A 95,246-nucleotide genomic window follows, 5' to 3' on the forward strand; every position below is an offset into this window, starting at 1 on the left:
AGCCTTCCACCCACTGGCAAAGCAGGGTTGTGGCGTCATCAACGGCCAGCGCCGGAAAGTGCCAACTGCTGTCTTTACGCCCCAACAGGCGGCTGCTCCCTTGTCCCCCACAGGCACAATAGACAAGGTGCTCCAGCCAAAGTTGCACACCGTGTGCGACATTCAGCACCGACGGTCGCCATCTGAGAAGCCCGTCACGTTGTACCTGCGGTAGCCAGCCCGTAAGCCGCACCCCGGCTACCCGCAGATCCACCTCCATACTGCAGGTGTCCGATTTCTGCTCCTGCACCCGCTCCGCCAGCTGTTGCATTTCGGCCTGTTGGTTTTCCCAGCCCAGCTCTCCCCATACCCCATAAGGCAGGGCGCCTGCCGCCCGGTAGCGGCGAAATAGCGGCCCGGCATCGGCGCCCTCTATCAGGGTGTTAAGCAAAGACTGGTTAATCTGGTAGCGCTCCAGGCTATCGAGGGCGAAGGGTTCGTCCTCCGGGAGCTCGGTCTCTTCCAGCCGAAAACTCACCCCGAGGCGCATCTGGAAAAATGCCCGTACCGGATGGGCCCAGAAACGCTGTAACTGCTCCAGCGCCAGCTCTTCCAGCGCCAGCGGCGGCAGGGGCTGAATAAACCCCGGCTGGGCCTGCCCCTGGTCACTGGCGGCCGCCAGCCACTCCCGGGCATAACTTTGCTGCTCGTCACCGGGCAGGTAGTTGCTGGCGTCAAAGGGGGTGCGGGTATGCAGTTGCACAATATGCTGCAGTACCCGGCTGGCGCTGGTATCGCAGTTCTCCTGCGCATCCCCCGGCAGGTAGTAACTCTGGGCCAGGTAATCCAGCAGTTCCTGTACCAGCACTGACGGAAAGCGCTCGCTGTTGTCCTGTACTGAACGGCCGATGTAGCTAATGTACAGCCGCTGCTGGGCGGAGATGATTGCCTCAAGAAACAGATAGCGGTCATCGTCCCGGCGGCTGCGGTCCCCGCGGACCGGTTTGGTACTCATCAGATCAAACCCCAGCGGGGATAAGGTGCGGGGATAAACGCCGTCATTCATTCCCAGCAGGCACACCACCCGGAACGGGATTGAGCGCATCGGCATCAGGGTGCAGAAATTGACCGGCCCCGCCAGAAAACGCTGGCTGATGCGTTCTTTATCCAGCCGCTGGGTAAGCTCGTCGCGCAGCAGGGTTAACGGCACCGCCTGCTGATAGCAGGCCTCCGTGCCCTGGCGAATCAAATCCTGCCATTGGGCCTCGATCAGCGCCAGGGCGCTTTCTGCCTCAGGGTCCGGCAGGAAGAATGCGTCCAGCATTTCCCGGCACAGGGGTTGCCAGGCGTCGAGGGTCCGGGGAGCGGCCAGCCGCTTACGCCAGATATCCAGCTGCATTAATAAATCCGCCAGGTGCCCTACCAGGCTGGCGATCAACCCGTTTGATTCATCATAAGGCAGTATCCCCTGCCACTCGCCGGCCCGGCTTTCCATGGCGTAGCCCAGCAGCATACGCGTCAGCCCAAAACGCCAGGTGTGCTGGCCCGTGGCGGGAAGGGCAAACTCGCGGACATTATCGTCGTCCATTCCCCAGCGGATGCCTGACTCGCTAACCCACTGGCGCAAATTACGCAGCCCGTCTTCATCAATATCAAACCGGCTGGCAAGGGCCGGAACCTCCAGCAGCGCCAGCACCTGTTCCGAGGTAAAACGGCTCTCCGGTAGGGCGAGCAGTGACAAAAATGCCTGTAACGCCGGGTGTGCCTGGCTTGCCCGGCGGTCAGATAACGCAAAGGGTAGCCAGCGATCGCCGGTAGCGCTGCCAAACACCGCCTGGATAAACGGGCTATAACTGTCGATATCCGCCACCATGACGATAATATCCCGGGGCGTCAGGCCCGGATCGGCATCCAGCATGGCCAGCAGGCGATCGTGGAGGATCTCCACCTCGCGCTGGGGGCTGTGGCAAGCGTGGAAGGTGACCGAACGATCGTCGGGATCCAGCAACTGCTTGCTATCACTGCGCAGGAACTGTGCTTCGGTCAACCCGGGGAAAGTGCTGTCCTGGAGGTCAAGAATATCCGCCTGCAGGCAGTGCAGCAGATTGTCCCGGGGGATATCGACAAAGACGTCAACATCCTGGGTGTGGGACATTTCCGACAACAGCCAGGTGTAATCCCGGCCCAGCTTGCCCCAGGAGGCCAGTAGCGGGTTGCCCACATCCTGGATGCCGTTGTCGTCAAACAGTGCCGACGCCTGCTGTGGATCTTTAAACAGCGGCAGGGAGTGCGGCTGGTTATGTTTCTGGCGCTGGCGGCTCTGTAGCCGCGCCAGGAAGGCCGGATCTTTAATGTCCCCCCAGTAATAGCGGCAGGGGTTGGTAAACAGCAGGTGGACTTCAACGTGTTTCCCCAGGGCCTGGAGCGCCTGCAGGTAAACCGGCGGCAGGGCCGATACTCCGCAAATAAATACCCGCTGCGGTAGCCCGGGGGGCGGTGTGTCGCTGTGGTCCAGCGCGCTGATAAACCGCTGGTACAGGTTGGCACGGTGCCATTCCGGCTGCCCCAGTTGCGCAGTGTGCGCCACCAGATCCCGCCACAGGGGCGCCTGCCAGTGCTGTGCCTCGTCCAGGCCATCGACCAGTTGCTGGTTTTCCCACTGTAATAGCCAGTCGGGACGGTAGACCAGATACTGGTCAAATAAGTCGGCAATACGCGATGCCAGTTGGAATAGTTTTCGGCCATCATCGTCCTGCTCCAGATAATGGCGCAGCAGGGCAAACTCCGGCAGCGCCAGCTTACCTGGCAGCAGCGTCATTAGCTTCCAGCTCATCCCCGCCTTGTTAAAGGCGCTTTCTTGCGGGATGCCGGGCAGCACCCGGACAAACATATCCCAGATAAAGCTGGCCGGCAGGGGAAAGGAGATATTTGCCGCGATACCAAACCGCTGAGCCAGGGTCATTTGCAGCCACTGGGCCATCCCGGTACTTTGCACCAGCACCACCTCCGGGGCGAAAGGGTCCGGCAAGGGCTGGCGCTCAACGATAAACTCCATGATTTCTTCCAGCACATCCAGCCGGTTGGAGTGGTAAACACGCAGCATAACGTCTCCTGACAAATAACATTAGCGACAGTGTAATGCGGACAACCTGGCTTGTCTGCCCTGGGGTGACAACAGGGTTACCTGCTGCCGGGTACAACCGCCCTGGGGGATCTGCTGGTGATCGCGCCGCCAGCCGTCAGGTAACGGGGCCGGGGGGTCTGCCAGTTGCCCCTCCAGCATATATGCCAGCCGGTAGCCCTGCTGCCAGCTATCCAGCCCGTACAACAGCCCCCGCTGGTAGCCTGCCAGGGCGGTTACCACCAGCAGCAGTAGCACCATCGCCACCAGCACTTCCGGCAGGCTGTGGCCGCGCTGGGCCCCGGGCATCAGGGCAACCGGCACAGGGCGGCCGCCAGCGGGCAGAAGTCACTCCAGCCCTGGGGAAGGAACACCACCCGCTCCCCGTCCTGGCGCCCGCGCTGCCAGAACACCATCTGCGCCGCCTCCCCCCGGGCGGCCCCTCTTCCGGCCAGCAACACATCACCGGGGGATACTCTGCGCAGGCACGCCTGCCCCTCCCCGTAAGGCACATCCCGGCACTGCCAGTGTTCCCCGGGTATCCACGGCTGCACCTGCCCCCAGGCCAGCGCATCATGGGCCTGGTACTGCCAGCGCAGTATTTGCCGGTGACTATGCAGGGCGGCAGACTGCTGCCCGAGCACCTGCTGGCCGGTCCGGAGCATGATGCTGCCGGCCATCAGCACCAGTAGCGGTACCATCAGCAATATCGCCCCCTGCTGGCGTGGCGGTTTTATCCGCGGGGTATTCATCGGCATGTTATTCACGTTCTTTATTCAATAGCGGCGCCATCAGCCCGGCGCTGGCCGGGTGATTACGCTGCAACACCGCGTACTGCACCGTCTGGGCCGCCCCGCCCGGCGGGGTAACCGGCACACCGGTCAGCGCCATTGCCACCAGCGGGCCTTCCGCCACCCGCCAGACCCGGAAGCTGACGATACGCAGCGCCGCCGGATCATGCATTTTTTGCCACCCCGTTCCCCGGCAATCCGTGGCCCCGCGGCGGATCTCCAGGTCCGTGCCGGACAAACGATAGGCAATCTGTTCGGCCTGGTCCGGTGGGGAGGTATCCCACCGGCCATTGCTATTAAAATCCCATTGCGCCACCAGACAGTCCCCCGCCGGGAAAAGGCGCAGCCCCACGCCGGCGCACTGGCCATTACAGTACCCGGCCCGGCGCACGCTTTTACCGATACTGAGCGCCAGTTGCCACAGCAGTGTCTGGGTCTGGTGGCGCTGGGTGGTGGCCAGCGCCCCGTGCTGGAGCGCCGGCAGAAAACGCATCGCCCCCAGCATGATCAGGCTCCCCAGGCTCAGGGCCAGTAGCAGCTCCGGTAAGGTAAAGCCCTGCCCCCGGTTCAACAGCGCCCCTCCCGTTCGGGATAACAGAGCCGGATGCGGCCAAAAGCCGACACCACCAGACGGGCCTAGCCGGCGCGGTTGGCCAGCACCACATGGCCGGGCCAGGCGGTATTGCGCAGGCCATAAAATGTCAGCCCCGGGGTCAGAGACACCAGGGTGATATCCGCCGCTAATGGCCGGTAGCCAGCCCCGGCGGCGGCCGGGCAGCCGGTTTGTTCACGGTGGGTACCCGCCACCAGGCACCATCCATCGCTGGTTTGCTGCTGGCGAATAGTGATATCCCGGTTAAAGCCGTTGGCCCGGTCCCGCTGCTGTTGCAGATAGTCGCGCAGCGCCAGCGCGCTGTGCCGGAGTTGCTGGCGGCCTTGCCACTGGTACCAGCGATGGCCGCCGGCGGCGGTAAGCATAATAATCAGCATCACAATCACCAGTTCGACCAGGCTATAGCCCTGCTGTGCTGCTGTCTGTGGTTTTTCGGTCTGTGGTTTTGTGGTCATGGCAGGGAGTTTGTCGGTGGGGAGCCACCGCCGCCAGCCTCAATTGCCGGGTAACCGCTACGGCTTCAGAGAAAAAGTGGCCTATTGCAGGGGAAAAGCATACCGATGCGAGGCGTGGCGCAAAAAAGCGCCCCAGCGCAACCGGCCATAAAAAAACCGGCCACGGGGGCCGGTTATTACTGCGCGGGAAAGCGACGCGATCGTCGGCTCACATCCAGCGTGAATCAGATAGCCACCGGGGCTTTAATACCCGGGTAAGGATCGTAGCCTTCGATGTCAAAATCATCGAACTGGTAGTCAAACAGCGAGGCCGGTTTGCGTTTGATCACCAGCGTCGGCAGGGCGCGGGGCTGGCGGGTCAGCTGCAGGTGGGCCTGTTCCAGATGGTTGCTGTACAGGTGGGTATCCCCCCCGGTCCAGACAAAATCACCCACCTCCAGATCGCACTGCTGGGCCATCATATGGACCAGTAACGCATAGCTGGCAATGTTGAACGGCAGGCCGAGGAACACATCGCAGGAGCGCTGGTAAAGCTGGCAGGAGAGTTTACCGTTCGCCACGTAGAACTGGAAAAACGCATGGCATGGCGCCAGGGCCATTTTGTCCAGCTCACCCACGTTCCAGGCAGAGACAATAATCCGCCGTGAGTCTGGGTCTGTTTTCAGTTGGTTAAGCACCGTGGTTAGCTGATCGACATGGCGGCCATCCGGTGTTGCCCATGCCCGCCACTGTTTGCCATATACCGGCCCGAGATCGCCATTTTCATCCGCCCACTCGTCCCAGATGGTGACGTTATTGTCATGCAGATAGCCCACATTGGTATCCCCTTTCAGGAACCATAGCAGCTCATGAATAATGGAGCGCAGATGGCAACGCTTGGTGGTCACCAGCGGGAACCCGTCCTGTAAATTAAAGCGCATCTGATGGCCAAAAATAGACAAGGTGCCGGTACCGGTACGGTCATCTTTGGGGGTGCCTTCATCAAGCACTTGCTGCATTAAATCCAGATACTGTTTCATATCAACTCGCTACGTTCTGCTGGCGGTTCTGGCGGCGGTATGCCCAGACCATCATGATCACCCCGGCAATAATCATCGGAATAGAGAGGATCTGCCCCATACTGATGTATTGCACCCATTCACCAGTAAACTGTGCATCCGGCTGGCGGAAGAACTCAACAATAATGCGAAACGCCCCATAGCCAATCAGGAACAGACCGGACACGGCCCCCATCGGGCGCGGCTTGCGAATATACAGGTTCAGAATGATAAATAGCACAATACCTTCCAGCGCCAGTTCATAGAGCTGGGAAGGATGGCGCGGCAGCACACCGTAGGTATCAAATAATGATTGCCACTGCGGATGGCTCGGCAGCAGGGCGATATCTTCGCCACGGGAGCCCGGGAACAGCATTGAGAAACGAAAGCCCGGATCGACCCGGCCCCACAGTTCACCGTTAATAAAGTTGCCCAGCCGCCCGGCCCCGAGGCCAAAGGGGATCAGCGGAGCAATAAAATCAGAAACCTGGAAGAAGGTACGCTTAGTGCGATGAGCGAAAATCAGCATCACGACGATCACCCCGATCAGGCCGCCGTGGAAGGACATACCGCCATCCCATACCTTGAACAGGTAGAGCGGATCGCTGAGGAACTGCGGGAAATTATAAAACAGTACGTAACCGATGCGACCACCGAGGAACACCCCGAGGAAGCCCGCATACAGCAGATTCTCTACTTCGTTTTTGGTCCAGCCACTTCCCGGTTTGCCCGCCCGGCGCCCGGCCAGCCACATGGCAAACACGAATCCCACCAGATACATCAGGCCGTACCAGTGCAGGGCAAGGGGGCCGATGGAGAATATCACTGGATCAAACGCGGGAAAATGCAGATAAGAACTCGTCATCCGTCACCACAACTTATTGTTATCCCTTGGGGTTTACCCCACAGGAGTTACTGCGCACTCAATAGCGTACGCGCCCAAAGTGGCGAATAATAGCATAAAGCCCGGCCAGGATGCCGGGCCTAAGATGTAAAGAATCACAAACCAATCGGTTTTTTCGCAGCCTTACAAACCGCCGCGAATCAGCCCGCCCATGCCGCGCCGCTCCATAAATGCCGCCACCTGATGGCGAACTTCTGACGCTTGCTGGGCCTGAAGACTGCGCTTGAGCAGCTCCCGGGATTCGTCCATGGTAATGTGGCGCAGCAGGTATTTAACCCTGGCCACCGCATAGCCATTCATTGACAGCCCGCCGTAGCCCATCCCCACCAGCAGCGCGACACACATCGGGTCACCGGCCATTTCACCACACAGGCTGTAGCCAAGATCATACTGGCGCGCCTGCTGGGCTATTTGGCTCAGGGCCTGTAAGACCGCCGGATGAAGACCATCGTACAGGTTAGCCACCCGGGTGTTATTGCGATCCACTGCCAGTAAATACTGGATCAGGTCATTGGAGCCGACGGAAATAAAATCCACCCGCCCGGCCAGATACGGCAGCATAAAGATCATCGACGGGACTTCAACCATCACCCCAATGCGTGGCCGGGGGATCCCATAGCCGAGCATCTCTTCCACTTCACGCCCGGCACGCTCAATCAGGCGGCGCGCTTCGTCCACCTCATCAATACTGGTGATCATCGGCAGCAGGATGCTTAAATTATCCGTGGCCGCGTTGGCGCGCAGCATGGCCCGCACCTGGACAAGAAAAATTTCCGGCTGATCGAGGGTAATGCGGATCCCGCGCCACCCCAGGCAGGGGTTCTCTTCGCTTATCGGCATATAGGGCAGTTGTTTATCCGCCCCCACATCGAGGGTACGCAGGGTGACGGGTTTATCATGGAACATCTGCAACATGCCCTGATACTGCGCCACCTGCTCTTCTTCCGACGGGAACCCGCTTTGCAGCATAAACGGGATCTCCGTACGGTAGAGGCCAATGCCGTCTATCCGGTTGCCCAGCTTTTGCTCATGTTCCGGGCTGAGCCCGGCATTGAGCATGATCTGCACCCGTTCTCCACTTTTCATCGTCGCCGGTTGATCAACATCGCCCTCTGCCAGACGGCTGAGTTCGTCTTCTTCATTGACCAGCCGCTGGTATTCCACCAGCAGTACCGGTTCCGGGTCGATCAGCACCTCACCCCGGTAGCCATCCACCACCAGGTTACGCTCATGCAGCAACGACGGCTGCATATCAGCCCCCATTACCGTCGGTTTCCCCATGGCGCGGACCATGATCGCCGCGTGGGAGTTAGAGGCGCCATCGCGCACCACAACCCCCACCAGCCGATCCTGAGGCAGCTCCGCAAGGGTGGTGGCGGACAGCTCATCGGCCACCAGAATAAACCGCTCTGGCCAGGTGTTTGGCCCCTGAATGGTGTCATCAAGGTGGAACAGCAGGCGCTGGCCCAGGGTGCGGAGATCACCGGCCCGCTCTTTCAGGTAGCTGTCGGTGAGGGAGGCGAACTGCTGGGCAAAATCCTCAATGACCTTTTTTACCGCCCATTCCGCCACCGCGCCTTTATCAACCCCGGCATAGAGCGCTTTACTCAGCCGGTTGTCGGACAGCAAGTGCAGATACAGGTCAAAAATCGCGGCGGTTTCTTTCTGGGCGCTGGCGGTGAAGCGTTTACTGTAGCGGCGGAACTCGGCGGCGGCCTCTTCCAGGGCGGTAGATAACCGCTCACGCTCTTTGCCGGTATCCAGCGAGGAGGCTTCAGACACCTGCTCCATCAGCGGCAGCGTGGCATCCACCCACCCCGGCGCAATAGCAACCCCCGGAGAGGCAGGCAGCGCGCGGATACGGGTTTGCCGGTATTGGCCAAACAGAGCCGTCAGCTGGGACTGGGAGAGGATGGCCGCCATTTGGGTGGCGAGGGTGACCAGAAAGGACTCTTCGCTTTCGTCGTACTGGCGCAGCTCCCGCTGCTGGACCACCAATACCCCCAATAACTGGCGCCGCTGAATAATCGGCACCCCAAGGAACGCCCGGTAGCGCTCTTCTTTTACGTTGGGGATATATTTAAAGCTGGGGTGCTTTTGCGCATCGGCCAGGTTGATGGGCTCCGCCAGGCGCCCGACCAGCCCAACAATCCCTTCATCAAATGCCAGGGTAATCGTTCGCCCGCGGGGCTTTTTCAGCCCCCGGGTCGCCATCAGGTAATAACAGTGTCTGGCATGATCGGCCAGATACACGGAGCAGACGTCCGTATTCATAGCTGCGCAGATGTCATTAACCAGAATATTGAGCGCCTCGTTAAGACGGGGCGCACTGGCGACTTTCTCGACTATTTCTCGCAACGGCGTGAGCATATTATGCGTGGCTTATCCTCTTTTTCTTCTGTAGGCCGCAGGTGTATTGCGCGGCAATGCCACATCCTGTGCCGCCATAACGACACTGGAGAACTCTTTCATTACCCGGCGGTAGACATCGCGTTTAAACGACACTACCTGACGCACGGGATACCAGTAGCTCACCCAGCGCCAGCCATCAAACTCAGGCGTGCTGCTGGTCAGCATATTGATATCCGCATCATTACTGAGCAGTTGCAGAAGAAACCATTTCTGCTTCTGGCCGATACAAACCGGCTTTGTCTCCCAACGCACCAAACGCTTCGGTAATTTGTAACGCAACCAGTTGCGGGTGGAAGCAAGGATACGCACATCTTTGCGCTGTAACCCTACTTCTTCGAACAATTCGCGGTACATCGCCTGCTCGGGGGATTCCCCAGGATTGATCCCGCCCTGGGGGAACTGCCAGGAATGTTGCCCAAAACGCCTGGCCCACATCACCTGACCCTGCCGATTACAGATTACAATACCTACATTCGGGCGGTAGCCATCATCGTCGATCACTGGACTACCTCAAAATAAACCTGGAATAATCACGATTGTTTCATACTCCCGTAAGACGGTAAACCACTCTCTTGCCTCTGTTATGTCGGAATAACATTTAAATAACTCACAAAAGTCACCATAGTTATGAACAGCCACACCGGGTAATGGCGGTTTTTATTCACTTTTTCTGTGGATATCATTGTGCAGAACCGCAGTATGAACCAGGGAAAACTTTATTGACCGCGGTGAGCACCCGGCAAAGCTATCGCATAAATACATTAAAATTCAATAAACTAATTAGTACATGGTTCGTAATATCCGGTAACGCATGATCCGTATCGCGGTAAAGATCTTTAGGCTGTTCAAAGATCGAGCAGCGCCGTTTTTATCCACAGATTGTGCCAACAAGTTAGTCACAAAAGCGCTAAAAAATAGACTTTCGTCACTCGTCAAGGCTGTAAATCGAACCAGTAGTTGTCAGTTTTCACAGTTATCCCATTTTTCTGTGGATAAACTGGTGTAAGATCCTGTTCATTGTCAGTGACCAGAATTGGAAAACCCGCAGCGTAAAAAATTGGCTGCCGGGAAACGGGATAAAAAAATAATATAAATCATATTATTATCGGATATCCGCTGAAAACGCTGCCGGTCATCCACAGGGCACAACAGCAGCGATGCTTTTTTATACAACCAGAACACCCATTTAAACAGAGTCATAAAGAGCCCCCATGTCATCGTCATTACAAATTCCTCTGGCGCCTCCCGAGAATGAACTGATTTTACGCCAGCGGGCGGAAGCCCTGGCGGGCTACCGGTTAGGAGAGCTGGCCGCGCTGGCCGGGCTGCCCATTCCCCGTGATTTACGGCGTGATAAAGGCTGGGTGGGAGTGCTGCTGGAGATGTGGCTGGGCGCCAGTGCCGGTAGCAAGCCGGAGCAGGACTTTGCCGCCATTGGCGTGGAGCTGAAAACGATCCCCATTGACAGCGCCGGTAAGCCGCTGGAAACCACATTTGTCTGTGTTGCCCCGCTTACCGGTAATACGGGTATCACCTGGGAAAGCAGCCACGTGCGCCACAAGCTAAAGCGGGTGCTCTGGGTGCCGGTGGAAGGTGAACGTCACATTCCCCTGGCAGAACGCCGGGTGGGCGCACCACTGTTGTGGAGCCCCTCCCCTGAGGAGGACGATCAGCTGCGCCGGGACTGGGAAGAGCTGATGGATCTCATCGTGCTTGGTCAGGTGGAACGGATAACCGCCCGTCACGGGGAGGTGATGCAACTGCGCCCCAAAGCGGCGAACAGTAAAGCCCTTACTGAGGCCATCGGCGCCCGGGGGGAGCCGATTCTCACCCTGCCCCGGGGGTTTTACCTGAAAAAAAACTTCACCGCCGCCCTGCTGGCGCGGCATTTCTTCACCGCCAGTGAGCCACCGCGTTAACGGCTTGTCCTCCTGAGTATCCGGCCCCTGTCCTGGCGGGATCATCAACAGAGGTGCAACGCGCAGTATCACAGGTATAATTACGCTTTTCGTTTTTGGCAGGATTTAAAATGTTATTTGCATGGGTAACCGACCCTAACGCCTGGCTGGCGCTGGGGACGTTGACGTTGCTGGAAATTGTTCTCGGCATAGACAATATTATTTTCCTCACCCTGGTGGTGGCAAAACTGCCCCGCGCACAGCAAGACAAAGCGCGCCGTCTGGGGCTGCTGGGAGCGATGATCATGCGCCTGGCGCTGCTGGCCTGTATCGCCTGGCTTTCCCACCTGACAGTAACCCTGTTCACTGCCTTTGATATGGCGTTCTCCGCCCGGGATGTGATCCTGATGCTGGGGGGGCTGTTCTTGATCTGGAAAGCCTCTAAAGAAATCCATGAGAGTATCGAAGGGGAAGAGGAAGGGGTAAAAACCAACGTTCATACCCTGCTCGGCGCCATCGTGCAGATCATGCTGCTGGATATTATTTTCAGCCTCGATTCCGTTATCACGGCAGTCGGGCTGTCCGACCATCTGTTTATTATGATGGCCGCCGTGGTCATTGCGGTGAGTGTGATGATGTTTGCCGCCAAGCCGATTGGTGACTTTGTCGAGCGCCATCCGTCCATTAAAATGCTGGCGCTCTCCTTTCTGATCCTCGTCGGGTTCACCCTGATCCTTGAAAGCTGCGATATTCACGTGCCGAAAGGCTATATGTATTTCGCCATGTTCTTCTCTATTGCCGTCGAAGGGCTGAACCTGGTGCGCAACAAGAAAAACCCGCTTTAACGCCGCCATCGCTTCGCATTCAGTTGATTCCACCCCTTTATGGGGTGGAGTAATCCACAAATCCGTGCTATTTCAGACAATGCTGCTTTTTTCAGCATCATCTTCCTGTTATTAATGGTAAATACTATCGTTAACGATAGCGACATTTCAGCAAGGAGGTCTCCGATTTATGAATAACTGGGCAGTGGCGATTTCCGCCGTGGGGATGGTGTTCGCCGTATCTGGCTGTAGCAGTGACTATGTTATGGCAACCAAGGACGGACGTATGATCCTCACCGAAGGCAAACCCCAACTCGATAACGACACTGGCCTGATTCGTTACCACGATATGCAGGGCAATGAACTACAGATAAACCGTAATGACATTTCGCAAATTATTGAACGTTAACCCCTAAAGCCCGCCATCAGTGCGGGCTTTTTTATTCTGTTTATGCGCTTTTTTCCCCTGCGGACTTCCTCTTTGATTATCCCTCTGCCATGTTATTACTCCTGCTGGATAGCATCTGTTATGGTGAGCCTCCAGTAAGGTTCAGATTGACTACATAAAAGGGAGTTGGCTATGCATTATCATCGCATTCCCCATAGCACGCTTGAGGTCAGTACCCTCGGTCTGGGGACCATGACATTCGGGGAACAAAACAGCGAGGCCGACGCACACGCCCAGCTGGATTACGCCATCGGCCAGGGGATCAACCTGATTGATGTGGCAGAGATGTACCCGGTTCCTCCGCGCCCGGAAACCCAGGGGCTGACAGAGAGTTATGTCGGTAACTGGCTGAAAAAAAGCGGCAAGCGGGATCGGGTGATTTTGGCCTCGAAAGTCAGCGGCCCCGCCCGCAATAACGATACCGGTATCCGCCCGGGCCAGATGCTGGACCGCCGTAACATCCGTGACGCGCTGGATGCCAGCCTGAAACGTCTGCACACCGATTACCTGGATCTCTACCAGGTACACTGGCCCCAGCGGGCCACAAACTGCTTCGGTAAGCTGGGCTACAGCTGGACCGATGACATGCCACCGGTCACGCTGCTGGAGACCCTGGAAGTGCTGGCGGAGTTTCAGCGCGCGGGCAAAATTCGCTACATCGGCGTCTCTAACGAAACGGCCTGGGGGGTGATGCGTTATCTGCACCTGGCGGACAAACACGAGCTGCCGCGCATTGTGACCATCCAGAACCCCTACAGCCTGCTGAACCGGAGTTTTGAAGTAGGGCTGGCCGAGGTGAGCCGCTATGAAGGGGTCGAACTGCTGGCCTATTCCTGCCTCGCGTTTGGCACCCTGACCGGTAAATACCTCAACGGCGCGAAACCCGCCGGGGCGCGCAATACGCTGTTCAGCCGCTTTACCCGCTACAGCGGCGCCCAGGCAGAGCATGCCGTGGCCGCTTATGTGGAGATAGCCAAACGCCACAACCTCGATCCGGCGCAGATGGCGCTGGCCTTTGTGCGCCAGCAAAAATTTGTTGCCAGTACGCTGCTGGGGGCCACCAGCATGGCGCAGCTGCAGACCAACGTGGCCAGCCTGGACCTCACCCTGAGTGAGGCGCTGCTTGCCGAACTGGATGCGGTACACCAGATTTATACCTATCCGGCACCATAAACCGCCCCGCCAGTCACCAACAAGGATGGGCTTCCCCATCCTTGTTGGTCAATCTGGTCTACTCCCCGGCGCGTCGCAGCCACAGCAGCGCAATCGCCGCCGCGAACAGCACCCCAAAGCCAACCCCGATCCCCACCGCCGGAGCACCGGTTTTTACCGCCAGGGAGTACAGCCCCAGCATCAGCAGCATGGCGCTGTTTTCCCCCAGGTTTTGCACCGCGACAGCATTACCGGCCCCGACGCTGCGTTTACCGCGCGCCTGTAATAACGCATTGAGCGGCACCACAAAAAAACCACCGCAGGCGCCTATCAGCACCAGAATCACATAGGACGGCAGCAGCTGGTGTTGCAGGGAAAATATCGCCACCAGAATGCCAATCAGCACCCCGGCGGGCATACAGCGGCTCACCTTTTCAAGGGTGACCAGCCTGGCCGCCGCCCCGGCCCCGGCCACAATACCAATGGCCACCATCGCGTTCAGATAGGTGGGGGTGGCGTTATCGGTAATGCCCAGCGCCAGCGGCACCCACAGTACCAGCAGGAAGCGCAGCGTCACCCCCGCCCCCCAGAACAGACTGGTCCCCAGCAGCGAAAAACGGGTTTCACCATCCTGCCACAGTGTGCGGCAGGCCCCCAGGAAGCGGGTTAACAGCTGGCCCAGTTGCCATCGCTGGCCTGGCCTGGCGGCGGCCAGCTTTGGAATAAAGATATTGGCGATGACTGCCCCGCCATACACCAGCACGCACACCCCAAGGGCCGCGAGGATATGCCAGTCTGCCAGCACGCCGCCGGCCACCGAGCCGGTCAGAATGGCGGCAATGGTGGATGCTTCCATCAGCCCGTTGGCTTTCACCAGCTGCGGGCCAGAGGTCAGCTCGCCGAGGATGCCATACTTCGCCGGGGAATACGCGGCAGCGCCGATCCCGACCAGGGTATAGCCGAAGAACGGGTTAAGCCCGGCGCAGATCGCCGCCGCCCCCAGTAGCTTCAGGCCGTTAGCCACCATCATCACCCGGCCTTTTGGGCACACTGTCGGCAAACTGCCCGACAAATGGCGCGAACAGGATATACGCCGCGACAAATACCATCTGTAATACCGGCTGGCTCCACGCCGGATAGACCTGTTGTTTCAGCACCGCCAGGGTGGCGAACAGCAGCGCGTTATCCCCGAAGGCCGACAAAAACTGGGCGGCCGTTACCGCCATCATCCCCCGGGACCAGATACCGTTTCCCGGGGCCGACTGGTTATGCATTCATATTCTCTCCGCTGTCCAGCAGCGCCTTCAGTGAGACAAAGTCCGGCTTGCCGCTGCCCAGCACCGGTAACTGTTTCAATACGCGGATGTCCCGCGGCACCGCCAGTTCGGGGACCCCGCTGGCCCGGGCCTGGCGCAGCAGGCTCTCCCGGGTCAACGCCGCATCCGTGGTGTACATCACCAGCGCCTCACCTTTGGTGGGATCGCTTTTGACGACCGTGGCATGAAGTTTATCCGGTGATACCGCCAGCGCCAGCATCTCGACCATTTCCAGGGAGATCATCTCCCCGGCCAGCTTGGCAAAACGTTTCGCCCGCCCCTGGATGGCGCAGAACCCCTGCTCATCAAAAGCGACGATATCCCCGGTGTCGTACCAGCCCGGCTCCATCACCCCGTTGGCATTGGCCGCCCCGGGCGCTTCCAGTACTCCGGGATTTTCCACCCGCAGATACCCTTTCATAATATTGGGCCCTTTCAGTTGCAGGCGCCCCGCCTGCTCAATGCCAGGAACCGCAATTAACCGGGCGTCCATGGCCGGGAGTATCCGCCCTACGGTGTGTGGTTTCGCCGCCATCGGGACGTTAATCGACACCACCGGCGCGCACTCGGTAACCCCATAACCTTCCAGGATGCGCAGGCCGAATTTATCCTGCCAAATCTGGCGGGTGCTCTCTTGTAATTTCTCCGCCCCGGCGACCACATAACGCACCCGGAAGAAGTCATAAGGATGGGCAAAGCGCGCGTAATTTGCCAGGAAGGTTGAGGTACCAAAGATAACCGTACAGTTCCGGTCGTAGGTTAGCTCCGGCACCATCCGGTAATGCAGCGGGCTGGGATAGAGAAACGCCTCTGCCCCGGTCAGTAACGGGGTAAACAGCCCCACCGTTAAGCCAAACGAGTGGAACAGCGGCAGCGCCGACATAAAACGGTCCCGGGCGGTAAAATCAGCAATGGTTTTGATCTGTTCAACGTTCGCCAGCAGGCTTTTATGGCTGTGCACCACCCCCTTCGGGTTGCCTTCGGAGCCGGAGGTAAACAACACCATCGCCGCATCTTCCGGGTTCTGGGGCACCTGTGCCCGGCGCGGGCACAGCAGATGCGCGAAGATCCACAGTTTATCCCGGGGGGTCACATCGGCCTTCAGATCCTCAAGAAACACCCAGCGCACCTGGGTGAGCTGCTCGGCCAGATGCCAGAGTTTGCCTTTCTCGAGAAACTGGCGAGAGGTAAACACCGTGGCGATTTGCGCAGCGGTAATGGCACTGGTGAGCCCTTTCACCCCGGCGGTGTAGTTCATCATCGCCGGGATACGGCCGCGGGAGACAGCCCCGAAGATAACCGCCGCGCTAATGGCGGCGTTGGGCAGCATTAACCCGATGGTTTCCCCCTGGCGGCTATACCTCTCCAGAATGCGGCCCACAAACAGTGTTTTGGTCAGCAGGCTGTGGTAGGTATCCGGGGTGAAATTAATATCTTCCAGGCAGGCTTTGCGCGCGCCGTAGCGGTCTTTCGCATCCAGCAATGCCTCATACAGGGTCTGGCGTGGACGGGCGGCCATTCTGGCCTCCATCATCACCTGGTGCAGCCGCTCCCCCGCCAGCCTGCGGCGCTCCCTGGCCCGGGGTGCTTGCGGCATCTCAATCGTCGTCGGGGGCAAGATATGCAGTGAAATCCGGGGAAAGGCCCGCTGTTTGACTATCCCCTTCAGGCGGCTGAAGCGCGTCAGATCCGCGCCTTCAATGCGCACCGGCACCACAGTCGCTTTCGACTTGGCCGCCACAAAACCCGCACCGTCGTAAATTTTCATTAATGAACCGGTAACCGTCAGCCGCCCTTCCGGGAAAATCACCACCGGGCGCCCCTGCTCAACCAGGCGCACCAGGTGCTTAATCGACATGGGCCGGGACGGGTCCAGCGGAACGTAGTCAATAAACGGCTTCAGCACCCGCATAAACCACAGCTGGCTGATGGAGGAATAAATCGCGAAGACCGGTTTTACCGGCAAGAACAACGCCAGCAGTATGCCGTCCAGAAAGGATTGATGGTTGGGGGTAATTAACACGCCAGGTTGGTGCAGGGTATTCACCTCTCCGGATACCCGGACCCGGAATAGCAGGCGAAATAACTGGCGAAAGATGGCAAAACCCATGACAACTCCCTTTGCGGAATCAATAATGTGAGGCAGATTACCGCACTACGGACAGCGGCGCGAGTCAGGCGATTTATTTCGCACTGAAAACCGGCGCGTACTCGCAGCTACCGCAAAAAACGGTTGCCAGAATGGCGATTCCTCCCTGAATGACAGGCAAAAAAAAACCTGCGCATCTGCGCAGGTTGGTGTAACTACTGTGATCGACGCAGAGCGCCGATACCACCTATCAATACCTCTGGGACCACAACTCTACCAGTGCGGCTTTTGTTCCCGCTATGTGATAATCGCAACAGCCCTTCGCAAAATGTAAGCAAAAATTTTCGATTGAAATTAATATGTTTAATTCACGCCGCGCCCCCTTCACCAGGGAAAGCGGTTACACTGCCGGTTCACGACACGTATTTTGACAAAACAGCGCAGCATGGCACTTGAACACCCACCTGGTTTCCATGACACTAGCGGGAGTGTAAGCGCTTACCAGGGAGACAACAGGTAATAGCGACAATTAAAGATGTGGCTCGGCTGGCGGGCGTTTCCGTGGCGACAGTCTCCAGAGTGATCAACAGCTCCCCAAAAGCGAGCGAAGCCTCACGCCTTGCGGTTAACAGCGCAATGGAGCAACTGAACTACCACCCGAATGCCAACGCCCGGGCGCTGGCCCAGCAAAATACCGAAACCATTGGCCTGGTGGTCGGCGATGTTTCAGACCCGTTCTTCGGCGCTATGGCGAAAGCCGTTGAACAGGTGGCCTATCGCACGGGGAATTTTTTACTTATCGGTAATGGCTACCATAATGAAAAAAAAGAGCGCCAGGCCATTGAACAGCTGATCCGTCACCGCTGCTCTGCCCTGGTGGTCCATACCAAAATGATCCCCGACGCGGACCTTATCCCGCTGTTAAAACAGATCCCCGGCATGGTGCTGATTAACCGGATTGTTCCCGGCTATGAACAGCGCTGCGTTGCCCTCGATGACCGCTACGGCGCCTGGCTGGCCACCCGCCACCTGATCCAGCAAGGCCACAGCCAGATTGGGTTTGTCTGTTCAAACCACCCAATTTCCGATGCCGAAGATCGTCTACAAGGCTATTACGATGCCCTTGAAGAGCACGGCCTGCCGCACAATGAGCGGCTGGTCACCTTCGGGGAGCCGGATGAAACCGGCGGGGAGCAGGCCATGACTGAGCTGCTGGGGCGCGGGGCGCCGATTACCGCCGTGGCCTGTTATAACGACTCAATGGCCGCCGGGGCCATGGGGGTATTGAGCGATAACGGTATTGATGTGCCGGGTAAGATATCCCTGATAGGCTTCGATGATATTCTGGTGTCGCGCTATGTGCGCCCGCGGCTGACCACCATCCGCTACCCGGTGGTCACCATGGCGACCCAGGCCGCTGAACTGGCCCTCGCCCTGGCGGATAACTTACCGGAGCCGCAAACCACGCACCTGTTCAGCCCCACTCTGGTGCGCCGCCATTCGGTGATGCCCCCCACAGAAGGGTAACCCCCTGCGGCGGGCACGCCTGCGCCAGTGCAGCCCACTGATGGCGGTTATACCGCTTCGAGGGCGAGCAATTCCTGCACGGTCTGGCGGCGGCGAATCAGGCGCGGCTCACCGCCGTCGAACAACACTTCCGGTAACAGCGGACGGCTGTTGTAATTGGAAGACATTGACGCCCCGTACGCCCCGGTATCATGGATAACCAAATAGTCACCGGGCTGTACCTCCGCCAGGCGCCGGGTCTCTACGGTTCCCCCTTCCTGCTGGGTAAAGACATCCCCGGATTCACACAGCGGCCCGGCGACGACCGTTTCCCGTAGCGGCGCCTGCCGCAAGTCGCGGCCATCACCGGCCAGGGCCGAAATATGATGGTAGCTGCCATACATCGCTGGCCGCATCAGGTCATTAAACCCGGCGTCCACCAGCACAAAGTGGCGGCGGCCCATCTGTTTAACACTGCGCACCTGGGTCACCAGCACCCCGGATTCCGCCACCAGGAAACGCCCCGGTTCGATTTCCAGTTTAACCGGGTGCTTCAGGTGGGCGGCAATCTGCTCCCGGGCGCGGTTCCATAAGCCGTAATAGTGCTCAGTATTAATATGCTCCTCGCCCTCGCGGTAAGGGATAGACAGCCCGCCCCCGGCGGAGATTGCCTCCAGATCCTGATCAAAGGCCACCACCTGGTCCACCATCGCCCCACATACCTGCTCCAGATGGCCGTAGTCCACCCCGGAACCGATATGCATGTGAATGCCCACTAACTTCAGACGATACTGGCGGATAACCGCCAGGGCCTGGGGCAGATCTTGATGCCAGATCCCGTGTTTACTGTTCTCACCGCCGGTGTTGGTTTTCTGGCTGTGGCCGTGGCCAAACCCCGGATTAACCCGCAGCCACACCCGGTGCCCCGGGGAGATAGCCCCTAACTGGGCCAGCATATCCACCGAACCCGCATTCACCGGGATAGCCCACCCGGTTACCCGGGCCAGGGTCTCCTGGTCTATCACATCAGCGGTGAACACAATGTCGTCCTCGCCCCGGTGCGGATCATACCCCGCCGCCAGCGCGCGCTCGATTTCACCACAGGAGACCGCATCCACCTTCACGCCCTGCTCACGCATCAGGCGCAAAATATGAATATTGGAGCAGGCTTTTTGGGCAAAGCGGACCACATCGAACTGCCGCAGTTTGGCAATCTGCTGGCGAATAATCGCCGCATCGTAGACCCATACCGGGCAACCAAAACGTTCCGGCAGGCTAAGCAGGTTGGCCGCGGTTAATGCGCTATCAGTGTTATCAAGGGGACGAGGCATGGTCACTCCGCTAAAACGTTACTGTATTGCCGTATTATTGCCACGGTCCGGTAGCAATAAAAAATATCGCTTTCTACAGAGTCTATGCAAAACTGATATGGATTTCGGAGGGAAACGATGCCAGCAATTACGTTACGCCATATTGAAATATTCCACGCGGTGATGACGGCGGGTAACCTCACAGAGGCCGCCGTCCTGCTGCACACCTCCCAGCCCACGGTAAGCCGCGAGCTGGCCCGCTTTGAAAAGCTGATCGGGCTGACCCTGTTCAGCCGCAGCCGCGGGCGGCTACACCCCACGGTGCAGGGGCTGCGCTTGTTTGAAGAGGTGCAGCGCTCGTGGTACGGGCTGGACAGGATCCTGAGCGCGGCGGAAAGCCTGCGGGAATTTCGCCAGGGGGAGTTATCCATCGCCTGCCTGCCGGTATTCTCCCAGTCGTTTTTACCGCCGCTGCTGACGCCGTTTTTGCAGCGCTACCCGGAACTGAGCCTGAATATTGTGCCCCAGGAATCACCGGTGCTGGAAGAGTGGTTATCCGCCCAGCGCCACGACCTGGGGATCACCGAGACACTAACCACCCCGGCAGGTACCGAGCGCCAGCCACTGCTTACCCTGAATGAGGTCTGTGTCCTGCCCGCCGGGCACCGTTTATGCCATAAGGGGTGCCTGACACCTGAGGATTTTGAGGGGGAGAACTACATCAGCCTGTCCCGCAGCGACAGTTATCGCCAGTTGCTGGACTCGCTGTTTCACGAACGCGGGGTGCGGCGGCGGATGGTGGTGGAAACCCACAGTGCCGCCTCGGTCTGTGCGATGGTCCGGGCTGGGGTCGGCCTATCGGTGGTCAACCCACTGACCGCCCTCGACTATACCCGCAATGCCACCCTCAACACCACCTGCACCCCGGGCGCCGGCGGCGTTGAGGTGCGGCCATTCAGTATTGCGGTTCCCTTTACCGTCAGCCTGATCCGCCCGGTGCACCGCCCGGCCTCAGCACTGGTCGAGGCGTTTGTTAGCCACCTGGTCAGCCAGATGCCGCGCTTTAGCGCGGCACTCAGCCACTGGCAGCCGCCATTAGCCGGGGGGGATTAACGCGCCAGCCAGCCGCCATCAACAGCAACGGTATAACCGTTAATGTAGTCCGATGCAGAAGACGCAAGGAACACCACCGGCCCCATCAGATCCTCCGGCAGCCCCCAGCGCCCCGCCGGGATACGGCTGAGAATTTCACTGCTGCGCTGCTCATCGGCGCGCAGTTGCTGGGTGTTGTTGGTGGCCATGTAACCCGGGGCAATGGCGTTAACATTAATGTTGTGTTTGGCCCATTCGTTGGCCATCAGGCGGGTAATGCCCATGACCCCGCTCTTCGATGCGGTATAAGACGGCACCCGGATGCCGCCCTGGAAGGAGAGCATTGAGGCGATATTAATTATCTTGCCGCCGTTACCCTGGGCAATAAACTGTTTTGCCACCGCCTGGGACAAAAAGAACACCGTCTTGATGTTCAGGTTCATCACGTCGTCCCAGTCTTTTTCACTAAATTCCAGGGCATCCTGGCGACGGATCAGCCCGGCGTTGTTAACCAGAATATCAATATGGCCGAACTCTGCCACCGCGCGCGCCAGCAGGGACGGGACATCATCCAGCGTGCGCAGGTCCGCGGTGAGGCTCAGAAAACGACGGCCGGTGGCGGTCACCCGTTCAATGGTTTCTGTTGGCTCAACGATATTAATCCCGACGATATCGCACCCGGCCTCGGCCAGGCCCAGCGCCATCCCCTGGCCGAGGCCAGTGTCACAGCCAGTCACGATGGCCACTTTACCCTGCAGAGAAAATGTATCCAGAATCATGTTGTGTTCCTTTATATGACGCCCGCCCTGGCGGGCCATATGTCAGTGAATTATCCGCCGCTTAGCGCAGATCGTTAATCGCCACGTGGTCCATATCGTCGAAGACCTGGTTCTCGCCCACCATGCCCCAGATAAAGGTATATGCCTTAGTGCCGACCCCGGAATGGATAGACCAGCTGGGCGAAATAACCGCCTGCTCGTTACGCATCACGATGTGGCGCGTCTCTTGTGGCTGCCCCATCATGTGGAAGACGCAGGTATCGTCGTCCATCCCGAAATAGAAATAGACCTCCATCCGGCGCTCATGGGTATGGCACGGCATGGTATTCCACAAGTTACCCGGCGCCAGCTCGGTCAGTCCCATGCTCAGCTGGCAGGTTTCCAGCACATCGGGAACAAAGTATTTATTGATGGTGCGCCGGTTACTGGTGAGGTCATCCCCCAGGGTGACTGGCGCGACATCTGCCGGGGTCACTTTTTTGGTGGGGTACGTGGTGTGCGCCGGGGCGCAGTTGTAATAGAAGCGCGCCGGCTGGCTGCTGTCGACACTGGCAAATAACACGTCTTGCGCGCCTTTTCCGACATATAACGCGTCACGGTGGCCAATCTCGAAACAGGTACCGTCAACGGTGATGGTGCCCGGGCCGCCAATGTTGATAACCCCTAATTCCCGGCGCTCCAGGAAATAGCTCACCCCCAGTTGTTTGCCCACTTCGCGCCCTACCGTGACCACGCGGTTCACCGGATTAACCCCACCCACAATGATGCGGTCAATGTGGCTGTACACCATGGTGTATTCATCGGGGGTGAAAATCGTATCAATCAGAAACTCGTTACGCAGCCCTTCCGTATCGAGTGTTTTAGCGTGATCGCTATGAATACTTTGACGAACGTCCATCTGAACCTCACAAATGCCGAATGCACGATACGGAAGACCGGTTCCGCTGCCTGATGACGAAATGGTATGCGGAATGAAACGTGATTTCAATATTAAATAAAACAATGTTTCATTTATTTTTTAACTAAAATTTAAAAATGTATATCGGATCACGAAGCGGTGCGGGATAAAAAATTAACCCATTGTAATAGATGATAAATATTTTAAAGTATTGCGGTAATCGCGGCTAAGCGCGAAAAAGCGGGACGGCGGAGAAAAGCGGTATTTTTATTTCAGGGGAATAGCACAGCGCGGCAGGATTATTGTGGCCTGATAGTCAACAGTATCATGGCATAACGCCAGCAGCACAGCAGACGGGCCACGGTACGTGGCCCCGACAGGCGCGGCAAACACCGCGCCGTCAGAAGGGGACGTTTGAGAAGCAAGGGTAACAATCAGCCGGGGTAGCCCGTGTCCCGTTCAATGGCCAGCGCCACCCCCTGGCCGCCGCCAATACACAGGGTCGCCAGCCCTTTATTGGCCTGGCGCTTGATCATTTCATGCACCAGCGAAACCAGAATACGGCAGCCGGACGCCCCGATGGGATGGCCCAGCGCAATGGCACCGCCATTGACGTTCACTTTGCGCTCGTCCCACTCCAGTAATTTATTGACCGACAACACCTGGGCGGCGAAGGCCTCGTTAGCTTCTATCAGATCCAGATCGGCCAACGCCCAGCCCGCCCGCTCCAGGCAACGGCGCGTGGCGTAGACTGGCGCAATCCCCATCAGTGCCGGGTCCACCCCGACACTGGCAAAAGCACGGATCCTGGCCATCACCGGAATGCCCAGCGCTTGCGCTTTGCTGGCGCTCATCATCATCACCGCGGCGGCACCGTCGTTAATCGACGAGGCATTCCCGGCGGTCACACTGCCGAGGGAATCAAAAGAAGGCGGTAAGGTGGCCAGCCCTTCTTCGCTGGCGTCCAGGCGGGGCTGCTCGTCAGTATCAACAATCTTATTGCCGAGGGTGACCGGCACAATTTCATCCCGGAAGCGCCCGCTGTCGATGGCCATTCTGGCTTTACGCTGGGAGGCCAGCGCATAGGCATCCTGGCGTTCACGGCTGATCCCGTATTCCCGGGCGAGGTTCTCCGCCGTAACCCCCATATGATAATCATTAAATGCATCCCACAGGCCGTCATGGACCAGGCTGTCTATCAGGTGCGCGTCCCCCTGCAGGATGCCTTTACGGCTGTTGGTCAGGACATGGGGGGCGCGGCTCATGTTCTCCTGGCCACCGGCGATAACCACGTCGGCTTCACCGCACTGAATGGCCTGGGTCGCCAGATGCAGCGCTTTCAGGCCCGAGCCACAGACGTCATTAATGGTGATGGCAGACACCGACCACGGCAGGCCGCTATTTACCGCGGTCTGGCGGGCGGGATTTTGCCCGGCCCCGGCAGTCAGCACCTGGCCCAGTATCACTTCATCCACCAGGGCGGGATCAAGCGCACAGCGCTCCAGCAGCGCTTTTACTACCACGGTTCCCAGCTCCGCGGCGCTGTAGTGGGCCAGCCCCCCCTGAAAGCAGCCGATTGGCGTCCGGGCGGCCCCAACGATAACGACATCTTTCATTTTTGTTCTCCCCCATACAGGACGGCGAACATAGTAATTTATTGTTATTAAAAATTTATAGAATGTTTAAAAAATGGTGAAGGACATCACAGAGCAAAAAAGCATCGCCCTGAGGCAGGGCCGCGCCGCACGGAAATTTATGAAAGAAAGCACACTAATATGTAACCCATAAAAGTATTACATTTAAAATTGTGATGGTGGTATGATTCCTGCCGGAGATGGCATTCCTCCCGAGTAAGAAACCGCCTTAACGAAGGCTGATGATGCCTGCATCAATTCCTGTCCACGCAGGAAGATGTAGGTACGTCCTTACGCTTCCTTTGCTGGCTCAGGGTTTTCGTTTCATTGATACCCGGACCACTATGAAATATCTTACAAACCGTCGTTCTCCGGACCTGCTGCCGGAACCTGCCTTAATCCCCTGGCTGATTAAATGGCTGATTTTGTCATCGCTGGTGGCAATTCTTGCCGGCTCTGCTTCGGCGATTTTCCTGTTTTGCCTTGACTGGGCAACCGCTACCCGCCTGAGCCACCCCCTGTTACTGTGCTTTTTGCCCGTGGCCGGTTTTATCGTCGGCTGGATTTACCTGCGGGTAGGCCAGAAGGTTGAGGCCGGGAATAACCTGTTAATCGATGAGGTTCACACACCGCAGCGCACCATTCCACTGCGGATGGCGCCACTGGTGATGCTCGCCACGATTGTTTCCCATCTGTTTGGGGCCTCCGTGGGCCGGGAAGGCACCGCCGTTCAAATGGGGGGCGCCCTGGCGGATCAAATCGTGCGCCTGTTCCGGCTCTCCCCGGATGAACGCCGTATGCTGCTGATGGCCGGGGTGAGCGCCGGGTTTGCCTCGGTATTCGGTACCCCCCTGGCGGGGGCTGTGTTTGGCCTGGAAATGATGGCGATTGGCCATATCCGTTACGGCTCCCTGTTGAGTTGTTTTGTGGCCGCCGTGGTGGCCGATCAGGTGGGGCTACTGTGGGGGATTCACCATACCCATTACCCGATTGGCGCACTGCCGCCGGTTACCCTGTGGGGCATTACCGCGATCGTGGTTGTCGGGATAGCCTTTGGGGCCACTGGAAAACTGTTTGCCATGCTGACCCATTACCTGGGGGGCCACTTTAAACGTGCCGTGCCTTATGGCCCACTGCGTCCGTTTATTGGCGGGGCGGCCATTGCGCTGGTCGCCTGGCTGTTCAGTGCCCAGCACTATCTCGGCCTTGGGATCCCCACTATTGTCAGTGCGTTTCAGCAGCCGTTACCGGGCTATGAATTTATCACTAAACTGGGCTTTACCGTGGCCTCCCTGGCCAGTGGCTTTAAAGGCGGGGAAGTGACACCGCTGTTTTATATCGGCGCGACCTTAGGTAATGCCCTGGCGCCGGTATTACATATGCCCTTCCAGTTACTGGCGGCGGTCGGTTTTGTGGCGGTGTTTGCCGGGGCGGCCAATACCCCCCTCGCCTGCACCTTTATGGCCATGGAGCTGTTCGGTTCCGGTGTCGGGGTGTATGCCGGTATTGCCTGTGTGGTGAGCTATTTGTTTTCAGGTTACTCCAGTATTTATCGTTCCCAGCGCGTTGCCATCGCGAAGTATCACGCGGTACCGGAAAATATCAAACTGGCGGATATTCCGAACTGGCAGCAAAAGCAATCCGACGCCGCAGCCCCCCAGCAACCCGCGAGAGACAGTTCCCATGAGTGATATTTGTACATTACGCTGCTATTTCCCGCACGGGGCACGTCTGAATGCTGAAGGGTTCTGGAAAAAACTGCGCAGCCAGCCGCTGGGGCTGTACCTGATTAAAGAAGCAAAGCGCGCCGATATCCAGCAGGCGCTGCTGATATCGGCCCACGCCGGTTATCTGGCCGGGCATCCGCTGCGCTACCGGCACCCGGAATATGTGTCAATTCAGCACCCGGACTGTGTGGAGCTGATTGACAGCAAACCGCGGCTGAAAGCCTTTGCCGAACAGCACCGGGAGCAACTGCACGACGCACAAATCATGATGTTCTCTGGCGAGCCGATTTGATGGTTCCGGCCCCGGTGAGCCCGGGCTTCGTCGGGCTCACCGGGCAACGCGCATAAAAAAAGCGCCCCGCGGGGCGCTGTATCAGGGTAACAATCAGTGATAACTGAGCGTAAACGTCAGTGTCGAATAGATAGCCCCGGGGTTAATTCGCGCCCCATACTGGTAATACCGGGCCGTCATCCGCAGCGGGATCACCTTATATTGGGAGGGGACGGTACCGATGGTTTGTGTCGCATTCAGTTTAATCGGCTGTTTGTGCCAATCCAGCACCTGCACCCCAACCCCCTGAGCCGCATTGCCCCCCCTTAGGCTATTAAATAACACGCCATCCGTTGCGTTGGTTCCCTCAGCACTGCGCCCAAACCAGTTAACCCGTAACTCACTTTCGCCCCGGGGGCTGACGCCGCCGTGACACACCAGATTAATGGCAAACGGTGTCTCCCCGGCCCAGGTTCCCGGGCCTTTAAGGGCGCGCGCCATGATAGACGGTAAGGTAACCCGGCGCTCATTATGGCCCTGAATTTCACAGGATGAGGCAATTATCTTGATGCCATTTGCCGGGACATTCAGCCGAATGGCCGGCCGCGGATGGCCAGCAAAAGCAAAGTTGGCATATTCGCCAGACTTCAGCGCACCGCTGCCGGTGCGATCGCTGGTTTTAATCACTTCCAGCTTCATCCGGGCACCTTTCATATGTGCCGGCGCAACAAAAGCATCATTGGGTACCGTCAGTTTCTGGCCGGTGCTGGTCTCCAGCGTAAAGCGCACCCCAATACCCGGTACCGATGTCTGCCAGATATTATTGCCTATCGACTTCAGTGACGAGGTGGTCCAGCGTGACATCAGTTGCTGGGGCAGAACACACGATACCTGATCCTCATTGATATGCAGCGGCCAGGTACGGGACATCAAGACGGCCCCCGGGCCCTGCTGGCTATTCACCATAATCGGGCTGGTTACCAAATCAATTTTGTTGGTGGGGATCTCACATGACGACGCCGCATAAGCATTCCCCGCGCTCGCCGCAAGCGCACACACTACAAACAGCCCTGTTTTTAACGACATTTTGCCTCCTGCTGCCCGAGAACCACGGTACACTGGCCGCCATCCCAGCTCACCTTAACGCTGGTTGCTTCTTCAGAATCAATAAACAAACGGCTACCCTGGCCGACATTCCCGACAACACTGCCCTTGTTATCGCGGATGATGGCGCCGAAAGGTAACGGCGCGCCATTCGCCTGGCGGGCGGTTAACACCCGCTGGAAGGTAGACTTGGTGCCAAATTTCACTGGCACCACGCTACCGCTATAAGGGGCAACCACGGCACGCGTTTGGGTTATCTGCACCTTGTCTGAGGTGTCTTTCGGATCAATCGTTAATTCATTGATCCGGTACGGGATCAGCCACGGCATCAGCGCATAGCCGCGACCGTCGACCACCACCCCCGGAGAGGCGTTGATCCGCGCGCCTTTAGCGCCTTTTGCCTCAATCACCGCAATGGTGTCACCGCGCTCCGGTGAGAAAGTGAGCCCCCCCGGATGGGCAACCATGGTGCCGGACAGGCTGACACTGCCCTGGCGGTAGTCATCCCCCTGGCTCCAGGTACCATCTAAACGGGTTATCGGGCTACGCCAGCCACCGTTAACGCCATATTCATAATGGCCACCGCGACGCCCGCCGGCATTCACGCCCCAGGTCACATCGTTGTACTGATCCAGTGAGCCCGCCAGGCCCAAACGGCTGGAATCAAATTTGCCGTTTTCAGTAAAGGTATCCGAGCTGGCCTGTAAGAATCCGCCGGATTCACGCTGCGTGGTCCAGTAGAATGACAGGGAAATTTGATCATCCCGGGTGGTCTCGTAGTTACGGCTACGCACCCAGTTACGCTGGGCAGATATCGACATGCTGAGGTTGCCCCAGGAAGCACTATACCCAATGCCATATTGCTCATAGTGCTGGTTGTCATCACGGTAGCGCGAACTGGAGCCCGTCGCCCATAGCGCCCCCCAGTTCCCCGGCAGTGGCTGGTTCAGCGTGGCAGAGACATAATGCTTCTCCTGGAGTACCCAGTCAGCGCGGCGCGAGTCGGTTTTATCCAGACCATCGCGCTGGCTGAAGAACCCGGACGTGTTGTAATAGCCTTCCAGTTGCAGTGAGGTTTCCACCCCCGGCAATGTACGGTTAAAGGATAAACGGAAGCGCTGGCCCTGCTTATTCCCCATGTCTTTGGTCTGCGTATCCGCGTGGGTCACATCCACCGCCAGCGCACCAAGAAGGGTATTGGTCCCTAACCCCACCAGGCCCGCATAGTACCCCTGGAATCCGGTGGCGCCGGTATAGGCGGTAAAGGTGTTACTCAAACCATACTGATAGCTGGCCTGGGCCATGGTCGGTGAATGATCAGAGTCGTCTTCATCCACGGTCCCCACCGCCAGGGAATAACGGCTGAGGCCCGGACGTAAAAGCTGCGGCATGGTGGAATATGGCACAGTAAAATTACGCACCCGGCCGTCTGCTTCCTGGATGCTGACCTGCAAGTCACTGCTGTTGCTGGGCGGGAACAGCGTATCAAATGAGAACGGCCCCGGCGGCACCGTCGCCTGATGAATAATCCGCCCGTTCTGGCTCACCGTTACCCGGGCATTGGTATCCGCGATCCCGCGGATCACCGGCGCCCAGTTGGTTGCGCTATCCGGGCGCATCGCATCCTGGGTGCCTAATCCGGCACCGATAATACGCATCCCGTCAAACATCTGGGCATCGGAGGTAAATTGCCCCCCGGTAAATAACGACTCAATCGACGGCAGATGGCGTTTTAACGCGGTCTGGTTACTCTTATACCTGTTTTCATTATCTTCGTTATCCCAGTTGTAGCTGCCGTTATGTTCCAGCATCCACTTACCCATGGATAACCGGCCATCCAGCCCGGCCCACACGCTATCGGAACTATCGCGAAAGCGCGTATCCCCGCCAGAACTCTTATTGGTATTGTTGTAGTAGTTAGCAACATAGCCAAGGTTAAACGCCGGCTCACTCTCCTGCCATTGTTCCGGCGGGGCATAGTTGGCATCCAGTTGGTACTGGTACGCCTGCGGCAAGCGTAAATCCAGGCGGAAGGTATTACTGTTGAGATTCTCGGCGAACTCGCTGCTGGCGTGCCAGTCATTGAGTGGCCCACAATAGCCCGGTTGTTTTGCCAATTTGGCATTCAGTTTCCGGGTATTAATGCCATACAACTCCAGCATTTCCCGGGTATAACAGCTGTTCAGTTTGCCATTTTTATTGAAGGTAAAGGGTAAGGTGTGGCGGCCACGCCACTGATTATTCACATAAACATCAACGCCATAGGTTCCTGCCGCCAATGGGCTGACACTAAAAGTACTCAGATCCGGGCGCGCGCCTGGGTCACTCATGATGAAACTATTATTAAAGTTGTAGGTTCGTGGGGCTGTATTTTCCGCTGCCAGAGCAGAAAGCGGATATAACGCCAGCGCTATCAGTGTCGCCATGCGCGTAGGGCACAGAATTGGTGATTTCATGTCTGTCCCCTGGATTAGCGCGTAACAATCTGGGTGGAGGTAATACCACCGTAATCGTTAATTTCTTCCAGCTTAAGGGACTCGCCTGCAGATACCGCGGCAGTCAGGGAAACGGTTTGCTGATTTTTCGGGGCAACCATCACCGCCTCGCCCAGCAGCTCCGGCCCTGCTTTACGGCTCAGGCTACCTATCGTGATATAAAAAGGCGTGGGGTTAATAATGGTGGCATTACGGCCCGCGGTACGCAGCTCCAGCTTGTCGAGCGCCAGTTGGCGATCGCCGAGCCCGGCGGGACGCCAGAAGAATTTAAAACGCGAGCGAATCGCCATTTCGAGGATATTCACATCCGCTTTCGCCGCCTCTTCACTACTGGCGGGAATATCTAATACATTTAGCCACAACAAACTTTCCCGATCCCTGGGAAATGCCGATTTAGTTTCAGCTTTAATACGTATAACTTGTGCCTGACTACCATCAATACGTACCATCGGAGGGGAAATAACAAAAGGAGTATTAATATTTTCCGGGGCTACCGAACTGTCGCCATTATCAAGCCAAACCTGCGCCAGTGCCGGGCTATCTCCAGAATTGGTTAAGCTAATGGTAATTTCCTTTTCATTAGCGGGATAAACAAATCTCGTGCCTCCTACAATAATATTTTGCGCCATTACCGGCACAGTAAACAACACACTAAAAACCAGTGACAAGTATTTCATCTTGATATCTCCATCATCCATATTGACAGAATCAGCAAGCGCCACGGCAATCCTGCCGTGGCGCTCTGACATTACCAGATCAGTAATACTTTCACCGTAGGGTAATACGTATTACTGATAAGTGATGCTATATTTCGCGTGAGCTTTAACTGAACCCGGTTTTACTGGACCACGCTCATCACCTTTAATATATCCGACTTTAAAACTATAAGTACGACGTTCACCATCGTGAGAGACATATGATGCTTTATAACGTTTGGTTGAGTCCTTGAGATTAACATTATTATTATGGTTGTCAATTAAGCGTAGTGCTACGTTTTGTGCACCACCACGGCCGTCATTTGTCAGGTCACCGTTCTTATTAACATCAACGCGCGGTACATCCCATGCCAGCTTCGGTGCATAATGACCGTATGCCGGGCAATCTTTTACATTAATTTCGAAGCGAGTATCACCTGTAGTTTGGCCTGAATGTACCTGACGATCCATTACTACCGGCAATGTTACATTAAGGTTTTTACCTTCCCCGGTAATCTTACAAGAGTTAGTCAAAACTTTGCCGTGGAAATGTACCATCCCAGTCGGGTCAATCGGTTCCATTGATGGACGGGCCTGTGCAGTACCAGCAGCCATACCCAGGGTAGAGATCATCACGGCGAGAGCTAACTTATTCATATTAATCGTCCTTTCCTTAGTGGCGATTCGCTATCCGTGACCAGAAAGTTTTATCCGGTGAATCGCACGGTAGCGTCAGCGTTATAAAGTTTTGTGTGAACATCATTTTCACACTTGCTTTGATACGGTGTCTCCGTATTGCGAAATCAGTATCGAATATTGTTTCTTGTTTGTAATTAATCTGTGAATACGATTTCGTTAATTAGGTCCGACCACATATACGCTATTTTAACCACGAATCGAATAAACCCCTGATGGTGACTAGTCTCTGGTAATAAATACCTCTCTCTCTATTTTCCATGTTAAATCCCATTTGTATAGTTTTTTGTAAAAATGATTACGCTGGGTAAACCACAAATTATTCAACCTGGATTTTTGACAGGTTGACATTCATAGATGTAGTCTGCTTAATGTTGCGCATAGGAACATTCCTATGTCGCATTCTCTAATACAAAATACTTTTGTGCCGTTAACTAATCGGAAATAATTGCTCGTCTATTCATTAAGAAATAATGATGAGCAAATATAAACTAAGGAGAGTTTACTATGTCTGATATGTTAAATAACACTTCAGCAGATAAACGGATTATCTTAATTACTCGCCCGGCGATTCAGGCCAGGACGTTCGCACATTACGTTAGCCAGTCTCTGGAGATTGAAGTAGAGATAAAAAACATCAACTCACCTGATGAAAAACTACTTTCATCTGGTGCTATTATCTTGTTTGATATCACACTTTCAAATAAAAGACTCAATAGCTACTGGCGCGAATTGATTCACGCGCAATGCGATAATCCACGTTTATTTTTGATTAATAGCGCCCATAAATATGAGTTAAGTGAAATTGCACAATGGCAGTCTCTGTATGGGGTATTCCGTTATGACGATAATGAAGCACAACTGTTAAACGCCATTCAAGCCGTATTATCCGGGGATCAGGCTGTCAGCCTGAATGCTATGCACCCCTCGCTCTATGCCAAAACATCCTCCCCGCAGCATGACACCCACACCAAAACCACGCTCACCGAGCGCGAATGCGAAATCTTATACGAGCTGCGCCAGGGCGCAACCAATCAGGATATTGCCCGGGTGCTGTTTATCAGTGAAAACACCGTGCGTACCCACTTGTATAACGTGTTCCGCAAGATCAGCGTCAAAAACCGCACCCAGGCGGTCAGTTGGGCGAACAGCAATCTGCACCAACATGCCATGCTGGACCACTACACCAACGTCTGAAATACATCACCCCGAAGGAGCGACCTATTGACCTGATACAACGCCTATTCGATGACGGACAAAAACGGCAATACGCCAGTGTTGCCGTTTTTGTTTTCCGGTCTCCGCCACTCTGCCGCGCTAGTGATTCCCCAGCATGCCCCTATCTTCAATAAAACCAATAATCGCCGCTAACCCATCCCCGGCTTTCAGGTTGGCAAAGGTCCACGGACGTTCACCGCGCATCCGCAGCGTATCCCGTTCCATCACCTCCAGGGATGCCCCCACATAAGGAGCCAGATCGGTTTTGTTAATCACCAGGAAATCAGAACGGGTGATCCCCGGCCCGCCTTTACGGGGAATTTTCTCGCCTTCTGCTACATCAATCACGTAAATCGTCAGATCCGCCAGCTCCGGGCTGAAGGTGGCACTCAGGTTATCCCCGCCGCTCTCCACGAAGATAACATCAAGGTTAGTGAACTTTTCACTCAGGGCTTCCACCGCTGCCAGGTTCATGGAGGCATCTTCCCGGATGGCGGTATGGGGGCAGCCCCCGGTCTCCACACCAACAATACGCTCCGGCTCCAGCGCCCCGGCCTCGGTCAGGATGCGCTGATCTTCTTTGGTGTAAATATCATTGGTCACCACCGCCAGCTGCCAGTTATCACGCATCGCCTTACATAAGGCTTCCAGCAGTGCCGTTTTACCGGAGCCAACCGGCCCCCCCACCCCAACACGCAGTGGCTGTTTAATCTGTTGTGACATAACGCATCCTCAGGAACGGAATAAACGGGAATATTGTGTTTCATGGCAGGCAGAAGCGATGGCGCTGAGCGGGGTTGCCGCCCCCAGGCGGTGATCCGGGCACGCCAGCGCCTCCGCCATCCCTGCCGCAAAGTCATCGCTCAGCGATAAAATCAGCCGCTGCGCCGCCTGTTGACCAAAGGGCACCAGTTTGACACCGGCCATCACCGCCCCTTCAATCCAGCTGTAGCCCAGGCTAAGGGCCATCGGTGATAAGCCGGTCTGCCAGTGCACCGCCAGCCAGGCCATGCCGCACAGCTGGCTGCGGGCGAACAGCGGCTGCCAGCCCGGGGGAAAATCCGGCGCCCACTGGCCGATCAGCCGGGTAAATGCCGCCCCGCGGCTGCGCTCTTCGTCACGCAGCTCCCGGGTTTCCCGGCAGGCCAGTAAATACTGGGTCCAGTGCCGGGCCGCCGCCAGATCCTGCGCCACGCACGCCTGATACAACCGGGCCAGCAGCGGTAAATCGACAGTAAAGAAACTGTGCGCCATTTGCTGGCGCTGCCAGCGTTCAAAGCTGGCAACATCCGTGACCCAGCCCGCCTCAACCGCCCACTCCAGGCCCTGGGACCAGGTAAACGCCCCCACCGGCAGGCTGCCGCTGGCCAGCTGCATCAGCCGCAGCCACTGGCGGCCCGGCAGGCCGGCCCCATCGCCGCACTCAGTGATTATGCTCATGGGGGTGTTCATGATGATGATGCGAAGAATGATGGCCATGCTCCCGGGACTCAGCGCTGTAGGCCCCGGCCTCCGGTTCAAAAGGCAATTGCGCATAGCCAACCGTTAACCCCATCTGGCGCAGCATGTCGTCCAGCACATGATCATGGTGGTAGCGCAGCTCTCCGGGGATAATTTCCAGCGGTACATGGCGGTTGCCGAGGTGATAACAGGCTTTCGCCAGCACAAAAGGATCAGCGCAATGGACAACCGAGAGCGCTTCCGGGGCGGCAACCACCGCCACAAACAGCTGATTATCGGCATCGGTCAGCACATCCCCCCCGCGTAGCAACAGGCCCCGGGGCAGGATCAACCCCGCCGCCCGGCCATCGTCGAGGGTAACCTTCACCCGGCTTTTTACCCGCAGATCAATAGGTAAGATTACCCGGCCAGTAACTGGCCCCGGGTTCGCGGTACGTTGAGTCAAATACAACATCACGGCTCCTTAAAACAGAAAATAGCGCTGGGCCATCGGTAATACCTGCGCCGGTTCGCTGGTGATAAGCCCGCCATCGACCCGAACCTCATAGGTTTGGGGGTCCACCGTTATATCCGGTAGCGCGCTGTTATGGATCATGTCGCACTTTTTGATACGGCGGCAGCCCTTCACCACCGCAATACCGCTCTGCAAGCCGAGCCGCTGTGCCACCCCGCTGGCCAGCGCGGTCTGGGATAAAAATGTCAGACGGCTGGCGTGGCGGGCCTGGCCGAGGCTGCCCCACATGGGCCGGTAATGTACCGGTTGCGGTGTCGGGATCGAGCCATTGATATCCCCCATCGGGGCGGTGGCTATCATGCCGCCTTTCAGCACCAGCGCGGGCTTCACCCCGAAAAATGCCGGGGACCAGAGCACCAGATCCGCCAGTTTGCCGGGCTCAACAGAGCCCACCTCATGGGCAATACCGTGGGTCAGCGCCGGGTTAATGGTGTATTTGGCGATATAGCGCTTCACCCGAAAATTATCGTTATCGCCCTGATCCTCCGGCAGAGGGCCGCGCTGGACCTTCATCCGGTGGGCCACCTGCCAGGTACGCAGGATAACCTCCCCCACCCGGCCCATGGCCTGAGAGTCCGAAGAGGTCAGCGAAAAAGCGCCCAGATCGTGCAATACGTCCTCTGCGGCGATGGTTTCCCGGCGAATGCGCGACTCGGCAAACGCCACATCTTCAGCAATGTCCGGGTCCAGATGGTGGCACACCATCAGCATATCGAGATGCTCATCAATGGTATTGACGGTGTACGGCAGGGTCGGGTTGGTGGAGGACGGTAAAATATTGGGCCGGGCGCAGGCGGTAATAATGTCCGGCGCATGGCCACCACCGGCCCCTTCGGTATGGAAGGTGTGAATGGTGCGATCGCCGATAGCCCCCAGGGTATCCTCAACAAAGCCGGACTCGTTGAGGGTATCGCTGTGCAGCGCCACCTGGATGTCCATCTCTTCGGCAACGTCGAGGGCACAGCTGATGGCCGCCGGGGTAGCTCCCCAATCCTCATGAATTTTCAGCCCCACCGCCCCGGCGGCCACTTGCTCACGCAGGGCATCGGGGCTGGCACAGTTCCCTTTCCCCAACAGGCCGATATTTACCGGCAGGGTATCCGCAGCCTGTAACATGCGGGCGATATACCAGGGGCCCGGGGTGCAGGTGGTGGCATTGGTCCCGGCGGCGGGGCCGGTGCCGCCACCTATCATAGTCGTCACCCCGGAGATCAGCGCCTCTTCCGCTTGCTGGGGGCAAATCAGATGAATATGGGTGTCTACCCCGCCGGCAGTCACAATTTTGCCTTCGGCGGCAATCACCTCGGTGGCCGCCCCGATGGGAATGTCGACCCCGGGCTGAATATCCGGGTTACCGGCCTTGCCCAGGGCGAAAATGCGCCCGTCTTTTACGCCAATATCCGCTTTAATGATCCCCCAGTGGTCGATAATCAGCGCGTTGGTGAGCACCAGATCGACACAGCCATCGCGGCACATTTGGCCTTGCCCCATGCCGTCCCGGATAACTTTGCCGCCGCCAAATTTTACTTCTTCCCCATAAATCGTGCGGTCTGCTTCTACCTCAACCCACAGTTCGGTATCCGCCAGGCGGACTTTATCCCCGGTGGTGGGGCCAAAAATATCCGCGTAGGCCTGCCGTGACATGGTGCTCATTGGTCATCCTCCAGTGCGCCCATCACCGCAGCGCGGAACCCAAAAATCTGCCGCTTGCCCGCCACCGCCACCAGGGTCACCTCCCGGCGCTGGCCCGGTTCAAAGCGCACGGCGGTCCCGGCAGGAATATGCAGGCGAAAGCCCAGCGTCTGGGGGCGATCAAACACCAGTGCCGGGTTTACCTCATAAAAATGATAATGAGAGCCCACCTGCACCGGCCGGTCGCCGTGGTTCTCGACGATAATCGTGCGGGTTTCCCGGCCCTGATTGATAGCAATCTGGCCGGGCTGAATACGGTATTCCCCAGGAATCATACGGGCCTCACACAATCGGGTTATGCACAGTCACCAGTTTGGAACCATCCGCAAAGGTGGCCTCCACCTGAATATCGGGGATCATCTCCGGGACCCCTTCCATCACCTGATCCCGGGTTAGTACATGGCGCCCGGCGTCCATCAGCTCCACCACGCTGCGGCCATCCCGGGCCCCTTCCAGAATAAAGGCGCTGATCAGCGCCACGGATTCCGGGTAGTTTAATTTCAGCCCGCGGGCCAGGCGCCGTTCGGCCACCAGCGCTGCAGTAAACAGCAGCAATTTATCTTTCTCTCTGGGGGTCAGTTCCATCATGTTTCCCTTATGTGTTCCAGATACGGGGGGTATGGGGGGAGCAGCCGGTCAGTTGCGGGCGCGCCAGCTGCCACAACGCGCGCATAACCTGCTGGCAGGCCAGATTATCCCGGGCAAGAATACGCACAGACAGCAAACCGTCATTCAGGGTGGCACCGGCCCTGGCCTCCGCCCGGGTAAGGTATTGTTCAAGGCAATGGCGAATATCCTCCAGCAGCGTATCGCTGCCGGGCCAAAACAGCAGGCTGCCCACCCAGGGGTAGCCTGCCACGGTGGACAGGTCGCCATCGCACAGGCTCAGCCGCTCAATGGACAACGGCTCCCCGGCCAGCCACACCTCCAGCCGGTTTTCATAGTCACCGTGGCTAAAAGGTTCACCCCGTACCGGCTGGCCCAGGCACAGTAAATCCCAGGCCAGCAACACGCTGGAGGGGGCAAGGGAAAAGACCGTGCGGACAGCCACCCGGGCACCGGGGAACAGAATGCTGTCCTGGGGTAACCATTCAAGAATTGCGCCGTCTGCCAGCTGGAACTGCTGGTCAACACAGGCCTGCGGGCCGCCGCTGCGATAAAACTTGGTGGCGCCGGGCATGGTGACCAGGGTGTGGCAGCCCTGGTTAAGCGTCAGATGGATATCCAGCCGATCGCCCCCGACAACGCCGCCGGGAGGATGTAATAAATAGAGGTGGCAGGGGTGCCCCTCCGGGTAAAACGGCCGTTGTACCGTGAGCGGCCCCTGGCGCCGGGTAGATGCCAGCACCGTTTTGCCCTGTACGCACTCAAATTGCAGCGCCAGCCGCGCCAGCCAGCCGCTGCTTTGCGCCGGCGCCTGAATTACCTCGTCCACCTTTCCCCCGGATGCGGATCATCAGCCCTGGCCCCAGTATGCCCGGGCGCCCCGAAAACCGGTCATATAAAAAAGCGATGACAACCCGGCAGAATTGCCGCACCGGCGCGGCTTTTATTCCTTTTCATTCTATGGCGGCGCTATTTTGTTCTTTGAAAAATTCTCAACACCAATTACCATCTGGACGTCTATATCTCCAGACGTAAAAAATGCTAAATACAAAAAAACGCTAATGATATGAAAAAATAGGTAAGCCGCCAGGATGATTGAACTCAGCAATATTTCGAAGATTTTTAGCCAGGGGAAGCGCCCTATCACCGCGGTGCAAGACGTCAATCTGCGTATTGAACAAGGGCAGATTTACGGCATCATCGGCTATAGCGGCGCCGGGAAAAGCACCCTGATTCGGCTGTTAAACGGGCTGGAAAAACCCACCACCGGCAGCGTGACCATTAACGGCCAGGCGATCTCTGCCGCCCGGGGCGAGGCCCTGCGCCAGGCACGCCTGAAAATCAGCATGGTGTTCCAGCACTTTAATCTGCTGTGGTCCCGCACGGTAAGCGAGAATATTGCCTTTTCAATGCAGATTGCCGGCGCCCCGAAAGCCAACATTAAGGCCCGGGTGGCGGAGCTGATCGCCCTGGTTGGCCTGCAAGGCCGCGAAGACGCTTACCCGGCACAACTGAGCGGCGGCCAGAAACAGCGGGTGGGCATCGCCCGGGCGCTGGCCAATAACCCCGATGTCCTGCTGTGTGATGAAGCCACCTCTGCCCTGGATCCCCAGACCACGGATCAGATCCTCGATCTGCTGCTGGATATTAACCGGCGCTTCGCCTTAACCATTGTGCTGATCACCCACGAGATGCACGTGGTGCGTAAGATTTGCCATCGCGTGGCGGTAATGGAAAACGGCCACGTGGTGGAAGAAGGCGACGTATTACAGGTATTTACCCACCCACAACAGCCGATTACCCGCCAGTTTGTTAGCCAGATTAACGCCACCGGGGGGAGCGACAACTTCGATCCCGCCCTCGCGGCCGGGCTCCCCGGGGTGATTATTAAATTGACGTTTACCGGCCAGCGCACCCACCAGCCGGTGGTGGGCGCCCTGACCCTGAAATACGGCCTGCCGTTTAATATCCTGCACGGCAAGATGACCCAAACCGCTCAGGGGGTCTTCGGGCAGTTGTGGCTGCATGTTGATGCCAGCCCGGAACAACTGGTGCAGATAGCGGCCGATTTACAGGCCAGCGCCATTGAAAGTGAGGTTATCTCCCGTGACTGAAACACTTTTTCCCCATTTGCAATGGGACCAGCTTTGGGACGCCACCCAGGAAACGCTGTATATGACCGCCTTATCCGGGGTGGCCACGTTTGTCCTCGGCACCTTACTGGGGCTGGCGCTGTTTTTAACCGCCAAAGGCGGGCTGTTTCAGAACAAGCCGCTGTATAGCGTGATATCGCTGGTGGTGAACGTGTTCCGCTCGATCCCGTTTATCATTTTGATTGTTTTGCTGATCCCATTTACCAAGGTCCTGGTGGGCACCATTCTCGGGGTCAATGCCGCCTTACCGGCTCTGATTGTCGGGGCAGCGCCGTTTTATGCCCGGCTGGTCGAAATTGCCCTGCGTGAGGTCGACAAAGGGGTTATCGAGGCAACCCGTTCGATGGGTGCCCGGCTGAGTACATTAATTTTTCGTGTTCTGTTGCCGGAATCCTCTCCGGCACTGGTCTCCGGTATCACGGTGACCCTGATTGCCCTGGTGAGCTACAGCGCCATGGCCGGGGTGATCGGCGCCGGGGGTCTGGGAAATTTGGCTTATCTGGAAGGATTCCAGCGCAACCACAACGACGTCACGCTGGTGGCCACGGTGACCATTTTGATAATCGTGTTCATCATCCAGTTCTGCGGCGACGTAGTGACCTCTCTGTTAGACAAACGCTAATAACAATATTGGAACCAACATCATGAAAAAAACACTGACACTGATCGCCGCCGCCACCTTAAGCGCCCTGAGCTTTACCGCCCTGGCCGATACCTTAGTGGTGGGGGCCTCTAACGTGCCCCACGCTGAAATTCTCGAACAGGCGAAGCCTATCCTCGCCAAAGAGGGCATCGATCTGGAGATTAAACGCTTCCAGGACTACATTCTGCCGAATACCGCACTGGCCAGCCGGGAGATTGACGCCAACTACTTCCAGCATATCCCGTACCTGAACAGCGTTATTAAAGATCACGCCGGTGACAAGAGCTATGACTTTGTCAGCGCTGGGGCTATCCACATTGAGCCAATCGGTATTTACTCTAAGAAGTACAAATCCCTCCAGGATCTGCCCCAGGGCGGCAAAATCATCATGCGCGATGCAGTCTCTGAAGAGGGCCGCATCCTGTCTATCTTTGAAAAAGCCGGCGTGATCACGCTGAAGCCGGGGGTGGATAAAGTGAATGCCCGCATCAGCGACATTATTGATAACCCGAAAAAGCTCAAGTTCCTGCCGAATGTGGAGGCCGCCCTGCTGCCGCAGATGTATAACAATGACGAAGGTGATGCGGTGGTTATTAATGCCAACTACGCCATTGATGCGGGCCTTGACCCGGTGCATGACCCGATTGCGGTAGAAAGCGGCGAGAACAACCCGTATGCCAATATCATTACGGTGCACCGCGGTGATGAGAAGAAAAAGGACATCGTGGCGCTGGTCAATGTCCTTCATTCCAAACCGATCCAGCAGTGGATCCTGACCAAATATAAAGGTGCCGTGATCCCGGTAAATAACTGATCCCGCCCATAAGGGCGAGCCTCCGGGCTCGCCCTACTGGCTGCTGGCCACCGCCAGATAGTGCTTCACAAAATCATCGCTCAATACCTCCCAGCGGGTAATCGTCCCCTGGGCAATCAGCCAGCTGTCCCCGGCGCGAAAATGAAACTGTTCGCCGCTTTGTTCGTTGACCATCCGCACTTCCCCGGACAACAACGTCGCCTGCTCGGTAAACGGATAATGCAGACGAAAACTGCCGCGGCGGGTACCAAAGTAACCGGCACTGGTGGCATCCCCCGGCGCACCCAGCGTCATGCGGCCAAATGCCTCAACATCCCCGCCGAGATCTTCAGCACCAATGGCGCTGAATTTCCCCCAGTTGTCCAGGGCATCAAGGGTGGTGCTGTCGTCAATTGCATATAATTTCATGATGTTACCTTTTGATTGTCGTAAATGGATAGCGCCATTAACGGCGTCCCTGCCAGTACCCGGCGGTCTGGTGCATCGCCTTACCAAGCGTGCACAGCAGCGCGCGGAAGTTATCTTTCCCGTTCAGTGACTGGCGCGGCACGCTGCTGATTAACCGGTAACGCTCACTGCCGCCGGTGATGCCCTCCGCCAGTACCTTGCAAATAATCTGGCTGGGGGTAACCCCAAAACCGCAGTACCCCTGGACAAAAAACGCATTATCGCGGCCCGGCAAGGTGCCAATCTGCGGGAACAGATTGCGGGTGCTGGCCATCGGGCCGCCCCAGGCGAGGTCGATTTTCACTTTGTCGAGATAGGGGAAAATTTTCAGCATCCGGCGGCGGTTCCAGGCCTTGAGATCCCCGGGGATATAATCCACCAGCGGTGTCGCCGCCCCGAACAGCAGGCGGTTTTCCCGGGTGACCCGGTAGTAGTCGATAATCGGGCGAATATCGCTGTAGGCCCCGCGAATCGGGCTGATACGCGCAATCAGTTCATCGGACAGCGGCTCGGTCATCAACTGAAAGGCGTAGGTATTAATGGTGGAGCGGTGCAATTCCGGCTCAAGGTGGTTAATAAACCCGTCACAGCACCACACCAGCTTGCTGGCGGTAACCGATCCTTTGGCGGTACGCACCCGGATCCTATCGCCATAGCTAACCTCCACCACCGGGCTGTGTTCAAAAATGCGCCCGCCGTAGCGTGTCGTCAGGGCTTGCGCCTCCCCCAGTAACAGGTTCAGCGAATGGACATGGCCGCCCCCCATATGCACCAGCCCGCTCTGATAAGCCCGGGAGCCAATCACCGATTGCAGTGCCTCGCCCTCGAGGTAGTGAATATCGTCGCGGGTATTAAGTGACGTAAACAGCCCTTCCCACTGGCGCAATGTTTTGCTCTGGCGCGGGTTAAACCCCAGATAGACATACCCGGTCTGAAAATCCGCATCGATCTGGTAGCGCGCAATGCGCTCGCGCATAATTTGCGGGCCCAGCTCGCTCAGGGCGAGAATAGTCTTCACCCCCTCCTCGCCGACCGCGCTTTTTATTTTATCCAGATCGTGCCCGATCCCGGCCATTACCTGGCCACCGTTACGCCCGGAGCCGCCGAAGCCAAGGTAACGCGCCTCAAGCACCGCCGTATTGGTGATGCCTTTTTCCGCCAGTTCCAGGGCGGTATGGATCCCCGAGAATCCGCCGCCGATAATCACCACATCGACATCAATATCATTCTCAAGTGACGGAAAATTAAGATTATATTTTTTTGTCGCCGTGTAATACGTGGCGGTTTCGTCAATATGCATAGCAGCCATCCCGTAACACCGTAATGGCCAGTATTAGTAACCGGGTTAATGAGAGCTGTATTGAATATTTACGACAAAAACCTGGCGAGTTTTTAATTTAATGTTAAATCTTTGTTGCATCAAGGTTTGTAAATTACGGTCAATCAATCCCCGATCCCGGGAAGGTCATTATGTTAACGTCACGCACGGCAAGCCCCGCCGCCTGCCCAGAGCAGCCTTACTTTGTGGTGAGTGCCGGTTCGCCCTACTACCAGCGCGAGATCCGCCAGTCCGGCATCAGCCATTTTTACCGCTTCCGGGTTACCGCCCCCCCTGGCCCGGCGCTGGCGATACCGGACGGCTGCGTGGATATTCTGTTTGACTGCGACAGCAGTGATCCCCGGGCCAGGGTCTGCGGCACGCTGATGCACGCCCGGGCCGTGGAACTACGCTGCGGGCATCACTATTTTGGCGTGCGGTTTCTGCCGGGCATGATGCCGGACTTTCTCGACCTCCAGGCCGAACAGTTACCGGGCCATGAATTTAACTTCCTCGATGCGGTACCGGATGGCCGCACCGCCTTTGAGCAGATAGTCAGCGCGGATACCTTTTCCCGCCAGATAGCGCTATTTAACCACCATTTTGCCAGCCGTTCCCTGCGCGCGCCCTGTGAGGTGATCCGCTACGCCATCGAGCGTATTCGCCAGCAGCACGGTAATATTCGTATCGACGCGCTGGAAACCCGCACCGGTTACAGCAGCCGGACCCTGCAGCGCCTGTTCCGGGCCGACACCGGCATGTCCCCGAAAGGTTTTTGCCGGGTGGTACGGTTCCAGTCAGCAATCCACGCCCTCAGCCACAGCCCGGCGCCGCATTTATCGCGTATCGCGCTGGACCTCGGCTTTAGCGATCAGTCCCACTTTTTACGGGAATTCAGGGCGTTAAATAACACCACCCCCGGGGAGTACTGGCACTATATGGCCGCCATGGCCTACGCCAGCCGCATTCAGCATGGCTGAATGTGACGCACCGCAAAACCCCGTATGGTGGCCCGTGGCGCTGTCCGATTTCTTCTATCTTTGCTTATGCGCTTCATGAACTATCAGCCTGTCCACCTGCCCTGGCAGCCGCCTACCTGCGCGCCGCCAGATAACAAGATTCTGATAACAGGACATGTTTATGAACGCAAAGACAGGATTACGGAAAAACAGCATTGGCTTGTTCTCGCTTATTTTTTTTGTGGTTGCCGCCGCCTCCCCGCTCACCGGGGTGGTCGGGGGGTTACCGGTCGCCATTTTTGCCGGTAACGGTGCCGGGATCCCGGTGGTCTATCTACTGGCCTGCCTGATCCTGATGACCTTCTCCGTGGGGTTTATCGCCATGAGCAGGCACGTCACCAATGCCGGGGCTTTTTACGCGTATATCTCTCTCGGCCTCGGCAGGCACAGCGGCGCCGCCGCCTCTATTCTGGCCCTGCTGGGGTATATCTCCATCCAGATTGCTATCGTCTCAATGCTGGGGTTTTTTACTGAGGCGCTGCTCAGCCAGCACTTCCGCGCCGCACCGCCCTGGTGGGTATTAAGCGGGGCATTTGTCGCCATCGTCTGGGTAATGAGCATTAAAAAGGTGGAAATCGGCGGGAAAATCCTCGGCGTACTGATGCTGGCAGAAGTGGCTATCATGCTGCTGACCGACACCGCCATCGTGACGCAAAAAGCCGGTTCGCTGACCTTTGCCCCGTTCACACCGGCGGTGTTTATGGACGGCCATCTGGGCATTGCGTTTATCTTCGCCATTGCGGCGTATATCGGCTTTGAATCGACGGCGATTTACGGGGAAGAGTGCCGGGAGCCACAAAAAACCGTCCCCCGGGCCACCCTCTGTTCGCTGTTGATCATTACCGCCTTTTTCAGTTTCACCAGTTGGGCGCTGGTCCAGGCCTGGGATATCAACCAGATAAGCGCCATCGCCCGGCGCGATCCGGGGAATTTCGTGTTTGATATTACCCGCCAGTACGTGGGCCAGTGGGCGGTAGATACTATGTCTATTTTGCTTATCACCAGCCTGTTCGCCGCCACGCTGGCCTTCCACAACAACATTGCCCGCTATTTTTTCAGTATCGCCCGGGATGGCCTGATCTGGCATACACTCTCCGCCACCCATCCGCACCACGGCACGCCGCATCACGCCTGCCACGTCTATAGTCTGGTGTTAATGGCCCTGCTGGGTGCTATGGGGCTGGCCGGGTTAGATCCGATGGCGCAGATTTTTGCCTTCGGCTCGGCCATTGCGACCTTGTCAGTTCTGGTACTGCAAACCGGGGTGTCCGCGGCGGTACTGGCCTTCTTCCACCGCCGCCCGCAGCTCAACCATAACCGCTGGCAGATTCGCTATGCGCCGCTGTTGTCGCTCTGTTTTATGGCGGGGACCATTGTCCTGGTGGTGGAAAATTTACAGCTATTGAGCGGCAGTGACTCCCGGCTGATCATGGGGATTCCCTGGTTAATCCTGCTGTGTGTTGCGCTGGGTTACCTGCTGGCCTGGCGGCGGCCGGTGGTCGCACTGTAGGCCTCCAGCCACACGATGACCCCGGTTGAGGATGAAAAATATTCATCTGACCGGGTGTCATTATTTCGCGGGCTGATTACACATCTGCACACATATTTCTGCACCAAAGCCGCAATAATTGCGTAGTCCACCGGCGCCATCCCCGCCAGTATATAAAACGTACGTTTCAGGCCGTGCTCAGGATGCGCCGCCTCTGCCGGGTGTCGGTTACCAGGACGGTATCGCCGCGCCGCCGCAACAGGAGAACAATACGATGCAACAACGTACGCTGGGTACGACGGGGTTATCGATTCCACCACTGGTATTCGGGGGTAACGTCTTCGGCTGGACCGCTGACCAGGCGCAAAGTTTTCGTCTGTTAGATGCCCTGCTGGAGCGGGGATTAACGGCAGTGGATACCGCCGATGTCTATTCGGCCTGGGCGCCCGGTAACCGGGGGGGAGAATCGGAAACCATTATCGGTAACTGGCTGGCGGCACACCCCGGTGCCCGGGATAAAATCACCCTGTTCACCAAAGTCGGGGCCGATCTCGGCGGCGATAAAAAAGGGCTTTCTGCCCGCTGGATAAACCAGGCGGTAGAGGATTCGCTGCGCCGTCTGCGCACCGATTATATTGATTTATATTTCTCCCACTGGCCGGATAAAGAAACCCCGCTGGATGAAACCCTCGGCGCCTTTGATACATTACTTAAGGCCGGGAAAGTGCGGGCGATTGGGGCATCCAACCTCAATGCCGACCAGCTTCAGGCGGCGCTGACGGTGGCCGACAGCCAGAGCCTGCCGCGCTACCAGGTGTTGCAGCCGGAATACAATCTGTATGACCGCGCCAGCTTCGAGGGAACCCTGCAAAAACTGTGCGCCCGGCAGCATATCGCCGTGGTGACTTACTACAGCCTGGCGTCCGGTTTTCTCTCCGGTAAGTACCGCCAGCAGAGCGATCTGCAACAGAGCCAGCGCGGTTCACGGGTGGCGGACTACCTTAACCCTCGCGGTATGGCGCTGCTGGAGGCGCTGGATCAGGTTGCCGAAGAGCACAATACTCGCCCGGCCCAGGTAGCACTGGCGTGGTTAATTAATCGCCCGGGGGTTACCGCCCCGATTGCCAGCGCAACGCGTGTTGAGCAACTGGATGACTTTGTCGGCGCCCTGGCGCTGGAACTGACCCCACAACAGATGGAACGGCTCACCCGGGCCGGTGCATAACACCTGCCGCTGCCGTTGTAGCGCAACGGCAGCGTTCTTCTCGCGCTCATTCTTGTTCTCGTCCTCGTTCTCGTCCTCGTCGCCGTTATTCCTGCGCTGCCTGTCGCCCCGGCACCCGCTTTCCCGCTGATACGGCAAATTTTCACATTATGTAAACAAATGTATTTATTTTTTGGTTAATGAATGGTAAACAATGCAACGCAAATGATAAGTAGTATCACTATCATTTACATTTAACAGGCCGGTACGCCGTTTCACCTGCGTCTTTCACTCCCCGGTATACGGGGAACTCGCCGCGCCGGCATTACATTAATTAAAAAAATAAGCTACTCATTGATATGGAAAAACATCGCAATTTACCCTTTGGCAGCCGGCATTCGCTGACATTCTTCACGGGCTTATGTATTGGTTTAACCCCGCTGGCTCAGGCAGCAGAAAAAGAGCATCAGGCAGACGACGACACCCTGGTGGTGGAGTCAGCCCCCCCTTCCCTGTATGCCCCGAAACAGTCAGCGGACCCTAAATTCACCCGCCCGGTGGCCGATACCACCCGTACCATGACCGTGATCCCGGAGCAGGTGATTAAAGATCAAGGGGCCACCACACTAACAGATGCCCTGAAAAATGTCCCCGGCGTGGGGGCGTTCTATGCCGGGGAAAACGGTAATACCTCCACCGGTGATGCGATTTATATGCGCGGGATGGATACCTCAAACAGTATTTATCTCGACGGTATCCGGGATATCGGCACCGTCTCCCGGGATGTGTTTAATACCGAGCAAGTCGAAGTGATTAAAGGGCCCTCCGGCAGTGATTATGGCCGCAGCGCCCCTACCGGCTCGATCAATATGATCAGTAAACAGCCGCGCCTCGACACCGGGCTGGATGCCTCTGTCAGTGCCGGGAGCGCCTGGTTCCGCCGCGGCACCCTGGACGCCAACCAGGTCATCAATGACAACACCGCGTTTCGGCTGAATTTAATGGGCGAAAAAACCCACGACGCCGGCCGGGATAACGTCACCAATGAGCGTTATGGGGTCGCGCCGTCGCTGGCTTTTGGCCTTGATACCTCCACCCGGCTGTACCTTAACTACCTGCATGTGCACCAGCACAACACCCCGGACGGCAATATTCCGACCATCGGCCTGCCCGGGTATTCAGCCCCGTCGGCCCGTACCGCGGCGCTGAACAGTTCCGGCAAGGTCAATACCAGTAACTTTTACGGCACCGACTCGGATTACGATAACTCCACCACTGATACCGCCACGATCCGCTTCGAATATGATCTGACAGACACCACCACCCTGCGTAATACCACCCGCTGGTCGCGTATCAAGCAGGACTATATTCTGACCTCGTTTATGGCCGGTGACAGTAATATCACCATGGGTAACCCTAATGATGTCGGCACCTGGAGCATGGCCCGCTCGATGAATACCCGGGATGCCAATAACCGCATTCTCACCAACCAGACCAATATCACGTCAAGATTCAGTACCGGCAGTATTGGCCATGATGTCAGTGCCGGGGTGGAATTTACCCGGGAGACCCAGACCAACTACGGGGTGAATGCCCTGACCGCGCCGCCGGTCAATATTTACTCGCCGTCGAGCAGCGTTAAATTGCCGGGGCTGGATCGCAATGGCGCTAATGCCAATGGCCGCACTGACACCTTTGGGATCTATGCCTTCGACACGCTGCAAATCACCCGCGATATTGAACTGAACGGCGGGATCCGTCTGGACAATTACCACACCGATTATGACAGTTCCAGCCAGTGCGGCGGCACCGGCCGTGGTGCGGTGGTTTGCCCACCGGGAGTGGCTAAAAACGCGGTGGTCAAAACCGTGGACACGTCTGACTCCGGCAATCTGGTGAACTGGAAAGCCGGGGCCCTCTACCACCTGACCAAAAACGGCAACCTGTATATTAACTACGCGGTTTCCCAGCAGCCGCCGGGGGGGAACAACTTCTCCCTTGCCCAGTCCGGCAGCGGCAACAGCGCCAACCGGACGGACTTCCAGCCCCAGCGGGCAAAAACCACCGAGATAGGCACCAAATGGCAGCTGTTTGATCAGCGCCTGCTGCTGACCGCCACCCTGTTCCGCACCGAGATTGAAAACGAAGTGGAAGCCAACGACGATGGCACCTATTCCCAGTACGGTAAAAAGCGGGTGGAGGGCTATGAGTTATCCGCCCAGGGAAATATCACTGCGGACTGGCAAGTGATGGGGGGTTACACCCTGCAGCACGCCAGCATCAAAACCGGGGCCGATATCACCCAGGACGGCAGCAGTGGCCTGCCCTACACCCCGGAGCACGCCTTCACGATGTGGAGCCAGTACCAGCTCACCAGTGACCTCTCCATTGGCGGCGGCGCCCGCTATGTGGGCGGCATGAAACGCGGCACCGACGGCGCAGTCGGCACCCCGTCCTTTACCGAAGGGTATTGGGTTGGCGATGCGAAACTGGGTTACCGGGTTAACCGCAATCTGGATCTCCAGCTCAACGTCTATAACCTGTTTGATACCAACTATGTGGCCTCAATCAATAAGAGCGGCTACCGTTATAAACCCGGCGAGCCGCGCACCTTCCTGCTGACGGCCAACGTCCATTTCTAATCTGTAAGCGGGATGGTGCAGGACGCACCATCCCCGGAGATAGCGCCATGATGTATCACATTCCCCGGATTTTATCTGCCGATCAACTCTCCTGGTTCAGCGAGCAACTGGCCTGCGCCCAGTGGATTGATGGCCGCGCCACCACCGGTGATCAGGGGGCGAAAGTGAAAAATAACCAGCAGGTGGATACCCGGACCCCGCAGTATCAGATCCTGCAATCCCGGGTGCTGGAAGCCCTGGATGCCAGCCCGCTGTTTTTCTCTGCGGCCCTGCCGCGCACGATTTCTCCGCCGCTGTTTAACCGCTATCGCCAGGAAGAGACCTACGGTTTTCATGTGGATGGCGCGGTGCGCAGCCACCCAACCGCAGGCTGGATGCGTACCGATTTGTCCGCCACGCTGTTCCTTAGCCACCCGGACAGCTACCAGGGGGGCGAGCTGGTAATTAACGACACCTACGGCCAGCACCGGGTAAAACTCCCCGCCGGGGATCTGGTGCTCTACCCTTCCAGCAGCCTGCATTGCGTAACCCCGGTTACCGGTGGTGAACGCGTTGCGTCCTTTATGTGGTTACAGTCGATGATCCGCAGCAATCAGCAGCGGGCGATGTTGTGTGATCTCGATAAAAATATTCAGTCCCTGCGCGCTAAATTTGGCGAGGGGGAGGAAGTGTTGTCACTGCTGAATATGTACCATAACCTGCTGCGCAGTTGGTCTGAGCTTTAGCGCCAGAGATCCCGTGGCGGGCGCTGATCCCGCCGATCGCCTGTGTTTCCGGCCCGCACTCCCCGCCGTTTACCGTTATCTCTCCTGCCTTGTTTCTGTCTTGCTCCCGGGCCATCGCGATGTTGAATCTGGGTTATCACCCGGGTGAGCCACATCGGGCAACCGTACTGATACCGTTGCTGTCCTGCGAAGGCCATTCGATGTTTTGCGGATTGTTGGGCCTGTACGCAACCGTTATATATGGCTGTCGTTATACCCTGCTTGACAAAAAAAACCGAAAACTTACCCCGTTAGCAACACATGGACCCCGTAAATGGACATCACAACAAATGGTTTTGAGAGGCGATGGTTCGCCGTTTTTATGGCGATGTATCTGCTGATAATCTTGCCACTGCCGCTGTTTTTTAATACCCACTACGCCGCCGGGTGGCTGGGGGTGCCGGTCTTTATCTATGGCTGGCTGATCCATGGCACCCTGGTGGTAGGGCTGATTGCGCTGTTCGCCCGGCAATGCCTGGGGCGCCCGGAATACCAGGACAGCCCCGGGGAGGCGGCGCCATGAATGCTAGCCCACTGGTTTTGCAGCCCGATCCGCTGCCGTTCTACACCACTCTGGTGCTGTTCTTGTTGCTGCTGGGGATGATTGGCTGGCGGGCCGCCAGGGCCACCCGCTCACTCAGTGATTTCCTTGTAATGGGGGGCAAAGCCGGGGCTGTGGTGGGGGGCTTCGCCTACTTTGCCAGCCAGTACAGTATGAGCACCTTTATGGGGGTGCCGGCCATGACCTACAGCACCGGTTTTGCCGGGATGAGTATCTCGGTGCCGGGGCTGGCATTTTCAATGATCATTCCGGTGCTGTTTGTCGGCCGTAAACTGATCCTGCTGGGCAGACGCTACCGGATGCTGACCATGAGCGACTACCTGGCAGATCGTTATGAATCCACCGGGATCCGCGGGATTCACGCGGTGATGTGCGTCGCCTTCCTGCTGGCGATGATGGGGGCCCAGACCGTGGGGGCTGGGGTTATCCTGCATACCTTTACCGGGCTACCGGAATGGGTGGGGGTTATCGCCATGGGGGTTATCGTCATCCTGTATTGCATGACCGGCGGAATGACCGGCGCCATGATGACGGATGTGTTGCAGGGGGCGCTGATGGTGACCACCGCCGTGGTCACCTTTCTGGTCTCGGTCCAGGCCGGGGGCGGGATTCAGGCCATCACCACCACCCTCAGCGAGACCCTGCCCGGCCACCTGACCCACCCGGGCACCAACGGCAACTTCCCCTGGCAGACCTATGCCTCGATGATCGTGATGTGGAGCTTTTTCACCATCGGCCAGCCGACGCTGTTCACCAAATTCTTCACCATGAACAGCTACCGCACCATGTTTAAAGCGGTGCTCCTTGGTACCCTCGGCATGTTGCTGTCCGCCACCCTGATTGAGTGGGCCGGGGTTAACGCCGCCACCTTTATTCACGGCCTGAAAGGCAGTGACGCGGACTTTATTGTGCCGATGATCCTCCAGCAGCATGTCTCCCCGTGGATCTCCGCCCTGTTGATCACCGGGATCGTCTCTGCGGGGATGTCGACGATCTCCGCCCTGCTGGTGGTGTGCACAGGGGGGATAACCCGGGACATTTACCAGAACCTGTTCCGCCCCGCCGCCAGCGAGCAACATATTCTGCGCTTATCGCGGCTCTTTACCGTGGTGGTAGGGATTGCCGCGATGATCATTGGCATCATCAAACCGGACAGTATTTTCTCACTGATCCGCTTTGCCTTTGGCGGGCTGGGGATCTGGGTCGCCCCGGTAATCCTCGGGATGTACTGGAAGCGCGCCAGCCGCACCGGCGCCATTTGTGCGGTGATCATCGGTGAAATCGTCTATGTCAGCGTCAGCCTGTGGTTCCCGCATACCACCTTCGGCTTTGATCCGCTGATCGTCTGCTGGGCGTTTACCATGCTGGTGATGGTGGTGGTCAGCCTGGTCACCCGCCCGGCATCGCCGCAAACCCTGGCACGCCATTTTGATCTTGCGCTCCCGGTCATCGGGGAACAGGCCGTCACGGCGAGGGGGAACCATGCCAATCACCATTGATAAACACCTGCCTATCGCTATCCAGTCACAAATTGTCGGCGCCGTTGAGTACAGCATGATGGCCGGAGAGTTACGCCCGGGAACGTTGTTACCCTCGGTACGGGCCCTCAGTAAACAGCTGGGGGTCGCCCAGCTGACCGTGAGCTACGCCTACAATACCCTCAAGGGGATGGGGCTTATCAAAACCATCCCCGGTAAAGGCACTTACCTGATGCGGGAACGCCAGGGGGAACTGTCCGGCAACCAGCACGAGAAGCTGCGCCAGCGTTTTATGCAATTACTGTCAGAGGCGCAGTCCCTGGACATCAACCCGGACTTTTTTCAGCACTTGCTGACCCGCCATACAGAAAACAGCCTGGAACTGAGCTGCCCCATTGCCTACGTGGGCAGCTCGAACCGGATGAATAGGCAGTATCTGGCGGCAATTGGCCAAACCCTGGGAATGACATTGCAGGCAGATAGCTACACCTTCGCCGATTTTCGGCACCTCGATGCCGAAATTCTCTCCCACTACGGGTTATATCTCACCCTCCCGCACCGGGTGCCGACGCTACGCCAGCGTCTGGGGCGCCATGTGCCTATCTACGCCCCCTGGCTGACCCTGTCCCCGGAAACCTGCCAGAAGCTGAACCATCTGCCCCAGGGGATGCCGCTGCTACTGGTGGCCAACTGTGTCCGGTTCCTGCCCACCATGCTGCGTGGGGTCAGGCGCCACGCGCCCCAGGCAGGGATTATCCGCGCCGCCACCCTTGATGATGGCGATATTGCCGATCGGCTGACTAGCGCGCCGGTGGTTATCTACAGCACCGGCTGCCTGCAATGCATTCAGCAATATCCGCTCCACGGCATCATGCTGGAGTACCGCCATATTCCGCACCCGGAGTATCTGCATAACGAACTGTCGCCCGCATTACGCCAGCTGGCGCAGTAACACGGTAAATAAGGGGGTAAAATGCAAATTGCCAATATGAACTGGTTCCAGCTCGATACGTACCTGAAGCACGATAACCGGGTGATCCTGCCGCTGGGCAGTACTGAGCAACATGCCTGGCTGAGCCTGTGTACCGATCATATCCTCGCGTCCCGGCTGGCTAACGAAGTGGGTGATTTGTGCGGGGTGCCGGTTTACCCGGGCCTGCCCTTTGGGATGGCCCCCTATTTCAGCGCCTTCCCCGGGACTATCTCCCTCACCCCGGACACCTACCAGCGGCTGATAAGCGATATTCTTACCAGCCTGTACACCAGTGGCTTTCGCCGCATCCTTATCATTAATGGTCACGGGGGAAACAGCCCGGTCCAGGCCCAGATCCACCACTGGCTGAACCAGCACCCCGGGGCCCGGGTGCTGTTACACAACTGGTGGTCAGCCCCCCACACCCGCCGCCAGGTGCAGCACTGCGCCACCAATGCCAGCCACGCCTCCTGGATGGAGAACTTCCCCTGGACCCGTCTGGCCGGTGTGACACTGCCGGACCATGAAAAACCGGCCCTCGACGTGGCCCAACTGGCCCAGCTCCCTGCCGGGGCGGTGCGGGAATATATTGGCGACGGCAACTATGGCGGCCAGTACCAGCGCAGCGACGAAGAGATGCTGGCCATCTGGCAAACCGCCCGCCAGGAGACCCGGCAACTGCTGGAGCACGGCTGGGTAGAGCCAACAGCCGGACAGCGCTGATCGCAACACTCAGGGGCGCTCACCCCGCGCCAGGCGGCGGTTGATCTGGGCAATCACCCCGGGCAACTCCGCCAGGGTATCCACCACATAATGGGCCCCGGCACGGTAAAGCGTCTCGCTCGCCTGCTGGCGCCGCTGGGCCACCTCCGCGGCGGACATATTCTGATACTCCTGCCAGGTGGCGCCGAACGCGTTACCGGACAGCGCCAGCCCGAGGGTCCACATCCCGGCATTCAGCCCTTCGGCAATCCCCGGTACCGCATCGTCCACTTTGATACAGTGGCTGACGGCATCCACCCCGAGGGCGATGACATTTTCCAGCGCCATCCACGGCCCGGGGCGACCACCGGCGGCCAGATCATCGGTGGCCACCCAGTGGTCCGGGGCATACCCCTGTTGTGCGGCAGCGGGCACCAGCGCCTCCATCACCGCCCGGGGATAACCGGAACAAGAGCCGATGCGGATCCCCTGTTCACGTAACTGGCGGATAGTGTCTGTCACCCCGGCGATGGGGGTGGCAAAATCCACCACTTTGCGGATTTGCAGCGGCATAAAAGCCGCATAAATGGCGTCAACATCCGCGTGGCTCATGGGCCGCCCCAGCGCGTTCTGCCAGCGGGCCGCCACCGACGGTAACTTGCCGAGGGCGTCAATATGTTGCCACTTACCCAGCCCCATCGGCACCCGGGCCTCTTCCAGGGTTATCGGGATACCGAATGCCTGATGAAACGCCTCCACAAAAATAGACGTCGGCGCAAAGGAGCCAAAATCGACCGTGGTACCGGCCCAGTCGAGGATCACTGCATTAATCTGGTTCATAGGAGGTCTCACGCTAGCCAGTACATGGATTGTTTAATCGCGCTCAGCAGCGCCGCGATATCTGCCGGGTACACTTCGCCGATATTGCCAATGCGGAAGCAGTCACTTTGCGAGACTTTCCCCGGATAGATAACAAAACCCCGGGCTTTCAGGCGCTGGTAGAATTCGGCAAAACGCCACTGAGGATGCTGCGGGGCGCGAAACGCGGTAATAATCGGTGAGTGCTGGTCCGCCTCCAGCAGCGGGGTAAACCCTAACTGGCGCATCCCGGCGACCAGTTGCTGCTGGTTGTGGCAATAGCGCTGATGGCGGCTGGCTATCCCGCCTTCATCGGCCAGTTCGCGCAGCGCCTGAGCAAAAGCCAGCACCGTGTGGGTGGGGGAAGTAAACCGCCACTTGCCGTGGTTATCCTCCATACAGCGCCACTGGTCATACAGGTCGAGGGACAGCGAGCGGGAGCGCCCGGCACAGCCCGCCAGCGCCGCCCGGCGGGCAATCACAAACGCAAACCCCGGTACCCCCTGGATGCACTTATTGGCGGAGCTTATCAGGTAGTCAATATGCAGTTCGGCTACGTCCAGCGGGATAGCACCAAAGCTGCTCATCGCGTCGACGATATAGCCTTTGCGGTAGCGCTGCGCCAGTTCAGCTATCTCGCGGATGGGGTTGAGCATACCGGTGGTGGTTTCACAGTGCACTATGGCGATATGGCTAATAGCCGGGTCCGCCAGCAAATACTGTTCTGCGGCCTCCACGGCAGGCCGGGAGACCTCACCGCAGTCATACAGGGTATGGGCAATCCCCATGCGGCCCGCCATTTCTGCCATCCGCGCCCCGTAGGCGCCGTTACTGATAATCAGCAGCTTATCCTGTGGCGCCAGCACCGTCCCCAGTACCGCCTCCACCGCATAGCTGCCGCTCCCCTGGAGGAGCACGGCGGTGTAGTCATCACGGGCGGTGGTTGCCAGACTCACCAGTTGCTGGCGAATGGCCTGCACCACCCCCAGATTGTAATCGTCATCCCAGGTACAGCTGTCCACCAGCATCGCCGCTTTTACCGTAGGCGAGGTGGTCAGCGGGCCGGGGGTCAGCAGCAAATAGCGTTGTTGATTCATATTGTCACCATTGGTCTATACCAGATGCGTATTATCATGGATAAATCTTGCGCACCGGGTCAAAGGAAAAATGGCGCTGAAATAAAAAATTCATCTGGCGATGTATACTGTTGCCCATCGAATCAGCCATCTATCGGGGCAGTAAGTGACCATGAAACCAGCGGCGGCGGAGACCCCCCACTACTTAGTAATCAAAGCCCAGATCCAGGCGCGTATTCAAAACGGCGCCCTGAAAAGCGGGGATAAGCTGCCGTCTGAGCGGGAGCTGTGCGCCATTTTCAATACCACCCGGGTAACCATCCGCGAAAGCCTGGCCCAGCTGGAGTCCAGCGGCGCTATCTACCGGGCGGGCCGGCGCGGCTGGTTTGTGACCCCGGAACGCCTGTGGATGGACCCGACCCAGAACACCAATTTCCATAAGCTGTGCCGCGAGCAGGGCCGCACCCCGGAAACCCGCCTGCTGCACGGCGTAGTTACCACGGTACCCGGCGAGGTGATGGCCCCGCTGCAATTACAACCCTTTGATCAGATTTACCTGCTGACCCGTCTGCGCCTGGCAGATGGCCGGGCAATCTGTTACAGCGAAAATCACTGCCTGCCCGCCCGGGTACCGGAGCTGCTCAACCACGATCTCAACGGCAGCCTGACCGAGGTATACGAGGCGAACTACGGGCTGATATATACCAGTATGCATCTGTCGTTTTACCCCACCGCATTACCGGCCCAGGCCGCCCAGGCGCTGGGGGTGATGGAAGGCCGCCCGGCGCTGTTACTGCAGCGGCTGAATTACGATCAGCACGGTAGGGTGCTTGATTTTGATATTGAATACTGGCGTCACGATAGCCTGAGAATAGAAGTAGACACTCACTAACATTACCGAAGCCCCCCCGCGCGCACCGGATACCGGGAAAATGAGGTTGCGGTCATTTTCCTGTCATAAAAAACCGTTAGCCTGGAATAAATTCTGGTATAGACCAATTATTCTAGCGAGGTATAAACATGAAAGGTTCCGTGCGCATGCTGGTTGCCACCCTGGCGCTGGCCACGTCCCCTGTCTGGGCGGCACCGGTGGTTACCGTTTACTCTGCCGATGGCCTGCACGACGGCGATAACAGCTGGTATCAGCAGCAGTTTGCCGCCTTCACCCGCGCCACCGGCATTAGTGTGCAGTATGTGGAGGGCGGCTCCGGTGCCATTGTCGAGCGGCTGGTCAAAGAGCGCAGCAACCCCCAGGCCGATGTGCTGATCACCGTCCCGCCGTTTATCCAGCGGGCCGATAGCCAGCAGTTACTGGCGCCGTTTACCCCCCAGGGAGCTGACCAGATCCCGGAGGCCACCGGCCATTACACCCCGCTGGTGAATAACTACCTGAGTTTTATTTACAACCGTCAGCACCTGTCCCAGCCCCCCGCCACCTGGCAGGCCCTGCTGGACAGCCAGTTTCGCAACAAGCTGCAATACTCCACCCCGGGCCAGGCCGGGGACGGCACCGCAGTGATGCTGCAAGTCTTTAACAGCCTCGGCAGCAAAGACGCCGGGTTCGCCTACCTGGCACAGTTACAAAAAAATAATGTCGGGCCCTCTGCCTCTACCGGCAAGCTGACCGCCCTGGTCAATAAAGGCGAGCTGTATATCGCTAACGGTGATGTGCAGATGAACCTGTCACAGATGCAGCGTAACCCCAATGTCGGGATCTTCTGGCCCGCCGACAGCCACGGCCAGCGCAGCGCCCTGGCGCTACCCTATGTGATTGGCCTGGTGGCTAACGGCCCGGAGAGTGACAACGGCAAAAAGTTGATTAACTTCCTGCTGGATAAACCCGCCCAGATGCAGGTCAGCGCCCTTTCCTGGGGGCTGCCGGTACGCGGGGATATTACCCCCACCGACGACCACTACCGGCAAGCCCACCAGCTGATGGCCGGTGTCACCCCCTGGAGCCCGGACTGGAACGCCGTCGCGACTACGCTGGCGGCGGATATTGCCCGCTGGCGCAGCGTGACCGGGGAGGAGTAACCCTATGCTGATGAAACGCCGGAAAACACCAGCAACCACCGCCCAGCAGAGCGCCGGCATTGTGCTGGAGGAGGTGCGGGTCTCCTACCACGGTAATACGGTACTGAAACCCCTGTCGCTGAACATCGCCCCCGGAGAAGTGCTGGCGCTGATTGGCCCTTCGGGCTCCGGGAAAACAACAGTGCTGCGGGCCGTGGCCGGTTTTGTCCAGCCGGCCGCCGGGCGCATTTTCATTGGCGGCCAGGATGTAACCCATTTGCCCCCCTGGCAGCGGGGGCTGGGGATGGTAGTACAAAACTACGCCCTGTTCCCCCATATGCGGGTCAGTGACAATGTGGCCTTCGGGCTGCGGGCCCGCAAACAGCCTGCGGCGCTGATCGCCGAACGGGTAGCAGAAGCCCTCACCATTGTGGGGATGGCGGATTATGCCCAGCGCTACCCTCATCAGTTATCCGGCGGCCAGCAGCAGCGGGTCGCGATTGCCAGAGCCATCGCGGTGCGCCCCCGGGTGTTACTGCTTGATGAACCGCTGTCCGCCCTGGATGCGCAGATCCGCCACAGTATGGTGGAAGAGATAGCCCGGCTGCACCAGGAGCTGCCGGAGCTGACCATCCTCTATGTCACCCACGATCAGAGCGAAGCCCTGACCCTGGCAGACAACATCGGCATTATGCAGGGCGGCGATATGGTGGCCCACGGGGAGACCCAAAGCCTGTACCGCCACCCTCCCTGCCGGTTTGCGGCGGAGTTTCTTGGCCGGGCGAATATTCTGCCCGCCACGGCGCTCTCTGCCGGTAACGGGCCGGGCATCATTGATATCAGTTGCGCCGGGGCGGTGATCCGTGGCTATGCCACTGGCCCCCACACTCCGGGGAATAAACTGCTCTGTCTGCGCCCCCAGCATATTAGCCTGGCCCCGCGATCGCCCCACAGTAACCGGCTGACCGCCCGGCTCTCCGCCGTGAGCTGGCAGGGGGAGCTGACCCACCTGACCTGTGACGTACAAGGTAACGCGCTACGGCTGGTAGTCACCCAGACCGACGGGCTTCCCCGCCCCGGAGAGACGCTGACCCTGTGGTTTGAACCGGACGATGCTGTTCTGATTGAGGTGTAACATGGCGCTGTCACAGGTATTTACCCTGCCGGGCCGTCTGCGCTTACCGGGTGGCTGGCTGGCCTTACCGCTGCTGGTGCTGGCGGTACTGTTTTTTTACCCGCTGCTGTTGATTGCCGGCCAGGCGCTGCATGACCCGGCGGGGGCATTAAGTTTCGCCTCCGTTGAACAGGTGCTGGGCTCCCGGCGCTTTGGCCACGGGCTACTTAACACGGTGCAGATAGCCCTGTGCGCCACCGTCGGCTGTCTGGTACTCGGCACGCTACTGTCATTGATTCTGGTCTTTATTCCCTTCCCCGGCAGCGGCCTGATTGCCCGGGTAATTGACACTATTATTGCCCTGCCGACGTTCCTGATAACCCTGGCATTCACCTTTATTTATGGCTCCGCCGGGCTACTCAATGGCGGGCTGATGTCGGCATTTAACCTGCCCCTGCCGCCGGTCAATTTTCTCTATTCGATCTGGGGGGTCATTCTGGCTGAAATTACCGTTTTCACCCCGCTGGTGATGCGCCCGCTGATGGCCGCCCTGCGCCAGTTGGATCGCAGCCAGCTTGAGGCCGCCGCCATTCTTGGCGCCACGCCGCTGCGCACCGTGCGCCAGGTTATCCTCCCCGCCGCCCGGCCCGCACTGCTGGCCGGGGGCAGCCTGTGTCTGCTGCTGACCACCAACGAATTTGGCATTGTGTTGTTTATCGGCGCCAAAGGGGTCACCACCTTACCGATGATGGTGTACAGCAAGGCTATCCTCGAATCTGACTACACCGTGGCCTGCGTGATTGCGCTGATCAATATCGCCCTCTCCCTTGGCCTGTTTACCCTGTACCGTCTGGCGGCCCGCCGCGCCGCCCACAGCACAACAAGGAGCTAACATGACCGGGTCCCGTTATGGCGCGCGCCTTGCCGCCTTGCTCGCCATCCTGCTGTTTTGCCTGTTCTTCTTACTGCCGCTGGTGGTCATTTTGATGTCCAGCCTCAGCCAGCAGTGGAATGGCGTGATCCCCGAGGGGTTTACCCTGCGCCACTATGTGGCGGCCCTCAGCGGCGGCAGCTGGCACAACCTGGTAAACAGCCTGATTATCGGCGTAACCGCCAGCCTGTTTGCCCTGGTTTGCGGCAGCCTGGCGGCCCTGGCCCTGCGCCAGTACAGCGCCTTCTGGCAACGTAAACTGAGTATGCTGTTCTACCTGCCCAGCGCTATCCCGTCGGTATCCGTGGGGCTGGGGCTACTGGTGGCGTTCAGCCAGGGGCCTTTGCAGATGAACGGCACCTTTTATATTGTTCCGGCGGCCCATTTTATTCTGGTCTGCGCCTTTACGTTCAGCCACCTGAGTGCCGGGCTGGCCTGCCTGCCTAAAGACACCGAACAGGTGGCGGCCAGCCTGGGGGCATCACCCGGTTACCGGCTGCGCCATATTACGCTGCCGTTACTGACGCCGTGGATGATCTCAGCCCTTGCCCTAAGCCTGTCACTGTCAATGGGGGAACTGGGGGCCACCATGATGATCTACCCGCCGGGGTGGAGCACGCTACCGGTGGCGATTTTCGGCCTGACGGATCGGGGGAATATTGCCGACAGCGCGGCGCTGACCATCATTCTGGTGGCGGTCACGCTGCTGATTATGGTGAAGCTGGAGCGGCTGGCCCATCTGCCGGGACGGGCCTGAGCCGTGAGGTTAGCGGGGGGCCACCGGTTGCCACTCTGCCAGCGGCTGTCCGGCAGCGGCCCACAGGGTACGCACCACCAGATTATGATCGTCCCGCTGGGGCGCGCCAGACACCGTTACTGTGCCAATCATCCCGCAGCCGGTAAGCTGGAGCGGGTAACTGCCGCCAAACGGGGCATAATCCCGGGGGCTGACCCCGTAGCGGGCCTCCAGGGTGGTCTGGCGCTGCTCCAGCATCAGCCCCGCCTCCCAGGAACTGATCCCCAGCAGATCCACCAGATTGCGTTTGCGCCGCACCCAGTCAATATTTTCGCCGCTGGCCCCGGGTAACAGGGCGCTGAACAGGCAACTGCGGTTCACGGTGATATCAATCGCCATCGGGTAACCGGCCTGTAAGGCGGCCTGATAGAGGCTATTGCCCAGCGCCCAGGCATCGCGGCTATCAAAATGGCTCAACCAGGTGCGCTGGCGCTGGGTGTCACACAGGGCTATCTGTTGTTCAAGGGCAGACGGTTGTAGTGTCATGACAGGCTCCGGTTAACTGTGTTTGGGTTGCGCACGGTTCGGTTCCGCATCCGGGGCCGGTGTCTTAGGTGTATCGCTGGCCGACAAATCACACCCTTTCGGCAGCAGGAAGGTCAGGGTTCCCGCCAGCAGCAGCGACGCCGCCAGGGCACACACCGCCACGTTCTGGCCATACAGATAAATCATCACCCCCACAAGGTATGGCCCGCAGAACCCGCCGAGGTTGCCCAGGCCATTGATCACCCCTCTGGCGCTGCCCGCCACTTCCGGGGCGGCAATACGCCCGGGAATCGACCAAAAAGGACTGGTGGCCGCTTTCAGGAAGAAACCGCACACCACCAGGGCGATATAGGCCGCCACCACATTGTCACGCAGCACCACCGAGGCCAGCAGCGCAGCGGCAAAACTATACAGTGAGATACGCACCCACAGGCGGCGCTTGCCGCTGCGGTCACTGAACAGGGAGATAACATAGATCCCGGCCAGGGTGGCAATAAACGGCAGGATTGCCAGCATCCCGACACCGGCCATATTGGCCCCGGTGAGGTTTTTGAGAATGGTCGGCAACCACAGGGTGTAGCCATAGTCCCCGGTCTGGTAAAAGAAGTTCAGCACCACCAGGCGCATCAGGCCCTTGTTACGGAACACCGCCTTTAATGGCGCATTGGCCACCGGTTCGATCCCCTGGCGGGCCTGGCGCTCTCTGCCCAGCTCAGTTAGCAGGTATTCCCGTTCTTTGGCCGGTAGCCAGCGGGCTTCTTCCGGGCGATCGCTGATAACCAGCCACCAGATGGTCAGCACCACGATGGACAGCAACCCTTCGATAATAAACAGCCAGCGCCAGTCGAGGGCGGCAATAATCGCGCCGGAGACCGGGGCGGTGAGCATACCGCCCAGCGGGGCAAACATCATCACAAAGGCATTGGCCCGGCCCAGCTCTTTTTCCGGGAACCAGTTGCTCACCATGGTCAGTACCACCGGCAGCATGCCCCCTTCAGACACCCCGAGAATAAACCGCAGGGTCAACAGTTGATATTCGTGGGTAACAAACCCGGTGGCAATAGAAACAACAGCCCAGGCCACCAGTGACCAGGCAATAAAACGTTTACCGCTGCCGTAAACCGCAATGCGCCCGCCGGGTATCTGGAGAAATAAATAACCAATAAAAAATATCCCGCTGGCGACACCGGCCATTTGGCTGGTAATACCTAAATCCTGCTCCATACCGCCAGGTAAGGCAAAACTAATATTTACCCGATCCATAAATGACATAATACAGGCAATAAGGATCGGCGCGATAACCCGCACCCAGCGAGTCCCTGGTATTTTATCGTTCATATTAATTTCCCGGTTATATTTCACTACCACCGGAATAGACCGGTGGCAGCCGGTTAACATGGCCAGCAAGAATATGCTGTATTTTATTGGTGAGAAAAATACGGTTACTTAATCAGCCCGGGAATATCCTGGTGATTAAAATAGCCCGCTAAATTCGCCAGTACCGAAGCGCTCATGGCCTGGCGGGTTTCGACAGTGGCGCTGGCAACATGGGGCTGCAACAGCACATTATCCAGGTCATAAAAGGCCGCCGGAACATGGGGCTCATTTTCAAAAACGTCCAGCGCCGCCCCGGCGATAACATGCTGCTGTAACGCGACGATCAGCGCCGCCTCATCCACCAGGCTGCCCCGGGCAATGTTAATCAGCCAGGCGTGGTCCGGCATCACGTTAAACACGCTGGCATCAATAATGCCCTTATTTTCCGCACTGCCGGAGGCGGCCACCACCAGAAAATCGCTCTCGTGGGCCAGGGTGTGCAAGTCGGCGCACCACTGGTAATCCAGGGCGCCGTTGCGCTGACGATCGGTGTACAGAATGGTCATATCAAACCCCCGGGCGCGGCGGGCAATGGCCTGGCCAATATTGCCCATCCCGAAGATCCCGATGCGCTTACCGCTCACTTTGGTGGCCAGCGGCGGCGCGGCATTCTCCCAGCGGCCTTCGCGGACAAAGCGGTCCCCCTGGCACAGGCGGCGGCTGGCGGCCAGTAATAGCCCGAGGGCGAGGTCGGCAACGTCGTCGGTCAGTACCCCGGCGGTGATCCCCACCCGGATATTGCGCTGCCGGGCGTAGGCCATATCAATGGCATCCGTCCCGACCCCGAATACCGCAATCATCCCGACGTCGGGCAACTGGGCGAGGATGTCCCGGCTGATGCCGACATCCCCCCGGGTGACCACTGCGCTTATCCCGGCGCCGGACTGGGCCAGGAAAGCGGCAACGTCGGTTTGTTCGTACAGCCGGAAGACCCGGTAGTTAGCGTCCAGCGCAGTCTGTAGTGCGTCCATTACCGGGGCGACCAGTAATACCGTAGGCAGTGTGTGGTGTTGCGTTTCTGTGTGCATAGATGCGGTCCTGTTTGAAAGGCCAATAGCGTATGTCCTGTATCAAACGTTTTTTTACCGCTTATTTTTGCGATCTACATCACGCCAGATAGTGTTAAAAAACGCTGTTACCGTTGGCGTGATCTGGCAGGCAAAATCCGGACAGTTAACAGGGGTTAGCACCGGTATTAAATGGTCTCACCCATCGACAGCCGGTAGTGAAGATCAACCCGTTCGATGGTGGGCAATCCTTTGATTTTTTTAATCAACAGTTCGGTGGCGATTTTGCCCATTTCGAAGCGCGGGGTCAGTACACTGGCCAGGCGCGGCGTGGTAACCTGGCCGATTTCCAGGCCGTGGAACCCGGCAATGGCCAGCTGTTCCGGCACCGGGATCCCGCTGGCGCGGCATTCGCGCAGCACCCCAACCGCCAGATCGTCATTGGTGCACAATATCCCGTCCATGTCCGGGTACATCTGGCGCGCCAGGGTCATCATCCCGGTACCCATAGTGACTGAGGAGATCTTACCCGGCGTAATACGCCCGGCGCTTAACCCCGCTTCGCTCATGGCCTGGCAGTAACCGGCGTAGCGCTGCTCATCGCGCACGTCAGACATCGAGCCAAAGTAAATAATCTGCCGTTTGCCGCTGGCCAGCAGCATGCGGGTCATATCCAGCCCGGCGCGGAAGTTATCAAACCCCACGTTGATGCGCCCGGGGTTTTCCGCCAGCCCCATCACTTCCGCGATGGGGATTTTGGTGCTGCGCAGGTATTTTTCGGCGCGCACACTGTGCACGCTTTCAGTCAGTAGCAGCGCTTTCACATTGAACGCCAGCACCGTGGCAATTTGTTCTTCTTCTTTCTGGCTGTCGTAGTCGTAATTCACCACCAGGGTCTGGTAGCCCTGGGCGGCGGCGGCGGTTTCTACCCCGGCCAGCAGATCGGCAAAGATCTGGTTATTAAACGACGGCACCAGCACCCCGATGCGCTCAATGGCATTGCTGTTAATCGCGGCGTTATCCGGGTCCGGCTGGTAGCCCACCTCTTCAATGACGCTGGCGATGCGCTGGGCGGTTTCCGGTTTTACTTTATCCGGGGTGCGTAAATAGCGGCTGACCGTCATTTTTGTTACACCCGCCAGGGTGGCAATATCATTCAGTGTTATGCGCTGCACTTTCATTATGTCTGCCAGAGGTCAACGGGGGAGTGTCCCTCATTATGCCTGCCGCCGGGGTAAATGGAAATCACCGTTCCGGTGAGCATTAGTGCGGCCAGCGGCGGATTTTCTGCCGCAGATCACAGGGAAAGTAACGCCGTTCCGTAACATCTTTTTGAGTGATCTATATCACAGTTTTACCCGGGTAAAAAACGTGAGATAGACAGCAGATTAATTCGCCACGCTACCGATATCTAACCGGGCTGGCATTTATTCATCACCGTCACGGGTGATAACTATCCGCAAAATGGGTATTTATTTCCGCTGATAACCGCGACAAAAATGGGGCACCGCCATGAACGATCTTTTTAGCTTGCAGAATAAACGTATTTTAATTACCGGTTCTGGTCAGGGTATTGGATTTACCATGGCTCAGGGTCTGGCAAAATATGGCGCGGAAATTATTATTAATGATATTTCGAGCGAACGGGCCGAGAGTGCCGCCGCCAGTTTAAAAAACGCCGGTTATAAAGCGCATATTGCGGTATTTAATGTTACCGACCCGCAAGACGTTGACCAGGCCATTGAAAATATCGAAACCAATATTGGGCCAATCGACGTCTTATTTAATAACGCCGGTATTCAGCGGCGCCATAAGTTTACCGAATTTCCGGTCAGTGACTGGAACGCCGTGGTGGCGGTAAACCAGACCGCGGTGTTTTTAGTCTCCCAGGCGGTGGCCAAACGGATGATCGAACGCCGGCAGGGCAAAATCGTTAATATCTGCTCAATGCAGAGCGAACTGGGCCGCGACACCATCACCCCTTACGCCGCCGCAAAAGGGGCGGTGAAAATGCTCACCCGCGGCATGTGCGTGGAACTGGCGCGTTATAACATCCAGGTCAACGGCATCGCCCCGGGGTATTTCAAAACCGCCATGACCCAATCCCTGGTAGAAGACAGCGCCTTTACCGACTGGTTATGCAAACGGACCCCGGCGGCCCGCTGGGGCGATCCTGAGGAACTGGTCGGCGCGGCGGTGTTTTTGTCGTCTAACGCCTCTAATTTCGTCAATGGTCATCTGCTGTTTGTGGACGGCGGTATGCTGGTGGCGGTGTAAGGGGGCGACAACATGGCGGGTCAGTGCATTATCGTAATGGGCGTCTCCGGCACCGGGAAATCCACCGTTGGGCTGGCGCTTTCCCGGGCCCTGCAGGCCAAATTTATTGACGGGGATGACCTTCATCCCCGCACCAATATCGACAAAATGGCAGCGGGCCAGGCGCTGGATGACAACGACCGCCAGCCCTGGCTGGGCAGATTGTCTGATGTTATCTACAGCCTGGAGCAGAAAAACGAAACCGGGGTGCTGGTGTGTTCCGCCCTGAAAAAGTGCTACCGGGATCGGTTACGCGCCGGCAATCAGCACGTGCGGTTTTTATGGCTGCACGGGGATTTTGAACGGGTCATGGCGCGGATGCGCCAGCGTCAGGGCCACTTTATGCCGGAAGCGCTGCTCCAGAGCCAGTTTTCCACCCTCGAAGCCCCCGGGCTGGACGAGCCGGATGTGCTGGCGGTGGATATTGCCCCGCCGGTTGAGAACATTGTCAGCCAGTGTGTTCACCAGTTGCGCTAACCCCGCATTCACCCACGATCAGGACCTAAACAATGATTATTGATGCCTTAGCCACTGCGGCGACTAACCCACTCTACCCGGCGGCCATTCGCCAGATGCTGGCCACCATTATTGAACACCGCCCGGCCGAGCTGCCCGCCGGGCACTACCAGGTACAGGGGAAACAGATGTTTTTCAACGTGGTGGAGGGTGAAACCAAACCGCTTGAGAGCCAGAAGCCCGAATTCCACCGCCAGTATCTCGACATCCATATTGTCCTCGAGGGCAATGAAGTGATCGGGGCCGGGGTGCTGGGGCTGCCGCTGACCCTGAGCGAGCCTTTTAACGATGCTCATGACCTCGGCTTCTGCCCGGCTATCCCCGGTGAAACGCTGATCCATCTGCAGCCCGGTGAGCTGGCGGTTATCTTCCCCGGCGAACTGCACCGGCCGATGGCCACCTGCCAGACACCGGCCGCACTGCGCAAAATTGTTGCCAAAATCGACTGCGCGCTGCTGAGCTAAGCCGCCAGACACCCCGTGTGACTCCCCTGACAGACGCACAACTGCGGGCCACTCCCCCCTCTTGCGGGCAGTGGTCTGCCAGGTACCGCCCCTCCCCTTATCCCTGTAAATAGCCGGTGATTTATTGTGGCTTAAATCAATGCTGGCATACCAAAAATTTGATCAACCCGTCATTTGGTTGACCAATTTAGCGAAGTTGGTTGACAGCTTTTGCTAATTGGTCGATGTTAGGCCCCATCAGCGGTAGCCATGTTGCTCACCTGGTATACCGCCCCCCATTATCTGCTCTCTGGCCCGCTCCGGAGGCATCACTGAAGAAGGAAGGTAAGATGAAACAAACCTGGCGCTGGTATGGTCCTAATGATCCGGTCACTCTGTCAGACGTTCGTCAGGCCGGTGCGACCGGTGTGGTTACCGCTCTGCACCATATCCCTAACGGTGAGATCTGGTCGGTTGATGAGATAATGAAGCGTAAAGCCATCGTCGAAGCGGCGGGCCTGGAGTGGTCTGTGGTGGAGAGTGTGCCCATCCATGAAGACATCAAAACCCATTCCGGCCAGTACGATGTGTGGATCCAGAACTACCAGCAGACCCTGCGTAACCTGGCACAGTGCGGTATCTACACCGTGTGCTACAACTTTATGCCGGTGCTGGACTGGACCCGTACCGACCTGGCATACCAATTACCGGATGGCTCCAGAGCGCTGCGTTTTGACCAGATCGAATTTGCCGCCTTCGAGCTGCATATTCTGAAACGCCCGGGTGCCGAAGCAGACTACACCGCCGACGAAATTAGCCAGGCCGCCGCGCGTTTTGCCGCCATGAGCGCCGCCGACATTGAACGCCTGACCGGCAATATTATTGCCGGCCTGCCGGGTGCCGAAGAGGGCTACACCCTTGATCAGTTCCGCGCCCATCTGGATCGCTACCGCGATATTGATAAAGCCAAACTGCGCGAAAACTTTGCCTACTTTCTGAAAGCTATCACCGCCGTTGCGGATGAAGTCGGCGTGCGTATGGCGGTACACCCGGATGATCCGCCGCGCCCGATCCTCGGCCTGCCGCGTATTGTGTCGACCATCGACGATATGCAGTGGATGGTGGATACGGTGAACAGCCCGGCGAACGGTTTTACCATGTGCACCGGCTCTTACGGCGTCCGTGCTGACAACGACCTGGTCGATATGATTAAGCAGTTTGGCCCGCGCATTTACTTTACCCATCTGCGCTCCACCCTGCGGGAAGATAATCCAAAAACCTTCCACGAAGCGGCGCACCTGATGGGCGACGTGGACATGTACGAAGTGGTGAAAGCCATTGTCGAAGAAGAACACCGCCGGGAAGACGCCGGTAACCCGGATCTTATCCCGATGCGCCCGGATCACGGCCACCAGATGCTGGATGATCTGAAAAAGAAAACCAACCCTGGCTACTCTGCCATTGGCCGCCTGAAAGGCCTGGCCGAAGTCCGCGGTGTTGAGCTGGCTATCCAGCGCGCCTTCTTTAGCAAATAAGCCACGCGGGGGCCTGGCCCCCGCTGTTTTCCAGCCCTATTTTCCGCTTTTATTTTCGTGACTGTCCTGGCGGGCAGGGACGAAACACAGGAGTTACTCATGGAACAGAACGTCGCTAACGCCACCCTTTCTGTGGCCCGTCCGCAGTGGGATCGCAACCGTCTTGAGGCCCGTATTGTCCACCTGGGCTGCGGTGCCTTCCACCGCGCTCACCAGGCCCTGTATACCCATCACCTGCTGGAAACCACCGACAGTGACTGGGGCTACTGCGAAGTGAACCTGATGCCGGGCAATGACGCCCGCCTGATTCAGGCCCTGAAGGACCAGAATATGCTGTATACCGTGGCAGAGCGCGGTGCCGGGAGCACAGAGCTGAAAGTGATCGGCTCAATGAAAGAAGCCCTGCACCCGGAATTTGACGGCTGCGACGGGATACTGAACGCCATGGCCCGCCCGGAAACGGCGATTGTCTCCCTGACGGTCACCGAAAAAGGCTACTGCATTGATGCCGCCAGCGGCAAACTGGACCTCAATAACAGCATGGTCCAGCATGACCTGGCTAACCCGCACCAGCCGAAATCCGCCATCGGTTATATCATCGAGGCGCTGGCTATTCGTCGGGAACACGGCCTCAATGGCTTTACCGTGATGTCCTGCGACAACCTGCGTGAGAATGGCCATGCGGCCCGGGCGGCGGTACTTGGCCTGGCCGAGGCCCGCTGCCCGGCGCTGGCGGCCTGGATTGCCGAACAGGTAACCTTCCCGTGCACCATGGTTGACCGCATTGTACCGGCCGCCACCGACGAGGCCCTGCAACAGATTGCCGACCAGCTTGGGGTATACGATCCCTGCGCCATCGCCTGCGAACCGTTCCGCCAGTGGGTCATCGAAGACAACTTCGTTAATGGCCGCCCGGACTGGGATCGCGTGGGCGCCCAGTTTGTGGCCGACGTGGTCCCCTTCGAGATGATGAAACTGCGGATGCTAAACGGCAGCCACTCCTTCCTGGCGTACCTCGGTTACCTTGCCGGGTATGAGACGATCGCCGATACCATGACTAATCCGGCGTACCGCAACGCGGCCCGTGCCCTGATGCTCAATGAACAGGCCCCGACCCTGTCGATGCCGGAAGGCACCGATCTGGTGGGCTACGCTGACCTGCTGATTGACCGTTTTACCAACCCGTCACTGCGCCACCGCACCTGGCAGATTGCCATGGACGGTAGCCAGAAATTACCGCAGCGCATGCTGGACCCGGTGCGAATCCACCTGAAAAACGGTGACGACTTCCGCCACCTGACCCTCGGTGTTGCCGGCTGGATGCGCTACGTTAGCGGTGTTGACGAACAAGGCAATGCCATTGACATTCAGGACCCGCTGGCGGCACGTTACCAGGAAATTCACCGCCAGCACCAGGCCCCGGAAGCCCGGGTCCGGGCATTGCTGGATATTGATGCCATTTTCGGCCAGGACTTACCGGGTAACGCCCAGTTTGTCAGCGCCGTCACGGCGGCTTACCTGGCACTGCTGAGCAACGGCGCCCGCGCCACTGTTGAAGCGCTGGGCTAACCGCAAGCCCCTTACCGGTGCCCTGAACGCGGCACCGGTGTTTTTGATAGCGAACCGCCCACAGCGGTGTTATCGTCCGGCCGTTCTCTTATAACCGCCCCCCGGCAAACATTGCGCGACATAAAGTGATGCCATCATGAAACAGACCACGCTTCAACAACGCCCGTATCAGGAAGTCGGCACATTACTGCGGGCGATGATCGTTGATAACGCCTATCGCACCGGCGACCGTCTGCCCCCGGAACGGGAAATAGCCGAGCGGCTGAACGTCAGCCGTACCGTGGTACGCGAAGCGCTGATTATGCTGGAGCTGGAAGGGATCATTGATGTGCGGCGCGGGGCGGGCATTTATATCACCCGTTTGCCCGGTGATGCCACAGGCAGCGCCCTGCCAGCGGCACACCACCAGTGTAACAATGCCGGCCCGTTTGAATTACTCCAGGCCCGTCAGTTGCTGGAGAGCAATATTGCCGAGTTTGCCGCGCTGCAGGCCACCCGGGGCGACATTATGAAAATGCGCGCCGCCCTGCATATGCAGCAGCAGGATCTGGCCGCCGACAGCCACGAGCAGGGGGATGAAGCGTTCCACCTGGCCATTGCCGAAGCGACCCACAACACCATGCTGGTGGAGCTGTTTAAGCAATCCTGGCAGTGGCGGGAGAATAACCCGATGTGGATCCAGCTACACAGCCATCTGAAAGATACCCAGTACCGTCAGGAATGGCTGGTGGACCACCAGCACATCCTCGCCGCACTGATCAAAAAAAACGCCCAGGCCGCCAAGCTGGCCATGTGGCAGCACCTGGAAAATGTCAAAACCCGGCTGCTGGCGCTGTCTGATGTTGATGATATTAACTTTGACGGCTACTTGTTTGACTCCTGGCCGCTGGCCGCGCGCCGGCCGTAAGCACGCGGCCCGCCCCTCAGTGCCAGGTTAACTCCACACAGAACCCCGCGGTTTCACCATTGCGAAAACGGGTGGTCATCCCGTGCAGCGTCGCAATACGCTGCACAATCGACAGCCCCAGGCCGCTGCCGGTTTTTTCCTGACCCGGTGGCCGGAAGAAGCGCTCACCAATACGTTGCAAATGCTCGGGGCTGACCCCGGGGCCGTTATCTTGCACACTGAACCCTTGTGCATCCAGCGTAATGTTCACCGTACTGCCCCGGGGGCTGTAGCGGATAGCATTGTCCAGCAGATTGCGCACCAGCAGCGCCATTAACAGCGGCTGGCCGCGCCGCGGCGTCGGAACCTGGCGAATATCCAGCACCAGCTCAATGCCGCTGGCCTGGGCCTTGTGGTAGTTATCCATCACCCCGGTTTGCAGCACATCCTGTAACGCGATGTCCTCCATCCCCTCCATCCCGGAGAGCGAGTCCAGCCGGGACAGGGTGAGCAGCTGATCCACTAAGCGCGTGGCGCGGTCGATACCCTCGGTGAGGTTGGTCAGCGCATGCCGGCGCATCTGGGTATCATCGTCGGCAAGCTGTGCCACCTCGGTTTGCACTTTCAGGGCAGACAGCGGGCTGCGTAGCTCGTGGGCCGCGTCGGACGTAAAGCGTCGCTCCCGCACCAGCATATCCCCGGTACGGGCAAACAGGTGGTTTAATGATTCCACCAGCGGCTGTACCTCACTGGGTAACGAGTCCACCGGGATCGGGGTTTCATCCTCGGGCTGGCGCAACCGCAGGCGCAGGGCCAGTTGTTTCAGGGGCTCCAGCTCCCGGGTAATCAGCCAGATAAGCAGCAGAATCATCACCGGCAGCGCCACCAGCCAGGGCAATAACTGGGCCTGGACAATATCCAGCGCCATGTCCTGGCGATATTCCCACTCCTGCCCGACCGCTATCCGGTATTTGCCATCGGCGGTGGTCAGCCACACCAGGCGCCACAAATCCTTATCACCCTCTAATTGGCCATCGATAAACCCGTCACGCTGATAGTCGTACTGGATATCGGGGCCGTTATCCCCGTCGTTCAGAACCATTTTTCCGTCACGGGTAAAAATCGCAAACGCCAGGGCGTCATCATCAAGATCCCCGTGGCTGTGGCGGATGATTTTTTTACTGCGCGGTAGCTGCGGGTCCTTGATGGTCAGCTCACTGATATCCAGTGCGGTCAGCCGTTTGGCAAACTGCATTTGCTGGGTGTCAAACAGCTCATCAATCGTGCCCCGGCTTTGGTTCCAGGCCAGCAGGCTGGCGCTGAACCAACTCAGGGCAATCAGCACGGTAAGCCCGAAGATCAAACGGCAGCGCAGGCTGCGGGTCAGGGATTTCATTCCGCCTCTCCCAGGGTGTAGCCGATGCCGTGTACCGTGCGGATAAACCCGCTGCCAAATTTTTTACGCAGATGATGGATATGCACTTCAATGGCATTACTGGAGACATCATCATCCCAGTTATAGATTTTCTCTTCGATCAGCGCCCGGGGTAACACCCGCCCGGCGTTACGCAACAGCAGTTCTAACAGGGCAAACTCTTTCGGCTTCAGGTGGACCGGCTGATCGCCGCTGCTCACGGTGAGTTTTACCGGGTCCAGCGAGACCGGGCCGTGGGTTAATAACAGTTGCACCTGGCCGTGGCGGCGGCGGATCAGCGCCTGCAGGCGGGCGGCCACTTCAATCAGGGCGAAAGGCTTACACAAATAGTCATCGGCCCCCTGTTGTAGCCCGGCCACCCGCTGCTCCAGAGCATCCCGGGCGGTTAACACCAGTACCGGTTCATCGTGCCCGCTCTGGCGCCAGGACCGTAAAATATCCAGGCCGTCCATCCCGGGCAGGCTGAGATCCAGTACCACCGCATCATAGGGGGCGGCATCTAATGCGCTTAGCCCTTGTTTGCCTTCCGTGAACCAGTCGACGCTGAACCCCATTTTCATTAAACCGGCTTTGATACCGTCGCCGATGAGCTTGTCGTCTTCAATGAGCAGCACGCGCATGGTCGTCTCTCTTATATCCTTGTGTTATATCTGTCTATCTAACTATCTGGCGCCGGCATTGTACAGCGTAATGCCGCATTGTTCCGGCCTGGCCGGCAGTTTTGAAAAACACCCGCGCCGGGGGCTGATGCTTAAGATTTCGTTAAGAACTGTTTGTTGTAATGCATTCCGAAGACCACACACACCGATGACTGACTCTGCAATACGCAGGATAACCCGAGGGAAAAAACGATGAAAAAAACAGCAGCCTTATTAGCCATTCTCGCGGTCTGCAGTGCACCTGTTCTGGCACAGAATGGCGGCTTTGTCGGCCCGAACGCCACCGGGGCGACCACCACCCAGGCCCAGGCCAAAGGCGGTTTTAACGGGCCAAGCGCCGGGGTTTCCACCGTAGAAAAAGCCAAAACCATGAATGACGATAGCTGGGTAACCCTGCGCGGCCATATCGAACAGCGTACCGGCAACGATGACTACCTCTTTCGCGATGCGACCGGCACCATCAGCGTGGATATCGACGATAAACGCTGGAACGGCCTGACCATTACCCCGAAAGATACCGTTGAATTACAGGGTGAAATTGATAAGGACCACAACAGTATTGAGCTGGATGTCAAAACCATCACCAAAGTGAACTGAGTTACCCCCCTGACCGCGGGCCGGAACCGCACACATTAACGGCCCGCGAATCATCACCTGTCTGCCCCGCCTGTTGCGCCCCGGCAGCAGGAAATAAATGCGCATTTCCTCCCATCACCCGTTGCCGGTGATACACTGGCAGTATCTGCTGCAACCAGAGGCGTTTCGCTTATCCTGGCAACCACGGCGGCCATGCCGTCCGGTTATTGCTTACTCTCAGGAGGCATTATGGATACTGGATCATTCACTATTGGTGCAGATAACATCCGCTTCACCGTTCCCGGGGTGACCTTGCCTGTCGGGTATCACGCACTCATCCAGCGCTATTTTCACCACACAATACCGTCACCGGGTGAGGTAGAAATGGCCATCAACGCGATTGAAGACGCCCTCCAGGCCGCGCCACAGTTACACACTACCCCCAGCCGGACAACCTGCGCAGACCATTTCCTGAAAGAGATAGCCACCGTGGCCGGTGTCTCGGCCCGCCTGACCCAACAGGATATTGAGCAGGTGTTCAACCGGGTGGCGGATGTGATTGCCGGTAGCCCCCGCCAGCCGGGAGAATTTCCGGCAGACCCGGCGTTTATCGGCTATTTGTTAATCGTCCGGGAGCTGTCCCATCATCTGCATATTCAGGATATTTTCCTGACCCTGAATCAGCCGGCATTTGACGACTAACCCCTGGCCGCCAGCCCGGTGCGAATGAGACCGGGCTGGCCAAAAACCCATCATCCGGGCGGCAAATGGCGGCCGGGATCCGTGGCGGCGCCGGGTCAATAGGACAGGCCCCTATTACCGGCCGTAAAAACAGGCGAAACGTTGATCCAGTTACGGTTTGCCCGCAGAAAAATTTCAGACAACAACGCCAGGGATAGCCTATGGTTAGGCTGTTTGCATGAGATGCCCGCGTTATCTGGTGCCCCCGTCATCACACCGATTACGGCCCCCGGGGCGCGATACTCCCGGGAGAGCACGCGCGCGGCGGCGTCATTGCGTGTTTATTTTGTTAAATGGTGTGTTTCAGGCCCCAGGCCTGGCACCGAACCGACCCAACAGGATCATTTATGCTGTATGTTTTTGGCCATCTTAACCCCGATACTGACTCTATCTGCTCGGCCATTGTTGCCGCAGAGTGGCTGCATTTTCGCGGGGAAAAATGCCAGGCGTTTCGCCTGGGAGATATCAACCCGGAAACCCGCTTTGTACTCGAACAAGCAGGTGTCGCGGCCCCGGCGCTGCTCAGCGATGATCTGACTGACCGCAACGTGTGGCTGGTTGACTTCAGTGAGTTCGAACAGGGCCCTGATTCTCTGCCGCATGCCCAGATTCGTGGCATTATTGACCACCATCGCCTGGGTACGGTGATGACCAAAGAACCGGCCGATATTTGCGTGAAACCGCTGGGCTGCTGCTGCACCGTGCTGTGGCAACAGATCATGCTGGAGTCTGATATGCCGGTTTCCGGCCCGCAGGCTATCCTGATGCTGGGCGCTATCCTGAGCGATACCGTGGGGCTGACCTCTTCCACCACCACTGAGCAAGACCGCCACGCGGTAGATGCGCTGTTCGCCATTGCCGGTATCGACCGCACCACCTTTACCCGCCAGTTGCTGGATGCCAAAACCGATCTGTCCGGTTACAGCGCCGTTGAACTGCTGGATAAAGACGCCAAAAATTATCAGTTCGATGATAACACCGTCAAAGTGGCCCAGCTGGAAATCACCAGCCACAACGCCAACAGCGACCAGATGAAACAGACCATCAGCGCGCTGAAGCAAAGCACCCAGCCGACGGTGCTGATGCTAACCGAGATAGACACCCGCACTTCCCGCCTGTACTACTCCTGGGAGAGTGCCGATCAGCCGGTAGTGCTGGAAAATGCCATGAGCCGTAAAAAAGACGCCCTGCCGTGGCTGACCGAGAATAAACCCTGGAATAACCCGCGTTAATCTCCCCTGCGGGTGGCGCCCTGCCGCCCGCTTGCGTTATCTGTTAGCCACGTCCCCTTCCCCCGCGAGTGTCTGCTTCACCAGTTGGATCATCTGCTGAATACGGCGCGGCTGCGCAGAGTAACGCCGCTGCACCAGATAAACCGGTTCAAAAACCCGCTCCGCAAGGGGATGGATCCGGATATCCTGTTGCCGGTGAAAGGCTTCTGCCGCATAACGGGCCAGCACGGTAAACCCCAGGCCGTTGGCCACCGGCTCCAGAATCGCACTGATAATATTGCAAAACCCGTTGCGTTTCAGGTTATCCAGATGGTCAAACTGCGGGTAGTTGGCCTGCAATAACCGGGGAGCATTCCAGCCCGCATCCGGGTGGCTGATAAACCCCAGTTGCGTCAGGCTCTCCCAGTCCGGGGTGTGGCAACTGGCCGGTGTCACCAGCAGCAGCTCCTCCCGGGCAATCTCTTCGCATTGCAGTTCCGGCATCAGGGCGGGCCGGGTCAGCAAGGCCAGGTCTATCCGCCGCTCGACAATATCCCGCTCAATACTGTCATTGGGGCCGATGCGGTAATCTATCTCCAGGCCAGGGTATTCCGCCTGCCAGGCCAGCAGGTGCGGATAGAGTTTTAGCCCAAGACTGCCGGGGCTGGACAAGCAGCACACCCCGCGCCAGGGATCATCGTGGCGCACACTCAGGGCCAGGGCATCCAGCTCTGCCAGGATCTGGCGGCCTTTATGGAACACCGCCTCCCCTTCATGGGTCAGCATAAAACCTTTCCCCTGGCGGATCAGGAGATCTTTGCCGAGGCTATCCTCCAGCTTGCGAATATGCTGGCTTACCCCGGGTTGTGTCATATGGCGTTTTTCGGCGGTACGGGTGAAATGGCCGGTTTCTACCAGGGTGCAATAGGTCCTCAGCCAGTCAATATTCATAATAAAACCTTATTGAAATAATATTTTTTGATAATTATATCTTCTCATTCTGCCGGGGTATGCTGCTGCACACAAGTTAAGAATACCCATGAGGACATGATGAATCAGACCTATCCACGCAGTTTTTCCCATATTGGTTTGTCCGTGCCGGACCTTGATGCCGCAGTAAAATTTTATACTGAGGTGATGGGCTGGTATTTGATTATGGAGCCCACCACAATCCATCATGATGACAGCGCCATCGGCATCATGTGTGATGATGTATTCGGTAAAGGCTGGGGATCGTTTCGCATCGCCCACCTGGCCACCGGCGATAAGGTCGGGATCGAAATTTTCGAATTTCCTGCCGCCGAGACACCGGAAAACAATTTTGAATACTGGAAAACCGGGGTGTTTCATTTCTCCGTCCAGGATCCAAACCTTGAAGCGCTGGTTGAGAAAATCGTCGCCGCAGGCGGTAAACAGCGGATGCCGGTACGCTACTACTACCCGGGTGAGAAGCCTTACCGCATGGTGTATATGGAAGATCCGTTTGGCAATATCATTGAGATCTACTCCCACTCCTATGAGCTGACCTACAGCGCCGGAGCCTATTAATCTTATGGCCAGCGGGCGGGGCTAAATCACCCGCCCGCTGGCCAGTGCCCTGGCCCGGAGAATGAAGCCAGCTCACAACTCTGCATTTGTCCGCGCCCAAAGCGGATTTTCACATGGTAGGCTCCGCGGATGTCTTTTTCTGTTCCGTTGCCGCAGGTCATATGAAACGCAGATTGCCTTTTCAGGTGAAGCTTTTTTTATCTCTGGTGGTATTTTCCAGCCTGCTATTGGCCTTGCTGGGCGTGACCCTGTTCCATTTTATTGACAGGCAACTGCATCACGACCTCGGCCAGCGCGCCCGGGTACAGGCCAGTGAAATCGCCTTAATGCCCGGCCTCGCCGAACAGGTGGCCGCCCGCAATGTCGCGGCCATTGCCCGGCTTATCCAGCCACTGCGCAACCACAGTGACGCCAGTTATATTGTGATTGGCGATACCCGGGAACAGCACCTGTACCATTCCGAAGCGCCGGATCGCCTGCACCGCCCGATGATTGGCGGCGATAACGCGGCGGTGTTACAGGGCCAGACGATTATTTCCGTGCGCCAGGGGGGCATTGGCGTGTCGCTGCGCAGTAAAGCGCCTATCTTCAATGGCGCCCATCAGGTTATCGGGATTGTCTCCGTCGGTTATCTCACGTCGTATATTGCCCATATCAATGCCCGGCTGCTCTGGCAGGCGGCGCTCTACGGCGCGGTACTCCTGCTGCTGCTGTTCCTCTTTTCCTGGATTTTTAGCCGCAACCTTAAAAAACAGATGTTCCGCCTCGAACCGCGGGATATTGCCTTGCTGGTCCGGCAACAAAAAGCCCTGCTCGAATCCATGTACGAAGGGGTGTTTGCGGTGGATGACGAACAGCGGCTGATTTTAATTAATCGTGCGGCCAGGGAGTTGCTGGCCATTCCCCACAGCGAACCGGCGTTGCTCGGCAAACCGCTGGATCAGGTATTACAGCTACCGGCGCACTTTTTCAGCCCGCAACAGCACCACGATAAACCGGCCCATCACGATAATATTACGGTGTTCAACCAGCGCCCGGTTATCGTTAACCGTGTGGCTATCGAGCTGGAGCCCGGTAGCGCAAGCGGCTGGGTGGTGAGCTTTCGCGATAAAAACGACATTAACACCCTCAGCAGCCAGCTAAGCCAGGTGACGCGCTATGCCGATAACCTGCGCATTATGCGCCATGAACAGCTTAACTGGACCGCCACCCTGGTGGGCCTGTTACAGATGCGCCACTACGATGCCGCCATGCGCTATATTCAGGCCCAGTCTGAAGGTGCCCAGAAGGTGCTGGATTTTGTCTCCGCCCATTTTGCCTCCCCGACGCTGTGTGGCCTGCTGCTGGGGAAATATGTCAGCGCCCGGGAAAAAGGCATCGCGCTGATTTTCGACCCGGCTTGCCGGTTATCCCGGCTCCCGGCGGGGCTCAGCGAAACCGAGCTAATGTCGGTTATCGGCAATCTGCTGGATAACGCCGTGGAGGCCACCCGCAACGGCCCCACCCCCGGTGCGCCCATTGAGGTGTATATTTCAGACCGCAACCAGGAGCTGGTTATCGAGGTGGCCGACCAGGGGTGCGGCGTTGAGGACGCCATCAAACCACAGATCTTCACCCTGGGTTTTACCAGCAAGCCCGCCGTGGACGGGGCACCCGCTGGCCCGGAACACGGTATCGGCCTGTATCTGGCCGCCGGGTACGTTCGCCAGGCCGGGGGCAGTATTGAGATCAGCGATAACGCCCCCCAGGGGGCGATTTTCTCGGTATTTATTCCGTATAACACGGCCATATACGCAGGACAGGATAATGACTAACGCCCGGGCACTTGAGGTGGTCATTGTGGAAGATGAACCGCATCTCGCCGAGTTACATCGTGAATATATTGAGCAGAACTTTCATCTGCGCGTGGCCGGGATTGCCGGCACCCTGGAACAGGCTAACGCGTTGATTCGCCGCTACCGGCCACGGCTGGTCTTGCTCGACAACACCTTGCCGGACGGTAAAGGGGTGGATCTGATAGACAGCCCGCTGCTGAAGAGTACCGGCTGCGCGGTGATTTTCATCACCGCCGCCAGCGATATGCAAACCTGTAGCCACGCCATGCGCAGCGGCGCATTCGACTACCTGATCAAGCCGGTCTTCTTCCAGCGCCTGCATGCCTCCCTGGCGCGGTTTATGTTGCTGGAACAGACCCTGCGCCAGGCCACCGTGGTGGATCAGCACGCCCTCGATCGCTTGTTCAGCCTGCCCGCCAGTGATGCCCCATCAGGCCCGTCCACCAAAGGGATTGAGCCCACGACTCTGGCGCGCATTACCGGCTTTTTCACCGCTAACCCGGACGCGGCCTGGTCAGTTGAACAGGTTGTCGCGTACGCCGGGATCAGTAAAACCACCGGCCGCCGCTACCTGGAATACTGTGTGGAAACCGGGCTGGTCAGTGTTGAGATGCTGTACGGCAATATTGGCCACCCCCGGCGGCTGTACCGCAAAATCCCCGGCTGAGCGCCCTGCTCATCCGGGTTGCGCGCTGCGGTTTTAATGGTGTTAATTGCCAAAAAAACGCCGCCAGTCACACTTCGGCGCGATAACAATCCGCCCCCGCTTGCCTGGCTGACCCCATGCGCTATGTTGGCTTTTAGTTCATAAAATGTGACTAAAAGGTTAACTAAAATGTCGAACACTTTCCGTATTGCTCTGCTTAGCGCCACGGTTCTGGCTTCTGCTTCTGCCCTGTCTGCGGTTCCCCAGGGTTACCCGGCGGATTACCAAAAGGTTATCGATGCCGCCACCAAAGAAGGCAAGGTGGTAATTTACTCCACCACCGATACCAAAGCCGCAGACCCGCTGATCAAAGGGTTTGAGGCCGCCTACCCGGGTATTAAGGTTGAATATAACGACATGAACAGCACCGAGCTGTACAACCGGTTCATCAGCGAACAGGCGTCCGGTAGCGGCAGCGGGGATGTGGTGTGGAGCTCATCAATGGATACCGCCCTGAAACTGGCCGCTGACTACGCCGGGGAGTACCGGTCACCAGAGCAGCCCCAGTTACCGGCGTGGGCCGTGTGGAACCATAAAGCCTATGGCACAACCTACGAGCCGGTGGTGTTTATCTATAACAAACGCCTGATCCCCGCCGCTGAGGTGCCTGACTCCCACACGGCGCTGGCCAGGCTGATCGCCAGCCAACCGGATAAATTCAAAGGCAAAGTCACCACCTACGATATCGAAAAGTCCGGCGTCGGATTTATGCTCTCGGTGCAGGACGCCGGTGCCGATCCGCATTACTTCACCACCCTGGCGGACATCGCCAAAGGGGGGCTGTCAGTACAGTCCTCAACCGGCACCATGATGGAGCGCGTCTCGTCGGGTGAAAACCTGATTGGCTTTAATATCCTCGGCTCCTATGCGGAGGCCCGCGCCAAAACGGACCCGTCACTGGGGATTGTCTACCCGAAAGACTACGCTCTGGTGCTGTCGCGGGTGTCGTTTATCAGCCAGCAGGCGCAAAACAGCAATGCCGCCCGGCTCTGGCTGGATTATGTGCTCTCAGAAAAGGGGCAAAATATTCTCGCCAACCAGTCTGATATCCCGTCAATCCGTAACGATATTGACGGCAAAAATGATATCGCCGGAATGACCAACATACTCGGTAACGCCCTGAAGCCGATCCCGGTGGACACCTCACTGCTGGATTATTTGCAGCCGAAAAAACGCCTCGATTACATCAAGCAATGGCGCGCTGCCGCCGCCAAATAAAGCCCCTCCGGCGCGTGCGCGCGCCGTTTTCGCTGACCTGATCCCGCGGGTACAGGTCGCTATATCAGGGACACTATATGAATGCATTACGCAGAAAGTGGCAACGCCTGCCGCGCGGTATCGTGGTGTTGATAACCGCACTGGCGATTTATACGCCGCTGTCGTTTATCGTGATCCAGAGTTTCTTGTCCGCGCCGTTTTTCTCCCCGGCCAGGACATGGAGCCTGGAGTCCTTTGGGTTTATTTTTACCGATCCGGATTTTTATCAGGCCCTTAAAAGCGGTTTTATTCTGGCCTTTGGGCTGGTGGTTATCGCCATCCCCCTCGGCGGTATTCTGGCTTTTCTGATGGTACGCACCGATTTACCCGGTCGGCGCCTGATTGAGCCGCTGATCCTGGTGCCGATATTTGTCTCGCCGATGGTACTGGGGTTTGGCTATGTGGTAGCTGCCGGGCCGGTGGGGTTCTTCTCACTGTGGGCCCAGGCGTTGATCGGCTTCGTGCCGTGGAATATCTATAACATGGCGAGCATTGTGGTGATTGCCGGGCTGACCCATGTTCCCCACGCCTATCTGTATATCTCCTCGGCATTGCGCAGTGTCGGCTCAGATGTTGAAGAGGCCGCCCGCATCGCCGGGGCCTCGCCGCTTCAGGTGATGACCGCCGTCAGCCTGCCGATGGTTCGCCCGTCTATTCTGTATGCCGTGGTGCTGTTGTTCTTCCTCGGCCTGGAAGTCTTCGGCCTGATGCTGGTGCTGGGGGACCCGGAAGGCAATATGGTGCTGGCCACCTATCTCTATCAGCTGACCAATAAGCTTGGCACCCCGTCTTACCATCTGATGGCGGCGGTGGCGGTGGTGCTGATTTGCATCACTATTCCGCTGGTGATGTTGCAGCGCCAGCTGATGCGCACCGCCAATCGCTTTGTGACCATGAAAGGTAAAGCAAGCCAGGCCCGGGCATTGCCGCTGGGCAAATGGCGCTGGGTTGCCGGGGCGGTGGTGGCCGCCTGGCTGACGGTCACCATTGGTGTTCCCCTGATTGGGGTGGCGCTGCGGGCCTTTATTTCGAACTGGGGGGTCGGGGTATCCCTCTGGGATGAGATGTCGCTTAACACCTTCCGCACTATCTGGGGGCAGCCTAATCTGCTGCGGGCCATCGTCAATTCGATGAGTATCGGGGTGATTGGCGGCGCGCTGGCGGTTGTCTGCTACCTGTTTATTGGCATTGCTATGCACCGTAAGCCGGATAACACCACCCGCTTCCTCGACTATAGCGTGCTGGTGCCGCGCGCGGTACCCGGGCTGCTGGCGGGGCTGGCGTTCCTGTGGGTCTTTCTGTTTCTGCCGATGTGGCTGGATAACACGCTTAAAGATGGCTGGCTTTCCGGGTTCTCCGGGTCACAGTGGTTGCGCGATAACCTGGTCGTCTGGTTACGTTCACTGCGCAGCACCATTTTCAGTGTCTGGCTGGCCTATACCGTGGTGTGGATGGCCTATGGGTTGCGGTTGATCTCCTCCACCCTGCTCCAGGTGGGGCCGGAGCTGGAAGAAGCCGCCCGCAGCGCCGGGGCCACCCGCGGGCAGATTACCCGCCACGTCACCATGCCGCTGTCGCGCTATGGCCTGATAGGCGCCTGGCTGCTGATGTTCTTGATCTTTGAGCGCGAATACTCAACCGGGGTGTATCTGCTGTCGCCGGGTACGGAAACCATCGGTTCGATGCTGGTTTCGCTGTGGGCCGCTGGGGCCATTGATATTGTCGCCGCCCTGTCGTTTATCAATATTCTGCTGGTGGTGCTTGGTCTGGGAATTGCCCTTCGTTTTGGAGTCAAATTACATGATTGAATTAGCGGTCGAGGATCTGCACTTAACCTACGGTGACAATCCGGTATTAAAGGGCGTGTCGATGAACCTGAAACGCGGGGAAGTGGTCTCTCTGCTGGGGCCATCGGGCAGTGGCAAAACCACGTTATTACGCGCCGTGGCCGGGCTGGAAAAACCCACCAGCGGGGCGATTATCATCGGCAAGAGCCGGGTTTATAACGGCACCCCGCGCAGTGAAATCCCCGCCGAGGAGCGTAACCTGGGGCTGGTGTTTCAGTCATACGCCCTGTGGCCGCATAAAACCGTGTTTGACAACGTGGCCTACCCCCTCAAATTGCGCAAAGTAGCGGCCCGGGAGATAACCGAACGGGTGGAGAACGTGCTGGCGCAGCTTGGTCTTGGCCACCTGGGCAAACGCCATCCGCATCAGCTTTCCGGCGGCCAGCAGCAGCGCGTGGCCATTGGCCGGGCGCTGGTCTATAACCCGCCGGTTATCTTGCTCGATGAGCCGCTTTCCAACCTTGACGCCAGGCTACGGGAGGAGGCGCGGGTGTTTCTGCGTGAGCTTATCATCAGGCTCGGCCTGTCGGCGCTGATGGTCACCCACGACCAGAATGAAGCGATGGCGATTTCCGACCGTATTCTGTTGTTAAATAACGGCAAGATTGAGCAGCAGGGCACGCCCCAGGAAATGTATGACGCGCCGCAAACGCTGTTTAGCGCCGAGTTTATGGGCAGCAATAACCGGTTGCCGGGCAAGGTCACCGGGATACGCGACGGTAAAGCCTATATTCAGGGCAACGGCTGGGGGCTGTGGGGGATGGCGGGGGCCGGGCTACAGGTGGGCCAGCCTGGGGTGGCGGTGATCCGCGTGGAGCGCGTTATCCTGGCAGACGGCCCCGGGGAGAATCAACTGGCGCTGCCGCTGTTGACCAGCATGTACCTGGGTGACCGCCGGGAATACCTGTTTCGTACTCCGGGCGATGATATTGCTATCCGCGCTTATGGTCATGCACTGTGCGATCCTCAGCATTGCTGGCTGTCGTTCCCGGAACAGCAGTTGTGGATCTTCCCGCAGCCCTGAGCCACCCGCCGGTAGCCCGGGATGCACGCGGTTCCCGGGCTACCGGCGAAGGGGTTAGTGGCGGGTATTCAGCGCCAGGAAAACCTCATCATACTGCCCGTTACGTTCGGCAAAACGGAACAGCTTACTGCGCTCAACGTTAATCTCTTTTAACGGCTCCCCGGATTGCAGTAACGCCATCACTTCACTGACAAACTGATCCAGCCCCATGGCGATGCTGCCGTCTTTGCTGCCGTGGAGATCGGTTTGCACCATCGGCGGGGTTATCTCGATAACCCTGAGCGCGGAGGCCGCCAGCTGAAAACGTAAGGATTCGGTCCAGGAATGGAGCCCGGCCTTGGCGGCACAGTATGCCGGTACGGCGGTGTAGGGCATAAACGCCAGATCAGAGGTGACATTAATCACCGCCCCTGCCCTGGCCGCCAGCAGATGCGGCAGTAAAGCACTGGTCAGGATCATCGGGCCGGTCAGGTTAGTGGCGATGGAGGTCAGCATCTTGTGCGGTTCCGGGTGGGTTAGATCTTCCGGGTACTGGACCCCGGCATTATTGATAAGCATATTCAGCGCCGGGAAACGCGCGGTCAGCTGCCGGGCAATATCCGCCAGGCTGTCAATATCGCTGATATCCATCACCTGATATTGCATACCCGGGTTGGCCTCACACACCTGTTGCAGCGCAGATTCACGCCGCCCGGCAATAATCACCGTATTACCCAGCCGGAACAGTTCCTCTGCCAGCCCGCGCCCGATACCGCTGCCGCCACCGGTGATCAAAATGGTGTTGTCGCGTAATGTCATCATGTCAGATCTCACTCTGTTGATTGCCTGAATGGCGTTGCCAGTGGAATAGTACGCGGCAGATTATAGAAACAATCGCTGGATTATTTATCACCAAAAAACCAGAATATCAGTCTATTCGTCCTGGAATGTACCCATGAATACCCTCGACTACCTGCTGGAACAGCTGAAGCTCACCAGTTCGATTTTCTGCCAGTTAACGCTCAATGGCCGCTGGGGATTGGCCAAACCCCGGCACCACCAGGGGGCCCCGTTCCATCTGGTGTTGTCCGGCACGGCCTGGCTGCGTCTGCCGGCGGCCCGGCAGCTTATTGCGCTGAAACCGGATGATATGGTGATGATCCCCGCCGGTTATTATCATGAGTTGCTGAGCGATCCCGATGCGCACCCGGTGGATTTTACCCAGTTGCTGGCCGGGCACGGCCAGCCCGCCGCCGATCCGGACGCCCATTTTCAGTCGGCCCGTATCATCCTCGGCGAGCCCGGGGCTGACCAGACCAACGTGGTGACAGGTATTTTTAACTTTGACCAGGCCCTGCGTAATCCCCTGGTAAACGCCCTGCCGGACTATCTTCACCTGGGGGCAGCGGACAACCCCTGGCTGCCCCCAACCCTCGGGCTGCTGGTCAGCGAGCTGGACGCTCCGCTGCCGGGGATGCGCACCATTGCGGTCCGGCTGGCGGATATTCTGTTTGTTCAGGGGATCCGCGCCTGTCTTTCCCGGGGGGAGATTTTCAAAGCCGGGTGGCTAAATGGCCTGACTGACCCCCAGATTGCCAAATCCCTGGCCCTGATCCATCAGTCCCCGGACCAGCACTGGAGTATCGCGCTACTGGGCCAGGCGGTGGGGATGTCGCGCTCACGCTTTGCGGCGCGGTTTAAAACGCTGCTGGGGCAATCCCCGATGCGCTATTTAACCGAATGGCGGATGTATCAGGCGGCTGAGCAGTTGCGCGCCTCCACCATCCGCCTGAGCCAGCTGGCGGAGCAATCAGGCTATGAGTCCGATGTGGCCTTCAGCAAGGCGTTTAAAAAGTGGAGTGGCTGCACCCCCCGGGCCTTTCGCGCCGGTGAACAGACCAAAGAACATGCCCCGCGCTAGCGCGGTTATGCCGCCATCGCCTATGCTGTGGGTTTATATTATCCCGCGCATACCGCCGGGGCTGACTCAGAGGATGAACCGTTGAGAACACAAAAACGCTGTATGGGGTACGTCGCCATTGTGGTGGATGATTACGATCACGCCATTGACTACTACACCCAAAAACTCGGTTTCACCCTGGTAGAGGACACGCCGCAGCCGGGTAAGCGCTGGGTTGTGGTTACCCCAAACCCAGACAGTGACTGCAATTTATTGCTGGCCAGGGCGTCGAATGATCGCCAGCAAGGCGCTATCGGGGATCAGTGTGGCGGCAGGGTATTTCTGTTCCTGCAATCCGATGACTTCTGGCGCGATTACCATGCCATGAAAGCGGCGGGGGTGCATTTTTGTGAAACGCCCCGCGAGGAGGAGTATGGCACGGTGGTGGTGTTCGAGGACCTGTACGGCAACCGCTGGGATCTCTATCAGAAGCGATAATTGCGGGGAAAAACGCAGATCTTGCCGTGAAAACGACAATAATAAGCGGGGCATTCCCGGTAGATAACTATCTAAGACAAGGCGGAGAACACCATGAACAGAATAATGATAATCACCACGGGGGCCGTGTTGCTTGCCTCCTCGTTCAACGCATCCGCCATATCAGAAGCCTACCGCAAACAGCTGGCGCGCTCCGGTTGCACCCAGCTGACCGACGGTAATGGCTGCGATAGCCACAAAACCCGGGCTGAAAACTTTCCGCCTAAAAACAGTACCGCGCCCGCAACACCAGCCGCTACCGCCATGTCCGGCCCGGCGGCCGGTGTCGCCCATGATCTGGACAAAAAAGTGGTGGGTAAATACCAGGGCCAGGCGGTCGACGCCATGATAACCGACGGCTGGAAACGCCTGAATACCAGGGGGACCAAATGGTCAAAAGCGGGTTTCACTGCCGAGTTTGATATCAATACCAATGGCCAGGTCATGGGGACAGTGGTCCACCCGCAATAAGCCCGCGCCGGAGGCTGGCAGGGTTACAATGTGATAATCGTCTGAATTATCCGCGTGTTATCATCCGCGCTGTGCCCCAGGTCACCGTTTCACCCCCGCGATGGTTTACCATTAGGAATCAACACCCTACTCCTCTTTTATTTCTCCTTAAGTTTCATTATGGGATATATTGAGGGCACTATCGTCAAACAACCACTTTGTGACAGGTAACATTGGTAATGGCTCTGATCCCGAAAAACTACACGCGGCTGGAAAGCGGCTACCGTGAGAAAGCACTGAAAATTTATCCCTGGGTATGTGGGCGCTGCTCCCGGGAGTTTGTCTATTCAAACTTACGTGAACTCACCGTGCACCATATCGATCATGACCATACCAATAACCCGGAAGATGGCAGCAACTGGGAGTTGTTGTGCCTCTATTGCCATGACCACGAGCACTCAAAATACACTGAGGCTGACCAGTACGGCACCACCGTGGTGGCGGGGGAAGATGCGCAAAACGATGTTGAGCCAGCAACCTATAACCCCTTTGCTGATTTAAAGTCGATGCTGAATAACAAGAAATAGTGTTGCCGGGAATGGCGCCGGTAGCGCATTGTCACCGGCGCTGCGGGCATCAGTGGGTGTTATCGCCCTTTTCTGTACCCGCCCCTAAATCGTGATCCCGCCATCTACACTGAGAGTGGTTCCGGTAATAAACCCGGCCCCCCGGTGAGCACAGATAAAGCACGGCACCCGCAATCTCTTCCGGGTGGCCCGTGCGTTTCATCGGTTGCAGATTATTGAGAAACTCGCGGCCATGTTCATCGGCCCGCATCTCTGCGTTCATCGGTGTGTCAATCACCCCCGGGCACACGGCATTAATCCTTACCCCCTGTGAGGCAAACTCCACCGCCGCCGCTTTGCAATATCGCCGGGATTTCATATTTCATACAAAGCGCAGTACCGCGCACGTTCACGGCGAGGATGCGATCAATATCCCCGGCAGTGGTTTCCGTTACCGGTGCGGGCGGGAGGAAAATCCCCGCATTATTAAAGGCAAAATGTAAACCACCAAAAACATCAAGGGTGCGCGCTACCAGGCGATCAACCTCCTGTTCAATGGCGATATCGGCCGGGACAAAAAGCGCGCGGCCGCCGGCCTGTTCAATACGTGCAACGGTTTCCTGGCCCCCTGCCTCCCGCCGCCCGGCCACGACAACGCTGGCCCCTTCCCGGGCAAAGGCGAGTGCCGTGGTCCGGCCAATGCCAGAAGTGCCGCCAGTAACAAGTACCACTTTATCGGTGAACATTTTCATCGTGATTAATCCTGATTATCCGGAAGACGCGCCGCACAGGCATCATCTGTCCGGCCGCATTACGCCATAACGCGTTTACCAACAACGAGGAACTGACTATAAGGCGCTTTATTGTTTTGGATAAGCCGTGCTATATCGCATATATTGCTGGGTTATATTCATCAATAAGGCCGCTATCTGTATGCGTACCAATGAACTGGGTGAACTGACTGCATTTGTTGCCATCGCCGAAGAGCGAAGCTTCCGGCGGGCCGCCGCGCGGCTTAATTTGACCGCCTCGACGCTTAGCCACGCGTTGCGGGCACTGGAGGAACGCCTGGGTGTCAGGTTGCTTAACCGCACCACCCGCACCGTTGCGCCCACTGCGGCTGGCCTGGCATTATTGGAGAAAATCGCCCCGGCCTTTTCGGCTATTTCTACCGCCGTCGAAGAGGTTAACGACTTCCGCCAGCACCCCCACGGTAGCCTGCGTATCAACCTGTCTCGCATTGCCTACCACATGGTCGTTGCGCCCATTTTGACGCAGTTTTGCAACAACTTTCCCGATATCACCCTGGAAATATCACTTAATGACAGCTTTGTGGATATTGTCGAAGCGGGGTTTGATGCCGGTATTCGTCTGCGGTCTGATATTCCACAGGATATGAACGCGGTGCGGGTCACGCAAAACCTCACTGCGGCGGTGTATGGTTCACCGGATTATTTTCGCCGTTTCCCTTTGCCGCAGACACCACAAGATTTGCAGCAGCATTTATGTATTGGCAGACGCGAAATCGCCAGCGGCAACCTGTCGCGCTGGGCGTTTGCAAAAGACGGTAAGCACGTCGCAATACCGGTCCGCGGCCCGCTGGTGCTGGACACAGTCGACACGATGATCGACATCGCGTTACAAGGGATTGGGCTGGTGTATGCCGCTGACAGCGAAGAGAATCGGCAACATGTGGCTGCGGGCCGGCTGGTGCGCGTACTGGCCGACTGGTCGACAACCGTGCCCGGTTTCTACCTCTACTTCCCGGGTCACCGGCACCTCTCCGCTGCGCTTAACGCCCTGATTGCCACCGTGCGCGTGGGCAGCGACAGCTAAACCCTGACCGATTCAATCCGTTTATTTCAATGGCAAGACGGGTTAATGCTTCATCCGCTCCCCCGGTGGCGTTACTAATCCCTCTTGTCTGAGAGATTAAGCCAAAAGGGGGGCCTGCAGATCAACTAATAGGCAATAACGCCTTGTAAATAAAATAAGGGCTGCATAATCATCCGTGCAGAGATATACCATACACACCGAATGGTAAATTTTTATTTATTTTAATACTTCTATATAAAAGATACATCCTGACACTATTAACCCACCCATAAAAAAATGATCCGATGCTATCTTTGGCTCGCTTTTATATATTAATGGAGTGTCAGATGAAAGTTGGCTTTTTAGCAAAAATATTTTTATGTACTACGTTTATTTCTATCGTTGGTTGCTCATCAAAAGTGCCAGAAAAAAAATAAATACTCTGGTTTTCTCAGTGACTATTCAAAACTTAAAGAGACCGAGAGCAGTACAGGAAAACCGGTGTTGCGGTGGGTGGACCCAAATTTCAATCCCGATAACTATGACAGCATCCAATATAATTCACTGGTTTATTATCCGACACCAAAACCATCAACACAAATTGGTGAAAAGGTGCTTAGCCAACTGCTTACATACACTGATAATAAATTAAAACAGTCATTTTCTGAACGTAAGCCACTGGTAACCTCCCCCGGGCGGCGGACGTTAATATTCAGGGGGGCAATCACAGGCGTAAGTAGCGCAGAACAAGGCCTGCAATTCTATGAGGTCTTACCCGTAACATTACTCATTGCCGCTACTCAAGTCGCAACAGGCCACCGGACAATGGAAACGCATTTGTATATTGAGGAAGAGTTAATTGATGCATCAACCAGGAAACCCGTGCTGCAAGTCGTCAGGTTAGGTGAAGGAGAAGGTATCAAAAACCAGGATACCCCCATGAGCTTAGCCAACTTAAAAACAGTGGTAGATGGCTTAGGGACTGACGTAACGGCATTTAATATTAAAAAATAATTACATTCATTATCCTGGCCAACATATAGTGCGAAGATAAGCGCTGGCAAGCCTCGTATTGATACTCACCCTAATAATCCCGGGATGTGGTGATCAGTAAAATAATAAACACAGATGATAGTGATGAATAAAAAAAGCAACATCTCCCGCCGCTGGCGGGAGAAAAGGAACGCCATTAATGATCGAGGAAAACATAGTTTTCCCAGCTGCTCATACGGATGAGAATTTTACGTATCAGTGATAATTCCTTGAAATGACCGGAATAGACCGCAACGTTAACTTGCGTCCCCTGAGGCAGTTGATAACCATCCAGCCGCGGATCGGTCGCTTTCACCTTCACCAAAACGCGGCCCTGTTTAACCAGATCGGCAGTGGCCAGTAATTTACCTTGCCCCTGGAACTGGCTTTCACCAATTGCAGGTAACACATCAACCACCTCGCCGCTAAATACCGTCCCAGGAATGGAGGGGAACATAAGCTCTGCTTTATAACCCGGTTTAAGCCGCTGAAGCGAATTTTGCCGGAATGCCGCCACGTAGTTTTTCTTTGACTCGGTATCTCTTGGCACAAAGGTCATTACAGGTGCCAGACCCAATGCCGTAGACATCGCGCCTTTACGCAGACCAACGGTACTGACATAACCTGCCATGGGCGCCCGCACCACCGTGCTTTCGAGGTTAAACTCAGCCTTATGCAGCTGTGCTAACAGCGACGCGACTTTCGTGTTCTGTCCATTAACAACCGATTCGAGATTATTTTTCGCCTGTTCAACCTGAGCCTGCGCAGCGGCAACGCTGGCCTCTGTTGCCTTATAGGCCTGACGGCGGGTATCCACCATCTGATCGGAAAACGCGCCTTTGGTATGGCCTTCGCTATAACGCACGTACTCGCGTTGGGCTTTGTCCCTGTCGGCAATGGCTTTACTGAGATCTGCCTGCGACTGCTTCAGCCCGGAATCCAGCGATAGCGCATTTTGAATGGCTTCTTTAACCTGGGCACGGAGATCATCAACTTTCGCCTGGAATGGCGTAGGATCGATGCGAAACAACACATCGCCTTCTTTCAGCCATACGTTGGGCTTAACGGGCACCTCAATGACTCTGCCGCGGACCTGAGAAACAATCGGTACCGTCTGGTATGCTTGCTTGCCCATATCGCTAAAGGGGTAGTTATAATTCATCACCAGAATTATTAAAGAAATAAAAATAACGCCACCGAGTACTGCCGTCGGTACTGTCCATTTATTTAGCGGAATGCGGAAAATCTTAAAAATGGTGATGCAGAGTGCGGCATAGCAAAGTAGTAATAACGTTTCCATTATTTTTCTCGCTTATATATTGCCATAGCAGATGCGTCTGCTGTGGATTGTTTAAGCTCATTAAGTTCACTTTCTAACTGGTTAACCTGCATAAGAAAATGCGTCATCTGATGCTGAATATTCTGTTGTTCTTCGCTAATTTTTTGCATACCCCAGCCCCGGTCTTCGCGCCAGAGTGTGGCCCAAATCCATAGCAACGGCCACAGAACATGCAGCGTAAACAGGCTTACCCAGCCAGCATAATGGATGGCATCCTGATGGGGATGATTACGTTTTTTCGCAATTTCATAAGGGATATCGTGGATAGCAATAATCCCATAGAACAAGATGATAAGCACCGCAGTCAGTATTACCAGTGCAACATAATCCAGGAACATATGAAAACTCCAGCGGGGAATAAGTAGCAAGAATAAATAGATATAAAATCATTTGAGATTACAGAAGACCATAATCTGTTTAAGATCACAATGTCGCAGCAATCCAAAAATAAACTACAAAGTTAAAAATAAAATATGAATATTTAATTTAAAAATAAATTTTAATATCTGCCGTTCCCTATCGGTAAATATGTTACCCCCCTGTGGCGGTGTCGGTTCAAAGCCCCCGGAGTGGTTCCCGCGCGATCACGAATAAGCATTACAGGCCTGGGCCGCAAAGACAATGACGTGAATCCCCCGGCCTGCACGATCACTTCTACACTATAACTGATGAAAACTGGCACAGCGCGGTCATGTTTACTCGCAGAAAAGTGAGCGGTTCTTCACCAGGAAGGCAGGCTCCGGCCCCCTGGAGCTCTGTACCATGAACGTGGAAAGAGGCCTGAAACGGGTCTGTCACCGGTGATGGGTGAAAGATCGTAAGGTCACCGCCCCTCTTGCATAGTATAGGGGGGTATACTATATTGACGTTAATTCTGATTAACAGAGACATTCAATGCCGCATTCACCAGAAGAGAAAAAACAAGCGCTTACCCGGGTAAGGCGCATCAAAGGCCAGATTGCAGCGCTTGAACAGGCGCTTGAAAACGGAGAGGAATGTACTTCAGTTTTGCAGCAACTGGCTTCTGTCCGCGGAGCCGTTAACGGCCTGATGGCGGTTGTTCTGGAGAGCTATCTCCGGGAGGAGTTCCCCGATACCGGCGAACGGAATGCGTCACAGAAGAGATCAATAGACGACACCATTTCGATTGTCCGCTCTTATCTGCGCTAACGCTGCCAGGCAGGCGTCTGGCAGCGTTAGTAACAACAAATAATGAAAGGAAATAACGTATGAAATCACGTGCAGCGGTTGCCTTCGGGCCAGGTAAACCTCTTGAGATCGTTGAGATTGATGTGGAACCACCTCGTAAAGGTGAGGTTCTGGTAAAAATTACCCATACCGGCGTCTGCCATACCGATGCGTTTACCTTGTCCGGTGACGATCCGGAAGGTGTATTCCCGGCGGTACTGGGGCACGAAGGTGCCGGTGTGGTTGTGGAAGTCGGTGAAGGTGTCACCAGTGTGAAACCTGGCGACCATGTTATTCCACTCTATACGGCAGAATGCGGCGAATGTCTGTTCTGTAAATCCGGCAAAACCAACCTGTGTGTCTCGGTTCGCGCCACCCAGGGTAAAGGACTGATGCCGGACGGCACCACCCGCTTCTCTTACCAGGGACAGCCCCTTTTCCACTATATGGGCTGCTCCACATTCAGCGAATACACCGTGGTTGCGGAAGTCTCTTTAGCCAAAATCAATCCGCAGGCAAACCCCGAACATGTCTGCCTGCTGGGCTGCGGTGTCACCACCGGCATTGGCGCAGTACACAATACCGCCAAAGTACAACCGGGTGATACGGTCGCGATTTTTGGCCTGGGCGGTATTGGTCTTGCGGCGGTACAGGGGGCGCGCCAGGCAAAAGCGGGCCGTATCTTTGCTATCGATACCAACCCGGAAAAATTTGAACTGGCGCGTTCATTCGGGGCAACTGACTGCCTGAACCCGAAAGACTACGACAAACCTATCCAGGACGTCCTGATTGAGATGACGGGCTGGGGTGTTGACCATACCTTTGAATGCATCGGTAATGTGGACGTGATGCGTTCAGCGCTGGAAGCGGCACACCGTGGCTGGGGCCAATCCGTGGTGATCGGTGTCGCCGGTGCCGGTAAAGAGATCTCTACCCGTCCGTTCCAGCTGGTTACCGGCCGGGTATGGAAAGGTTCCGCATTTGGCGGTGTGAAAGGCCGCACCCAGCTCCCGGGTATGGTGGAAGACGCCATGAAAGGTGACATCGAGCTGGCGCCTTTCGTCACTCATACCATGGGCCTGGATGACATTAATGACGCCTTCGATCTGATGCATGAAGGCAAATCTATCCGTACGGTGATCCACTACTGATCCCCGGTGTACGGTTTACTCTCCGATGTAAAGGACATGATTTATGACCACTCCCGTGATTTCCGGTGACGGCATTTTCTCACACGTCTTTATCGGTGCCGTAGATGTTGAGAAATCAGCCGCATTTTACGACGCTGCATTAGGCGCTCTTGGCATCAAGAACCTCGGCCCTTTCGGTAATGGCTGGGTTCTTTTTGGCCGCGATAAACCGGCTTTCATCATCGCCCGTCCGGGCAATGGCGAAGCCCCGTCGGGCAATGGTATGACGATTGGCTTTGCTGCCGCCAGCCCTGCCGAGGTAGATGCTTTCCATGCCGCAGGCCTTGCCGCCGGCGGTACCGATGAAGGCCAGCCGGGTCCGCGAGGTCACCTGCCGGGCGCCTATGCGGCCTACCTGCGCGATCCGGCAGGCAACAAGATCTGTTCGTACACCTTCATCTAAAACCGTGACGCCGGGACAGCCCGCAGTCGTATCCGACTGCGGGCATCGATCCGGGACATCATGACAACCTGTCTGGCTGAACGGCCAGCGCATTGATTAATTATCCTGCCGATATACGGAGAAAACCATGGAACGTCTTGAACACCATGCCAGCTTTGATGGCTGGCAGGAAGTCTATCAGCATGCGTCGGGAACGCTTGGCTGCACCATGAAACTGGGTGTTTATAGTCCGCCTCAGGCCCGTGACGGCAATGTGCCGGTGCTCTACTGGCTTTCCGGCCTGACCTGTACAGAGCAGAATTTTATTACTAAATCCGGTGTGCAGCGCTATGCCGCAGAGCATGGGATAATGATTGTCGCGCCAGATACCAGCCCACGCGGGGCGGATGTTCCCGATGACGCTGATTATGCCCTCGGACAGGGTGCCGGGTTCTACGTTAATGCTACCCGGGAGCCCTGGGCGACCCATTACAGAATGTATGACTACGTGGTTAACGAACTCCCGGCGCTGATTGAACGCGAGTTCCCCGCCACTGACAAGAGAGCCATCAGCGGGCATTCGATGGGCGGCCATGGCGCACTCATGATTGCGTTAAGAAACCCGGGACGCTACCAGAGCGTGTCCGCATTCTCACCGGTTGTGGCGCCGTCTCAGGTTCCCTGGGGGCAAAATGCGCTGTCTGCCTATCTTGGGGACGACAGAGAAAGCTGGCAGCAGTATGACACGGTTGCGCTGATCCGCACGGCCCAGGAGCGGCTGCCCCTGTTGGTCGATCAGGGGCTTAATGATGAATTCCTTAACACCCAACTCCAGCCAGAGCGGCTAAAACGCGCCTGTGAAGAGGCTAATTATCCGCTAACGCTCAATCTCCGGCCCGGTCATGACCATAGCTATTATTTTATCGCCAGCTACATTGGCGACCACATGGCACACCATGCCGCGGCGCTGACACGCCAGGATCAGAAGCACAGGTAAGGGGCAAGCAACGTGCCGCTACTCATCCCGTCCCGCTGGCCGACAACGATGCGGTGGTGGTGCGTGGTGCCCGGGAGAACAACCTGAAAGAAGTGGATATCTCTATTTCTCGTAATGCGCTGGATGATAGACAGATTTCCCGTAACGCATTGATAATAAACAAAGTAAATATCCACTGTGAATGAGGTGCAGGTCAATGTGTTACTATAATAAAAATGGGGCCCTGGGGATTTAGGAAATATAAGTATATGCGATTTTATGGCATCGATTATCTACAAACACAGTCTAATATCAATGATTACCTAAAATATATCATCATATTTAGTGCCTTATTTATCCTGATCGTTGTTTTTAGCCTGTATATGCGCCATCGCTTGCAAACTAAATATCGTGACTTAACGATTATCGTCTTCTTATTTTTACTCTTCATTTCTGGTGTCCAGTATGCGGATTATACTGATAGCCAAAATATACACTCCCAATCATCACAAATGGTTAACTTTGTCAGAGTGTTATCACAAGAAAAAAAAGTGAATGTAAACTCGATATTCTCCAGCTCAGTACAGCTTTCGGATGGTATTATTGTTAAAATTAATGAATTTTATTACCGCGTCAACTTAAGCCCGGATCAAAAAACATACACCTTAGAAGAGGTTTCGTTAGTAAACCCAGAGATAGAAATCATAAAAAATTGAGGAGTAGAAATGATAATTTATATGCCCATCATTATAAAATTAGGTCTGGGGATCCTGTGTTTAATTGTTCAAATAAACCTGATGGGGAAGGGAAATCTGGCCCCTTCGTCCGCAATGGATCAGGTTCAGAACTATGTGCTCGGGGGGATCATCGGTGGCGTTATTTACAATGAATCAATAACGGTACTACAATTCGTTCTCGTGCTAATCATATGGACTTTCCTCGTCTTTGTTCTTAAATTCTTAAAAGAAAACAATCGATTAGTTAAACGAATTATTGATGGGAAACCTATTACTTTGGTACATAATGGCAGCATTAATGTTAAGGAGTGTTTACGCAACGGCGTTTCTGCAAATGACCTGATGTTCAGGTGATGCTGCCAACTTACTGATTTAGTGTATGATGGTGTTTTTGAGGTGCTCCAGTGGCTTCTGTTTCTATCAGCTGTCCCTCCTGTTCAGCTACTGA

The 95,246-nt window shown here is 57.1% G+C and carries 91 protein-coding genes, 4 pseudogenes and 1 riboswitch (1 of these 96 only partly in view); of the genes and pseudogenes, 54 read left to right on the plus strand and 41 right to left on the minus strand.

Annotation, left to right across the window (positions count from 1 at the left end; genetic code table 11):
* The 9 genes from recC to rppH all read right to left on the minus strand — a co-directional run.
* Positions 1 to 3,082: the 5' portion of an exodeoxyribonuclease V subunit gamma gene (gene recC, locus F9C28_RS02485; protein WP_199013565.1), read on the minus strand. Its footprint begins 302 nt before the window's first position; only the first 3,082 of its 3,384 coding nucleotides appear in the window; its start codon is at positions 3,080 to 3,082; the stop codon falls past the left edge of the window.
* A gap of 21 nt (positions 3,083 to 3,103) precedes the next feature.
* Positions 3,104 to 3,424 carry a prepilin-type N-terminal cleavage/methylation domain-containing protein gene (locus F9C28_RS02490; protein WP_332888478.1) on the minus strand — a complete coding sequence of 107 codons (321 nt, stop codon included), beginning with the start codon at positions 3,422 to 3,424 and terminating at the stop codon, positions 3,104 to 3,106.
* Positions 3,409 to 3,858 carry a YgdB family protein gene (locus F9C28_RS02495; RefSeq protein WP_233148868.1) on the minus strand — a complete coding sequence of 150 codons (450 nt, stop codon included), beginning with the start codon at positions 3,856 to 3,858 and terminating at the stop codon, positions 3,409 to 3,411. Before F9C28_RS02495 ends, F9C28_RS02490 begins: the two co-directional genes overlap by 16 nt.
* Before the next feature lies 1 nt (position 3,859).
* Positions 3,860 to 4,462 (minus strand): prepilin peptidase-dependent protein, encoded by a 603-nt coding sequence (locus tag F9C28_RS02500; RefSeq protein WP_199013566.1) that lies wholly within the window; start codon positions 4,460 to 4,462, stop codon positions 3,860 to 3,862.
* Between the two features lie 65 nt (positions 4,463 to 4,527).
* Positions 4,528 to 4,959 carry a prepilin-type N-terminal cleavage/methylation domain-containing protein gene (locus F9C28_RS02505; protein ID WP_233148869.1) on the minus strand — a complete coding sequence of 144 codons (432 nt, stop codon included), beginning with the start codon at positions 4,957 to 4,959 and terminating at the stop codon, positions 4,528 to 4,530.
* A gap of 224 nt (positions 4,960 to 5,183) precedes the next feature.
* Positions 5,184 to 5,978, minus strand: coding sequence for a thymidylate synthase (gene thyA, locus F9C28_RS02510; RefSeq protein WP_199013567.1), 795 nt, complete (start codon positions 5,976 to 5,978; stop codon positions 5,184 to 5,186).
* Between the two features lies 1 nt (position 5,979).
* Positions 5,980 to 6,861 (minus strand): prolipoprotein diacylglyceryl transferase, encoded by an 882-nt coding sequence (lgt, locus tag F9C28_RS02515; RefSeq protein ID WP_199013568.1) that lies wholly within the window; start codon positions 6,859 to 6,861, stop codon positions 5,980 to 5,982.
* A gap of 162 nt (positions 6,862 to 7,023) precedes the next feature.
* On the minus strand, positions 7,024 to 9,270 hold the full coding sequence (gene ptsP, locus F9C28_RS02520; protein ID WP_199013570.1) for a phosphoenolpyruvate--protein phosphotransferase: 2,247 nt from the start codon (positions 9,268 to 9,270) through the stop codon (positions 7,024 to 7,026).
* Between the two features lie 12 nt (positions 9,271 to 9,282).
* Positions 9,283 to 9,813, minus strand: a complete 531-nt coding sequence (rppH, locus tag F9C28_RS02525; RefSeq protein ID WP_199013572.1) for an RNA pyrophosphohydrolase — start codon at positions 9,811 to 9,813, stop codon at positions 9,283 to 9,285.
* Between the two features lie 443 nt (positions 9,814 to 10,256).
* On the opposite strand from rppH, the gene F9C28_RS20050 reads away from it, so the two are divergent.
* The 5 genes from F9C28_RS20050 (at position 10,257) to F9C28_RS02545 (ending at position 13,655) form a co-directional block, all read left to right on the plus strand.
* Positions 10,257 to 10,400 carry a hypothetical protein gene (locus F9C28_RS20050; RefSeq protein ID WP_332888480.1) on the plus strand — a complete coding sequence of 48 codons (144 nt, stop codon included), beginning with the start codon at positions 10,257 to 10,259 and terminating at the stop codon, positions 10,398 to 10,400.
* 123 nt (positions 10,401 to 10,523) lie between these two features.
* Positions 10,524 to 11,231 carry a DNA mismatch repair endonuclease MutH gene (mutH, locus tag F9C28_RS02530; protein ID WP_199013574.1) on the plus strand — a complete coding sequence of 236 codons (708 nt, stop codon included), beginning with the start codon at positions 10,524 to 10,526 and terminating at the stop codon, positions 11,229 to 11,231.
* 110 nt (positions 11,232 to 11,341) lie between these two features.
* On the plus strand, positions 11,342 to 12,055 hold the full coding sequence (locus F9C28_RS02535) for a TerC family protein (protein WP_199013576.1): 714 nt from the start codon (positions 11,342 to 11,344) through the stop codon (positions 12,053 to 12,055).
* 169 nt (positions 12,056 to 12,224) lie between these two features.
* Positions 12,225 to 12,443, plus strand: a complete 219-nt coding sequence (locus F9C28_RS02540; RefSeq protein ID WP_199013578.1) for a YgdI/YgdR family lipoprotein — start codon at positions 12,225 to 12,227, stop codon at positions 12,441 to 12,443.
* A 171-nt stretch (positions 12,444 to 12,614) separates the two neighbouring features.
* Entirely contained in the window at positions 12,615 to 13,655 is a 1,041-nt protein-coding gene (locus F9C28_RS02545) for an NADP(H)-dependent aldo-keto reductase (RefSeq protein WP_199013581.1), read from the plus strand.
* Positions 13,656 to 13,713: 58 nt separating this feature from the next.
* Here F9C28_RS02545 and lplT read toward each other — a convergent pair.
* Positions 13,714 to 14,908, minus strand: a pseudogene (lplT, locus tag F9C28_RS02550) (lysophospholipid transporter LplT).
* Positions 14,901 to 17,060 (minus strand): bifunctional acyl-ACP--phospholipid O-acyltransferase/long-chain-fatty-acid--ACP ligase, encoded by a 2,160-nt coding sequence (gene aas, locus F9C28_RS02555; RefSeq protein ID WP_199013583.1) that lies wholly within the window; start codon positions 17,058 to 17,060, stop codon positions 14,901 to 14,903. Before aas ends, lplT begins: the two are co-directional and overlap by 8 nt.
* 498 nt (positions 17,061 to 17,558) lie before the next feature.
* On the opposite strand from aas, the gene galR reads away from it, so the two are divergent.
* A complete protein-coding gene (galR, locus tag F9C28_RS02560; protein ID WP_199013715.1) occupies positions 17,559 to 18,566 on the plus strand; it encodes an HTH-type transcriptional regulator GalR in 1,008 nt (335 codons plus the stop codon).
* A gap of 47 nt (positions 18,567 to 18,613) precedes the next feature.
* On the opposite strand, the gene lysA is transcribed toward galR, so the two are convergent.
* Positions 18,614 to 19,876, minus strand: coding sequence for a diaminopimelate decarboxylase (gene lysA, locus F9C28_RS02565; RefSeq protein ID WP_199013585.1), 1,263 nt, complete (start codon positions 19,874 to 19,876; stop codon positions 18,614 to 18,616).
* 117 nt (positions 19,877 to 19,993) lie between these two features.
* Between lysA and F9C28_RS02570 the strand changes: the two genes are divergently transcribed.
* Positions 19,994 to 20,968, plus strand: coding sequence for a LysR family transcriptional regulator (locus F9C28_RS02570; protein ID WP_199013587.1), 975 nt, complete (start codon positions 19,994 to 19,996; stop codon positions 20,966 to 20,968).
* On the opposite strand, the gene kduD is transcribed toward F9C28_RS02570, so the two are convergent.
* From kduD to F9C28_RS02585, 3 genes are all read right to left on the minus strand, one after another.
* Positions 20,965 to 21,726 (minus strand): 2-dehydro-3-deoxy-D-gluconate 5-dehydrogenase KduD, encoded by a 762-nt coding sequence (kduD, locus tag F9C28_RS02575; RefSeq protein WP_199013588.1) that lies wholly within the window; start codon positions 21,724 to 21,726, stop codon positions 20,965 to 20,967. The two genes, F9C28_RS02570 and kduD, sit on opposite strands and share 4 nt — an antisense overlap.
* Positions 21,727 to 21,787: 61 nt before the next feature.
* Complete coding sequence (kduI, locus tag F9C28_RS02580) at positions 21,788 to 22,624, minus strand: 5-dehydro-4-deoxy-D-glucuronate isomerase (protein WP_199013589.1); 837 nt, start codon at positions 22,622 to 22,624, stop codon at positions 21,788 to 21,790.
* A 434-nt stretch (positions 22,625 to 23,058) separates the two neighbouring features.
* Entirely contained in the window at positions 23,059 to 24,240 is a 1,182-nt protein-coding gene (locus F9C28_RS02585) for an acetyl-CoA C-acetyltransferase (RefSeq protein ID WP_199013590.1), read from the minus strand.
* 205 nt (positions 24,241 to 24,445) lie between these two features.
* A riboswitch (Fluoride riboswitch) is annotated at positions 24,446 to 24,517 on the plus strand.
* Between the two features lie 85 nt (positions 24,518 to 24,602).
* Here F9C28_RS02585 and F9C28_RS02590 point away from each other — a divergent pair.
* A complete protein-coding gene (locus tag F9C28_RS02590; protein WP_199013591.1) occupies positions 24,603 to 25,949 on the plus strand; it encodes a voltage-gated chloride channel family protein in 1,347 nt (448 codons plus the stop codon).
* Positions 25,942 to 26,277: a DUF190 domain-containing protein gene (locus F9C28_RS02595; protein ID WP_199013592.1), complete on the plus strand. Its 336-nt coding sequence runs from the start codon at positions 25,942 to 25,944 to the stop codon at positions 26,275 to 26,277. Before F9C28_RS02590 ends, F9C28_RS02595 begins: the two co-directional genes overlap by 8 nt.
* A 93-nt stretch (positions 26,278 to 26,370) precedes the next feature.
* Here the strand turns inward: F9C28_RS02595 and F9C28_RS02600 are convergent, their stop codons facing one another.
* The 4 genes from F9C28_RS02600 to F9C28_RS02615 are packed head-to-tail and all read right to left on the minus strand — an operon-like array spanning position 26,371 to position 31,207.
* A complete protein-coding gene (locus tag F9C28_RS02600) occupies positions 26,371 to 27,342 on the minus strand; it encodes a fimbrial protein (protein WP_199013593.1) in 972 nt (323 codons plus the stop codon).
* Positions 27,333 to 29,816: a fimbria/pilus outer membrane usher protein gene (locus F9C28_RS02605; protein WP_199013594.1), complete on the minus strand. Its 2,484-nt coding sequence runs from the start codon at positions 29,814 to 29,816 to the stop codon at positions 27,333 to 27,335. The genes F9C28_RS02600 and F9C28_RS02605 overlap by 10 nt, the downstream gene beginning before the upstream one ends.
* Positions 29,817 to 29,830: 14 nt before the next feature.
* Positions 29,831 to 30,604, minus strand: coding sequence for a fimbrial biogenesis chaperone (locus tag F9C28_RS02610; RefSeq protein ID WP_269846404.1), 774 nt, complete (start codon positions 30,602 to 30,604; stop codon positions 29,831 to 29,833).
* Positions 30,605 to 30,643: 39 nt separating this feature from the next.
* On the minus strand, positions 30,644 to 31,207 hold the full coding sequence (locus F9C28_RS02615) for a fimbrial protein (RefSeq protein WP_199013595.1): 564 nt from the start codon (positions 31,205 to 31,207) through the stop codon (positions 30,644 to 30,646).
* Positions 31,208 to 31,753: 546 nt separating this feature from the next.
* Between F9C28_RS02615 and F9C28_RS02620 the strand changes: the two genes are divergently transcribed.
* A complete protein-coding gene (locus tag F9C28_RS02620) occupies positions 31,754 to 32,443 on the plus strand; it encodes a LuxR C-terminal-related transcriptional regulator (protein WP_199013597.1) in 690 nt (229 codons plus the stop codon).
* A gap of 120 nt (positions 32,444 to 32,563) precedes the next feature.
* Here F9C28_RS02620 and ureG read toward each other — a convergent pair whose 3' ends face one another.
* From ureG to F9C28_RS02655, 7 genes are read right to left on the minus strand one after another with little or no spacing between them, the layout of a single operon-like run.
* On the minus strand, positions 32,564 to 33,187 hold the full coding sequence (gene ureG / locus F9C28_RS02625; protein ID WP_199013599.1) for an urease accessory protein UreG: 624 nt from the start codon (positions 33,185 to 33,187) through the stop codon (positions 32,564 to 32,566).
* Positions 33,188 to 33,196: 9 nt separating this feature from the next.
* Positions 33,197 to 33,904 carry an urease accessory protein UreF gene (locus F9C28_RS02630; protein ID WP_199013601.1) on the minus strand — a complete coding sequence of 236 codons (708 nt, stop codon included), beginning with the start codon at positions 33,902 to 33,904 and terminating at the stop codon, positions 33,197 to 33,199.
* Complete coding sequence (gene ureE, locus F9C28_RS02635) at positions 33,888 to 34,379, minus strand: urease accessory protein UreE (protein WP_199013603.1); 492 nt, start codon at positions 34,377 to 34,379, stop codon at positions 33,888 to 33,890. The genes F9C28_RS02630 and ureE overlap by 17 nt, the downstream gene beginning before the upstream one ends.
* A gap of 9 nt (positions 34,380 to 34,388) precedes the next feature.
* Positions 34,389 to 36,092 (minus strand): urease subunit alpha, encoded by a 1,704-nt coding sequence (gene ureC / locus F9C28_RS02640; RefSeq protein WP_199013604.1) that lies wholly within the window; start codon positions 36,090 to 36,092, stop codon positions 34,389 to 34,391.
* The gene (locus F9C28_RS02645; RefSeq protein ID WP_199013606.1) at positions 36,089 to 36,406 is read right to left on the minus strand and encodes an urease subunit beta; all 318 of its coding nucleotides are present in this window, start codon (positions 36,404 to 36,406) and stop codon (positions 36,089 to 36,091) included. The genes ureC and F9C28_RS02645 overlap by 4 nt, the downstream gene beginning before the upstream one ends.
* A gap of 7 nt (positions 36,407 to 36,413) precedes the next feature.
* Positions 36,414 to 36,716 carry an urease subunit gamma gene (locus F9C28_RS02650; protein ID WP_199013719.1) on the minus strand — a complete coding sequence of 101 codons (303 nt, stop codon included), beginning with the start codon at positions 36,714 to 36,716 and terminating at the stop codon, positions 36,414 to 36,416.
* 10 nt (positions 36,717 to 36,726) lie between these two features.
* Positions 36,727 to 37,566, minus strand: a complete 840-nt coding sequence (locus F9C28_RS02655; protein WP_332888479.1) for an urease accessory protein UreD — start codon at positions 37,564 to 37,566, stop codon at positions 36,727 to 36,729.
* Positions 37,567 to 37,828: 262 nt separating this feature from the next.
* Between F9C28_RS02655 and F9C28_RS02660 the strand changes: the two genes are divergently transcribed.
* The 3 genes from F9C28_RS02660 to F9C28_RS02670 are packed head-to-tail and all read left to right on the plus strand — an operon-like array spanning position 37,829 to position 40,347.
* Positions 37,829 to 38,851, plus strand: coding sequence for a methionine ABC transporter ATP-binding protein (locus F9C28_RS02660; RefSeq protein WP_199013608.1), 1,023 nt, complete (start codon positions 37,829 to 37,831; stop codon positions 38,849 to 38,851).
* Complete coding sequence (locus F9C28_RS02665) at positions 38,844 to 39,512, plus strand: methionine ABC transporter permease (protein ID WP_199013609.1); 669 nt, start codon at positions 38,844 to 38,846, stop codon at positions 39,510 to 39,512. The genes F9C28_RS02660 and F9C28_RS02665 overlap by 8 nt, the downstream gene beginning before the upstream one ends.
* Positions 39,513 to 39,534: 22 nt before the next feature.
* On the plus strand, positions 39,535 to 40,347 hold the full coding sequence (locus tag F9C28_RS02670) for a MetQ/NlpA family ABC transporter substrate-binding protein (protein WP_199013610.1): 813 nt from the start codon (positions 39,535 to 39,537) through the stop codon (positions 40,345 to 40,347).
* A 33-nt stretch (positions 40,348 to 40,380) separates the two neighbouring features.
* Here F9C28_RS02670 and F9C28_RS02675 read toward each other — a convergent pair whose 3' ends face one another.
* Entirely contained in the window at positions 40,381 to 40,755 is a 375-nt protein-coding gene (locus F9C28_RS02675; RefSeq protein ID WP_199013612.1) for a cupin domain-containing protein, read from the minus strand.
* Between the two features lie 37 nt (positions 40,756 to 40,792).
* The gene (locus F9C28_RS02680; RefSeq protein WP_199013614.1) at positions 40,793 to 42,094 is read right to left on the minus strand and encodes an NAD(P)/FAD-dependent oxidoreductase; all 1,302 of its coding nucleotides are present in this window, start codon (positions 42,092 to 42,094) and stop codon (positions 40,793 to 40,795) included.
* A gap of 170 nt (positions 42,095 to 42,264) precedes the next feature.
* On the opposite strand from F9C28_RS02680, the gene F9C28_RS02685 reads away from it, so the two are divergent.
* The 9 genes from F9C28_RS02685 to F9C28_RS02725 all read left to right on the plus strand — a co-directional run bounded on the left by F9C28_RS02685 (position 42,265) and on the right by F9C28_RS02725 (position 52,966).
* Positions 42,265 to 43,092, plus strand: coding sequence for an AraC family transcriptional regulator (locus tag F9C28_RS02685; protein WP_199013616.1), 828 nt, complete (start codon positions 42,265 to 42,267; stop codon positions 43,090 to 43,092).
* Positions 43,093 to 43,252: 160 nt separating this feature from the next.
* Positions 43,253 to 44,641 (plus strand): APC family permease, encoded by a 1,389-nt coding sequence (locus F9C28_RS02690; RefSeq protein ID WP_199013618.1) that lies wholly within the window; start codon positions 43,253 to 43,255, stop codon positions 44,639 to 44,641.
* A gap of 253 nt (positions 44,642 to 44,894) precedes the next feature.
* Positions 44,895 to 45,845, plus strand: coding sequence for an aldo/keto reductase (locus F9C28_RS02695; RefSeq protein ID WP_199013620.1), 951 nt, complete (start codon positions 44,895 to 44,897; stop codon positions 45,843 to 45,845).
* 338 nt (positions 45,846 to 46,183) lie between these two features.
* Positions 46,184 to 48,466: a catecholate siderophore receptor Fiu gene (locus F9C28_RS02700; protein ID WP_199013627.1), complete on the plus strand. Its 2,283-nt coding sequence runs from the start codon at positions 46,184 to 46,186 to the stop codon at positions 48,464 to 48,466.
* A 47-nt stretch (positions 48,467 to 48,513) separates the two neighbouring features.
* Entirely contained in the window at positions 48,514 to 49,191 is a 678-nt protein-coding gene (ybiX, locus tag F9C28_RS02705) for a PKHD-type hydroxylase YbiX (RefSeq protein WP_199013628.1), read from the plus strand.
* A gap of 313 nt (positions 49,192 to 49,504) precedes the next feature.
* Positions 49,505 to 49,753 carry a hypothetical protein gene (locus F9C28_RS02710; RefSeq protein ID WP_199013630.1) on the plus strand — a complete coding sequence of 83 codons (249 nt, stop codon included), beginning with the start codon at positions 49,505 to 49,507 and terminating at the stop codon, positions 49,751 to 49,753.
* On the plus strand, positions 49,750 to 51,291 hold the full coding sequence (locus tag F9C28_RS02715; protein ID WP_233148871.1) for a sodium:solute symporter family transporter: 1,542 nt from the start codon (positions 49,750 to 49,752) through the stop codon (positions 51,289 to 51,291). Before F9C28_RS02710 ends, F9C28_RS02715 begins: the two co-directional genes overlap by 4 nt.
* Positions 51,275 to 52,222 (plus strand): GntR family transcriptional regulator, encoded by a 948-nt coding sequence (locus F9C28_RS02720; RefSeq protein ID WP_199013632.1) that lies wholly within the window; start codon positions 51,275 to 51,277, stop codon positions 52,220 to 52,222. Before F9C28_RS02715 ends, F9C28_RS02720 begins: the two co-directional genes overlap by 17 nt.
* Positions 52,223 to 52,243: 21 nt before the next feature.
* Positions 52,244 to 52,966 carry a creatininase family protein gene (locus F9C28_RS02725; protein WP_199013634.1) on the plus strand — a complete coding sequence of 241 codons (723 nt, stop codon included), beginning with the start codon at positions 52,244 to 52,246 and terminating at the stop codon, positions 52,964 to 52,966.
* Between the two features lie 9 nt (positions 52,967 to 52,975).
* Here the strand turns inward: F9C28_RS02725 and phnX are convergent, their stop codons facing one another.
* Both phnX and phnW read right to left on the minus strand, forming a co-directional pair.
* On the minus strand, positions 52,976 to 53,785 hold the full coding sequence (gene phnX, locus F9C28_RS02730; RefSeq protein ID WP_199013635.1) for a phosphonoacetaldehyde hydrolase: 810 nt from the start codon (positions 53,783 to 53,785) through the stop codon (positions 52,976 to 52,978).
* An 8-nt stretch (positions 53,786 to 53,793) separates the two neighbouring features.
* Entirely contained in the window at positions 53,794 to 54,900 is a 1,107-nt protein-coding gene (gene phnW, locus F9C28_RS02735; protein ID WP_199013636.1) for a 2-aminoethylphosphonate--pyruvate transaminase, read from the minus strand.
* Between the two features lie 151 nt (positions 54,901 to 55,051).
* On the opposite strand from phnW, the gene phnR reads away from it, so the two are divergent.
* The 5 genes from phnR to F9C28_RS02760 all read left to right on the plus strand — a co-directional run bounded on the left by phnR (position 55,052) and on the right by F9C28_RS02760 (position 59,694).
* On the plus strand, positions 55,052 to 55,771 hold the full coding sequence (gene phnR, locus F9C28_RS02740; protein WP_199013724.1) for a phosphonate utilization transcriptional regulator PhnR: 720 nt from the start codon (positions 55,052 to 55,054) through the stop codon (positions 55,769 to 55,771).
* A gap of 128 nt (positions 55,772 to 55,899) precedes the next feature.
* The gene (locus F9C28_RS02745) at positions 55,900 to 56,913 is read left to right on the plus strand and encodes a 2-aminoethylphosphonate ABC transporter substrate-binding protein (RefSeq protein WP_199013637.1); all 1,014 of its coding nucleotides are present in this window, start codon (positions 55,900 to 55,902) and stop codon (positions 56,911 to 56,913) included.
* Positions 56,914 to 56,917: 4 nt separating this feature from the next.
* Entirely contained in the window at positions 56,918 to 58,027 is a 1,110-nt protein-coding gene (gene phnT / locus F9C28_RS02750) for a 2-aminoethylphosphonate ABC transport system ATP-binding subunit PhnT (protein WP_199013638.1), read from the plus strand.
* 7 nt (positions 58,028 to 58,034) lie between these two features.
* Positions 58,035 to 58,898 carry a 2-aminoethylphosphonate ABC transporter permease subunit gene (locus tag F9C28_RS02755; RefSeq protein WP_408641431.1) on the plus strand — a complete coding sequence of 288 codons (864 nt, stop codon included), beginning with the start codon at positions 58,035 to 58,037 and terminating at the stop codon, positions 58,896 to 58,898.
* A gap of 1 nt (position 58,899) precedes the next feature.
* A complete protein-coding gene (locus F9C28_RS02760) occupies positions 58,900 to 59,694 on the plus strand; it encodes an ABC transporter permease subunit (protein ID WP_199013641.1) in 795 nt (264 codons plus the stop codon).
* A 9-nt stretch (positions 59,695 to 59,703) separates the two neighbouring features.
* Here the strand turns inward: F9C28_RS02760 and F9C28_RS02765 are convergent, their stop codons facing one another.
* The 4 genes from F9C28_RS02765 to F9C28_RS02780 all read right to left on the minus strand — a co-directional run bounded on the left by F9C28_RS02765 (position 59,704) and on the right by F9C28_RS02780 (position 63,784).
* Positions 59,704 to 60,219 carry a heme-degrading domain-containing protein gene (locus tag F9C28_RS02765; protein ID WP_199013643.1) on the minus strand — a complete coding sequence of 172 codons (516 nt, stop codon included), beginning with the start codon at positions 60,217 to 60,219 and terminating at the stop codon, positions 59,704 to 59,706.
* Between the two features lie 12 nt (positions 60,220 to 60,231).
* The gene (locus F9C28_RS02770; RefSeq protein WP_199013644.1) at positions 60,232 to 61,557 is read right to left on the minus strand and encodes an MFS transporter; all 1,326 of its coding nucleotides are present in this window, start codon (positions 61,555 to 61,557) and stop codon (positions 60,232 to 60,234) included.
* 104 nt (positions 61,558 to 61,661) lie between these two features.
* A complete protein-coding gene (locus tag F9C28_RS02775; protein WP_199013646.1) occupies positions 61,662 to 62,624 on the minus strand; it encodes a 2-hydroxyacid dehydrogenase in 963 nt (320 codons plus the stop codon).
* 167 nt (positions 62,625 to 62,791) lie between these two features.
* Positions 62,792 to 63,784 (minus strand): LacI family DNA-binding transcriptional regulator, encoded by a 993-nt coding sequence (locus F9C28_RS02780; RefSeq protein WP_199013647.1) that lies wholly within the window; start codon positions 63,782 to 63,784, stop codon positions 62,792 to 62,794.
* Between the two features lie 331 nt (positions 63,785 to 64,115).
* Here F9C28_RS02780 and idnO point away from each other — a divergent pair, with 331 nt between their 5' ends.
* The 6 genes from idnO to F9C28_RS02810 all read left to right on the plus strand — a co-directional run bounded on the left by idnO (position 64,116) and on the right by F9C28_RS02810 (position 69,889).
* Positions 64,116 to 64,880: a gluconate 5-dehydrogenase gene (gene idnO / locus F9C28_RS02785; protein ID WP_199013648.1), complete on the plus strand. Its 765-nt coding sequence runs from the start codon at positions 64,116 to 64,118 to the stop codon at positions 64,878 to 64,880.
* 12 nt (positions 64,881 to 64,892) lie between these two features.
* Positions 64,893 to 65,396 carry a gluconokinase gene (locus F9C28_RS02790; RefSeq protein WP_199013649.1) on the plus strand — a complete coding sequence of 168 codons (504 nt, stop codon included), beginning with the start codon at positions 64,893 to 64,895 and terminating at the stop codon, positions 65,394 to 65,396.
* A 32-nt stretch (positions 65,397 to 65,428) separates the two neighbouring features.
* Positions 65,429 to 65,899, plus strand: a complete 471-nt coding sequence (locus F9C28_RS02795; protein WP_199013650.1) for a YhcH/YjgK/YiaL family protein — start codon at positions 65,429 to 65,431, stop codon at positions 65,897 to 65,899.
* A 329-nt stretch (positions 65,900 to 66,228) separates the two neighbouring features.
* On the plus strand, positions 66,229 to 67,413 hold the full coding sequence (uxuA, locus tag F9C28_RS02800; RefSeq protein WP_199013651.1) for a mannonate dehydratase: 1,185 nt from the start codon (positions 66,229 to 66,231) through the stop codon (positions 67,411 to 67,413).
* A 99-nt stretch (positions 67,414 to 67,512) separates the two neighbouring features.
* Entirely contained in the window at positions 67,513 to 68,982 is a 1,470-nt protein-coding gene (locus F9C28_RS02805) for a fructuronate reductase (RefSeq protein ID WP_199013652.1), read from the plus strand.
* Positions 68,983 to 69,118: 136 nt separating this feature from the next.
* Complete coding sequence (locus F9C28_RS02810) at positions 69,119 to 69,889, plus strand: GntR family transcriptional regulator (RefSeq protein WP_199013654.1); 771 nt, start codon at positions 69,119 to 69,121, stop codon at positions 69,887 to 69,889.
* A gap of 16 nt (positions 69,890 to 69,905) precedes the next feature.
* Here F9C28_RS02810 and qseC read toward each other — a convergent pair whose 3' ends face one another.
* Positions 69,906 to 71,264, minus strand: coding sequence for a quorum sensing histidine kinase QseC (gene qseC, locus F9C28_RS02815; RefSeq protein ID WP_199013656.1), 1,359 nt, complete (start codon positions 71,262 to 71,264; stop codon positions 69,906 to 69,908).
* Positions 71,261 to 71,923, minus strand: coding sequence for a quorum sensing response regulator transcription factor QseB (gene qseB / locus F9C28_RS02820; RefSeq protein ID WP_199013663.1), 663 nt, complete (start codon positions 71,921 to 71,923; stop codon positions 71,261 to 71,263). Before qseB ends, qseC begins: the two co-directional genes overlap by 4 nt.
* A gap of 231 nt (positions 71,924 to 72,154) precedes the next feature.
* On the opposite strand from qseB, the gene F9C28_RS02825 reads away from it, so the two are divergent.
* From F9C28_RS02825 to F9C28_RS02835, 3 genes are all read left to right on the plus strand, one after another.
* A complete protein-coding gene (locus tag F9C28_RS02825) occupies positions 72,155 to 72,559 on the plus strand; it encodes a YgiW/YdeI family stress tolerance OB fold protein (protein ID WP_199013665.1) in 405 nt (134 codons plus the stop codon).
* Positions 72,560 to 72,787: 228 nt separating this feature from the next.
* Positions 72,788 to 73,240: a hypothetical protein gene (locus tag F9C28_RS02830; RefSeq protein ID WP_199013666.1), complete on the plus strand. Its 453-nt coding sequence runs from the start codon at positions 72,788 to 72,790 to the stop codon at positions 73,238 to 73,240.
* Positions 73,241 to 73,626: 386 nt separating this feature from the next.
* The gene (locus F9C28_RS02835) at positions 73,627 to 74,511 is read left to right on the plus strand and encodes a DHHA2 domain-containing protein (protein WP_199013668.1); all 885 of its coding nucleotides are present in this window, start codon (positions 73,627 to 73,629) and stop codon (positions 74,509 to 74,511) included.
* A gap of 36 nt (positions 74,512 to 74,547) precedes the next feature.
* Here the strand turns inward: F9C28_RS02835 and F9C28_RS02840 are convergent, their stop codons facing one another.
* A complete protein-coding gene (locus F9C28_RS02840; protein ID WP_199013670.1) occupies positions 74,548 to 75,441 on the minus strand; it encodes a LysR family transcriptional regulator in 894 nt (297 codons plus the stop codon).
* A gap of 96 nt (positions 75,442 to 75,537) precedes the next feature.
* Here F9C28_RS02840 and F9C28_RS02845 point away from each other — a divergent pair, with 96 nt between their 5' ends.
* From F9C28_RS02845 to F9C28_RS02870, 6 genes are all read left to right on the plus strand, one after another.
* Positions 75,538 to 76,038, plus strand: coding sequence for a lactoylglutathione lyase family protein (locus F9C28_RS02845; RefSeq protein ID WP_233148872.1), 501 nt, complete (start codon positions 75,538 to 75,540; stop codon positions 76,036 to 76,038).
* A gap of 161 nt (positions 76,039 to 76,199) precedes the next feature.
* Complete coding sequence (locus F9C28_RS02850; protein WP_199013672.1) at positions 76,200 to 77,852, plus strand: ATP-binding protein; 1,653 nt, start codon at positions 76,200 to 76,202, stop codon at positions 77,850 to 77,852.
* On the plus strand, positions 77,845 to 78,540 hold the full coding sequence (locus F9C28_RS02855; RefSeq protein ID WP_199013674.1) for a response regulator: 696 nt from the start codon (positions 77,845 to 77,847) through the stop codon (positions 78,538 to 78,540). Before F9C28_RS02850 ends, F9C28_RS02855 begins: the two co-directional genes overlap by 8 nt.
* 168 nt (positions 78,541 to 78,708) lie before the next feature.
* Complete coding sequence (locus F9C28_RS02860) at positions 78,709 to 79,797, plus strand: ABC transporter substrate-binding protein (RefSeq protein WP_199013676.1); 1,089 nt, start codon at positions 78,709 to 78,711, stop codon at positions 79,795 to 79,797.
* A gap of 77 nt (positions 79,798 to 79,874) precedes the next feature.
* Positions 79,875 to 81,644, plus strand: a complete 1,770-nt coding sequence (locus F9C28_RS02865) for an ABC transporter permease (protein WP_199013677.1) — start codon at positions 79,875 to 79,877, stop codon at positions 81,642 to 81,644.
* Positions 81,637 to 82,707: an ABC transporter ATP-binding protein gene (locus F9C28_RS02870; protein WP_199013678.1), complete on the plus strand. Its 1,071-nt coding sequence runs from the start codon at positions 81,637 to 81,639 to the stop codon at positions 82,705 to 82,707. The genes F9C28_RS02865 and F9C28_RS02870 overlap by 8 nt, the downstream gene beginning before the upstream one ends.
* A 54-nt stretch (positions 82,708 to 82,761) precedes the next feature.
* Here the strand turns inward: F9C28_RS02870 and F9C28_RS02875 are convergent, their stop codons facing one another.
* Entirely contained in the window at positions 82,762 to 83,508 is a 747-nt protein-coding gene (locus tag F9C28_RS02875) for an SDR family oxidoreductase (RefSeq protein WP_233148873.1), read from the minus strand.
* A gap of 133 nt (positions 83,509 to 83,641) precedes the next feature.
* Between F9C28_RS02875 and F9C28_RS02880 the strand changes: the two genes are divergently transcribed.
* The 4 genes from F9C28_RS02880 to yajD all read left to right on the plus strand — a co-directional run bounded on the left by F9C28_RS02880 (position 83,642) and on the right by yajD (position 86,160).
* The gene (locus tag F9C28_RS02880) at positions 83,642 to 84,607 is read left to right on the plus strand and encodes an AraC family transcriptional regulator (RefSeq protein ID WP_199013679.1); all 966 of its coding nucleotides are present in this window, start codon (positions 83,642 to 83,644) and stop codon (positions 84,605 to 84,607) included.
* Positions 84,608 to 84,688: 81 nt separating this feature from the next.
* Positions 84,689 to 85,084: a VOC family protein gene (locus tag F9C28_RS02885; RefSeq protein WP_199013680.1), complete on the plus strand. Its 396-nt coding sequence runs from the start codon at positions 84,689 to 84,691 to the stop codon at positions 85,082 to 85,084.
* A 93-nt stretch (positions 85,085 to 85,177) separates the two neighbouring features.
* The gene (locus F9C28_RS02890; protein WP_199013681.1) at positions 85,178 to 85,594 is read left to right on the plus strand and encodes a hypothetical protein; all 417 of its coding nucleotides are present in this window, start codon (positions 85,178 to 85,180) and stop codon (positions 85,592 to 85,594) included.
* Positions 85,595 to 85,812: 218 nt separating this feature from the next.
* Complete coding sequence (yajD, locus tag F9C28_RS02895) at positions 85,813 to 86,160, plus strand: HNH nuclease YajD (RefSeq protein ID WP_199013682.1); 348 nt, start codon at positions 85,813 to 85,815, stop codon at positions 86,158 to 86,160.
* Positions 86,161 to 86,209: 49 nt separating this feature from the next.
* Here the strand turns inward: yajD and F9C28_RS20445 are convergent.
* Positions 86,210 to 86,891, minus strand: a pseudogene (locus tag F9C28_RS20445) (SDR family oxidoreductase).
* Between the two features lie 181 nt (positions 86,892 to 87,072).
* Between F9C28_RS20445 and F9C28_RS02910 the strand changes: the two are divergent.
* Together F9C28_RS02910 and F9C28_RS02915 are read left to right on the plus strand one after the other, a co-directional pair.
* The gene (locus F9C28_RS02910) at positions 87,073 to 87,975 is read left to right on the plus strand and encodes a LysR family transcriptional regulator (protein WP_199013694.1); all 903 of its coding nucleotides are present in this window, start codon (positions 87,073 to 87,075) and stop codon (positions 87,973 to 87,975) included.
* A gap of 326 nt (positions 87,976 to 88,301) precedes the next feature.
* Positions 88,302 to 88,968, plus strand: a pseudogene (locus F9C28_RS02915) (DUF3313 domain-containing protein).
* Positions 88,969 to 89,143: 175 nt separating this feature from the next.
* Here F9C28_RS02915 and F9C28_RS02920 read toward each other — a convergent pair.
* Together F9C28_RS02920 and F9C28_RS02925 are read right to left on the minus strand one after the other, a co-directional pair.
* Positions 89,144 to 90,286 (minus strand): HlyD family secretion protein, encoded by a 1,143-nt coding sequence (locus F9C28_RS02920; RefSeq protein ID WP_199013695.1) that lies wholly within the window; start codon positions 90,284 to 90,286, stop codon positions 89,144 to 89,146.
* Positions 90,286 to 90,663 (minus strand): DUF3302 domain-containing protein, encoded by a 378-nt coding sequence (locus F9C28_RS02925; protein WP_199013696.1) that lies wholly within the window; start codon positions 90,661 to 90,663, stop codon positions 90,286 to 90,288. Before F9C28_RS02925 ends, F9C28_RS02920 begins: the two co-directional genes overlap by 1 nt.
* A gap of 556 nt (positions 90,664 to 91,219) precedes the next feature.
* On the opposite strand from F9C28_RS02925, the gene frmR reads away from it, so the two are divergent.
* From frmR to F9C28_RS02955, 6 genes and pseudogenes are all read left to right on the plus strand, one after another.
* A complete protein-coding gene (gene frmR, locus F9C28_RS02930) occupies positions 91,220 to 91,495 on the plus strand; it encodes a formaldehyde-responsive transcriptional repressor FrmR (RefSeq protein ID WP_199013698.1) in 276 nt (91 codons plus the stop codon).
* A 59-nt stretch (positions 91,496 to 91,554) separates the two neighbouring features.
* Positions 91,555 to 92,664: an S-(hydroxymethyl)glutathione dehydrogenase/class III alcohol dehydrogenase gene (locus tag F9C28_RS02935; RefSeq protein WP_199013700.1), complete on the plus strand. Its 1,110-nt coding sequence runs from the start codon at positions 91,555 to 91,557 to the stop codon at positions 92,662 to 92,664.
* 43 nt (positions 92,665 to 92,707) lie between these two features.
* Positions 92,708 to 93,106, plus strand: coding sequence for a VOC family protein (locus F9C28_RS02940; protein ID WP_199013703.1), 399 nt, complete (start codon positions 92,708 to 92,710; stop codon positions 93,104 to 93,106).
* Between the two features lie 127 nt (positions 93,107 to 93,233).
* Complete coding sequence (gene fghA, locus F9C28_RS02945; RefSeq protein ID WP_199013707.1) at positions 93,234 to 94,082, plus strand: S-formylglutathione hydrolase; 849 nt, start codon at positions 93,234 to 93,236, stop codon at positions 94,080 to 94,082.
* Positions 94,083 to 94,330: 248 nt separating this feature from the next.
* Positions 94,331 to 94,777 carry a DUF3290 domain-containing protein gene (locus tag F9C28_RS02950; RefSeq protein WP_199013709.1) on the plus strand — a complete coding sequence of 149 codons (447 nt, stop codon included), beginning with the start codon at positions 94,331 to 94,333 and terminating at the stop codon, positions 94,775 to 94,777.
* Between the two features lie 9 nt (positions 94,778 to 94,786).
* Positions 94,787 to 95,149: pseudogene (locus tag F9C28_RS02955) on the plus strand (DUF421 domain-containing protein); the annotation flags it as partial.
* Between the last annotated feature and the right edge of the window lie 97 nt (positions 95,150 to 95,246).

Source organism: Shimwellia pseudoproteus, assembly GCF_016415625.1.
Taxonomy (GTDB): Bacteria; Pseudomonadota; Gammaproteobacteria; order Enterobacterales; family Enterobacteriaceae; genus Shimwellia; species Shimwellia pseudoproteus.

What these genes read in the sequence shown, in the direction of transcription:
- F9C28_RS02855 (WP_199013674.1), top strand. Translation starts at nt 77,845, where the DNA reads ATGACTAACGCCCGGGCACTTGAGGTGGTCATTGTGGAAGATGAACCG.
- F9C28_RS02860 (WP_199013676.1), top strand. Translation starts at nt 78,709, where the DNA reads ATGTCGAACACTTTCCGTATTGCTCTGCTTAGCGCCACGGTTCTGGCT.
- qseC (WP_199013656.1), bottom strand. Translation starts at nt 71,264, where the DNA reads ATGAAATCCCTGACCCGCAGCCTGCGCTGCCGTTTGATCTTCGGGCTT.
- ureC (WP_199013604.1), bottom strand. Translation starts at nt 36,092, where the DNA reads ATGAGCACCATGTCACGGCAGGCCTACGCGGATATTTTTGGCCCCACC.
- F9C28_RS02835 (WP_199013668.1), top strand. Translation starts at nt 73,627, where the DNA reads ATGCTGTATGTTTTTGGCCATCTTAACCCCGATACTGACTCTATCTGC.
- thyA (WP_199013567.1), bottom strand. Translation starts at nt 5,978, where the DNA reads ATGAAACAGTATCTGGATTTAATGCAGCAAGTGCTTGATGAAGGCACC.
- F9C28_RS02760 (WP_199013641.1), top strand. Translation starts at nt 58,900, where the DNA reads ATGACCGGGTCCCGTTATGGCGCGCGCCTTGCCGCCTTGCTCGCCATC.
- F9C28_RS02495 (WP_233148868.1), bottom strand. Translation starts at nt 3,858, where the DNA reads ATGCCGATGAATACCCCGCGGATAAAACCGCCACGCCAGCAGGGGGCG.
- ureG (WP_199013599.1), bottom strand. Translation starts at nt 33,187, where the DNA reads ATGTCACAACAGATTAAACAGCCACTGCGTGTTGGGGTGGGGGGGCCG.
- F9C28_RS02765 (WP_199013643.1), bottom strand. Translation starts at nt 60,219, where the DNA reads ATGACACTACAACCGTCTGCCCTTGAACAACAGATAGCCCTGTGTGAC.
- lysA (WP_199013585.1), bottom strand. Translation starts at nt 19,876, where the DNA reads ATGCCTCGTCCCCTTGATAACACTGATAGCGCATTAACCGCGGCCAAC.
- F9C28_RS02545 (WP_199013581.1), top strand. Translation starts at nt 12,615, where the DNA reads ATGCATTATCATCGCATTCCCCATAGCACGCTTGAGGTCAGTACCCTC.
- phnW (WP_199013636.1), bottom strand. Translation starts at nt 54,900, where the DNA reads ATGAATCAACAACGCTATTTGCTGCTGACCCCCGGCCCGCTGACCACC.
- F9C28_RS02775 (WP_199013646.1), bottom strand. Translation starts at nt 62,624, where the DNA reads ATGCACACAGAAACGCAACACCACACACTGCCTACGGTATTACTGGTC.
- F9C28_RS02720 (WP_199013632.1), top strand. Translation starts at nt 51,275, where the DNA reads ATGCCAATCACCATTGATAAACACCTGCCTATCGCTATCCAGTCACAA.
- F9C28_RS02700 (WP_199013627.1), top strand. Translation starts at nt 46,184, where the DNA reads ATGGAAAAACATCGCAATTTACCCTTTGGCAGCCGGCATTCGCTGACA.
- phnT (WP_199013638.1), top strand. Translation starts at nt 56,918, where the DNA reads ATGCTGATGAAACGCCGGAAAACACCAGCAACCACCGCCCAGCAGAGC.
- F9C28_RS02630 (WP_199013601.1), bottom strand. Translation starts at nt 33,904, where the DNA reads ATGAGCATAATCACTGAGTGCGGCGATGGGGCCGGCCTGCCGGGCCGC.
- frmR (WP_199013698.1), top strand. Translation starts at nt 91,220, where the DNA reads ATGCCGCATTCACCAGAAGAGAAAAAACAAGCGCTTACCCGGGTAAGG.
- F9C28_RS02805 (WP_199013652.1), top strand. Translation starts at nt 67,513, where the DNA reads ATGGAACAGAACGTCGCTAACGCCACCCTTTCTGTGGCCCGTCCGCAG.
- F9C28_RS02690 (WP_199013618.1), top strand. Translation starts at nt 43,253, where the DNA reads ATGAACGCAAAGACAGGATTACGGAAAAACAGCATTGGCTTGTTCTCG.
- F9C28_RS02610 (WP_269846404.1), bottom strand. Translation starts at nt 30,604, where the DNA reads ATGTCAGAGCGCCACGGCAGGATTGCCGTGGCGCTTGCTGATTCTGTC.
- kduI (WP_199013589.1), bottom strand. Translation starts at nt 22,624, where the DNA reads ATGGACGTTCGTCAAAGTATTCATAGCGATCACGCTAAAACACTCGAT.
- F9C28_RS02685 (WP_199013616.1), top strand. Translation starts at nt 42,265, where the DNA reads ATGTTAACGTCACGCACGGCAAGCCCCGCCGCCTGCCCAGAGCAGCCT.
- F9C28_RS02710 (WP_199013630.1), top strand. Translation starts at nt 49,505, where the DNA reads ATGGACATCACAACAAATGGTTTTGAGAGGCGATGGTTCGCCGTTTTT.
- ybiX (WP_199013628.1), top strand. Translation starts at nt 48,514, where the DNA reads ATGATGTATCACATTCCCCGGATTTTATCTGCCGATCAACTCTCCTGG.
- F9C28_RS02675 (WP_199013612.1), bottom strand. Translation starts at nt 40,755, where the DNA reads ATGAAATTATATGCAATTGACGACAGCACCACCCTTGATGCCCTGGAC.
- F9C28_RS02870 (WP_199013678.1), top strand. Translation starts at nt 81,637, where the DNA reads ATGATTGAATTAGCGGTCGAGGATCTGCACTTAACCTACGGTGACAAT.
- F9C28_RS02535 (WP_199013576.1), top strand. Translation starts at nt 11,342, where the DNA reads ATGTTATTTGCATGGGTAACCGACCCTAACGCCTGGCTGGCGCTGGGG.
- yajD (WP_199013682.1), top strand. Translation starts at nt 85,813, where the DNA reads ATGGCTCTGATCCCGAAAAACTACACGCGGCTGGAAAGCGGCTACCGT.
- phnX (WP_199013635.1), bottom strand. Translation starts at nt 53,785, where the DNA reads ATGAACCAGATTAATGCAGTGATCCTCGACTGGGCCGGTACCACGGTC.
- F9C28_RS02810 (WP_199013654.1), top strand. Translation starts at nt 69,119, where the DNA reads ATGAAACAGACCACGCTTCAACAACGCCCGTATCAGGAAGTCGGCACA.
- F9C28_RS02745 (WP_199013637.1), top strand. Translation starts at nt 55,900, where the DNA reads ATGAAAGGTTCCGTGCGCATGCTGGTTGCCACCCTGGCGCTGGCCACG.
- F9C28_RS02620 (WP_199013597.1), top strand. Translation starts at nt 31,754, where the DNA reads ATGTCTGATATGTTAAATAACACTTCAGCAGATAAACGGATTATCTTA.
- F9C28_RS02540 (WP_199013578.1), top strand. Translation starts at nt 12,225, where the DNA reads ATGAATAACTGGGCAGTGGCGATTTCCGCCGTGGGGATGGTGTTCGCC.
- F9C28_RS02680 (WP_199013614.1), bottom strand. Translation starts at nt 42,094, where the DNA reads ATGCATATTGACGAAACCGCCACGTATTACACGGCGACAAAAAAATAT.
- F9C28_RS02920 (WP_199013695.1), bottom strand. Translation starts at nt 90,286, where the DNA reads ATGGAAACGTTATTACTACTTTGCTATGCCGCACTCTGCATCACCATT.
- idnO (WP_199013648.1), top strand. Translation starts at nt 64,116, where the DNA reads ATGAACGATCTTTTTAGCTTGCAGAATAAACGTATTTTAATTACCGGT.
- F9C28_RS02570 (WP_199013587.1), top strand. Translation starts at nt 19,994, where the DNA reads ATGCCAGCAATTACGTTACGCCATATTGAAATATTCCACGCGGTGATG.
- F9C28_RS02925 (WP_199013696.1), bottom strand. Translation starts at nt 90,663, where the DNA reads ATGTTCCTGGATTATGTTGCACTGGTAATACTGACTGCGGTGCTTATC.
- F9C28_RS02780 (WP_199013647.1), bottom strand. Translation starts at nt 63,784, where the DNA reads ATGAAAGTGCAGCGCATAACACTGAATGATATTGCCACCCTGGCGGGT.
- F9C28_RS02880 (WP_199013679.1), top strand. Translation starts at nt 83,642, where the DNA reads ATGAATACCCTCGACTACCTGCTGGAACAGCTGAAGCTCACCAGTTCG.
- F9C28_RS02660 (WP_199013608.1), top strand. Translation starts at nt 37,829, where the DNA reads ATGATTGAACTCAGCAATATTTCGAAGATTTTTAGCCAGGGGAAGCGC.
- fghA (WP_199013707.1), top strand. Translation starts at nt 93,234, where the DNA reads ATGGAACGTCTTGAACACCATGCCAGCTTTGATGGCTGGCAGGAAGTC.
- ureE (WP_199013603.1), bottom strand. Translation starts at nt 34,379, where the DNA reads ATGTTGTATTTGACTCAACGTACCGCGAACCCGGGGCCAGTTACTGGC.
- uxuA (WP_199013651.1), top strand. Translation starts at nt 66,229, where the DNA reads ATGAAACAAACCTGGCGCTGGTATGGTCCTAATGATCCGGTCACTCTG.
- F9C28_RS02825 (WP_199013665.1), top strand. Translation starts at nt 72,155, where the DNA reads ATGAAAAAAACAGCAGCCTTATTAGCCATTCTCGCGGTCTGCAGTGCA.
- aas (WP_199013583.1), bottom strand. Translation starts at nt 17,060, where the DNA reads ATGGGTTTTGCCATCTTTCGCCAGTTATTTCGCCTGCTATTCCGGGTC.
- F9C28_RS02695 (WP_199013620.1), top strand. Translation starts at nt 44,895, where the DNA reads ATGCAACAACGTACGCTGGGTACGACGGGGTTATCGATTCCACCACTG.
- F9C28_RS02615 (WP_199013595.1), bottom strand. Translation starts at nt 31,207, where the DNA reads ATGAATAAGTTAGCTCTCGCCGTGATGATCTCTACCCTGGGTATGGCT.
- F9C28_RS02595 (WP_199013592.1), top strand. Translation starts at nt 25,942, where the DNA reads ATGAGTGATATTTGTACATTACGCTGCTATTTCCCGCACGGGGCACGT.
- F9C28_RS02770 (WP_199013644.1), bottom strand. Translation starts at nt 61,557, where the DNA reads ATGAACGATAAAATACCAGGGACTCGCTGGGTGCGGGTTATCGCGCCG.
- F9C28_RS02845 (WP_233148872.1), top strand. Translation starts at nt 75,538, where the DNA reads ATGATGAATCAGACCTATCCACGCAGTTTTTCCCATATTGGTTTGTCC.
- F9C28_RS02650 (WP_199013719.1), bottom strand. Translation starts at nt 36,716, where the DNA reads ATGGAACTGACCCCCAGAGAGAAAGATAAATTGCTGCTGTTTACTGCA.
- kduD (WP_199013588.1), bottom strand. Translation starts at nt 21,726, where the DNA reads ATGATTCTGGATACATTTTCTCTGCAGGGTAAAGTGGCCATCGTGACT.
- F9C28_RS02715 (WP_233148871.1), top strand. Translation starts at nt 49,750, where the DNA reads ATGAATGCTAGCCCACTGGTTTTGCAGCCCGATCCGCTGCCGTTCTAC.
- F9C28_RS02600 (WP_199013593.1), bottom strand. Translation starts at nt 27,342, where the DNA reads ATGTCGTTAAAAACAGGGCTGTTTGTAGTGTGTGCGCTTGCGGCGAGC.
- F9C28_RS02875 (WP_233148873.1), bottom strand. Translation starts at nt 83,508, where the DNA reads ATGATGACATTACGCGACAACACCATTTTGATCACCGGTGGCGGCAGC.
- F9C28_RS02505 (WP_233148869.1), bottom strand. Translation starts at nt 4,959, where the DNA reads ATGACCACAAAACCACAGACCGAAAAACCACAGACAGCAGCACAGCAG.
- F9C28_RS02890 (WP_199013681.1), top strand. Translation starts at nt 85,178, where the DNA reads ATGAACAGAATAATGATAATCACCACGGGGGCCGTGTTGCTTGCCTCC.
- F9C28_RS02950 (WP_199013709.1), top strand. Translation starts at nt 94,331, where the DNA reads ATGCGATTTTATGGCATCGATTATCTACAAACACAGTCTAATATCAAT.
- F9C28_RS02790 (WP_199013649.1), top strand. Translation starts at nt 64,893, where the DNA reads ATGGCGGGTCAGTGCATTATCGTAATGGGCGTCTCCGGCACCGGGAAA.
- F9C28_RS02795 (WP_199013650.1), top strand. Translation starts at nt 65,429, where the DNA reads ATGATTATTGATGCCTTAGCCACTGCGGCGACTAACCCACTCTACCCG.
- F9C28_RS02645 (WP_199013606.1), bottom strand. Translation starts at nt 36,406, where the DNA reads ATGATTCCTGGGGAATACCGTATTCAGCCCGGCCAGATTGCTATCAAT.
- F9C28_RS02605 (WP_199013594.1), bottom strand. Translation starts at nt 29,816, where the DNA reads ATGAAATCACCAATTCTGTGCCCTACGCGCATGGCGACACTGATAGCG.
- F9C28_RS02590 (WP_199013591.1), top strand. Translation starts at nt 24,603, where the DNA reads ATGAAATATCTTACAAACCGTCGTTCTCCGGACCTGCTGCCGGAACCT.
- F9C28_RS02585 (WP_199013590.1), bottom strand. Translation starts at nt 24,240, where the DNA reads ATGAAAGATGTCGTTATCGTTGGGGCCGCCCGGACGCCAATCGGCTGC.
- ptsP (WP_199013570.1), bottom strand. Translation starts at nt 9,270, where the DNA reads ATGCTCACGCCGTTGCGAGAAATAGTCGAGAAAGTCGCCAGTGCGCCC.
- F9C28_RS02725 (WP_199013634.1), top strand. Translation starts at nt 52,244, where the DNA reads ATGCAAATTGCCAATATGAACTGGTTCCAGCTCGATACGTACCTGAAG.
- F9C28_RS02840 (WP_199013670.1), bottom strand. Translation starts at nt 75,441, where the DNA reads ATGAATATTGACTGGCTGAGGACCTATTGCACCCTGGTAGAAACCGGC.
- F9C28_RS02865 (WP_199013677.1), top strand. Translation starts at nt 79,875, where the DNA reads ATGAATGCATTACGCAGAAAGTGGCAACGCCTGCCGCGCGGTATCGTG.
- qseB (WP_199013663.1), bottom strand. Translation starts at nt 71,923, where the DNA reads ATGCGCGTGCTGCTCATTGAAGACGACAAGCTCATCGGCGACGGTATC.
- F9C28_RS02850 (WP_199013672.1), top strand. Translation starts at nt 76,200, where the DNA reads ATGAAACGCAGATTGCCTTTTCAGGTGAAGCTTTTTTTATCTCTGGTG.
- lgt (WP_199013568.1), bottom strand. Translation starts at nt 6,861, where the DNA reads ATGACGAGTTCTTATCTGCATTTTCCCGCGTTTGATCCAGTGATATTC.
- F9C28_RS02830 (WP_199013666.1), top strand. Translation starts at nt 72,788, where the DNA reads ATGGATACTGGATCATTCACTATTGGTGCAGATAACATCCGCTTCACC.
- mutH (WP_199013574.1), top strand. Translation starts at nt 10,524, where the DNA reads ATGTCATCGTCATTACAAATTCCTCTGGCGCCTCCCGAGAATGAACTG.
- F9C28_RS02935 (WP_199013700.1), top strand. Translation starts at nt 91,555, where the DNA reads ATGAAATCACGTGCAGCGGTTGCCTTCGGGCCAGGTAAACCTCTTGAG.
- F9C28_RS02670 (WP_199013610.1), top strand. Translation starts at nt 39,535, where the DNA reads ATGAAAAAAACACTGACACTGATCGCCGCCGCCACCTTAAGCGCCCTG.
- F9C28_RS02910 (WP_199013694.1), top strand. Translation starts at nt 87,073, where the DNA reads ATGCGTACCAATGAACTGGGTGAACTGACTGCATTTGTTGCCATCGCC.
- phnR (WP_199013724.1), top strand. Translation starts at nt 55,052, where the DNA reads ATGAAACCAGCGGCGGCGGAGACCCCCCACTACTTAGTAATCAAAGCC.
- F9C28_RS02940 (WP_199013703.1), top strand. Translation starts at nt 92,708, where the DNA reads ATGACCACTCCCGTGATTTCCGGTGACGGCATTTTCTCACACGTCTTT.